Here is a 115,343-nt window from a genome sequence, read left to right as displayed (position 1 = left end):
AACCCGTACTACAACGGCAACGGTCCGCGGTACGGGTGGCCGACGGTCACGTTGCTGCCGCCGGCGAGCAACTCCCGGCCCGGGCCGAACACACCGCCGTCGGGCGGTACCTATCCGGCCACCTACGCCCCGGTGCCGGCCCAGGGACAGGGCATTCTCGACAAGACACTGGCGTCGATGGGGGTGAGTTCATGATCAGCAAGCTCGTGAAGATCCAGTTGATCGCCTTCACCGTCGTCGGCATCCTCGCGATCGTCTACGTCGGCGCCAAGTACGCACGCCTGGACAAGCTCGTCGGCGTGGGCACCTACACGGTGACCGCCGAGATGAAGCAGTCCGGTGGCATCTTCACCAACGCCGAGGTCACCTACATGGGTATCCCGGCCGGTCGCGTGGGTGCGATGACACTGACGCAGACCGGCGTGAACGTCACCCTCGAGATGGATTCCGACGGCCCGGACATCCCCGCGTCGGCGGTCGCGGTGGTGGCCGAACGCTCGGCGATCGGTGAGCAGTTCATCGATCTGCAGCCGTCCGGGTCGACGTCGGGTCCGTACCTGCAGGACGGGTCGACGATCGAACCGGACAAGGTGTCGATCCCGGCGCCGCTGGAAGATGTGGTGGCCTCCGCGGTCAACTTCACCGACTCGATTCCGGTGGACGATCTGCACACCGTCATCGTCGAACTCGGCAAGGCGTTCAACGGGCAGAGCGACAACCTGACGCGGCTGGTCGACTCGCTGAACACCCTGGCCAAGGCGGGTGCGGACAATCTCAGTGACACCATCTCGCTGATCCAGAGTTCCGATGTGGTGCTGTCCACCCAGGCGGCGCAGTCCGACGAGATCCTGACGTGGTCACGCAACCTGAACCTGGTCACCGCGACGCTGGCGTCGGCGGATCCGGATGTGCGCCGGCTGCTCACCAATGGCATCGCCTCGGCGACGCAACTCTCGGAGCTGATTCAGAAGAACGGCAACGATCTGGGCAAGGTCGTCGGCGATCTGGCCGGGGTGGCCCGCGAGATCCAGCCGGCCACCTTCATGACGTCGGGGACCTTCGCGATGCTCTCGGCATTGTCGGCGGGCAGCCACTCCCCGGCACCGGGTGACGGGCAGATCCACTTCGGCATCGTGCTGGAGACCAACAACCCGCCGGCGTGCACCAAGGGTTATGAGAGCACGAACGAGATGATCAAGAAGATCAAGGAGCGCGACCCCACCTTCGACATCCGCTACGACGACTTCCCGTTCAACACGAACGCGTCGTGTGACGTGCCGTTCGGCAATCCGACCGGTGTGCGGAGCGCGCAGCGCGTCGAGTACGCGAATCCGGACACCGTGCAGCCGTGGGACTCCACGCCGAAGAAGGATCCGGACAAGCTGAACCTCAATCCGCTGGCCACCCAGCTTGCCTATCTGTTGGGTGTGCGTCCGGTGAAGCCGGGTGGATTCGGCTACGGCGTGGGCGGGTGACGCGGCGGCAGGGGAGCGGTTGGCGTGATTGGCAACCTCTCAGGTCCGATCGTTACAGTGACGCGCGATGACGACGAAGAATGATGTCCTGATCCGCAAGGTCGCCGCCGTTGTCGCGGTGCTCGCGGTGATCGCGGCGCTGGGATGCGTTGCGTACTACGGGTACCGGGCATACCAGGTGTATGCGGTGGAGAACCCGGCGCAGCAGGCCCGCGACGACGCCACCGGCGCCGCCGAGCAGGCGATGCTCAATGTGACGACGATCGACCCGAAGAACATGAATGCGTTCAACCAGCGGCTGCAGGCCAGCTTCGCCGGCGACGCGCTCGAGCAGGTTCGTCAGCAGGTCGTGGCCACGCTGGACCCGCAGCTGCAGTCCGCCGGTGACCAGGTCGGTTCGACGACGTCGCGGGTGGTTCGCTCGGCTCCCACCGAGGTGAGCGCCGACGACGGCACCGCGCAGATCCTGGTGTACCTCGCCGTCACCGGCAAGATGCCCGGTCAGGCCACCGAGACGCCGAGCACGATGGGCTTTTTGGTCGGCATGCAGAAGTTCGACGACACCTGGAAGGCCATCAAGGTGAGCCCGCTCGACGGCATCTCCTACGCCGACGACGGTTCGACCAGCGCTGCTCCCACCGAGTCGGCGGCCACACCCGCCCCGACCCAGGCTCCGGCAGGTGGTAACTGATGGCCCGCAAACCACAACAACGACGCCCCGGCTACCGACCCAAGGTCGCCGGCTCGCAGCAGCGCCCCGAGGTCACTGACAGCGCTCGTGCTGACGTTGACAGCGCTCCCGAGGTCACTGACAGCGCTCAAGACACCGTTGACAGCGCTCAGCCTGACGTTAACAGCGCTCTGCCTGACGTTGACAGCGCTCAGGACTCCGCTGACAGCGCTCCCGAGGTCACTGACAGCGCTCAGGATTCCACTGACAGCGCTCCCGTGTCCGCGACCGACAAGGCCACCGTCTCGCTGACCAAGCGTGACGAGGACGACGCGGCCGACGCGGACGACGAGGAGGCCGAGGACGACGCGTCGAAGTCCGACGCCGCCACCGAAGCCGACACCACCAAACCCGATACGACCGTCGACACCACCAAACCCACCGCGAAGAAGCGGACGGTGGCGCGTGTGTCGACGATCAAACCGCAGCCCGAGTCGGCCGGCGGGAAAGCCGGCAGCAAGACGGGTCCGGGCCGAAAGGTCAAGTCCCAGAAGCGTTCCCGTGAGTTCTCCTGGTACTCGACGCGGCTGATCGCGATCGTCGGCGCGGTGGCGGTGGTGCTGGGGATCGTCGCCCTGGTACTCGGACTGCATCCGGGCGCGACCATCGGTCCCAACCGGGCATTCATCGACCAGGCCGCGACCACCGACCTCACCGGTCAGGCGCAGACCAAGATCTGCACCATCAACTCGGCCCGGAGCAAGGACTTCGACAAGTGGGTCGGCGAGGTCCGGCCGATGATGACCGGTGAGGCGCTGAGTCAGTTCAACACCGCGGTGCCGGCGATCAAGGAGCAGTTCGGTCAGCAAGAGGTGACCAACGACTGCAAGGTCGACGCGATCGGGGTGTCGGACATGTCCGGCGACGCCGACGGCTCGACGGCCACCCTGTTGGTGAACTTCGTCGTGTCGGGCACCGCCAACGGCGCGCCGACGCAGAGCCTGATCTCGCGGTATCAGGTGTCGATGGTCAAGCAGGGTGACCAGTGGCTCGTCGAGAAGTTCACCGACCTGTAGACAGTCGTGAAAATCGCGGTGTCATTCGAACTTTTCTTCCACAAATCTGCGCGTAGCGCTTGACGTGGGGCCCCCGGCGGGCCAATCTGTCACCAGCGAATATCGCGTCGGCAGCCATCGCGCGACTCGCTCTCACGACACCGGTCGGCGGTTGCGTTCACGCCTGCTTGACATAGGGTGTCTCTTTCCTGCTATAGTTGGACGTTGCGCTGGCTGCCTCCTGTCCATCTAACGATTCTCCTTCCAGTCACCTTGTGTGAGCTGCGGTGATCGCCGATCCAGGTTTGTCACCAGCGAACGGCCCTATCAGCCACACCACGCTAGGCAGTGAACACATCGTGTTGGAAGGACGCACCTTGGCAGTCGACCGCCAGTCCACCTCAACCACCATCCCCGGCGCACCACACCGCGCCTCGTTCGCAAAAATCAGCGAACCCCTGGAGGTACCGGGCCTCCTGGATCTCCAACTCGACTCGTTCGAATGGCTCGTCGGATCGCCGGAATGGCGCGCCAAGGCGATCAGCCGCGGCGACGAGCGCCCCACCGGCGGACTCGAAGACATCCTGCACGAGCTGTCCCCGATCGAGGACTTCTCGGGATCGATGTCGCTGTCCTTCTCCGACCCACACTTCGACGAGGTCAAGGCCTCCGTCGAGGAGTGCAAGGACAAGGACATGACCTACGCGGCGCCCCTGTTCGTCACCGCGGAGTTCATCAACAACAACACCGGTGAGATCAAGTCGCAGACCGTGTTCATGGGCGACTTCCCGATCATGACCGACAAGGGCAGCTTCATCATCAACGGCACCGAGCGTGTCGTGGTGAGCCAGCTCGTGCGCAGCCCCGGCGTGTACTTCGATGCCAACATCGACAAGACCACCGAGAAGACGCTGCACACCGTCAAGGTGATCCCGAGCCGCGGCGCCTGGCTCGAGTTCGACGTCGACAAGCGCGACACCGTCGGTGTCCGCATCGACCGCAAGCGCCGCCAGCCGGTCACCGTGCTGCTCAAGGCCCTCGGCTGGACGAACGAGGAGATCTCCGAGCGCTTCGGATTCTCCGAGATCATGATGTCCACCCTGGAGAAGGACAACACCGCCAACCAGGACGAGGCGCTGCTCGAGGTCTACCGCAAGCTGCGTCCGGGCGAGCCGCCGACCAAGGAGTCCGCGGAGAACCTGCTGGAGAACCTGTTCTTCAAGGAGAAGCGCTACGACCTGGCCCGCGTCGGCCGTTACAAGGTCAACAAGAAGCTCGGTCTCACCGACAACCCGATGACCGGCGAGGCGACCCTCACCCGTGAGGACATCGCCGCGACCGTCGAGTACCTGGTGCGCCTGCACGACGCCGACCCGCACACCGTGTCGTTTGCCAAGGTGGCAGGGCCGGAATCGCTCGACGTGCCGATCGAGGTCGACGACATCGACCACTTCGGCAACCGTCGTCTGCGTACCGTCGGCGAGCTGATCCAGAACCAGATCCGCGTGGGCCTCTCGCGTATGGAGCGTGTCGTGCGTGAGCGCATGACCACCCAGGACGTCGAGGCGATCACCCCGCAGACCCTGATCAACATCCGTCCCGTCGTGGCGGCGATCAAGGAGTTCTTCGGCACCAGCCAGCTGTCGCAGTTCATGGACCAGAACAACCCGCTGTCGGGTCTGACGCACAAGCGTCGTCTGTCTGCGCTGGGCCCGGGTGGTCTGAGCCGTGAGCGCGCCGGCCTCGAGGTGCGCGACGTGCACCCCAGCCACTACGGCCGCATGTGCCCGATTGAGACCCCGGAAGGCCCGAACATCGGCCTGATCGGTTCGCTGTCGGTGTACGCGCGGGTCAACCCGTTCGGCTTCATCGAGACCCCGTACCGCAAGGTGATCGACGGTGTCGTCTCCGACACCATCGAGTACATGACCGCCGACGAGGAGGATCGTTACCTCATCGGGCAGGCCAACACCGCCTACGACCTCGACGGCAACATCACCGACGATCGCGTGCTGGTGCGTAAGAAGGGCTCGGAGGTGGAGTTCGTCTCCGCCGCGCAGGTCGAATACCTCGACGTGTCGCCGCGCCAGATGGTCTCCGTCGCGACCGCGATGATCCCGTTCCTCGAGCACGACGACGCCAACCGCGCACTGATGGGTGCGAACATGCAGCGTCAGGCCGTGCCGCTGGTGCGCAACGAGTCGCCGCTGGTCGGTACCGGCATGGAGCTGCGTGCCGCCGTCGACGCCGGTGACGTCATCGTCTCCGGCAAGACCGGTGTGGTCGAGGAGGTCTCCGCCGACTACATCACCGTGATGGCCGACGACGGCACCCGCGACACCTACCGGATGCGCAAGTTCGCCCGCTCCAACCACGGCACCTGCGCCAACCAGCGTCCGATCGTGGACGAGGGGCAGCGCGTCGAGTCCGGCCAGGTCCTCGCCGACGGCCCCTGCACCGAGAACGGTGAGATGGCCCTCGGAAAGAACCTCCTCGTGGCGATCATGCCGTGGGAGGGTCACAACTACGAGGACGCGATCATCCTGAGCCAGCGTCTCGTCGAGGAGGACACCCTCACCTCGATCCACATCGAGGAGCACGAGATCGACGCCCGCGACACCAAGCTCGGTGCCGAGGAGATCACTCGGGACATCCCGAACGTCTCCGACGAGGTGCTCGCCGATCTCGACGAGCGCGGCATCGTCCGCATCGGTGCCGAGGTCCGCGACGGCGACGTCCTGGTCGGCAAGGTCACCCCGAAGGGCGAGACCGAACTGACCCCGGAGGAGCGTCTGCTGCGTGCCATCTTCGGTGAGAAGGCCCGCGAGGTGCGCGACACCTCGCTGAAGGTGCCGCACGGCGAGACCGGCAAGGTCATCGGTGTGCGCGTGTTCAGTCGCGACGACGACGACGATCTGCCCCCGGGCGTCAACGAACTCGTCCGCGTCTACGTCGCGCAGAAGCGCAAGATCCAGGACGGCGACAAGCTGGCCGGCCGGCACGGCAACAAGGGCGTCATCGGCAAGATCCTCCCGCAGGAGGACATGCCGTTCCTGCCCGACGGCACCCCGGTCGACATCATCCTGAACACCCACGGTGTGCCGCGTCGTATGAACATCGGCCAGATCCTGGAGACCCACCTCGGGTGGATCGCCAAGGCCGGCTGGAACATCGACGTCGCAAGCGGTGTGCCCGACTGGGCGTCGAAGCTGCCCGAGGACATGTACTCGTCGGCTCCCGACACCAACACCGCCACCCCGGTGTTCGACGGTGCGCGTGAGGAGGAGCTGACCGGACTGCTGTCCTCGACGCTGCCCAACCGCGACGGTGAGGTGATGGTCAACGGCGACGGCAAGGCGACGCTGTTCGACGGTCGTTCCGGCGAGCCGTTCCCGTACCCGGTGTCGGTCGGCTACATGTACATCATCAAGCTGCACCACCTGGTCGACGACAAGATCCACGCCCGCTCGACCGGTCCGTACTCGATGATCACCCAGCAGCCGCTCGGCGGTAAGGCCCAGTTCGGTGGCCAGCGCTTCGGTGAGATGGAGTGCTGGGCCATGCAGGCCTACGGCGCCGCCTACACCCTGCAGGAGCTGCTGACGATCAAGTCGGACGACGTGGTCGGCCGCGTGAAGGTGTACGAGGCCATCGTCAAGGGCGAGAACATCCCCGAGCCCGGCATCCCCGAGTCGTTCAAGGTGCTCCTCAAGGAGCTCCAGTCGCTCTGCCTCAACGTCGAGGTGCTGTCCAGTGACGGCGCCGCGATCGAGATGGCCGACACCGACGACGAGGATCTCGAGCGCGCCGCGGCCAACCTCGGCATCAACCTGTCGCGCAACGAGTCGGCCACGGTCGACGACCTCGCGAACTGACCAGCGCACGTGGGGGCTGCACAAGCCCCCACGTGTCACCCCCATTCAGTCGAATTCAAGAGCTTGCTCAGGGAAGGCATAGAGTGCTCGACGTCAACTACTTCGACGAACTGAAGATCGGTCTTGCGACGGCCGATGACATCCACAACTGGTCGTACGGCGAGGTCAAGAAGCCCGAGACCATCAACTACCGCACGCTCAAGCCGGAGAAGGACGGCCTGTTCTGCGAGAAGATCTTCGGACCGACTCGCGACTGGGAGTGCTACTGCGGCAAGTACAAGCGTGTGCGCTTCAAGGGCATCATCTGCGAGCGCTGCGGCGTCGAGGTCACCAAGGCCAAGGTCCGCCGCGAGCGGATGGGTCACATCGAGCTCGCCGCACCGGTCACCCACATCTGGTACTTCAAGGGTGTGCCGAGCCGGTTGGGCTACCTGCTCGACCTCGCGCCGAAGGATCTCGAGAAGATCATCTACTTCGCCGCCTACGTGATCACCTCCGTCGACGACGAGCTGCGTCACAACGAGCTGTCGACGCTCGAGGCCGAGATGGAGGTCGAGAAGAAGGCTGTCGCCGATCAGCGCGACGTCGACCTCAACGAGCGGTCGGCCAAGCTCGAGGCCGATGTCGCCGAACTCGAGGCCGAGGGTGCCAAGGCCGACGTGCGCCGCAAGGTCAAGGACGGTGCCGAGCGTGAGATGAAGCGCATGCGCGACGCCGCGCAGCGTGAACTCGACGGTCTCGAGGAACTGTGGGACAAGTTCGTCAAGCTCGCCCCCGGTGACCTGATCATCGACGAGAAGCTCTACCACCAGCTGCAGGACCGCTACGGCGAGTACTTCACCGGTGCGATGGGTGCCGAGGCGATCAAGAAGCTCCTGGAGACCTTCGACATCGACGCCGAGGCCGAGTCGCTGCGCGAGACCATCCGCAGCGGCAAGGGCCAGAAGAAGCTGCGTGCGCTCAAGCGACTGAAGGTCGTGGCCGCTTTCCAGCAGTCCGGCAATTCGCCGCTGGGTATGGTGCTCGACGCCGTGCCGGTGATCCCGCCGGAGCTGCGTCCGATGGTGCAGCTCGACGGTGGCCGCTTCGCGACCTCCGACCTGAACGACCTGTACCGCCGCGTCATCAACCGCAACAACCGCCTCAAGCGACTGATCGACCTCGGTGCCCCCGAGATCATCGTCAACAACGAGAAGCGGATGCTGCAGGAGTCGGTGGACGCCCTGTTCGACAACGGCCGCCGCGGCCGTCCGGTCACCGGACCGGGCAACCGTCCGCTGAAGTCGTTGAGCGATCTGCTCAAGGGCAAGCAGGGTCGTTTCCGTCAGAACCTGCTCGGTAAGCGCGTCGACTACTCGGGCCGTTCGGTCATCGTCGTCGGCCCGCAGCTCAAGCTGCACCAGTGTGGTCTGCCCAAGCTGATGGCGCTCGAGCTGTTCAAGCCGTTCGTGATGAAGCGTCTGGTCGATCTCAACCAGGCCCAGAACATCAAGTCGGCCAAGCGCATGGTGGAGCGTCAGCGTCCCGCCGTGTGGGACGTCCTCGAAGAGGTCATCGCCGAGCACCCGGTTCTGCTGAACCGTGCGCCGACGCTGCACCGCCTCGGTATCCAGGCCTTCGAGCCGCAGCTGGTGGAGGGCAAGGCCATCCAGCTGCACCCGCTGGTGTGTGAGGCGTTCAACGCCGACTTCGACGGTGACCAGATGGCCGTGCACCTGCCGCTGAGCGCGGAGGCACAGTCCGAGGCCCGCATCCTGATGCTGTCCTCGAACAACATCCTCTCGCCGGCCTCGGGTCGCCCGCTGGCCATGCCGCGTCTGGACATGGTGACCGGCCTGTTCTACCTGACCACCCTGAAGGAGGGTGCGGCAGGCGAGTACCGGGCGGCCACCGCGGACACCCCGGAAGAGGGCGTCTACTCCAGCCCGTCGGAGGCCATCATGGCCGTCGACCGTGGGGTGCTGACCGTGCAGTCGCGCATCAAGGTGCGGCTGACCGACCAACGTCCGCCGGCCGACGTCGAGGCGCAGGAGTATCCGGACGGTTGGCGTTACGGGCAGCCGTGGACCACCATCACGACCCTGGGTCGGGTGCTGTTCAACGAGCTGCTGCCGATCGAGTACCCGTTCGTCGACGAGCAGATGCCGAAGAAGCGTCAGGCCGCGATCATCAACGATCTCGCCGAGCGTTATCCGATGATCGTCGTCGCGCAGACCGTCGACAAGCTCAAGGACGTCGGCTTCTACTGGGCCACCCGTTCGGGTGTCACCGTGTCGATGGCCGACGTGCTCGTGCCGCCGGCCAAGACCGAGATCCTCGAACGTTACGAGGAGCGTGCCGACGGTCTGGAGCGCAAGTTCCAGCGCGGTGCCCTGACCCCGGATGAGCGGCGCGACGCGCTGGTCGAGATCTGGAAGCAGGCCACCGAAGAGGTCGGCAAGGTCATGGAGGAGTACTACCCCGAGGACAACCCGATCATCATGATCCCGAAGTCGGGTGCCACCGGTAACCTGACGCAGGTTCGTAACCTGTCGGGCATGAAGGGTCTGGTGACCAACCCGAAGGGTGAGTTCATCCCGCGTCCGATCAAGTCCTCCTTCCGTGAGGGCCTGACCGTGCTGGAGTACTTCATCAACACCCACGGTGCCCGAAAGGGTCTGGCCGACACCGCACTTCGCACCGCCGACTCGGGTTACCTGACCCGTCGTCTGGTGGACGTCAGCCAGGACGTGATCGTTCGCGAGACCGACTGCAACACCGAACGCGGCATCGTGGTGTCGCTTGGTGAGAAGCAGCCGGACGGGTCGATCATCCGTGACGCGCATGTGGAGACCAGCGCCTACGCCCGCACCCTCGCCGCCGACGCCCTCGACGAGAACGGCAACGTCATCGTCGAGCGTGGACACGACCTGGGCGACCCGGCCATCGAGGCACTGCTGGCCGCCGGCATCACCTCGGTGAAGGTCCGTTCGGTCCTGACGTGTGCGACCGGCACCGGCGTGTGCGCGATGTGCTACGGCCGTTCGATGGCCACCGGCAAGCTCGTCGACATCGGCGAGGCCGTCGGTATCATCGCCGCCCAGTCGATCGGTGAGCCCGGAACCCAGCTGACCATGCGTACCTTTCACCAGGGTGGCGTCGGTGACGACATCACCGGTGGTCTGCCGCGTGTGCAGGAGCTCTTCGAGGCGCGCGTGCCCAAGGGTGTCGCGCCGATCGCGGAGGTCTCCGGCCGGGTGCGTCTGGAGGACGACGACCGCTTCTACAAGATCACGATCATCCCCGATGACGGATCGGAAGAGGTTGTCTACGACAAGATCTCGAAGCGTCAGCGACTGCGTGTGTTCAAGCACGACGACGGCTCCGAGCGTCTGCTCGCCGACGGTGACCACGTCGACGTGGGTCAGCAGCTGATGGAGGGTTCGGCGAACCCGCATGAGGTGCTGCGCGTCATGGGTCCGCGTCAGGTGCAGGTGCACCTGGTCAACGAGGTCCAGGAGGTCTACCGCAGCCAGGGTGTGTCGATCCACGACAAGCACATCGAGACCATCGTGCGTCAGATGCTGCGTCGCGTGACGATCATCGATCACGGTGCCACGGAGTTCCTGCCCGGTTCGCTCGTCGAGCGCGCCGAGTTCGAGTCCGCGAACCGTCAGGTGGTCAGTGAGGGTGGCGAGCCCGCCGCCGGACGTCCGGTGCTGATGGGTATCACCAAGGCCTCGTTGGCAACCGAGTCGTGGCTGTCGGCGGCGTCGTTCCAGGAGACCACGCGTGTCCTGACCGATGCGGCCATCAACAGCCGCAGCGACAAGCTGATCGGTCTGAAGGAGAACGTGATCATCGGTAAGTTGATCCCGGCCGGTACCGGCATCAACCGGTACCGCAACATCCAGGTTCAGCCGACCGAGGAGGCGCGCGCCGCGGCGTACGCGATGCCCGCCTACGACGACACCTACTACAGCCCGGACGGCACCTTCGGTGCCCCGTCGGGCGCTGCGGTGCCGCTCGACGACTACGGCTTCTCCGGAGGCGACTACCGCTAGTCACTCTGCGCAGCGACACAACGCAGGGTCACAGACCAACGGCCCCCACACCTTTCGGTGTGGGGGCCGTTGTCGTCGGTGTGTCGATGTCGCGACCGGGGGTCAACTGCGCGAGCTCTCCGCCGACGCGACGTCCTCACCCCCGGCCGGCCTGCAATCGCAGCCCCGCGAGGATGAGTTCGAGGCCGGAACGGAACTGGTCGGCGTCGTCGTGGCCCTCGAACTCGTCGACGATGTAGTGCATGTATGGGTACTTCGTCGCGTCGAGTGCCCGCCATTGATCGACCACGCGGCCCAGGTAGGCCTCGCGTGAGGTGGTGCCGTCCACCACCTCCTGGGGCGGTTCCTGACCCAGGTCGGCGGCCACGCCGATGACGTAGCCGAGTACCGCCGAGACCGCGTGGAAGGCCTTCCGCGGGGAGAGATCCAGCCGCATCGCCTGTTCACCGATGCGTTCGTACAGATCCAGCGCGTTGGACTGGACGGTGGTGTTGCGCATGAAATACGAAGCAAGCCAAGGTCTTTGGACTATCGCAGCGAAGACGGTCTCGGCGATCGCGCGAATGTTGTCGATCGGATCCTCGGCGTCGCGCATGTTCTCCAGGTCGGCGAGGATGCCCGCCACCACGTGGTCGGTGGCACGGTCGAGGAGTTCGTCCTTATTGGACACGTACCAGTAGATACTGCCGACGCCGCCGCCGAGCCGGGCGGCGAGCGCGCGGAAGGTCAGGGCCGATTCGCCGGACTCGTCGAGCAGGGCCACGGCCGCCTCGATGACGGTCTCCATCGAATGTGACGCGCGCCGACGGGTTGTGCGTGCTCCGGGTGCCATGACACCCATCTCATCACACCGCCACGCAGCGGCCTTGCGACATATCGAACGACGTTCTATTATCGAACCACGTTCGACAAACGAACAACGTTCGATACTGAAGGAGGTGGTTCCGATGACCTCGGCAACCGAATCGCTCCCGACCCGCACCTACGGGTCGCTGCGGGCAGCCTGGATCCCGCTCGCTGCCCTGTGTATGGCCTTTTTCGTGGAGATGGTCGACAACACCCTGCTCACCATCGCCCTGCCGACGATCGGCCGTGACCTGGGCAGCGGCACCACTGCCCTGCAGTGGGTGACCGGCGCGTACTCGCTGACCTTCGGTGGCCTGCTGCTCACCGCGGGGTCGGCCGCCGACCGACTCGGCCGCCGTCGGGTGCTGCTCTACGGACTCGCGGCCTTCGGGCTGATCAGCCTTGCGGTGATCTTCGTGAACTCCGCCGGTGAGCTGATCGTGCTGCGCGCCGCCCTCGGCATCGCGGCCGCCGCAATGGCCCCGATCACCAACTCGCTGGTGTTCCGGCTCTTCGAGTCCGACACGCTGCGAATGCGGGCGATGACGATCATGATCATCGTCGGCATGAGTGGTTTCATCCTCGGGCCGCTGCTCGGCGGCACCGTGCTGACCCATCTCCGGTGGGAGTGGCTGCTGGTGATCAACGCCCCGATCGCGCTCATCGCCTGGATCGGGGTGCGGGCCGGAGTGCCCGCCGACCGCCCGCAGGATCTGACCGGCGACCGGCTCGATCTTCCCGGCGCGGTCTTGAGCATCGCCGCCATCGGAGCGGCCTGCTACATGCTGACCAGCGGCGTCGAGTATGGCTGGGTCTCGGTCCCGACCATTGGATGCGCGGTGGGCGCGATCGTCGCCGTGGTCGCCTTCATCTGGCATGAGCGCCGCACCGCACAGCCGATGCTGGACCTGACCATCTTCCGGTTCGGCGCCGTCCGCGGCGCCGCGGTCGCCCAGATCGGTACCTCGATCGCGATGGCCGGGGTGATGTTCGGGCTGATTCTGCACTTCCAGTACGCCTACGGCTGGAGCCCGATGAAGGCCGGTCTGGCCAACCTCCCGATGATCGTCACGATGATCGCGGCCACCCCAATCTCGGAGGGGCTGGCCAAGAGGTACGGGCATCGGATCGCGTGCATCGTCGGTGCGATCCTGCTCGCCGGTTCGCTGGCCGGTCTGGCCTGGGGCGTCGATCACGGATACCTCGCGATCGCGGTGTGCATGGTCGTCATGACCATCGGCCTGCGTACGGTCATGACCATCTGCGCCGTCGCCCTCGTCGACGCGATGCCGGAGAACCGGACCTCGATGGGCACCTCGCTCAACGACACCGCACAGGAGGTCGGCACCAGCATCGGGACCGCCGTCGTCGGCACGTCTATCGCCGCCTTGGTCACGGTCAGCCTGCCGAGCGGGGTGTGGAGTCCGGAACTCGTGGCCTCGTTCTTCCACGGCGAGCGGATCACCTACGCGGTACTGGCCGTCATCGTCGGTGTCGTCGCCGGATGGGGTGCGATGATGCTGACCAACTCGCATTCGGTGGAGGAGGCGCACTGAGCCGCATCGACGAGTTCGTCACCGCCCCTGGGCAATCGCCCGGGGGCGGCCGCGTCACCAGACCAGCGGCGCGATGAACTTCCGGGCGTAGGCGCGGACCGCGTCGGCGTCGGCGGTGTCGAGGGCGGGGGTGGGGGTCAGCGCGAACGAGGTGATCAACCGGAACACGAGTTCGGCGACCTGCCACAGGTCGGTGTCGGGCATCGACGCACCCGCCGTGCGCAGGGTTCCGGCGATGCCCCGGCTGAACGACTCCACCATCTCCTCGACCTGGGGGGCCTCGAACCCGACGAACATCTCCAGCGCATCGGGCTGATCGGCCAGGATCTTCTGGATGAGGTCATCGGAGCGGAAGCCGGTCACCCCGATGACGAAGGTCTCGATCACCGTGGTGCGTGGGTCCCGGCCGCCGACCGCGACGTCGATCTCGCGCGCGTAGTCGCGGCGAAGTCGCTGGATGACCTCGGCCAGCAAATTCTCTTTTGTGGGGAATCGCCGGTAGAGGGTGCTGCGGCTGATGCCGGCCTCGGCGGCGATGCGGTCGATGCTGGCGCGGCGGACCCCGGACCGTCGGAACTCGACGATGGCCGCGGCCGTGATCGAGTCGGCCTGCCCGTTCTCGATGGAGCTGCGTCGGTCCGCCCGCGTTCGTGGAGGAGTGAGACCGGTCACGGGGTGAATCTACCGCACAATGGCGTCTCAGTCGGTCCGAGTGGCCGGGACGTCGTCGATCAGGAACCGCATGTGCAATGCCGGTGTCGATCAGGACATTCCGGACCCCAGGCCTAGGTCATGTGACACGAGACACATCCATGTGTGATACTCGCCGGGACAGATTCTGAAACCAGAACGCATCATGTGTTCCAAAACCAAGCAAATGCTTGATTGCCTGTGGGTGTGAGCGAGGGGAGGTGCGGACAGTGCCACTTGCCGCCGGTGCCCAGAGCTTCGGCCGGACCGTACGGCTCGGCGCGCGGACCCCGCTCATCGCCGCCATCGACATCATCGGCGGCCGATTCCCGATCCGCGAGGCGGTCATCCAGGCCTGGTTCCTGCTCAGCATCACCGTGTTGCCGGCGCTGCTGATGGCGGTGCCGTTCGGCGTGATCATCGCGGTCCAGATCGGCGGCCTCACCAGCAATCTCGGCGCCACATCGATGGCCGGCGCGGTCGGCGGCATGGGCGTCATCCAGCAGGGCGCACCGATGGCCGCGGCCCTGCTCCTCGGTGGGGCGGGGGCCTCGGCGATCACCGCCGACCTCGGTGCGCGGACGGTCCGCGAGGAGATCGACGCGATGCGGGTCCTCGGCATCGACCCGACCCGACGACTCGTGGCACCCCGCATGGTCGCCATGGTGCTGGTGGCGCCCGTGCTCTCGATCCTGATCATCGTCATCGCCGTGGCCGCCAGTTTTATCGTGGCCATCACCGGCCAGGGCGTGGTGGCCGGATCGTATTGGCAGTCCTTCGGCAGTTACGCCTCGACCACCGACCTGTGGATCTGCCTCGGCAAGTCCGTCATCTTCGGCTTCGTCGTCGTGGTGATCGCGGCGCGCCGCGGACTCGAAGCCGCCGGTGGTGCCCGCGGCGTGGCCGACGCCGTCAACGCGGCCGTCGTCCTCGGCATCGTCGCGTCGATGGTGATCAACGTGATCATCACTCAGGTGACGGCCCTGTTCATCCCGGTGCAGGTCATCTGACGTGGCACCGCAGACGACGGGCTTCGTCCCCAGCACCCGTTTCCCCGGCCTGTCGCGCGCCGGCCGGTCGGCGGGACGTCCCTTCGAGCACATCGGCCGCCAGACGAGTTTCGTCCTCGACGTCCTCGCCGGACTGCCGCACACTGTGCGGGCCTACCGAACCCAGACGATGGCGGCCTTCGCCGAGACCACCTGGGGCAACGGCTCGATCATGGTCGGCGGCGGGATCGCGAGTGTGCTGGCGATCCTCGGTCTCTCGGTGGGCGGGATGATCGGCATCCTCGGTGTCACCAGCCTGTCGTCGCTGAATCTGTCCCCGATGGCCGGACTCATCACCGGCTACGCCGCGACCCGCGAGATGGCCCCGATCATCGCCGCCGTCGGATTCGCCGCCCAGGCCGGCTGCCGGATGACCGCCGAGATCGGATCGATGCGGATCTCCGAGGAGATCGATGCCCTCGAGGCACAGGCCATTCGGCCGATCCCGTTCGTGGTGGGCACCCGCGTGGTGGCCGGCGTGCTCGCCATCGTCCCGTTCTACCTGGTGTCGCTGTGCCTGGCGTACCTGTCCTCGCGGATCGTGGTCAGCGTCTTCTACGGGCAGTCCGCCGGCGCCTACGACCGCTACGTCGAGGCCTTCGTCAGTCCGGTCGACGTGATCTACTCGACGGTGAAAGTCGTTGTCTTCGCGGTGATCGTGATCATCGCGCACACCTACTACGGGTTCTTCGCCCACGGCGGCCCGGAAGGTGTCGGCATCGCCTCCGGACGGGCCATCCGGGCCAGCCTCGTGCTCATCGTCACCGCCGACATGGCGATGTCGCTGATGTTCTGGGGCCTCAACTCGGGATTGAACTTCGCATGACACGAGGACGGGAGCGTTCCGCGCGTACCCTGCGCATCCGGGGACTGCTGACGGTGGCGGCCATCGTCGCGATCGTGGCACTGCTTGTCGTTCAACCCTTTTCCGGTGACGGCGGAATGGTCGAGTTCGACATCGTCGCACCGAGCGTGCCCGACGGCATCCAGAACGGGGTGCCGGTGGACGTCCGCGGGGAGACGATCGGCACCGTCTGCGACCTCGACATCTCCCGGCCCGACTCCACCCGACTGACGATCTGCGCCCAAGGTGACCACCTCGGCGAGCTGACCGACGACTCACAGGTCGGTTTCGTCTCCCGCAACCTGTTCGGCTCCGATGCCGTGCGACTGAGTCCAGCGACGACGGGGAGGGCGGTCGGACCGGGCAGCGTCATCACACTGGCGGCGCCGCCGGCCGACAACACCATGACCGCCGTCATGCGCAGCGCCGGCGGCGTCACCCTGCCGGTACTCACCCCCGAACTCAGCGATCTGCTGAAAGATCTGAGCGACACCACCATTCGTCTGGCACCATTCATGACCGCCACCACCGTCGCGCTGCAGACCCTGCAACGCGGACAGACCGCCCGGATACGCACCCTGCTGCCGGGCGCCACCGACGCCTTCGACGGTGTGGCGGTGGCGGGTGCGTCGGCGATCACCGGTCTGGAGACCACGCTGACCAATCCGCTGCTGGCCGACCACGCCTACACCGCCAGCGTGACCAGCATGATCGGCGACATCGGTGACCTGTTCTCCGGGCTCGGTGCGCTCTTCAACGGGATGAGCCCGTTCGGGGCGACCCTCGACCTGGTCAACGCGTTCACGACCCCGTTGGGCACCGCGCTGCGCGGGGTTACCCCCGACGAGCTCGCCGGGCTGATCGACCGCTTCGGCGGTGCCTTCCACACCGACCCGCGAACCGGCAGGACCACCCTGTCGACCGAGGTGAATCTCGACCTGGTGCCTGGCTTTTCGGCTCCGATGAGCCAGCTGCTCGCACGATCGGGGGCCGGATCGTGAGAAGTGCGCGTTCGGCCGTCATGCGTCTGCTTCTCGTCGCGGCCGTGGTGATCCTGGCGCTGTATGCCATTGTCGCCGCGATCAACCGGCCCGTCGGCGGCGACACCGACACCTACCGCGCCGAGTTCACCGACGTGTTCGGTCTGCACCTCAACGCCGACGTCCGGATTCGCGGTGTCGCGGTCGGAAAGGTCAACGACATCGAGCTGCAACCCGATGGTCTTGCGCTGGTGACGTTCTCGGTGCGCACGAGCAACCGGCTGACCGGGCACGACCAACTCGCCATCCGATTTCAGAATCTGGTCGGTCAGCGGTATCTCGCGATCACCGACGCCGCCACCATCTCCTCCGCCGGCAACTCCTCCGCCGGTACGTCCGACGCCCCGATCGACCCGGCCGCGGTGATCCCGGCGTCGAAGACCGTCGGGTCCTTCGATATCACCAAGCTGTTCAACGGTCTTCGGCCGATCCTCGTCGGCGCCGACCCGGCCGTGTTCAACACCTTCGCCACCAACCTGCTGCACCTGATCCAGGGTGAGGACGGCGTCGGGATCGGTGCGGTGCTCGGTGACATCGATCGACTGACCCAGTTCGCCACCGACAAACGCGCCATGATCACGGTCATCCTCAACAACCTCGGTGTGGTGTCCGACCAGTTGCAGGGCAAGTCGTCGATGATCACCACCCTGATGTCGAGCATGCGCATGCTGTTCGACACGCTCGAGAATCGTCTCGACCTGCTCAAGAAGGCCTTCGGAACGGGTTCGGAGGTGTTCCCGCCCATCGTCGAGTTGATGAAGAGCACTTTCGATCTCGGCCTCGGCGGGCACGATCACATCTCTGCCCGGCTGATGGAACTCATCCCCGACACCACGCGCCTCACCGAGGTGCTGTCGGTGGTGCCGACAATGCTCGCCCCCATCAACGCGACGATGGGGCAGTCCGGGATCGACGCGAACTGTTCGCACGGCCGGATGGCGTTGCCCGCCATGGGGACCGTGCTGCTCGGCGGCGGGAAGGTGACGCTGTGTCGCGCGTGACCGGCGGCGCGTCCCTGCGCACCCGCATCGAGGACTTCGCGGTCCGTGACGAGATCGGACGCCGCGGTGAATTCGCCTGGGCCATCGGCCTGGTGGTCGTGGTGGTGATCCTGGTGGCCGTGACGTCGATGTTCTATCTTCGGCCACCCGGACGCGCGCAGTATCACGCGGTGATGGAGGAGAGCGGCGGAATCACCGGCGGCACCGAGGTGCGGGTCGCCGGGATACCGGTGGGTGACGTGACCGCGGTGACCCTGGGGGAGGGGGAAGGGGAGGGGGAGGGGGAGGTGGAGGTCACCCTCGACGTCGACTCGTCGGTATTCCTCGGCGACCAGACCTCGATGCAGGTCCGGATGCTCACCGTGGTCGGTGGCGCCTACGTCGCGCTGTTGCCGGCCGGCACGGCACCGTTGGGCGACAACGCCATTCCCAAGGATCGGATAACCATCCCGTATTCGACCGGTGAGGTCCTCGACGCCGCCGCCTCCACCGCGAGCCGGATCGACGCGCTGACGATGCGCGACACCGCAGTCGCGGCCACCGACAGTCTCGATGCCGCACCCGGCTCGGTCCGCGGCATCCTGTCGAATGCCGCCGACATCACCGCACTTCTCGACGACCAACAACACCAACTCGAATCCATCGCCGATCTGAGTGGGGAGTACACCACAACGATTGCCGCACAGAGGGATACGATCGTCGAGATGATCAGCCGCATCCGCTCGGTGCTGCCGCTGATCATCGGCTACAAGGATCGCGGTATCCAGACCTACGACGCACTCGCCGAGATGGTCCTCTACGTCGGTGACATCTTCGGCGAGCCCTACGAGACCCGGATCGGTCCACCCCTGCATCAACTCGCTTCGACGGCAGGTCAGGTCAACGAGATGTCGACGAAGATGGGTGAGGCCATCCGGCAACTCCGCGAGATCGCCGACAGACTCTCCACCATCGTCACGCCCAACGGCGTGTCGTTGGACTTCGGAGACCAGGTGATCGACGACTCCGTCGTCTGCATCCCGATCGCCGGACGGACCTGCTGATGAGCGTCCGGGTGGTGCGTCCCCGTGGCCGCGTCGCGGCGCTGATCGCGGCGTTGCTGGTGGTCACGCTCATGATCGGTGCGGTGGTCGTCTGGCTCCGGTTGTCCGACAACGACAAACGAGCACTGTGCGCACAACTGCCGGACTCGGCGGGCCTCTATGTCGGCAACGCGGTCAACATCCGGGGGGTGCGCGTCGGCACCGTGACCGGGATTGCGCCGCACAACGGGCAGGTCACCGTCGACATGTCCATCGACGACGACCGGCCGATCGCTGCCACGGCACGGGTTGTCGCGGTGAACAATTCGGTGCTCGCCGACCGCCGGCTCGAACTCGTCGACGCGCAGGCCCGCGGCGGACCGACGATGGACAGCGGCGACTGCATACCGCGCAGCCGGTCCTACACACCGATCTCGGTGAGTGCGGCGTTCTCGTCCTTCACCACGATGTTCGACGAGATCGGCGGCAGTGGAACGGATTCCGCCGCGCCGGTGGGCGGACTTCTCACCGCGGTGGACCGCCAGTTCGACGGCACCGGCCCCGACATCAACGCCACGATCACCAATCTGTCCCGGCTGATGGCCGACCCGAAGGACTTCCTCGCCCAGATGCGCACCGTCTTCGACAACCTGGCCGTCCTCACCGACGTCGCCGACCAGAACTGGGATCCCATCCGTGAGATCGGGGTCAACGCAGCATCGTTGACCTTCTTCATGGCCCGGCTGTTCGAGGATTTCGTCTACATCTTCGACGGTTTGGGAGAGGCCGGACCCGGCCTCGACGACCTCCTCGGCAATGTCTTGCCCCCGGTGCTCGACACCGCCGACGTCGCCATGCCCTTCGTCACCGTGGCGATCGCCCACACCGATGACCTGACGGCCATCCTGGAGAAGACACCCGGTATCGCGACCAATCTCGCGACGACGATCAACCGGAAAGCCGCCGCGTTCCAGGTGTCCTACCGCGCACCGCGGGTCGCCGTGCGGACCCCCGACAGTGCCGCGTTGTGCGCCTTGGTCAATCGCGCCGATCCCGGCGGTTGCGACCCGTCGTCCGGGTCGGTCGCCGAGGTGAACCTCACCGAGGTCGTCGCCCGGTTGGTGCAGGGGGGTGCTCGATGATCGCGCGCCGTGGCCTCCAGATGCACGGTGCCCGGATACGCAGTGCCCTGACGATGGCGATGTGCGTGCTCGCCGTGGTCGCCGCGCTGGTGACGGCGATCATCGGTGCCGGCACCAACCCGGTCACGCTGCTGCCGCGGCTCACCGCGTCGTCGGGTGGTTCGACGCTCTACGTCGACTTCGCCTCCGTCGTCAACCTGCCGCTCGGCGCGCGGGTGCTGGCCCGCGGAACCCAGATCGGCACAGTGCAATCCATCGGTCTGGTGCCCGACGCCGCCCGCCTGAGCATCGATCTCGCTCAGCAGGCCAGGGTACCGGCCGGTTCCACCGCCGAACTGCGGCAGTCGACGCTGCTCGGCGACATCTATGTGGCGCTGATCCCGCCCGAGGGGACTTCTCCGTCGTCGTCGATGCTGCCCGACGGCGCGGTGATCGGCGTCGCTGACACCGACCCCGGACCGCAGGTCGAGGACATCATCGTCAACCTCGCCGACTTCATGTCCGGCGGATCGATTCTGCGCGTGCAGGATTCGATCCGGCAGATCAACGAGTCGGTGGACACCGGCGGCGACCTGGCCGGCGCATCCCGGGTCGGCGCGCAGGACATCACCGACCTGGCTGCGGGCACGCGCGATCTCGACGCGATGATCACCAGCCTGCAGAAGGCCTCGACCGAGATGGCGGCCAACCCCGATGCGCTGGGCTATTCCTTCGGCGACAAGGGCCAATTCGGGTTGCGCGCGGTGTTCAACTCGGTCAACGAAGGATTCAAACTCGTCGCCGGATCCAGTGCGCTGGCCGCCGGGCTGAGCTGGCTGGCCCCGCGACTGGCCCAACTCAATCCCTTCCTGGACAAGCTCGTTCCGCTGCTGCGGAGCCACTCGGCCCACTCGACGCAGTTCAACGGCAACATCGGCGCGCTGATCGACGTGACGCGCACCGACGTCATACCGTTCGTGAAGGACGGCGCCATCTCCGTGGACCAGGTCACCCTCGACGACGCCGACGTGACGCGCTCGGTGGCGTCGGTGCTGCGGATGATGGGGGCGTTGCGATGACCGGCACCGCGATGCTCGCCCGCAACATCGCCGCCATCGTGGGAACCGTAGCGGTGCTGGTGGCGTCGGCGGCGTACCTGTCGCTCGGTGTCCTCGACGTACGACCTCTCGACGACACGACGACGGTCACCATGACCGTCCCGACATCCAATGGCTTACACGCCGGTTCGGCGGTGCTGTTGCGCGGCGTCGACATCGGGGAGGTCACCTCGGTGAGCTATCAGGGATCGGCGGTGCAGGTCTCCGTGGCCTACGACGCCCGCTACGACATCCCGGTCGACAGCCGGTTCGACCTGTCCGCGCAGTCGATGCTCGGCGAATCGGGCATCGTCGTGACACCCCAGAGTGCCGGCAGTACAGCGGTTCTCGCCGACGGCGACCACGTCGAGGCCACCGCCGTCGAAGTGCCCGCATCGGTGCCCGAGCTTCTCGGGTCGGCGGAGAAGTTGCTCGATCAGGTCGATCCCGGTCTGGTCAATCGCCTCGTCGACACCCTCTCGGCCGCACTCGCCGGAACCGACGAGGCGGTGGACCGCCTCGCCCCGGCTGCCCAGTTGCTCGCGGCGACGATGATCTACTCGCAGCCGGCGCTGGTGACGGTCATCGGCAATGCGACGTCGATCCTGCAACGCGCCGACTGGGTGGGGCCGGCGCTGCGGGCGACGAGCCCCGAATTGCTGTACGCGGGCGAGAGCCTGCGGCGCGTAATCACCAGCGTCAAACCCTTCGCCGACTTCACCCGCGGCGGCGAACTCATCGGTGAGCGGTGGAAGCCGACGCTCAACCGGGCGGCGCCGCTGGTGGCCACGATCGCGCCTCCCATCGGCTCGCTGGCGCAGACCCTGCTGCCCGCGGCGCAGCGGTCGGGCGGCCCGCTGGCCAATCTCGACATCGCCGCCGTGCTCGACCGGGTCATGCAGATGCTGCCCGGCGACAGCGTGCGCCTGAACGTGACCATCCCGAACTGAGACGAGGAGCAGCCCATGTCCACCGACATCAGCGAGACCGCTGAGACCACCGAGGCCCCTGACGCCATCGAGGCCCCTGACACCATCGAGGCGTCCCACACCATCGAGGCCACCGACACCACCGAGGCCACCGGGGAGGTGTCGACCGATTCCGGGTCCGCCACATCCGTTGCCGCACCGGCCAAGAAGAAGAAAAAGAAGAAGGCCAAGTCCGCCACCAAGGCCGCATCTGCGCCGCCGGCCGCGCCGCCGGCACCGTCGCTGCGCGCGCAACTCACCGAGAACCTGCATCCTCGACGGCATCCGGTGATCGTCGGACTCGTCGCGTTGAGTGTGGCCGCGTTGGTGGCGACGACCGTGCTCGGAATCCTGTTGAGTCAGCGATCCGATCAGCTCAGCGCAGCCGAGCAACTCGCCGCCGACAAGGCGGCAGCCGAACGCGTCGCCGGTGACTATGCCGTGGGTGCGGCGACGTTCGACTTCCGGGATCTCACTCCCTGGTCGACGGCGTTGAAGAAGGGCACCGCCCCCGAACTCACCTCGCGCTTCGACGTGGCGGTCAAGACTCTCACCCCGTTGATCCAGGAGGTGCAGTGGAATCAGACCGCCAGGCTCATCGCCGCGACGACGGTCGACGTCCGCGCGGATCGGCAGTTCGTGGTGCAGGTCTTCGTCTCGACGCACATGACGAGTACCCAGAATCCCGCCGGACTCAATACCGTCACCCCCTACACGGTGACCCTTGACCGTGACGACAACTGGCTGATCACCGATGTGGCCGGGATCGCCGACGCGGCGCAGGATGGTTCGACCGGAACCGGTACCCCCGACCTCGCGCCCGCCGATTCCGCCGCGCCCTCCCAGGCGCCGGCCACTCCCGGCGCCACCTCGATGACACCGGCTCCGCCGACGCCGTGAGCCGCGGCGAGGGCCGGTGGTCGGGTGTGCTGTTGCTGACCTCGGGGGTCGCGGCGATCGCAGTGTTGATGCCGTGGGCGCGGGCCCGGGGCGTGACGATTCCCGACACCTCCGACGTCGCCGGTGACGCGGTCAGCCATCCCGGCGCATTCGAGAGTGTCCGCGTGCTCGGGGCCACCACGGCGCCGGGAGCGACGATATTGGCCGCGATCTGCCTGGTGACGGTGGTGGCACTGTGGCGGACCGCTCCGTCCTACCGGCCGAGCCGGGCGGGCCACCTCTGCATCGCCGCGTCGGCACTCGCAATGGCCGCTGCCCTGTGGTTCGTCCTCGACGCGGATCTGCGGACCGCGGCGCTCGGGAAGTCCATCGACCTGCAGTCAGACACGGTGACGCTCACTGCGTGGCCGTGGATTACGTTGGGATGCGCCGCGATCGGCTGCATCGCCGGTGTCCTGCTGGTACCGCGCCACACGCGCGTGGCATGAGGGGTCGCCACACGGGCGTCGTTTCGACGGAGCTCAACGCGGCGGCCGGCGCTCCGCCCGGCTCGACCGACGGATGGGGCGCTCGGCCAACGAACCCATGGGTGCTCGATCAGCGGCTTGGAAGCCGCCCCAACGGGATGGCCCCCGCACTCGTGAAGAGTGCAGGGGCCATGTGCCGGCGTGAGTCGGAGGCTCAGGCGTCGATGCCGCCGTCGTCGTCGCCGGACTCCTCGAGATCGACGACATTGCCGTCCTCGTCGACGGCGGTGTCGTAGTACCCGTCGCCGTCGGTGTCGAGGATGGAGGTCTCGAACTCGCCGTCGCCGTCGGTGTCGAGGGCTGCGGTGTCGGTGTAGCCGTCGCCGTCGGTGTCGACCTCGATCAGGTCGCCTACCCCGTCGCCGTCGGTGTCGGTAATGACGGTTTCGGTGTAGCCGTCACCGTCGAGGTCGGCCTCCACGGTGTCGATGACGCCGTCGCCGTCAGTGTCGGATGCGTAGCCGTCGGTGACGCCGTCGTCGTCGAGGTCCACGGGCTGTTCGGTCATGTCATGTCTCCTGGGGTGGTGGGTGGGTTGAAGGTGGATCGGTCAGGTCAGGCGTCGAAGCCGCCGTCGTCGGCCGCATCCTCGTCGAGCGGGACCGCGGTCTCCTCGTCGAACTCGCCGTCACCGTCGATGTCGACGATCGCGAGGTCGGTGATCCCGTCGTCGTCGGTGTCGATCTCGGCGTAGTCGTAGCTGCCGTCGGCGTCGGTGTCGTAGACGGCGGTATCGGTGGCGCCGTCGAAATCGGTGTCGGACTCGCCGTACTCAAAGACGCCGTCGCCGTCGGCGTCGACCGCGAGGGTGTCGTCGACGCCGTCGCCGTTGGTGTCGCCGACCTGAACGGTCTCGTTGATGCCGTCGCCGTCGATGTCGGTGTAGGAGGTGGTGGTCATGGTGGGGTTCCTTTCGGGAGGTCGTGTTGTGCTTCTGTCTGGTTGGAGCACGCACAGCCCCGAAATGTTCCAGCGGATGCCGATGTCATTCGTTCGATGGAGGACCACTGCACGTGGGAACCTTCAGGCATCACCTCAGATCTGCGAGGAGTTCGGACAGGATCGTTCTCGCGCGGGAGATCCGGCTTCGGACGGTCTGCAGCCCGATGCCCTGGGCCTCGGCGATTTCGGCGTAGGACAGGTCGCCGTAGACGCGTAGGACGAAGGTGGCGCGGTAGGCGTCGGGCAGTTGCGCGAGTGCCTCGGCGATGCGGTCGGCGACGACGATCTGCCCGGCGATATCGGTCGACGATTCCAGCTCGACGTCATCGATGTCTGAAGTGTTTGCGCGCCTGCGTATCTGAGCGAGCGCGGCGTTGGAGGCGATGCGGAACAGCCACGTCGAGAGGCGGGCGTCACCACGAAACCGGGGCAGCGCGCGCCATGCGGCGACGAGGGATTCCTGGAGGGCGTCCTCGGCATCGGTGGCATTGCCGGTGATTCGCAGGCAGATCGCCCACATGCGATCACGTTGCGCCGAGACGAGTTCGGCGAATGCCTGCTGATCGCCGCCCTGAGCTCGCGCGAGGAGGTCGGCCGTGTCGGTGTCGACGGCCGGGGACGAGGCGGACGTGGCCGTAGGGCCGCCGTGCGGGGGCACCCGCTCATCGTAGGGGATGGAACGAGGCTGGGGAATGGGATGAAAGTTGTTTGGCGAGCGAACTATTGCCGTCTCACGACTCAGAAGTCGGCGTCGCCGGAGTCGGAGTCGTCCTGATCCCAGGACGGGTCGTCGTCCGTGGGATCGGCAGGGGAGAGGTCGTCGTCCATCCAGCCGTCGTCCGGATCGGCGTCATCTGAATCGGCGTCGTCCAAATCAGTGCCGTCCGGATCAGTGCCGGCCGCGTCGAGCTCATCCAGATCGACCCCGTCAGCGTCCACCCCGTCAGCGTCCACCCCGTCAGCGTCGACCCCGTCGGCGTCGTCCGCCGGGTCGTCACCGGCCGGCGCGGTCAGGTCGTCGTCGGCCTCGGCGTCGGGATCGAATGCGGTCGCCAGTGCGGACTCCCAGACGTCGTCGGGTGCGGTCAGGTCAGACGCGGGATCGTTGGCCGCCAGCCACGTCTCGATGTCGTCGGTCATCGCCGCACTCCGTCTCCGTCGGTCGTTTGATACGCGCACCCCTGCGATGCCCGTTTACCCTCTTTGAGTAGTACACGGGCCAGAATGTTCCCGTGGCCGACCAGATTCGACGGACCGACCTGACATCCGACGGGAGGCACCACGCGGTGGCAACGCGGACGACCCTACGCGACCGGCTCGGGCAACTACTCGACGATGTCGCCCGGATCGGTGAGCGTGAGGTGGCGCAGCGGTTACGCGCCGACCTCGACGCCCCGCTCACCGTCGCGGTGACGGGTCGGGTCAGTTCGGGGAAGTCGACGCTGCTCAATGCGCTCGTCGGTGATCGCGTGGCACCGACCGACCGGGCCGAATGCACCCGCGTGGCCACCCTGTACCGGGCTGGTGCGCCGCAGCGCGTCGAGGTGATCGGGATGGACGGGACCGTCACCGAGGTGCCCGGACCGGTGCGCGGCGACCTCGGGCGGCCGGCCCGCGACATCGACCATGCCGTCGCGTACACGCCGTCGCGGCTGTTGCGGGATTTCTTCCAGATCATCGACACCCCCGGCCTGTCGGGTTTCACCGACACCGCCGAGACCGCGACGCGGCGGGTGTTCAGCGGACGGTCGGGGTTGCCGCGCCCGGACGTCATCCTCTTCCTCCTCGACGACGCCGGCGGCCCCAAGACCGACGAGGTCGAGTTCCTCCGCAACTGTGGGGCGTCGGCACAGAACACCATCCTGGTGATCTCGCAGGCCGATCTGATCGCCGACGAGCGCCCGATGCTCAAGGCGCTCGAAATCGCCCGCCGCATCCAGCGCCGGTTCGCGGCCACCGCGGGTGCTGTGGTGCCGGTGTCGGGTCTGATGGCCGAGGCCGGTGTCTGCGGTGTCACCGAACGGGAGACGGCCGCGATCGCGGCGCGCGGGAACCTGGAGACGTGGGAACTGCTGTCGATCATCGATGGTGGTGCACCGGCGCCGCCGGGCATCGACGTCGAGTTGCTCGGCCGGCTCGAGGAACTCGTCGGGACCTATGCCATGGACGACGGCGCCGATATCGCCGCCGACGGCGCGCAGGCCTATTGCGAATGGCTGCAACGGGTTTCCGGGGTGGGGGATCTCCGGCAGGCGATCGGACGACGATTCGTCGCCGTCGGTGACGTGCTCAAGGCCCGAACCATGCTCGGCGAACTGCGAGACCTCGCCACCCGCAGTCCGCATCGCGCCGCCATCCTGGTGGCCATCGAGGACGCCGAGTCCGCGCCGGAATTGCACCGGCTCCGCGAGGTCGCCGCGCTGGAGGCCCTCGCGAGGTGGCACCCCGACAGCGAGGTGGTCGCCGACCTCGGGCACGCGGTGGCGGTGCGTGACGTGCGGGTGTTGCTCGGACTGCCACCCGGTGCGGCACCCACCGACATCGACGCGGCCGCCCGGTCCCGCGCGGTGGACTACCGCGGCCGGCGATCACTGGCCGGCTCCTCGGCCGAACGGGAGGCATTGTTGGTGCTGGAACAGACATTTCAGCTCGTCCGCCGCGGCCTGTGGACGGCATGATGAGTCAAGAAGCCGCGCCGCGCAAAACGCCACCGAGTGCCGCGACGGTACTACGGGTGGCCGTCGATGCCTTGCGCAAACACGGTGAGGATGCGATCGCCGACCGTGCGCTACGGGTGGCCGCGGCCGCGCCGCCGGAGGCGTCGGTGGTGATCGTCGGCGAGATCAGCCGGGGCAAGAGCTCATTGGTCAACACGCTGGTCGGCGCACCGGCCAACGCGCCGGTCGCGCCCGTGGACACGGAGATGGCGACGAGCATTTACGTGCGGTACGTGCCCGCCACCGACGACCTGCCCGTCGGGGCCGCCGACATCGAATTCCCCGGTGTGACACACCGAATCGATGTCGCCGCACTCGCCGATTGGGTCACCGTCGGCGGTGCCGATGAGGGCCGCACGGTGACGACGCAGGCGTCCTCTGGCGCCGACGGTGACATCGTGGCGGTCGGCGTACCCGCGGTGTCGGCGCGTGTCGGCATCGCCTCGACGGTGCTTCCCGACACCGTCATCGTCGACACCCCGGGCGTGGGATCGCTGATACCCGAACACGTCGAGGCGGTGATGAGTGCGAGCCGCGGCGCGGGTGTGCTGGTGATGGTCTGCGATGCGACGGCGCCGATGAGTGCCCCCGAACTCGAGTTCCTCGGCGCGGTGGGCGCGGAGATCTCGTCGGTGGTGATCGTGGTGACCAAAATCGATCTGGTGATGCGGCAGTGGCGCACCGTGCTCGCCGAGAATCGCACGCTCATCGCCAGGCACGCACCACGTTTCGCGCACGCGCCGATCATCGGGGTGTCTAATCGGGTGGCCGCGCAGGCCGCGTCGATCGCCGACCCCGAGACGGCCACGCGGGCGCGGGCCGCCTCCGGGGTCTCCGACCTCGTCGGCGCGCTCACCCCGTTGGTGCGTGCCACCTCGGATGCGCCGGAACGTAACGCGCTGCAGGTGGCTTTCGGCGGACTCGACACGGTACGCACCCGGCTGCTGCTGGAGATCGAGACGGTGAAGGCCGCTCCGGCGGTGCGTGTCGAGATCGAGGCCGAGCGGGAACGACTCGCCGGCCTCAAGGATCACAAACGGGAATGGCAGGCCCGCCTCCAGCAGGATATGGCGGCGTTGTCGGTGACCTCCGACGACATGTTGCGTGAGGAGTTCGACGGACTCTTCGATCAGTGGTCGCGTCGCATCGACAAGCTCAAGTTCTACGAGATACCGCGCGCCTCCAAGGAATTGGTGTCGCAGATGACCGTCGACCTGGAGGCGGTGGCCCATCGGGTCTCTGCTGCCTACGTCGTCGGCGTGGAACGGATCGCCGACGAGTTGTTCTCCGACAGTGAGATCCGCGTCTCGGTGCTCGACCGCCTCACCGAGGGGCAGGAGGATCTGCACCTGCGTGGTGAGAAGAAGGTGTCGCCGTGGAAGAACTTCCTCGATCCCATCCTGATCACCACCATGGCCTCCGGTGGACCGCTCGCGCTGATCCCCGGCGTGGGCTTCATCGCGCTGCCGGTGTGGGCCGGCATCGTGCTGGGATTCCGGGCCACCCGCACCGGCAAGGAGAATCACCGCAAATGGTTGACCAAGGCGGTCAACGACATGAAGGGTGACGTGCGGTCGCAGTTGAAGGCGTTCAACGCGCAGGCGATGGGCGATCTGCGGGTGGCCTATGATCTCCAACTCGAAAGTGCGCTCGCGGAATCGGCGAAGATCCTCAACGACGCGGCGGCCGAATCCAAGCGCTCGGCCGAGGATCGCAAGCAGGCCGTGACAGAGCTGCGGACCAAGGTCACCGCAATCGACACCATCCGCAAGAACATCGTGGCCGTGTTGAAACGTCCGGTCGGGCAACAGAAACCGGCCGGAGCGCCGGCGTCCGACGACGGGAGCTGACGGTGGCGGGCGCGGCATCGCAGGGTAGGCGACGATTGTGCATCGATTTCGGTACCAGTAACACCGCCGCCGCGTTCCGGGTCGACACCGCCGACCCCGTCGTCGTGCCGCTGTCGGCGGATGTGGTGACGATGCCGTCGGCGGTCGGCGCCGACGGCGACAACATCGTGGTGGGTTCCGCCGCCCGCGCGATACGACTGCACCGTCCCGACGCCTACGAGGAATCCCCGAAATCCCGCCTGGTGGAAGGCGAGATCGAACTCGGTGACCGTTTCTGGCCGGTCGAGGAGATCATCGGCGTCGTCCTCGATCACGTACACCGGACCGCGCTGCGGTATTCGGGTTTCGGCTCCTTCGACACCGTCATCCTGACCCACCCGGACAATTGGAGTGAACGTCGTCAGGCGATCCTGCGCAGCGCCGCACAACGGGGCGGAATCCGGCCGGAGCAGATCCGTACGGTATCCGAATCATTGGCCGCCGCATGGTATTACGTCCATCAGGGACATGACGTGGCGGCCAACGAGCGGATGTGTGTCTTCGACTTCGGGGCGGGGACCTGTGACGTCGCCGTGCTCGCGCACGACAGTGGCGGGTTCACCGTCATCGGGTCCGGCGGCGACAACACCCTCGGCGGGAATGACCTCGACGCCCGGCTGCGTCGCTGGGTGCTCGAGGAGGCCGGTCGCCTCGACCCGGAGCTGCCTGCGCTGCTGCAGGAACAGGCCGCGGCACTGGCCCTCGGTGATCACGTGCGGATCGCGAAGGAGAACCTGTCGGAGGATTCGCGGACCTCGATCGAACTACCCGGCGGACGACGACCGATCCTGTTGACCCGCAGGGAATTCGAGGAGATGATCGCGCCCTACGTGCAACGTGCGGTGGATTTGACCCGGCAGGCGATCGATGGCGCCGACGCGGTGTCGGGCCGGGCCAGCCTGCCGGTGGTGTACCTGACCGGGGGCACCAGCAACATCCCCAGCGTGGCGGCCGCATTGTCCGGGGTCGGTCGGATCGGCCGAATCGGTGATCCGAAAACCGTTGTTGCCCAAGGTGGGCTGCTGCGCTCGACGAACATCGACGTTCCGGTCGGCACCGCCGCAGTTCCCGCCGAGGCGAATCCGTTCGCCGCGACCGGGGTGCGGATCATGATGCCGGCGCTGGTGCCCGGAACCGTCGTGGCCGGCGTGCTCGCTCGAGAAGGTCAACGGGTGCGGACCGGCGAGCCGATCGCCCGGGTGCAGGCCGCGGCAACGTCGCTGCTGATCACCGCCCCCGCCGACGGCGTGCTGTCCGGTGTCGAGCTGGTGGTGGGTGCGATGGTGACGCCCGGCGCCGTGTTCGGTGCGATCGGCCCGACGGTCGTCGCCCGCGACCGGTGGGCCGGGCTGCACCGGGTGCCCGCCGGCGTCGTCGCCGAGAACCCCGCGGCCAGGGCCCAGCCGCCACCACCGCCACCGGCGCCGCCATCTCTGACACCGCCACGGCCCGGGTCGGCCCCGAAGTCCACGCTCCCGTTTGGTGAACCGCGGACCTCTCTCGACCGATCGGGCAACCAGATCACGGAGTGGGCCGACGGTCTGACCGTCGTACGGATGCCCGACGGCCGGGTGAAGGTGGGCCGCCACGGAGCGCAATTACGTGGCGGCCCACAGGGTGTCGAGGTGGCGCAATCCGCGGACCACATCGTCGTGGCGTTCGACGATCCGGAGAGGTAGCTACACGCGCAACTCCCACATGCACGGAATGCATCGCGTGCATGTGGGAGCCGAGCAGGTGAAATGGGTGCGGGGAGGTGCTCACCGGGTCGGTGGACTCACTTCCCATACCGATACGGCAGGTACTGCACGTTCCAGTGATTGCCGTCCGGGTCGTCGAAGTAGACGAAGTGCCCCCACGACTGCACATCGACCTCGGAGACGTCGACGCCGCTGTCGAGCAAGGACTGCCGGGCCGCCTCGATGTCGGACACGCACAGCATGAGGGTTCCGGCATTGGGCGGCTGACCCTCGATCAGTCCGGTGCCGAACGCGATCGAACACCCCGACCCGGGTGGGGTCATCTGCACGAAGCGGATGTCCTCGGACGGCGACTGATCGTGGTCGGGGTGAAAGCCGATGCGTGTGTAGAAGTCCTTCGCGCGGTCGACGTCGGTGACGGGCAGAAACGCGACTTCCAGGGTCCAGTCCATGAGCACGTGCCTTTCGGATCGAGGGATCGGATGCGTTGTGCACCGATGGAGTCAGCATCGCCCGGATTGCGGACGATTGCAGTCCGCAATCCCCATCGCAGACCAGACGGAGTCCGACGGACTCCGGACCTCACCCACCCGCCGAGAACCGCACCGCCGAGCGCGCCTGGGCGGCGAGGGCAGCGCCGGCACCCAACGGCCAGCGGTGCATGACATAGTCGGCGGCCTGGTCGACGCCGAGGTGGCGCGACGAGTTGCCGGTGCGGACCCAGAACTCCGGTGGGGCGTTCTTGCCGGGGCGTAGATACACCGGCCGCGGCGACGGGTGGCTCACCACCCGGCAGACCGGTTGTGTCCCAGAGGAATCGGGGACCGCCACGTCCTCGATTGACACGTCGACGGCGGCGGCCGCATTCTGTCCGAGCGCGGTGGTCAGTAGATCACGCAGCCACAACTCGAAGCGGTCGGCGTCGGGCACCCTCAGGGTGGCGTAGTCGGCGTCGAGACCCAGCGGCGTGCCCTCGTCGTCGACGCCGATCAGCAACGTCCCGCCGTCGGCGTTGAGGAACGCCGACACGGTCTTGACGATCACCTGCTCCATCCGAGGATCCTTCTCACCGGTGCGCGTGTTGATCCGGGCCGTCGACTTGAACTCCACCTGCGCGGATTCGCCCGCGGCGATCAGCTCGGCCACGCCCGCTCGTCGGGGGCGTTGCAGATGCGCGGCGACCGCCCCGTAGGCGGCGATCACCGCGATCGAACCGAGCAGGGCGGACCCGATCGCGGTCGGCTGCCACAGGTGCGTGTCCGGCGTGATCGCGCCGGCGATGAACAGTCCCACCGCCGAGCCCAGAATCGCCAGCACGACCGCGGTTGTGCCATTCAACGTGGCACGGCGCCGCAGCACCCAGCGCGCGATCGCACCGAACACCCAGGCCACGATCAGCACGGCCACCAGCGAAATCGCCGTCACCCACAGCGGTGCCACCGACTCATACACACGTCCCATGCGTCCTAGACAACCATGACGAAGAACATGATCGACATGCCGGTCGCCATGAACACCTGACACAGATCGCCGGCGAAGGACAACACGTCGTCGGGCGCACCGGCACGTCGGCGACGATCGAAGTACAGGTACAGCCAGAGCGCCGCGGCGACCGCGAACCCGAGCGCCAGAACCCAGTTCACCGGCGCCACATATCCCGGCTGCGGTGCCATGTGAGTCATGTCCATCCCGCCCATGTCGCCACCGCCGTGACTGTGCGCGAGCACCACCGGGTGGCCGGAACCCACACCACCCGGGCCCAACGCCAACGCCATCGGTTGCGCTGCAGGGGTTCCCGGCAGCAGGCTGCCGTTCATCACCGCATACATCCAGGCCATCGCCCCCATCATGGCCGCGTGGTACACCGCCGCCATCCGCCCGGTGGTGGTGGATGTCGATGGGACGCAACCACAGTCGACGGCCGGGCGTGACGAGTTCGGCACCGCCAGGCTGGCCAGGAACCACACCGCCGCGGCGACGAAGAACCACAGCGGGCCGACCGTCGGCCAGTCCGCGGAGAACGGCCAGGCCATCAACAACATCGCGACCGACATGATCAGATGCAGCGCATGCCCCACATAGGCCTGCCAGGGCATCGATTTCACAACCATCAGGTACAGGCACTGCGCCGCGGCCAGTCCGAACAGGATTGTGACGACCCACCGCAGCAACTCGTCGGCGATCATCGCGCGCTCACCCGGGACTCACCCGACTGCGCGGACTCCCGCCGCTTCGACACGATTCCCCACACCGCGTCGACGATGACGAACAGCGCCAACGGGATCCCGAACCAGGGGAGGAACCAGCCGAGGACGGCGACGACGACGATCAGGGCCAGCGCCTCGGCCGGCAGCAGGGAACTCAACGAACCCCGCCCGGGCGCCTTGGGGAGCCCGCCCTTCGTCGGGCGGCGACGCCACCACATCAGGTAGCCGCGGCAGATGACGGTGATCAGCCCGACGCCGAGCAGGATCAGCACGACCTGGTTGATCAGGCCGAACAGGCCCATGTGGGCACTGATCGCCCACGTCGTCATCTTCGCCATGAACGGCCAGTCCGCGAAGTCGACCCGGTCGGTCACCGCATACGTGTGCGGATCGACGGCGATCGAGTCGTAGTGACTCGGAAATCCGCGCGCATTCTCCGACACCGACCACGCCGCACCCGCGGCCGCCGGCACCGAGATGACCATCGGGCCGACCAGACCGGCCTGCTGTGCGGTCTCGTAGACCTGGGTGAACGCCGCCGGATCGACCTCGGCCGGTGCCGTTTCGGCACCCGCGCCGTGATGCGCGGACGTATCGTCGGACGGTTCGGTGGATGCTTCGGTGGATACGCCGGGCGTCGTCCACGACAACTCGGTGCGCAGTTCGCCGATGTTCTCACCGGCATAACGTGACCAGCTCAAGCCCGACGCCGACAGCCCGATCAGGCCGATGATGATCCAGACACCCACCGCGCCGTGCCAACTCAGGGTGCGTTGACGTCTGGGTGTGTGACGATCGGGCACCAGCAGTCGCTTGAGTTTGTGTGTGCGGCGCCGGTATCCGATCCACAGCACCAGACCGCCGAGCGCCACGACCCACAACCAGCTCGCACCGATCTCGCTGTAATTGCGGCCCACCTCACCCAGGTGCAGAGTGCGGTGCAGGTCATCGAACCAGGCGCGCACCGGCAACCACTCGCCGAAGCTGGTCAGCTCACCGCGCACCTCGCCGGTGTGGGGATCGACGAAGACGGTGCGGTTGTGATCGGCCGGGACGTCGTCGACGGCCAGCACCACGCGGGTGGTCTCGCCGGCCGCTGGTGCCGGAGTCACCGAGACGATCGAACCCTCCGGGTGGGCCGCGCGGGCCGCGGCCACCTGCTCACCGAGGGGGATCGGCGTGCCACCGGGATCGTCGACGGTCAGCTCGTGGCTGTAGATCGCACGATCGAGCTGCGGGATGAGCGCGTACAACGTGCCGGTGATGGTGGCGACCAGCAGGAACGGGCCGATCAGGATGCCGGCGTAGAAGTGCCAGCGCAGCAGCAGCGGACGCCAACGGTCGGCGGCGCCGCGCGCACGACGCGGCCGGGATGAGGGCTCCGGGCACGGCGATGACGCAGAGGAGCGCGACGACGCGAACGCCGGCGCGGCCCCCTCATCCAGGGGTGGGGTGGTGACCAACTCGAATCCTGCCTTCACACGAGGGGCTGATGAGTCCCGTGGCTGACGAGTCTCGCGTCAGAGGTCGGCGGTACGCGCCGGAAAGTTCCCGGCATCGCCATGACGCGCGTCACTTCCCCTCCTCTGGCGGCCGGAGGACCTACCCTACGAGGGATGCAGCCGACCACCGAAGTGCCGACCACCGAGCCCCCGATCACCATCTTCGGTCCGGACTTCCCGTTTCCCTATGACGACTGGGTCGGCCACCCGGCCGGGATCGGCACGGTGCCGCCGGAGGCGCTCGGCAGTGAGGTTGCGGTGATCGGCGCGGGGATGGCGGGCATGGTCGCCGCCTACGAGCTGATGAAGATCGGTCTGAAGCCGGTGGTGTACGAACCCGACCGGATCGGCGGCCGACTGCGCTCCGAGCCGTTCGTCCCCGGCGAACCGGAGGTCGCCGAACTCGGTGGCATGCGGTTCCCGATCTCCTCGAGAGCCTTCTTTCACTACGTCGACACCTTCGGACTGCGCATCCGCCCGTTCCCCAATCCCCTGACCGAGGCGGCGGGCAGCACCGTCATCGACATCGGCGGGGAGACGCTGTACGCCCGCACCCTCGACGATCTGCCGCCGATCTACCAGGAAATCTCCGACGCCTGGGACGCCGCACTGGAACGCATCGCCGGCTTCTCCGGCCTGCAACGCGCCATTGCCGAACGGGACACCGCCGAGCTGAAACGACGCTGGAATGCCCTCGTCGCCGAATGGGACGACCGCAGCTTCTACGACTTCCTCGCCACCTCGACGGAGTTCGGATTGCTGAGCTTTCGGCATCGCGAACTCTTTGGTCAGGTCGGATTCGGTACCGGCGGTTGGGATTCGGACTTCGCCAACTCGATGCTCGAGATCCTGCGGGTGGTGCTCACCAACTGCGACACCGACCAGTACCTCATCGTCGGTGGGGTCGAACAGGTTCCGCGTCGACTGTGGTCACATGCACCGCACCGGATCGCGCACTGGCCGGTCGGCACGTCGCTGTCGTCGCTGCACCGCGGGGTGCCCAAACCCGGGGTGCGCGCACTGCGGCGCCTCGGTCCCGACCGCATCGAGGTCACCGACCGGTGGGGCGAGCGACGCGAGTTCTCCGCGGTGGTCGCCACCTGCCAGGCGTGGCTGCTGTCCACCGAGATCGATTGCGACGAGTCGTTGTTCAGTCAGGATCTGTGGATGGCGCTGGATCGCACCCGGTACATGCAGTCATCGAAGACCTTCGTCCTCGTCGACCGTCCCTTCTGGTCAGACCGCGACCCCGACACCGGCCGCGACGTGCTGTCGATGACGTTGACCGACCGCCTGACCCGCGGCACCTATCTGTTCGACAACGGACCCGACCGGCCCGGGGTGATCTGCCTGTCGTACTCGTGGATGAGTGATTCGCTCAAGATGCTGCCGCATTCGGTGGAACGCCGTGTCTCCCTGGCGCTCTCGGCGCTACGGAAGATCTACCCGGACGTCGACATCGCCGAGCACATCGTCGGACGGCCGATCACCGTGTCGTGGGAGGACGACCCGAACTTCCTCGGCGCCTTCAAGGGTGCGCTGCCGGGCCACTATCGGTACAACACCCGCATGTACGGGCATTTCCACGATCAGCATCTGCTACCCGACGCCGAGCGCGGCATCTTCATCGCGGGCGACGACGTCTCCTTCACCCCGGCGTGGGTGGAGGGTGCGGTGCAGACCGGACTCAACGCGGTGTGGGGTGTGCTGACGCACTTCGGTGGTCGCTGCGCACCCGAGAATCCCGGTCCCGGCGACGTGTACGCCGACCTCGGACCGATCGACATCGGTGAGTGACGCGACGATGAACGGGACGACACCGGCGGATGTTCTGCGCGTCGCACTCTGGCAGGCCACGCCGCTACCCCCGGACACCCCGGATATCGTGGAACGCAATCTGGAGCGTTTGAGACGGGCGGCCGCGACGTGCGCCGGGCGAGCCGACCTGCTGATCACACCCGAGATGTTCGTGTGCGGGTACAACATCGGCGCGCGGGCCGCGGGGGAGCGGGCCGACGCTCCCGACGGGCCGATCGCGGCGGCGGTGTCGCAGATCTGCGCGGCCAGCGGGCTCGCCGTGCTCTACGGGTGCGCCGAGCTGGTGGCCGGCGAGGTGTACAACGCGATCCGGCTCGTCGATTCCGACGGTCGGCTGCTGGCCACCCACCACAAGACCCACCTGTTCGGTGACCTCGACACCGAGATGTTCGCGCCCGGAACGGTTCCCGCCCCGGTGGCCGGGCTCGGCCGCTGGCGACTGGGCCTGGGGATCTGTTATGAGGTGGAGTTCCCCGAGGTGGTGCGTTCGCTGGCGCTGCGCGGCGCCGACATCGTCTGCGTCCCGACCGCCAACATGCCGGAGTACGACGATGTGCAACGCATCCTGTTGCCGGCCCGCGCCTTGGAGAACCAGGTGTATGTGGGTTACGCCAATCTCATTGGCAGTGAAGGAGATCTGGCCTACGGGGGTCTCAGCGAATGGATCGGTCCCAGCGGGGCGGTCGAGGCCCTCGGCGAACCCGGCGAACACCTGGTGTTCGGTACCGCCGACCGCGACGAACTCACCCGGTCGCGGGCGGGCTGGACCTACCTCGCCGACCGTCGGCCCGAACTCTACTGACCGCTTTGCTGTTCTGAACGGTGCACTGCCACTACACCATTCGGGATACGTCCGTTGCCAAAAGGCGTGTGCGCCCCGTCTGGACATAACGGGCGCTGTGGTCTAACTTACATCCGGGAACGTGCACGTCGGGGCGCAGAAGAAATGCACGCAGGGTGGGACGTGGACGGGATGACCGACGTGGATTTCGAGGCGGATCTGCAGGGTTTCGAGGATGCGCAGTCGCGTGCGCGACGCGGATTCCTCGGCGCGGCCGCGATCCTCGAGGCGCTCGACATCGAGTCGCTACTGTTCCTGCCCTCGCTGCGAATGATGTTGTCGCCCAATGCCATCTGGGGTGACGGTGCCGGACCTGATGCGGCGCTGGCTCACCAGATCCGCTCCTCCATCAATCGGCACACCCGCGCCGCGGACGTGCTCGGTGTGATGCTGCGGGACGCCATGCTCACCCGACGCGACGCCGAGTCGGCCCTGCGCACGGCGTCCGGTGCACTGCCGGTCCGCGCGCAGCGGACACTGGTCGACGACGCCGTCGCCCTGTCCGATCCCCGCCGGGCCGATCTGCTCCGGCTGGCCTTCCTGCTGGTGGCCACCCATGCACTCAGCGATCCCACCGACTGTGCGACGGCGTCGCGGTCACTGAACCTGGTCCCGCCACCCCTGCATCGAGATCGTTCGATGATGAATTCTGTTCTTTCTCAGATCGTTCCGATGTTGTCGGCATCCGACGTCGAGGGATTGGGGTGGGCCGTCGGTCATGCCGCGTCGATCTTCGCGGTGCCCGATGAGCACCGGCTGCCGACCGCCGGTGCCGTCGAATTGGTGCACGGCACTTCGGATCTCACGCTCGTCCGACTCAACCCGCATTCGCTGCACCTGGCCTGCAAGCTGTCCGGACTGCCGACGCCGGAACCGGCCTGAGCGGCCGCGGGTACTGAGCTGCCCGGGTAGGCTGGCTCGGGTGAGCGCGTCGACCCCGCGCCGCCACCGGTGGCTGCTGCACATCGACCTCGACCAGTTCCAGGTCGCCGTCGAGCGACTCCGCAGTCCCGAGCTGGTGGGCGCGGCGGTGATCGTCGGCGGCAATGGTGACCCCACCGAGGCGCGCAAGGTGGTGACCTGCGCGTCCTACGAGGCCCGTGCGGCAGGGGTGCGAGCGGGGATGCCCCTGCGCAGTGCACACCGCAAGATGCCCGACGCGGTGTACCTGCCGCTGGACATGTCCGCTTACGACGCCGCCTCCGCACAGGTGATGACGACGTTGCGGCAGATGGGTCATCCGCTGGAGGTGTGGGGATGGGACGAGGCGTACGCCGGAATCGGCGACGTATCCGGCGGTGACAGTGACCTCGGCCGTGACGAACTCGGTGACGACGAGATCCTCGCCCTGGCCTCGGGCATCCGTGAACGGGTGGCCGCCGAGTGCGGGCTGGCCTGCCGAATCGGTATCAGCGACAACAAACAACGCGCGAAGATGGCCACCGGCTTCGCCAAACGGGGAATCCGCGACGCCGGGCTCGATCGGGCGATGCCGCCGGGGGTGTTTCTGCTCGACAAACGGAACTGGTTGCCGCTCATGGGTTCTGCGCCGACCGGAGACCTGTGGAGTGTGGGACCGCGCACCGCGGACAAACTGGCCGCGATGGGCGTGGCCACCGTCGAGCAACTCATCGCCACCGACAAGGACGACCTCATCGCCAGATTCGGCCCACACCAGGGCAACTGGCTCTACGTCCTGTGCCGCGGCGGTGGGGATGCGACGATCACCGTCGAACCCTTCGAGGCCAAGTCGCACTCCAAGTCACACACCTTTGCCACCGACCTGACCGAACCGGCCGAGATCGCCGCGGCCGCCACCGACCTCACCGACGAACTGCTCGGCGAGATCGTCGCCGAAGGCCGCACACCCTTCCGGGTGGCGGTCACCGTGCGGACCGCCACCTTCTACACCCGCACCAAATCCCGGAAGCTGGCCGCACCGACCACCGACCGCGACACGATCGTCGCCGCCGTGCTCGAGGTGCTCGCGAAATTCGAGCAGGGCCGGCCGGTGCGTCTACTCGGGGTGCGGCTGGACCTCGTCGAGGTCGACACCGACACCGACACCGACACCGACGAAGACGACGAACGCGACGAATGAGTCCGAACGGACGACATCGCGTCGATGGTTGCCATTGCTAATTTGGCACGATGGCCACACCTCCGTCACCAACCCATGGGCGCAACCAAGCGGCCGATGTCGTCAATCGGATACCGCTGCTGCCCACCGTCGCCGCAGTACTCGTGGTGTTCGGCCTGCTGTTCGGCGCTCTCGGCAGTTGCGGCGGTGCCACCTCGGCGTTCAACAGCTACTCCACCACGAACAGCGAACTGTGCTCTGCGTATCGGGTCGCGGTCAACGCCTTCGAGGACGACTCGGAATACGACGTCACCGACGAGCTCGATGCCCTGATCAGTGCGGCCAAGGACTACGACGACAGTGGCGTCCGCGCCGACGCCGACGACCTCGACTCCAACACCGGCTACCTGGTGAGTGAGTCCAGTTTCCGTAGCGATACCCGCAACATCGCGGCCGAGTGCTGAGCAGGCAGGTAGAACGATGACCACACCTCCGTACGGCGGCGGACCGAACCCGCAGCAGCCCAACCCGTATCAGTCCTCACCCGGCTGGGGTCAACCCCCGACCGGGCAGTCGCCCAGCGTGCCACCCACCGGGCCGTATCCTTCCCAGCCGCCGGCCACCGGGCCGTATCCGGCACAACAGCCGCCGGCCACCGGGCCGTATCCGGCACAACAGCCGCCGGCCACCGGGCCGTATCCGGCACAACAGCCACCGGCCACCGGGCCGTATCCGGCACAACAGCCGCCGGCCACCGGGCCGTATCCGGCACAACAGCCCGCACCATTCGGTCCCGCCCGGCCGGGACCGGGTTTCGGTGCCCAGGGCCCGAACACGGCCGGCGCGCCGGTCCGTGCCGCAGTGGGCGGTGGGATCATCGCGGTGCTCGCGGTGATCCTCATCTTCGTGTTCTGGCCGGTGGCGATCTTGCTGTTCATCGTGGCCGGCGTGTACGCCTTCTTCCTGGCCACCGGAATGCCGATGGCCGCGGGCCCGCAGACGACGATCGCCCACGCGGCATATGCGTGGCGCTCGGTGATCGCCCCGGCATTCGGCGGACGATCGACGCCGAACCCGGCGCATCCCGGACCGAACCCGGTATATCCCGGCCCGAACCCGATGACGCCCAACTCGATGGCATCCGACCCGATGTCCCCGAACCCGGTCGCGCCTGCGCCTGCGACGCCGGCGCATCCGTATACGGCCGCGCAGGCATCCAATCCGGGCACCGACCCGCAGGTCCTCTCGCAGATCGCGGCCGCCGCACCGGAGTTGCGGGTGCTGGTGGCCAACAATCCGGCGACCTACCCGGGGTTGCTGGACTGGCTCGACACCTACGGCGACGCGCAGGTCAAGGCGGCCGTCGCACAGCGTCGCGGCAGCTTCTGACTGCACACACCCCGCGACCAGGGAGTACCGTGCCGAGATGAGCATCCGACACCGGCGCCCGCGTGGCCTGCCGAGCGTGCTGACGGTGTGCGTGCTGACGGTGTGCGCGCTGCTCGCGCTCGGCACCGCCACCGCGTCGGCGCAACCGTCGCCATCGCAGCCCCTGCCGGTGACCTACGACTTCCTCTCCGGGATCTCCGCAGAGCTCGAGAACCCCGGTGGCTCGCTCCCCGGCACCAACGACTTCTCCTGCCGCCCGGCCGCGGCGCACCCGCGTCCGGTGATCCTGGTGCACGGCAGTGGTGGTGGGCGACAGACCAATTGGGCGACGATGGCGCCGGTGCTGGCCAACGCCGGCTACTGCGTGTTCGTCCCGACCTACGGCACGCTGGGCACCGTATGGCCGGCGTCGGCACTCGGTGGGCTCGGGCCGAAACCCGACAGTGCCTGGCAGCTCAAGGAATTCGTCGATCGGGTGCGTGCGGCCACCGGCAGCGATCAGGTCGACATCGTCGGTCACTCCCTCGGCACCGAGATCCCCACCTACTGGATGAAATACCTCGGCGGGCGCGGGCAGGTGGCGCACTATGTGTCGCTGGCCCCTTATTGGCGTCAGGGCCCCGACGACGATGACGCCCGCGGTGAGGCGATCGCGGAATTCCGTGCGCGCCTGGGCATTCCCGAACCGGTCCGGCCGTCGTGTCCGGAATGCTCACCGGCCCCGGCCGATCGGGATTTCAATCGTGCCGTGCGCGAGCCGACGCCATATCTGCCGGGCGTGCAGTACACCAACATCGTCACTCGCCACGACGACATCGTCACACCCTATGACGTCGGGATACTCGACGGTCCCGCCGGTACGTCGGTCACCAACATCGTCGTACAGGACGGGTGCCCCGCCGATCATTCCGATCATCTGTCGATCGTGGCCAATCGGCGTTCGGCCGCACTCGTGCTGCGGGCGCTCGATCCGTCATCGGCCGTGCCGGTGCCCTGCGTGCCGGTGTCCCCGGTCACCGGCGGCTGATCGCCCCCGGCCAGGGCCGGCTAGGGCGCGGCGATATAGGTGGTCAGCACCCGAACGGCCGCGTCGACGGTGTGTTTCATCGCGGGTTCGTCGGCGGTCATGACGTATCCGAGCGTCATGCCGTCAGTGAGTGCGATGACCACCGGCGCGATCTCCTCCTCGGCGACCGCCCACCGGAATCTGCCCAGCCGTGCCCCCTCCCGCAGCATGCGCACCACCAATTGGGCGTAGCTGGTGTAGAGATATTGGGCGAGTGTTTCGAGTCCCGGGGTGCGACGGGCGTAGAGCCCCAACGAGATCAGCGCGTGTTCGCGGGTGGCGTTGCCGGCGACGTCCCCGGCGAACGCCTCGAACCCGGCACGCAACACCGCCTCCGCGGGCAACCCGGCCGGCGCGGACTCCGCCTCGAGCATCGTCACCCGCTCGGTGAGGGCCTCCAACTCCTGATTGATACCGAATTCCGCGACCGCGGCCAACAATTCATCGCGATTGTCGAAGGCATAGAACAGGCCCGACTGCGGGACACTCGCTTCGTCGGCAATGCGCCGCGTGGTGGCGCTCTCGACTCCTTCGCTTGCGATCACTCGCAACGTGGCCTCGATGGCGAGTCGGCGTCGCTCTGCGACACTCAACCGCATCTTTCTCCTCAGTTCTTCTCGGTGACGCGTGGACGCACGTCCAAAACAATCCTAACTTTCACTGAGTGCTTCGTTTGGCGAGGTCGGCGTCGTTACATGCGTGCGGGCATGGGCCACCGCTTCGTCGAGGGTGGCCATGAGGTGGTTTTCGTGCCGCAATGAATCGATGACGCCCACGCCATTGAGCAGTCCCAGGTGTTCGGACTGGACGCCCTTGAGGATGACGGTGATTCCTCGCGATTCCAGATCGGTGACGATCTCGGCCAGTGTGTGGGCGCCGGTCGCATCGATCATCCCCAGATGCGACATGCGGATGATCACCACCGAGACCTTCGATCGGCCGGCTCCCTCGCTGATCGTCGAGGAGATCCGCTCGGCCGCACCGAAGAACATGGCACCGTCGAGGCGGAGCAGGGCGATGTGTTCATCGCCGGGCTGCGCCGGGCCGGGGAGTTCCTCGCGAGTGACGCTGGACCGGCGCGCGATTTGTCGCAGCGCGAAGAACGCGGCGACCACGATGCCGATCTGGACCGCCTCGATGAGGTCGAAACACACCGTGATCAGTGCGGTCACCACGAAGATGATGGCGTCGGACCGGGTGGAGCGCATGATCTTCCGGATCGTCGACGTCGAGATCATCCGGAAACAGGTGACCATCAACACGCCCGAGAGTGCGGCCAGCGGAATGGTCGCCACCGGGCCGGTGGCCAGGTACACCACGCCGAGCAGGAACAACGAGTGCACGATCGCCGACACCCGGGTGCGGGCACCGGAGCGCACGTTGACCGCGGTGCGGGCGATGGCGCCGGTGGCGGGCATGCCGCCGAAGAGACCCGACGCCACCGATGCCAGACCCTGCCCGGTCAGTTCGCGGTCGGGATCGTAGGGGCCCGTCGGCGACATCGTCGCGGCGACACGCGCCGATAGCAGCGATTCGATCGCGGCGAGCGCGGCGATGGCCAACGCCGCGCCGAAAAGTGATTGCAGCGCACCGGCATCGACGTGCGGCAGGGTCGGGGCCGGCAGATGGGAGGGCAGTTCGCCGATGGTGGCGACGTCGATGTGGGTGAACCGCACGACGAGGGTGACGACGATGATGGCGGTGAGCGATTCCGGGATCGCCCGGTGAACGCGGGGCAGTGCGACCATCAGCAGGGCGACGGCGGCCACCACCCCCAGGGTGCGGCCGGCGGCCGCCCAGTCGGCGTGCGCGGTGACCGTCCACGCCGCCGGCAGCGTTCGCTCACCCTTCGGTGGTGACGTCGCGAAGGCCGCCGGGATCTGCTGCAGGAAGATGATCACCGCGATACCGAGGGTGAAGCCCTCGATGACCGGCCACGGGATGAAGGTGACCGCCCGGCCGAGTCCGACGGCACCGGCGATCAGCACGATCAGCCCGGCGAGCACCGTCACCATCGCGATGCTCGCGAGACCGTGTTGGGCCACGATCGGCGCGAGGATCACCGCCATCGCTCCGGTGGGGCCGGACACCTGCACATGCGAACCGCCGAAGATCGCGGCCACCAGGCCGGCGACGACCGCGGTGATCAGCCCGGCCGCGGCGCCGACACCCGAGGAGATACCGAAGGCGAGTGCGAGGGGGAGTGCGACCACACCGACGGTGACACCGGAGACGATGTCGAGCTTCCACGACGAGCGCAGACCTGCGTAATCGCCGCGTCCCGGCAGCAGTCGCCGGACGCGGGAGATGAGCGGTGTCATGGCCGGCCGACGGGCGGCAGAGCGGAGATGGCGTCGAACTGATCGCGCTGGGCGCCGAGGGTGTCGTAGAGGAAGGTGCGGGCGATGAGCAGCAACTCGGAGATCTTGGGGTGGGCCAGCCGATAGAAGACGGCGTTGCCGGTGCGCGTCGAGGTCACCACGTGATGCCGTTTGAGCACGGCCAGATGCTGCGACATCGCGGTCGGCCCGATGTTGACGATCTTGAGCAGGTCACTGACCGCGGTGGGGTCGTCGCTGGCGCTGAGCACCTCGAGGACACGAATCCGGGCCGGGTGGGCGAGCGCCTTGAAGAGGTTGGCCTTGATCTCGTAAAGCGGCTGATCGGTTCCGGAGAAGCCGTTGGTGGTCATGAGGTCTCCTCGTGGCGGCGGATTCCGAAGCGAATACCGCGGACTTATGGATTACGCAAGTGCGAAATCCATCGTACGGCGGTTGGTGACAATCGCCAAACTTGAGTGACGCGGATCGCGGCCGAACTCGCGGTGGAGTCCGAGTCGCGTGGGAGTCAGGAACGGGGCACGCGAACACCCACCAGGTGGGCGTCGGGATCGGGTGCCAGGCCGATCCCGGACCACGGCGAGCCCAGGGTCACGACCGCGTACGCCGACGTGGGGAATCGATCGATCTCGCCGTCGGGATCCAGGCTCAACGCCGTCGACGGCATACCCGGTTCGTGCCCGACGACGAGTACGGTCGCCGCGTCGGCCGGGACATGAATGCGGATCGCCTCGAAGATGTCGTCGGGAGTTCCGCCGTAGATCTCGTCGAGGAACTCCGTCGGGGCGTCGATACCGGTCCGTTGCAGGGTCTGGCGGGTGCGGGTGGCGCTCGAACACAGCACCGCATCGATGTGCAGGCCCTCGGTACGCATCCAGTCGCCGGCCAAGGCCGCCTCCAGGCGCCCACGGTCGGCCAGCGGCCGCTCATGATCACCGACGCCGGGCGGATATCCGGACTTGCCGTGCCGCATCAGGACCAGCGTGCGGGTGACCGAACTCACGCCACACCCCGCTCGGTGCGGCGCTCGCCGGAGCGGATTTCGGTCGACGCCGAACGCAACACCCGCGCGGTCGCACGCCACGCGGCCGCCTCCTGGCGATGGAAATCCGCGAGATCGTCGTCGCCGGCCGCCTGCGCCGCGTCCGCGAGGTCGTCGTACTCCCACGACTCGTCGAGGCAGTCGGTGATCACCGCGGGAATCAGCGTGTGATCGGCGCACACCGCGCCGATCGTGACGGCGTCGAGCGTCGCGAGGAGTTCCAATTCAGACCGCAACCGCATGACTCCAACCTACGAGCGACGCGCGCACGGATGCGGTAGCGACACCGCCCACCTCTCGGGAGACATGCCCTAGCCTGGTGGGCGTGCACTCCTGGCTCCCCGCGCTTCTCGCGGTTCTCGCGGCGCTGATGATCGCCGCCGGAACCGTGCTGCGTCAGCGCGCCTCCCGGGCGTCGGGGGCCATAACCAAGGGCTGGTGGCTGGGTGCGGGGATCGCGATCACCGGCTTCGCGCTGCAGGCCGGTGCGCTGGGCCTGGGGTCGATCCTGTTGGTGCAACCGCTGGTGGTGCTGGCGGTGCTTTTCGCGCTGCCGTTGGAGGCGTGGGCCGACCGACGGCATCCGGCACATCGCGAATGGGCGTGGGGTGGGGTGCTGGTGGCGTGCGTGGCCACGTTCCTGGTGATCGCGCGCCCGGAGCCGTCGATGCGCAGACCCCCAGATCTGGTGATCTGGGTGACCGTCGCCGCGGTGATCGGGGTGATCGTGGCCTGCGTGCTGTGTGCGGAACGCTCGACCCCGCACTACCGGGCCCTGTTCTACGGACTGGCCGCGGGCACCCTGTTCGGGGTGTCGGCGCTACTCATCAAGACGATCGTCTACCAGCTGTTTCATCACCCGGTGCACATGTTCACCCATCCGGAGATCTACCTGTTCGTGGTGGTCGCCGCGGGTGCGGTGATCGCTCAGCAGAAGGGCTTCGGGGCCGGCGATCTGCAGACCTCGTTCCCGGCGATGAACGTCATGGAGCCGGCGGTGGCGATGGTGCTCGGCGTGGTCCTGCTGGGGGAGAACCTCAAGGTGTCGACGACCACCGCACTGTTCCTCGGCGTCGTGCTCGCCGTGATGATCCGTGCGGTGGTCGAGTTGGCGAAGGAATCGGCGGTGCGTTGCGGGACCCTGCCGGACTCCGTCGGGGCGCCGTCGGTCAGGCGTTTACCGGAGCGATCACCGAAATCAGATCCTGGGCCCACTGGGCGGCCATCGCGCTCGGCTTGATCGCCGAGGAATTGTCGTGGCGGGCGTGCTCGCCGACCTGGGTGGCGCCGCGCGCGGTGAGCTTCTCGGCCATGATCTCGCCACCGCGGTTGAAGGTCTGGCCGTAGACGGTGTCGCCGAGTCCGAAGACGGCGAAACGTACACCGGTCAGGTCCGGGGCCACCTCGTCGAGTTCGGCCGCGAAGGGCTCGGCGCCGGTCGGCAGTTCGCCCTCGCCGTAGGTCGAGCAGATCACCACCAGAAAGTTCTCGGGATCGAGATCCTCGACCGCGAATTCGCTCATGTCGTAGATCGACGGGTCGTGGTCGGCGGCCAGGACGTCGGCGATGGCGTCGGCCACCAGTTCGCAGTTGCCGGTCTCGGTGCCGTAGAGGATGACGACGGACATGGTGACTCCTTCCGATGGATCGCGCGCAGGTCGCACAAACAGGGGCAAGGGTAGCCTCTTTTCCTGCCGAAATGCCATTGGACTTTGGTCACCCCTTGGCGCAATTACTTGGATGTCCTAGTATTGGTCGTGTCACGACCCCGATCAGAATTCAGGTGATCTCGCGGTGAGCGCATCCTCCACCACATCCATCCCGCACTACCTCAACGGCGCCAAGGTGGCCGCCGACGGCGGTCGCTTCGCCGACGTGTTCAATCCCAGCACCGGCCAGGTCGCCGCGCAGGTGCCCCTCGCCAGTACCGACGAGGTGGCCGCCGCCGTCGAGACCGCCAAGAAGGCGCAGAAGGAATGGGCGGCGTGGAACCCGCAGCGCCGCGCCCGGGTGCTGATGCGCTTCGTCGATCTGGTGAACAAGAACGCCGACGAGATCGCCACCACACTGTCCCTCGAGCACGGCAAGACCCACGCCGACGCCCTCGGCGACATCCAGCGGGGCATCGAGGTCATCGAGTTCGCCATTGGCATCCCGCACCTGATCAAGGGCGAGTTCACCGAGGGTGCCGGCACCGGCATCGACGTGCACTCGATTCGTCAGCCGCTCGGCGTCGTCGCCGGCATCACCCCGTTCAACTTCCCCGCCATGATCCCGCTGTGGAAGGCCGGACCGGCGCTGGCGTGTGGCAACGCCTTCATTCTCAAGCCCAGTGAGCGCGATCCGTCGGTGCCGGTGCGTCTGGCCGAATTGTTCACCGAGGCAGGACTTCCCGACGGCGTCTTTCAGGTCGTGCACGGCGACAAGGAGGCCGTCGACGCGCTGCTCACCCACCCCGACGTCAAGGCGCTGGGCTTCGTCGGCAGCTCCGACATCGCGCAGTACATCTACGAGACCTCGGCGGCTCACGGCAAGCGGTCGCAATGCTTCGGTGGCGCCAAGAACCACATGATCATCCTGCCCGACGCCAACCTCGATCAGGTCGTCGACGCGCTGATCGGCGCCGGTTACGGCAGTGCCGGCGAGCGCTGCATGGCCATCAGCGTTGCCGTTCCGGTGGGGGAGCAGACCGCAGAACGCCTGCGCGCCAAGCTGATCGACAAGGTCAACGCGCTGCGCGTCGGGCATTCGCTCGATCCGAAGGCCGACTACGGCCCGCTGGTGACCGCCGCGGCGCTCGAGCGCGTGACCGGCTACATCGGCAAGGGCGTCGAGGAGGGCGCCGACCTCGTCATCGATGGTCGTGAGCGCACCAGCGATGAGCAGACCTACGGCGACGAGGACATCTCCAACGGCTTCTTCATCGGCCCGACCCTGTTCGACCATGTCACCAAGGACATGTCGATCTACACCGACGAGATCTTCGGCCCGGTGCTCGCGATCGTGCGTGCCGGTGACTACGAAGAGGCCCTCGCGCTGGCGTCGGATCACCAGTACGGCAATGGTGTTGCCATCTTCACCCAGGACGGCGACGCCGCCCGCGACTTCACCGCCCGCGTCGAGGTCGGCATGGTCGGCGTCAACGTGCCGATCCCGGTTCCGGTGGCCTACTACACCTTTGGTGGCTGGAAGCGCTCCGGCTTCGGTGACCTCAACCAGCACGGACCGGCGTCGATCCAGTTCTACACCAAGACCAAGACGGTCACCTCGCGCTGGCCGTCGGGCATCAAGGATGGCGCAGAGTTCGTCATCCCGACGATGGACTGAGGCCGTCACGTGACGACCTTCGCCGACGCGGGTCTCGACTCCGATGAACGGGTCATCGTCGAGACCGCGTCCGATTTCGCCGCCAAACGTCTTGCCCCCCATGCGCTTGCGTGGGACGCCGAGAATCACTTCCCGGTCGCCGAGTTGCGCGAGGCCGCGCAACTCGGCATGGGGGCCATCTACTGTTCCGAGGATGTCGGCGGTAGTGGCCTGCGCAGGCTGGACGGGGTGCGGATCTTCGAGCAGCTCGCCTACGCCGATCCGGCGGTGGCCGCGTTCCTGTCTATCCACAACATGTGCACCTGGATGGTCGACGCCTACGGCACCGACGAGCAACGCGCACAGTGGGTTCCGCGGTTGGCCGAGATGGACACGGTGGCCAGCTACTGCCTCACCGAGCCGGGTGCGGGGTCGGATGCGGCAGCGCTGGCGACCCGGGCCGAACGCGTCGGCGACGACTACGTCCTGACCGGGGTGAAGCAGTTCATCTCCGGGGCCGGCTCATCGGATCTGTATGTGATCATGGCCCGCACCGGTGACTCCGGACCCAAGGGGATCTCCACCTTCCTCGTCGAGAAGGATTCTGCGGGGCTGAGTTTCGGTGCGCAGGAGCACAAGATGGGCTGGCATGCCCAGCCCACCGCGCAGGTGATCCTCGACGAGGTGCGGGTGCCTGCGGCCAACCTGCTCGGTGGCAAGGAGGGTATCGGTTTCGGTATCGCGATGAACGGCCTCAACGGCGGGCGGCTCAACATCGCGGCGTCATCGCTCGGCGGTGCACAGGCGGCCTTCGACAAGGCCGCCGAGTACGTCGCGTCACGAAAGGCGTTCGGGTCCAACCTGATCGACGAACCCACCATCCGGTTCACGCTCGCCGACATGGCCACCTCACTGCAGACGTCTCGGCTGATGCTGTGGCATGCGGCCGGAGCGCTCGATGCCGGGGCGGCCGACAAGGTGGAGCAGTGCGCGATGGCCAAACGCTATGTGACCGACGCGTGCTACACGGTCGCCGATCAGGCGCTGCAGTTGCACGGCGGCTACGGCTATCTGACCGAGTACGGAATCGAGAAAATCCTCCGGGATCTGCGTGTGCATCGCATTCTGGAGGGGACCAACGAGATCATGCGCGTGGTGGTGGGACGTTCCATCGCCGCGCGGCACGGCAACTGAATTCCTCGAGCAATCGACAAGGTGGAGATTCGACAATGACGACGATCGCTTTCCTCGGCCTCGGCAACATGGGTGGCCCGATGGCCGCCAACCTGGTCAAGGCCGGGCACACCGTGCACGGCTTCGACCCGGTGCCCGAAGCGGTGAAAACGGCGCAGGGCAACGGCATCGAGACCTTCCCGACCGCGGTCGAGGCGGTCGCGGTGGCGCAGGTCGTGATCACGATGCTGCCCAACGGCGGCATCGTCAAGCAGCTCTATGACGAGATCCTGCCGGCCAGTGCCACCGGCACCCTGTTCATCGACAGTTCGACCATCTCGGTGGCCGACGCGCGGGAGATCCATCAGCGGGCCGCCGACGTCGGTTTCGCGCAGGTCGACGCCCCGGTCTCCGGTGGGGTCAAGGGTGCCGTCGCGGGCACTCTGGCCTTCATGGTCGGTGGCACCGCCGAGGCGTTCGCCGAGTCGCGCACCATGCTGGACCCGATGGCGGGCAAGATCATTCACTGCGGTGACAGCGGTGCCGGTCAGGCGGCCAAGGTGTGTAACAACATGCTGCTGGCGGTGCAGCAGATCGCCGTGGGCGAAGCCTTCGTGCTCGCCGAGAAGCTCGGGTTGAGCGATCAGGCGCTCTACGACGTCGTCACCGGCGCCACCGGCAACTGCTGGGCCATCGAGACCAACTGCCCGGTCCCCGGACCGCAACCCGGATCGCCGGCCAACAACGAGTTCAAGCCGGGCTTCGCGACCGCCCTGATGAACAAGGACCTCGGTCTGGCGATGGACGCCATCGGCGACACCGGTGCCCGGGCCCCGTTGGGAACCCACGCCGCCCAGCTGTACAAGGCATTCGCCGAACAGCATGCCGGACTGGACTTCTCGGCGATCATCGAGACGCTCAAGTAACCCCGGATCACTGACAGCGCTCTCTCACGCGTTGACAGCGCTCGCCGACACGTTGATCGGCCGGTGGGGAGGGGCATTCACGTCGGTGGCCTGACACGCTTGCCCATTTCTAGACATTCCGCGAGTAGGGATTTGGCAAAATCCCAGGTCGCGGGGGTTGGTCTACCTGGCGAATGTCTAGAAATGGGCAAGCCCGCACTCTCCGTGCTCAGAAGTCCCCGGCCTGATGCCGCAATGACTGGATCGCCCCGACGAGGCCGGTGATCTGGCCGGGATCCATGCCGACGTTCGCGAACACCTCGCGATTGAGGGTGGCGGTGGCGTCCTCGACGGTGGAGCGGCCCAGGTCGGTGATCTCCACGAGGGTGGTGCGTCCGTCGGTGGGGTGGGGGAGTCGCCGCACCAGCTTGGCCTCCTCCAGTCGGCGGATGGCGTGGGTGACGCTGGTGACGTGGACCTGCAGACGGTCGCTCGCCTTGGTGATGGGCAGCGCACCCTGCTTCGAAAAGGCCAGCAGCCGAAGCAGTTCGAAGCGGGAGAAGGTCAAATCGTAGGGGCGCAGCGCGGTTTCGACGCGCGCCAGCAGGATCTGGTGGGCGCGCATCACCGAGGTCACCGCCACCATGCCGTCGGAGACGTCATCCCATCCGGCGGCGTCCCAGTTCGCCTTCGCCTCGGCGATGGGATCAAAACTCATGCTGCGCCCGGCCATGACGATCAGCCTAGGGCACGCCAGCCCGCGACCACCGCACTCCCGGCGGCGACGGGGTCGGCGTCGTCGGGAAATCGTCCGGCCAAGAGCAGCAATGACAGTCCGTGCACCTGCGCCCACAGCGACGCCGCGACGGTGGCCGGGTCGGCGGGCCGGAAGACGCCGGCGTCGATGGCCGCGGTCACGGCGTGCCGCAGCGGGGCCATCACCCGCGCCGACGCCGCCTCGGTCTCCTCGGACGGTTCGATGCCGACCGTGGACAGTCCGAACATGAGCTCGTAGAGCCGCGGATTCTCCAGCGCCCACCCGACGTAGGCGATGCCCAGCGCGCTCACCGCGTCGTCCTCGCGCGTCGCGACCTCCTGGGCCGCCGCGAATTGCTCGAATGCGCGCACCAACACCGCCCGGGTCAATCCGTCCTTGCTGCCGAACAGCGAATAGACGGCGGTCGTCGACGTCCCGGCGGCCTGAGCAGCCGCGCGCACCGAGAGCCCGCCGACGCCGCTGTCGGCGACGATTCGGGTCGCCTCGTCGATCAGACGACTGCGCAGATCGTCGTCGTGCACCTTGGGTCTTGCCATGCGTCCCAGTGTTTCATAACATCGTTTCGTAACGACGTTACAGAATATGGGAGACGACATCATGGCCCGACCCGACGCCCGCCGGATGACCAGCACGATCCCGCCCGAGGGCACCACCCTCTTCCTCATCGGCATGAGCCTGCCGCGGCCGTCGCACCTACGCGCGTGGCTCGGCGTGTTCCTCGCGATGCCACGGATGCTGGTGTTCCTCAAGCGACATCCGGAGGCGGGTCTACTGTCGTCGCGCCTGTATGTCGGGTCGTCGATCATGGTGGTCTCGTACTGGCGCGGCGCCGAGGACGTCCGTCGCTTTGCCGCCGATCCCGACGCGCCGCATCGCCCCGCGTGGCAGTGGTTCACCAAGCGCCACGCCGGACACCAACGCCGTCGGGATATGGCATGAGACCTACGTGATCGGTGAGCACGAAACCATCTACGGCGGCATGCCGCCCCACGGACTCGCCGACGCGGTGGGTGCGCAACCGCTGGGCCCGGCACGCGGACCTCGGCGCAGCGGGCGGAGCACAACCGGCGTTACGCGCTCGGCTGATGCTCGATGAGCATCTCGATCGCACCGACGATGGTGTCGATGAGGCCGGCGGCGGTGTGGTCGCCGAGTTCGCCGCGTTCCTCGTCGGAGCGCAGCATGATGATCGACTCGACGAGCCGGAACGGCAGCAGACACCGTTTGTCGGCCGGATCGCCGAGTACTTCGACGGTCAGCGACTCGTAGGCCTGCGCCAATTCTTCACGTGCGGAACGGAATTCGGCGTAGCGCTCGTCGGCGACCTCGGGCAGGAGGTACAGCGAGCCGAGGTTCCAGCGGGAGTCGACGAGTTGCCCGGCGTCATAGCGGGCGAGATCCAGCAGCCGGTCCATCGCCGGGCCGTCGCCGACGAGGAGTTCGCGGGCCCGTTCCAGTGACGGTACGACGGTGGCCTCGAGGAGGTCGGCGAGGATGTCGTCCTTGTTCTTGAAGTAGTGATACATCGAGGCCTGCCGGATGCCGACGGCCTCGGCGATCATCCGCGTCGACGTGCCGCTGTATCCGTGCCGGACGAAGAGTTCGGCGGAAGCGTCGAGAATCTCCTCGCGTGCCGTCGCCCCTCGCCTTTTCGGTTCGACGAGGCGCGGGCGCCCCGGACCGGCGCCGCGAGTGGATGACATGGCTCTACCCTAGGCCACGGCTGTAGGCCCACAGACGGACCGCAGGCGGTCCGCGCCCGGGGGCCGCCGCGTAACACGGATGTCACCGGGGTTTCCCGATTTGCAACATATCTATCATCTGATAGAAATAGCTCCACGGTTATCTATCAACCGACAGATAAAACGCTCAACGGGGAGCCCTCTCGAAGGACATCCACATGACCCTGGCCGCTTCCACACCATCCGCCACCCCCTCGCCCACCACCGGACACGACGCCGACGACCTGTCGGAATTCGGCTATGACCAGCAACTCCACCGATCCCTCGGCAAGTTCGCGTCGTTCGCCGCGGGCTTCTCGTTCGTCTCCATCCTGACCACCATCTTCCAGCTCTTCGGCCTCGGCTTCGGCTTCGGCGGACCGGCGTTCTTCTGGACCTGGCCGATCGTCTACGTCGGCCAACTCCTCGTCGCCCTCTGCTTCGCCGAGATCGCCGCCCGCTACCCACTGTCCGGGGCCATCTACCAGTGGTCCCGCCGCATGGGCGGGGAGGTGATCGGCTGGTTCGGTGGCTGGTTCATGATGATCGCGCAGATCGTCACCGCCTCCGCCGCCGCGATCGCCCTGCAGGTGGTGTTACCCAGTGTGTGGAGCGGTTTCCAGATCATCGGCGACGACCCGACGCTGACCAGCACCTCGGGCGCCGCGAACGCCGTGCTCCTCGGTTCGATCCTGCTCGTCATCGTGACCGCCATCAACTGCATCGGCGTCCGCTGGATGAGCCGCGTCAACAACATCGGCGTCACCTGCGAACTCGTCGGCGTCGTCGCCGTCATCCTCGCGCTGTTCACCCACGCCAAGCGCGGCCCCGACGTCGTCTTCGACACCGGCGTCCCCGGCCAGCAGCCCGGCTACATCTGGGCGTTCATCGTCTCCGGTCTGATGGCCGCCTACGTGATGGTCGGATTCGGCTCGGCCGGTGAACTTGCCGAGGAGACCCGCAACCCGCGTCGCGTCGCGCCCCGCACCATCCGGATGGCGCTGACCGTCTCCGCACTCGGCGGTGGCCTGATGCTGCTCGGTGCCCTGATGGCCGCGCCGACCCTCGACGAGGAACTCGCCACCGGCGGTCTGCCCTACGTGCTCGACTCCGTGCTCGGCAGCTTCTGGGGCAAGGTCCTGCTGTGCGACGTCGCGGTGGCGATCTTCATCTGCACCCTGGCCATCCAGACCGCGTGCTCGCGGCTGATGTTCTCGATGGCCCGCGACAATCGGCTGCCGTTCTCCAAGACGCTCTCACATGTCAACTCGCGCACCGGAACCCCGATCGCGCCGGCCATCCTCATCGGCGTGCTCTGCATCGGGATCCTGGTCATCAACGTGGGCAATTCGGCCATCTTCGCGACGCTGGCCAGCGTGTGCATCATCCTGATCTACCTCGCCTACCTCGCGGTGACCGGACCGATGCTCTACCGCCGCTTCCAGGGCTGGCCGAAGGGCACCGTCGCCACCGACTCCGCCGGCAAGAAGCTGTTCGGGCTCGGACGATTCGGCATCGTCATCAACATCCTCGCGGTGGCCTACGGCACGCTGATGGTGATCAACCTGGCCTGGCCGCGCGCCGAGGTCTTCGACCCGAGCGGCGAGATGCCGATCCTGCGCTGGGCCGGCCCGATCTGCATCGTGGCTACCGTCCTCGTCGGGATCGCCTGCTTCCCGCGCGGCAAGGAACATCCCAAGCCCGTCACCGTCGGCGCCTGACGTCGCAGAGCACAAGCACTACAAGGAGTTTCGATCATGACCACCACCGCAACCACAACCGGCGCAACCGCAACCGGCGCAACCGCAACCGGAGCAACCGCAACCGGCGCAACCGCCACCGGTACCACCGCCGGCGCCCGGGAACACGCCCGCGCGCAGGCCGGCACCATCACCGATTCGATGCCGGTCGTCCCCGCCTCGCGCTGGCCTCACCCGCCGGCCGGCATCGACGCCGCCGACCTCACCTGGGCCGAAACCGTGCCGGGCGGGCGCTACACCACCAAGGTGCTCGCCCGCGGAACCCGAATCCGCCTGCGCGACATCACCGGAAGCGCCTGCGCGCACATCCTGATGTGGCGGAGCGACGCACCGTGGGAACGACTCAACGTCGCCGACACCGTCAAGGTGCCATGGCAGGCCTACCTCACCACCGGACATCCGCTGCTCAGTGACCAGGGGCGGGTGCTCGCGACCGTCGTCGCCGACGACAGTGCCCATCACGACGCGCTGTGCGGTACCAGCACGCTGACCGGCAACACCGCAAAATACGGTGCCGGGCAAGCCTATTCGGACACACCGGCCGGTCGGGAACTGCTCATGCTGGCGGCTGCGAAGAACGGCCTCACCGCCACCGACGTCGCACCGTCACTGTCCTTCTTTCACGGGATCGTCGTCGAGGAGGACGGCACGCTCACCTCGAAAGGATCGGCCGGACAGAACAAGTCGGTGGAGCTCGTGCTGCATCTCCCGGTCATCGTGGCGATCGCCAACACCGCGCACCCGCTCGATCCCGCACCGGAGTTCGCGACCGGCCCGCTCGAGGTTCTCGCGTGGCAGGCCTCGGCCGACCTCGATGACCTGATCGCCGGTGCCGCCGACCGCGACCCCGAGTATCAGCGCGCCGTCGCCAACAGTGAAGACGCCCACGCCGCACTGCACTTCTGATCACCCACCTTTCTCGAGGACTCCCATCATGACCACCTTCCTGGACCCCACCCTGATCGACCCGACCACCGCCCCCGCCGCCGATGTGGCACTCGTGCCCGGGCAGGTGATCGCCGACGAGATCATCGCCGACCGCGCGCCCTGGTCGGGAATCGTTGCCGCGGGCGATGTCCTGACCATCGTCGACCTGCACGGCAATCAGGCCGTCGACACGCTGTTCTACGGCGCGCACGACCACGCCGTGCGGTACTCGGCGCAGGCCACGATCGCCGCGCAGGGCAACATCTTCCTGACCACCGGATCGGTGATCCGCGACCAGGAATCGGCCCCGATGATGACCATCGTCGGCGACGAGGTCGGCAACCACGACACCCTCGGCGGTGCCTGCTCGCAGGAATCGAACACCCTGCGTTACGGCCACCACACCAAACATCAGCACGCCTGCGTGGAGAACTTCCTCATCGGCGGTGCCCGCCACGGACTCGGCAAGCGTGATCTGGTCGGCAACGTCAACTTCTTCATGAACGTGCCCGTCGACCCCGACGGTTCGCTCGGCATCGTCGACGGACTGTCGGCACCGGGCCGTCGCCTCGCGCTGCGCGCCGAGGTGGACACCCTGGTGCTGGTGTCCAACTGCCCGCAGATCAACAACCCGTGCAACGGATTCGACCCGACCGCGGTGCGTGTGGTGGTGACCCGATGAGTACCGCCTCGCCCCACGCGACGATGGAGATCCTGCGCGCCGGTCCGCTCACGACGATTCAGGACTGGCCGGGCCGGGTGGGCTACTGGAAGGTCGGGGTGCCGCCGTCGGGACCGATGGACGACCTGTCGTTCCGCCTCGCGAATCTCGCGGTCGGCAACCCGGATTCGGCGGCCGGTCTCGAGGCCACCATGGCCGGCCCGCGGATCCGGTTCGACGATGCCACCGTCGTGGCCGTCACCGGCGCCCCGGTGCCGGTGACCGTCGACGGAAAGCCGATGCCGCAATGGGTTCCGCTGCATCTGGCCGCCGGGCAGGTGCTCGACGTCGGGATGGTCGGTGAGTTCGGCCTGCGCGCGTACATCGCGGTTGGTGGAGGACTCGACGCCGAGGAGTATCTCGGTAGCCGGTCCACCTTCACCATGGGTCGCTTCGGTGGTCACGACGGCCGGACCCTCACCGACGGCGACATGCTCGCTGTGGGATCGGCCCCGACCGGGCTGGTCACCAGAATCCTCACCGAAGAGCAACCGGCACTGACCAATTCGTGGGAGCTGGCGGTCACCGTCGGTCCGCACTCGGCACCGGAGTTCTTCACCCCCGCCGACATCGATGATCTGATGTCGACGCCCTACGAGGTGCACTTCAACTCCGACCGCACCGGCGTTCGCCTCATCGGACCCAAACCGCGGTGGGCACGCACCGACGGCGGCGAGGCGGGACTGCACCCGTCCAACATCCACGACAATGCGTATTCGGTGGGGGCACTGGACTTCACCGGTGACACCCCGATCCTGCTGGGTCCCGACGGGCCGAGTCTGGGCGGCTTCGTGTGCCCGGTCACCGTGGTGGCGGCCGAACGGTGGAAGCTGGGGCAGCTGAAACCGGGTGACACGGTCCGCTTTGTGGCCGTGCGGGCCGAGCACGCGGCATCACCGGCCGAATTGGGACTGGGCCGCCGGGCACACTTCGCGCATGTCATCTCTGCCGGCGGAGACGCCGACAACGGCATCCTGGGCCGCACCACCACCGCCGACGGCGCCACCGAGGTCACCTACCGGCGCAGCGGCGACGACAACATCCTCGTCGAGTACGGGGACATGCGCCTGGATCTGGCGCTCCGGGCGCGGGTTCACGCCCTGGCCGAACGGATCGCGGCGGAGTCGCCGACCGGGCTCGTCGACCTGACACCGGGTATCCGGTCGTTGCAGGTCAAGGCCGATCCCGGGGTGTGGTCGCAGGCCGCCATGTTGGACTGGCTGACCGAATGTGAGTCGCAACTGCCGTCGGCCGGCGACCTCGTGGTGCCCAGTCGGGTCGTCGAATTGCCGCTGTCCTGGGACGATCCGGCCACCCGCGAGGCCATCGAACGTTACATGCTCGGGGTGCGATCGGACGCGCCGTGGTGCCCGTGGAACATCGAGTTCATCCGGCGCATGAACGGCCTGGACTCCGTCGACGACGTGCATCGCATCGTCTTCGACGCCGAGTACCTCGTTCTGGGTTTGGGCGATGTGTATCTCGGTGCGCCGGTGGCGGTTCCGCTCGATCCACGCCACCGACTGGTCACCACCAAATACAACCCGGCCCGCACCTGGACTCCGGAGAACGCCGTCGGCATCGGCGGGGCGTACATGTGCATCTACGGGATGGAGGGGCCGGGTGGCTACCAGTTCGTCGGGCGCACCACACAGGTGTGGAACCACCGGCATCCGCAGACCGCGCCGGGTTTCGACGCCGAGCACCCGTGGTTGCTGCGGTTCTTCGACCGCATCCGCTGGTATCCGGTGAGCGCCGAGGAGTTGCTGGACATGCGTGCCGACGTGGCGGCGGGCCGCGGCGACAGCACCCGCATCACCGACGGCATCTTCTCGCTGGGCGCCCACCAGCAGTTCCTCGATGAGAACGCCGAGTCGATCGCCGCGACACGTGGTGTCATGGAGGAGGCACGCGCCGAGGAACGTCAACGTTGGTCGCAGAAGGGAGAGTTCGCCGCATGAGCCGCATCGACGAGATCTACGCGCGGATCGCGGCCACCGACCGTCCCGAGGTGTTCACTACGCTGCGTGCCCAGGCCGACGTTGCCGCCGAGCACGAGGCGGCGCTGGCCGCGGGTGGGTCGCTCGCCGGCATGGTGCTGGCCGTCAAGGACAACGTCGACGTCGCCGGAGTGCCGACCACCGCTGCGTGTCCGGGGTACGCCTACACGCCGGAGGTCGACGCGCCTGCGGTGGCCGCACTGCGGTCAGCCGGTGCGGTGGTGATCGGCAAGACCAATCTCGACCAGTTCGCCACCGGCCTGGTCGGAACGCGCAGTCCCTATGGGGCGGTGCGTGATTCGCGACGGTCCGACCGGATCTCCGGAGGTTCGAGTTCGGGATCCGCGGTGGCGGTCGCCCTGGGCTTCGCCGACATCGCGATCGGCACCGACACCGCGGGCTCGGGACGCGTACCAGCGGGGCTGCAGGGAATCGTCGGGGTGAAGCCGACCGTCGGTGTCGTCTCGACCGGCGGTGTGGTGCCCGCGTGTGCGGAGTTCGACGTGGTCACCATTTTCGCTGACAACGTCGACACCGCCGATCGTGCGATGGCGGCGATGGCACACGCATCGGGTCCGCGGCCCTTCGGTGCCGAGGTGTCGTTTGCGGCACCGACGGACGGGGTCGTCGTGGTACCCGAACAACTTCCGGAGTTGTCGGAGGCGTGGCGACATGCCTTCTCCGAGGCGGTGTCCAGGGTGGAGGCGGCCGGATTCCGCGTCAAGACCATCGATCTGAGCTCATTCCTGGCCGCGGCGAAACTGCTGTACGACGACGCGCTGGTGGCGCAGCGGTATGACGCGGTGGGGGAGTTCATCGACGGTGTGGCTTCGGCTGATGAGTCCGGGCTCGATCCGACGGTGGCTGCGATCATTTCGGCCGCCGACCGTTTCTCGGCGGTCGAGATGCTTCGTGCCCGAGCGCAGTTGACCGAACTGCGGGACGAGGCGATGCGGCAGTGGGGCGAGGCGGCGGTGTTGATGGTGCCGACGGCGCCGATGCATCCGACGATCGCCGAGGTCGCCGCCGATCCGGTGGGGGTGAACTCCCGGATGGGTACCTACACCAACTTCTGCAACCTCTTCGACCTGTGCGGGGTCGCGGTGCCGGCCGGGTCTGTCACCGAATCCGACGGGAGCACTGCACAATTCGGGGTGACGTTCCTGGGTCGCGGACACGAGGATGCCGTGGTCATGGACGTCGCCCGACGATTCGGCGGCGCCGAGGAATCGGCGCCGACGTGGGTCGAGAGTGTCGCGACGACGGTGGAACTCGCCGTGTTCGGGGCGCACATGGCCGGCGGCCCGTTGGTGCATGAGCTCGCCGACCGCGGTGCCCGATGGGCCGGCGAGTTGATGACGTCCGCGACGTATCGCCTCGTCGCACTCGATACGACGCCACCGAAGCCCGGTCTGATCCGTGATCCGGCCGCGGGGCGTACGATTCACGGCGAACGGTGGATCGTGTCGACCGCGGCGCTCGGCGAGTTCCTTGCGGCGCTGCCGGAACCCATGATGCTGGGCAGGGTCGAATTGTCCGACGGCCGGTGGATCGTCGGATTCGGTTGTGCCGCAGATGCCGTGGCCCAGGGGCAGGACCTGGACCGCGACCGCTGGTGACGCCACCTCAGAAGGGCGGTGGTGCGCCGTCATCGGGCACGACGGAATATCGCTTCTTGCGTCGTCGCGGCCGTGGCGGGTTCAACGGGTCCACGCCGTCGGTGATGCGGGCGCGGTTGCGTTCCCGTTCGCGGCGTCGCCGTTCATATTTCGCGGCGAGCCGATCCCGCTTACTGGTGGGAATCACTCCCGGTTCCCGGGGTGTCGGTGGCGCGGCAGGTGGGTCGGCGAACCGGTAGCGCCGTAGCCCGCCGAAGAAGTCTTCGAGGGTTTCCGCCGGCCCCGGAATGTTCAAGCCTTCCGGGGTGGTGAAGATCGTGACCAGCCGTCCGTTCTCATCGCGGTACTGATCATCGAGCCAGCGGGAGTGCGTCTTCTGCAGGTGATGGCCACGGCACTTGGCGTTCAGCCCGTCGGGGGTGGTCTGTCCACCGAGTTCGGGGTGCTCGTGGTCGTATTCGTGCACGTGATCGCAATCCCCGTCGAACGCACTGCCCCGGCACGCGGGGATCACGCACTCGCCGTGGCGCATCCGGATGAATGTGTCCAACGCCGTCGACAACCGATACGGATCCGACGGCAACGCCGACGGGAGTTCGACGTCCTCGGGATTCACGCCCTTGGGCACCAGCCGTCGGATCGTGGTCGGGTATCGGCTGATCAGATCGAGGATCTGCTCGGGAATGACCGCACCCTGCCCGACGAGGTAGCCGAGGTTGCCGTCGATCGGCATCTCGGCGGCCGAAACGGTGTCTGCAGAGCCGGATTCGGTGTCGGTAGGCGCGGTGTCGTCGTGGTCGGCGCTGTTGGCTGCTTCCTCTGCGCGGCGTTCCGCGTTCACCAGCCACTCGATGGCGTACTCGCCGGGGCGCGCGGTATCGCGGCGCAACCGCTGAATGAACTTCTGAACGCCGGACAAGGGCGACTCACCGCGTGAGTCGTCGCCGGTGTCGACGACGGCCGCATCGGGAGTGCCCTCGCCGTCAGGAGCGTTCCCCTCGGGACTCTCCATACGCGACGACATCCGCGCCGCACCCACGTCGGCGTCCGGCTCCGGTTTGGCTTTGGGCGCCGGTTCCGCGGAAGTGCCCGGTTCGGTGACTCCTCCGCCGGAGTCGCAGTTGCTCTCCTCGGAGCCGCGGTCCTCGAGCAGCGGCATCCGCGCCACGCCCACGTCGGCGTCCGACTCGGGCTCGGACTCGGTGCGAGACTCGGGTTCGGGTGCCTGTTCCGCGTCTGCACCTTCCGCGTCAGAGGGACCGCTCTCGTCGAGTAGCGACATCTGGGCCGCACCCGTGTCGGCCTCCGCGATCGGTTCGGGTACTGGTTTCGGTCGCGTCCGCCGTGACTGGACCACCGATTCGGTTGCACTGCTATCGGATTCGCTGTCGGCGGCCGCCGACTGCTTCTGCTCGTGTTGTTCCCGCTCCTGCTGTTCCTGTTCTTGTTGTCGTTGGCGTTCCTCGATCGCCGCAGCGGTGGTCTCATCGGCAATCACGTGCAACACGATCTGCACATCCGGAATACAGCCCGGCTCCGGGATCACCGCGGAACAGTCCTCACGCCCGCACTCACACGCGAACTGCGTCCCCGACAACAACGAGTACATGGCATCGGCCTGACGTTGCCGCCGCGTCCGCGGATCCTTCCGACAGGCGCAGTCGGCCAACGCACTGATCGTCTTCTCCGCGATCGTGATGTTCTCCGCGGACATGGTGCCGGTGATCTCCCCGGTCCCATCCCCCTCGTAGTGGACGAACACAGCACGCCCCTCCAGGTTCCGCTTCCGCGGTTCACGCACCGCGTCCGGGGCATGCTGGAACACGATTTTGTCGGCCATGTCCCGCAAGCTGGTTGCCGGCCACTGCCCGGTCCGCTCGAACAACCGGTCCGCGATCGCGGCGTCGACCAGTGCGGTGTTCGGATGCAGTGCCGGGCCGGGATCGAGCAGGCTGGTGCGGTCGATCAGGGTCCGGAACTGACTGTGACTGATCCGCCCCTCGCGTAATGCCCGCCCGGTCTTGGGCAGCCGGATGGCCATCACGATCGCCTCATCCACCAACCGTCGGGTGGTCGCGTTCGCCAGGTTGCGGGTGCGTGCGATGTGTTCGGCCACGATCTGCGCGTACTCCGCCGACTCATCCAACCGATGATCGGTCAGACACGTCACCAGATACGCGATGAAGAAGTAATCCAGCCACGCCATATAGGAACGGCACCGGTCCAACTCGGTCATCGCCACCAGCACCTCGTTGATCGAATGCTGATCCAACCGATCGACGTCCACCCCGAACAAGAACTCGGCCGGCAATCCAGGCCACGGAGACGGGCCCTGGTTCAGCAACGCATCCCGCACGTCGGCACGAATCCTGGTGGATAGAGGTACTGTGCTCATCGTCGCCCCTCGAACATGATGACCGTCGAAGCTCTCTTCGATCTGACCATCATTGTAGTGACGGCCACCGACAAAAAATTCTGACGAGCACGACCACCCCGGAATCTGTGGATCAACGGAGTTTGTGGATCGCGTGCGTGGGCAGGGTTACTCGTGGTTAACTGTCTCAGCTTCTCTTAAGGAAACAGGAGACCACTGCATGAGCACCACCCCGTTGCGTCCGGAAACGGAACGCCCCGAACATCTTTCCGGGACCCAACGCGGACCTCGGCGGCACCGCCGGATCACCGCCGGGATGATCGCCATCCTCACCGTCCTGACCCTCGGCATCGGCGTGACCATGGGGGAGGGGCAGGCGCGGGCGGCCGACTACAGCGACTTATCCGCCCTTGTTGACTGGCTGGATGATGACTACGACTCCACTAATCCACTTGGTCAGGTAGTCGCGGACGCGCTGAGCGACGGCGGGGCTGAACTCCTTGAACAGTGGCGCCTGGAGATGTGCGCTTCAGGCGGCGACCCCAACGGCGGAGCGGATTGCACTCAGTCCAGCACCGACATGGGTGGGCTCGGCATTGCCATCGTGAGCCCCACCAGCATCGAGCTGGTTCCAGTTGCGGTTTACGACCCGGTGAAAGGGCTTGTAGACAGTGCGGGAGGTGTCCTGACCGCTCTGAACGGTTTCTTGGAGTGGCTGAATTCCGATCTCAGGCTCCCGACATCGCTTCCGACTCCTCCCGCTGCTGATGGTTCGGCGACGGTAATCGGCAACGGCTTCCAGTTTGCGTTCGCGTCGGGAGGTGGCAAGGCCACTGCTATCTCGTACTTGCCTCTGAGTCTGGCTACCGCAGGTGCCAGTGGTGGTCGCAGTGCCTATGCGTTCGCCTTGGTGGGCATCGCGAATGCCTGGACCACCGATGAGATTCCGTTGACCCTTCTTAGTGTGAACACCGGGCTCAAGATCCCCGCCATCCAATCCGTCGGCTGCTACGGCGGACTGACAGCGGCCTACGCCGAGAACGTCGGTGCGTGTGCAAATGTGTTGGGCACCTTCGACTTCAAGCTCGATCAGCTGCAGAGCATTCCGCAGGTGCAGTTCGCGTTGACCGATCCGTCGTCGGTGCTCTTCGACACCACCAACGTGCTGGGCGAGGTCATCACCGACATCTTCGCCGGGCAGACCCCGTCACTCAGCCAGGACTTCATCCGCCTGTCGCTCGGCGGTGATTCCCTCCTGGCCCTGACGAGTGACTACGGATTGTCGGCGCCGGTCACGGTGAACTGGCTCGGATCGACCATCACGATCTTCCCGACAACCACGATCAACGGTTCCGTCCGCCCCAACGGCCTGACATTGCCGACGATCGCCCTCGGGGATCTCGACACCGACCAGATCATCCCGATCATTTCGATTCCGCAGAGCACGTTCCCGTTCGGTCTGCAGCCGCTGGGGCCGTACACGACCGGTTCGACGTCCGCGTCGTCGCTCGTCTCGACGCGCGCCCTGACGTCGACGTCCACGACCCCGAGTGCCGGCCTGCTGCGGTCCGCGGCGATCTCGGAGACCGACGACGATGACACGGAAAGCGATTCGGCCACAACCACAACCACCTCACCGTCGACCACCTCATCGTCGGCGACGGCGACATCGGGCTCTACGGCGAGCTCGTCGAGCTCGTCAAGCTCGAGCAGCAAGACGTCGACCTCGACGAGCCGCTCGACAGCCGCAACCCCGTCGACCGGGTCGACCGACGACACCGATCAATCCGATGACTCCGACGACGATGACACGTCGAGCTCCAACGGCTCGACCCCGACGGTGACCGGCGCCAACTGACGGTTCCCCGGGTTCTACAGAACGCGCGGCACAACCCGCCGCACACCGCCCCGCGATCGATTCCGACGCGGGGCGGTTTGCGCGGCCGAGTCGTCGCCTTCGTTGGTTACAGTGGATGGGGCATCAGTAGTCACATGGATGCCGACAAGGAGACGCCGATCCCCATGGCCATCGACCCGAACAAGAGCAAAGCCGTCAGCCAGGTGGTGCGGCAGCATCCGGTGATGAGTGCGGTCGCGGTGTCGCCGGCGATCGCGATCTTCGCGGTGCTGTGGATTTTCGGCGCCGAATGGCTCGCCATCATCTTCGCGATCGCTGCGATCGGGGGCGGCTACTACATGCTGACGCGGCAGAAGTAGCGAATGTCGTCCATTCGCGTCGACAGCTGGATCTGGGCGATCAGACTCACCAAGACCCGATCGGCGGCCGGTGCCGCCTGCCGCGGCGGACATGTCCGGGTCAACGGCGTCACCGCGAAACCGGCCCAGCACGTGGCCGTCGGCGACCGCGTCGAGGTCCGCCTCAACGGCCGCGACCGCATCGTCGAGGTCACCAAACTCCTCAGTAAACGCGTCTCCGCCCAGCTCGCCGCCGAGTGCTACATCGATCACTCGCCGCCACCCCCGTCGCGGGAGATCATCGCCAGCCAGCCCCGACGCGACCGCGGCGCCGGACGGCCCACCAAACGGGAACGCCGCGAACTCGACAGATTCCGCAGCGGGCCGGCCATGCTGGCCCTCACGGCAGCCGTCACCGTCATCACCGTTCTGCTCTCCGGCTGCTCGTCGAGTTCCGACGACGACTCGCCGACCACCCGCAACACTCCCGTGGCACCGGGTGCGGCCGGGGCCGGTCCGTTCTTCGGTGCCTGCGGCAACGTCACCACCGAAGAGGTCAATCGCATCACCGGATTCGGGAATCTGGCCCTGGTCGTGAACAACCCGTCGGCCTGCGAATGGAGTTCCGGACCCAGCCCGACCGGCCCCGTCGCCTCGTTCAACTGGTACCGCGGCTCGCCGATCGGCCGGGAACGCGCCACCGAACAACTCTCCCGGGATAGCACCGAAGACATCGACATCAACGGGCACAAGGGTTTCATCGCCTCCGATGCCGGGATCTGCGAGATCGGGATTCAATTCGACGCCGACTTCTTCGAATGGTCGGTCAGTGCCGGTCTCACACGCTCCACCACGGCGACGCCGGTCCCCGACTCCGAGGCCGTGTGCAACGCGGCACGCGAACTGTCGACGATGTCGATCGAGCGTGCGCAATGACCGGCCGCACCTGTTCCCGCACCCATGGCCGTCGTCGGCGCACCGCGCTGGTGATCATCCTCGCCGCACTGATCGTCGGCCTCCTCGCGTCGTGTACCCGCAGCGTCGACGGCCAGGCACTGTCGGTGGAGGAGGCGCGCTCGTCCGGACAGCAGTCGGGCAACGTCGACACCGACCAGTTCGACCAACTCACCCTGGAATGTCAGGTGCTGTCCACCGATCAGGTCGCCAAGGCCGTCGGCGGAAGCGCGGCCGAGGCCATCTTCTTCGGTGCCAACTGCCGATGGTTCGTCGCCGGAGCGGTCACCGCGTACGTCACCTTCAACTGGTTCGAGTGGGGAAATCTCAACGTGGAGAAGGACACCGACAAACAACTCGGCTACACCACCGAGAACATCAAGATCGCCAGCCAGACCGCCTTCACCGCGAGAGACCCCAAACGGCCCGCGGTGTGCGGGGTGACCACCAAGGCGCCGAGTCGTGGCATCTACACCTTCTGGGTCGAGCCCGTCGGTTCCGGCGCCTTCGACGACCCGTGCACCGCGCCGACAAAACTGATGGAATTGCTGCTCAACGGCGGTCAGTGAGGCCGTCAACCCGGTGGTAAGGAGGGCGTCGTGCCCGCAACATTCCGGACGGCGATCGTCGTCGCCGTCGGCGCCGTGATCGCCACGGCAACAACGGTTTCCACGACGCCGGCACGAGCGGACACACCGCACTGCACCACTGCCACCACGACAACCCTCCTCGACAGCCCTGGGCTCGACGGGTGGGCCGAGAATCTCGTTGTGGCCGACGACGGTTCGCTGTGGGTGTCACGATCGTTCCGCAACGTCGTCGAACGGTACGACGCCTCGGGTCGGCGGACGGCGTCGGTGTCCCTGAACGCCCCGGGTTCCATCCGGCAGGGTCCCGACGGGCAACTGTATGTCGCCACCGGCGATTCGCCGACCGGCATGCTCCCCGGTGCGCCCCGCACCGGAACCGTGGTGCGATTCGATCCCCGTGCGGCGCAACCGGTTCCGCAGGTCTTCGCGCGCGGACTCGGGATGCCCAACGGGCTGGCCGTCGGCGCGGACGGAGCGGTGTACCTCGCCGACGGCGCGCTCGGCCTGCTGCGGCTGCGTCCCGACGGGCAAGTGGACGAGGCGTGGTCGCGCACCGCACCGCAGAATCTGTCACCGTCGACAACGGTCAACGGATCCGGGATCAACGGCGTGACCTTTCTCGGCGACGATCTCTACGTGACCATGACGGTCAGCGCCACCGGCCGCGTGCTCCGGGTGCCCGTCGACGATCCGGCCGCCACCGTCACGGCGGCCGATCTCACCGCACCGGCACCGGGATTCCTCGACGACCTCGTCGCGATCGACGACTCGACGCTGGCCGTCGCATCGACCACCGGACAGGTTCACCTGGTGAATATCGATACGGGACAAGCGTGTTCGATCACCGTCGGCGTACCCGTCACAGCTCTTGCCACCGACCCGGCACACCCCGGAACCCTTCTGGCCGCGAGCGAGACCGGTCAGATCATCCGGCTCAGTCCGCGTTCGGGCGGCGCGTGACCGACACCGACGCCGCGACCTGCAGATCGTCCGGTGCCGCGTCGCCGGACGGCGTCATCAACCACATCAGTAGCTGATCGGGTTCGCGCACCCGGCGCACGGTGATCGGAGTGCCGGGCACGATCGGTCGCAGGTACTCCACGATCAGGCGGTGCGGGCCGTCGATCAGGTCGCCGTGATCGAGCAACTCGTCCTCGACGGCGGCGAGGTAGGCCGCATTGTTCAGGTGTTTGAACGGATCGAAATCGGTGCTGCGCAACACGTGGACGCGATCGGGCAGTTCCAGCACCTCGGGGTTGGGGGCCTTCTCCGGATTCATGGACTTCCACCGCAGCCGATGCTCGTCGGTCATCGCGGACAGCATCTCGAAGGCGTTGTCGGTCAACCGGGACGGCATGCCCTGGTCGTTGACGTTGATCCAGAACGCCTCGGTCTCGATCAGCCCGGGCTCACGCGCGTCCGGGTTGAAGCGGTTGGTCTCGTGGTCGGCGGTGAGCCGGACCCGCATGTTGGTCCACCGCGTCGACAGGGCGCCGCACCAGCGCTGCGCGCTGACCGCGGCCGGCCAGGAGAACGGGCGGATGACGTCGATGATGGTGCGGCGCACGATCCAGAACGGGTCGGTGTCGCCGAAGTCGGTGGCCTCGATGTTGTCGTTGGCGACGTCCTGCAGGTAGCGGGCCACCGCGTCGAGTCGTACCCGCATGTCCTGATCGACGTCGCCGGTACGTACCCGGTAGTCGACCTCGAAGTACCGGGCACCGTCCTTGCGGTCGGAGAGGGGGGCCAGAATGTCCGGTTCCGAAACGGTGCTCACTCCACTCCTCGTGGCTCGCCTGTTGTGTGAGACTTAAGATACAGTCACTGGAAAAACTAGAACGCGTTCTAGGTCAAAACGAGAACATGTTCTAGTCGACTTGAGGCAAGGAAACCGCAGATGGCGCATGTGATCACTCGACCGTGTTGCAACGATGCATCGTGCGTGAGTGTGTGTCCGGTGAACTGCATTCACCCGACGCCGGACGAGCCGGAGTTCTTCACCGCCGAGATGCTCTTCATCGATCCCGAGACCTGCATCGACTGCGGGGCGTGCATCGACGAATGTCCGGTCGAGGCGATCATCCCGGACGATCAGCTCTCCGAACGCGACGAGCCGTACCTGCAGATCAACGCCGACTACTACAACGATCACGACGTCGAGGGCGGGCTGGTACCGCCCAAGAAGTCGCCGCAACTACCCGACAAGCCACTGCACGTGGCGATCGTCGGCGCCGGCCCGGCCGCGTTCTACGCCGCCGAGGGACTCGTCCGCAAACAGCAGGTCAGCGTCGACATGTTCGACCGGCTGCCCACGCCGTACGGTCTGGTCCGCGCGGGTGTCGCACCCGATCACGCGGCCACCAAGGGCGTCGAGGCGGGATTCGCCACCGTCGCCGCCAAGAAGAACTTCAGCTACTTCCTCAACGTCGAGGTCGGCAAACACATCACCCAGGACGAACTCGCCGAGCGCTATCACGCGGTCATCTACGCGGTCGGCGCGCCGACCGACAAACGACTCGGCGTCGAGGGGGAGGACCTGCCGAACTCGTTGCCCGCCACCGAGTTCGTGGCCTGGTACAACGGGCACCCCGACTACGTGAACCTGTCCGTCGACCTGTCGGCGGAGCGCGCGGTCGTCGTCGGCAACGGCAACGTCGCCCTGGACGTGGCGCGCATCCTCGTCAGTGATCCCGACGAGCTTGCCGGCACCGACATCGCCGACCACGCGCTGGCCGCGTTGCGGGACTCGAAGATCACCGAGGTCGTGCTGTTGGCCCGCCGCGGTGTCGCGCAGGCCGCGTACACCAACAGCGAGTTCCTGGCCCTCGGCGATGTGGACGGCGTCGACGTCGTCATCGATCCCGACGAACTCGTCCTCGACCCGGCCACCGAGTCCGCCTACGACGACGGCACCCTGGATTCGACGATCACCACCAAGATCCGGCTGGCCCGTGAGTTCGCCGAACGTCCGGCCACCCCCGGCAACCGGCGCATCGTGTTCCGCTTCCTCGCCTCGCCGGTGGCGATCACCGGTGGCAACGGTGTCGAGACCCTGACCTGTGTACGCAACACCTATGCCGACGCGACCGGGCCGAGTGCCGCGGTCACGCCGACCGGCGAGACGTTCGACATCGACGCCGGGTTGGTCCTGCGGGCCATCGGATATCGTGGCGTACCGGTCACCGACCTGCCGTTCGACGAGGGGCACGGGGTGGTCCCCAACGCCGCGGGCCGGGTGCAGGCCGCCGCCGACGGCGACGTCATCAGCGGGTTGTACGTCGCCGGCTGGATCAAGCGCGGTGCCACCGGCGGTATCGGGCGCAACCGTCTGTGCGGTCAGGAAACGGCCGAGTCGGTGATCGCCGACTTCGTGGCCGGAACCCTGCCGGAGCCGACCATCTCCCGCGAGGGCGTCGCCGACCTGGTGGCCGACCGCGGTGCACACCGCATCGATCTCGCCGGGTGGAAGCGCATCGACCAGGCAGAACGCACCGCCGGTAAGACCGGAGGCCGTCGACGTGTGAAGCTTGTGGACATCACTGCGCTGGAAGCAGCGGCGCAGTCCGAACCGGCCTGACGGCTCGAGAGAAACGGGGACCAGATCAGTGCGCGTCGCATTGTTGTCGTATCGCAGCAAGCCGCATTGCGGGGGCCAGGGAGTGTACGTCCGGCATCTGAGCCGTGAACTCGCGCTTCTCGGGCACGAGGTGGAGATCTTCTCCGGGCAGCCCTATCCCGAACTGGATCAGGTGGCGATCGACGCGGGTGTGACCCTCACCAAGGTGCCCAGCCTCGGTCTGTACGACGAGCCGGACCCGTTCCGGACGCCGCGGCCCGGCGAGTACCGCGACTGGATCGACGCCCTCGAGGTCTCCTCGATGTGGACGGCCAGCTTCGGCGAGCCGCTCACCTTCTCGCTGCGGGTGGCGCGGCTGCTCGCCGACCGCCGCGACGACTTCGACATCGTCCACGACAACCAGTGCCTCGGGTACGGGCTGTTGCAGATCCAGAAGGCCGGCTTCCCGCTGATCGCGACGATCCATCACCCCATCACCCGCGACCGCACCCTCGCGGTCAAGGCGGCCAAGGGCTGGCGCAAGATCACCGCGTGGCGGTGGCATTCGTTCCTGCGGATGCAGGGCCGGGTGTCGCGTCGGATTCCCGAGTTGCTGACCGTCTCACGCAGCAGCGAGGTCGACATCCGCAAGGCCTTCGACATCCCGTCCGGCCGCATCACCACCATCCCGCTGGGCGTCGACACCGAGGTGTTCCGTCCCGGCGCGGCCCGCGAGCCGGGCCGAATCGTGTGCGTGGCCAGCGCCGACGCCCCACTCAAGGGCGTGTCCTATCTGTTGGAGGCCGTCGCGAAGCTGGCCGCCGAACGGGACGTGAAGCTCACCCTGGTCTCCAAGCTGGACCCGAACGGTCCGTCGGCACGACTCATCGACGAACTCGCGATCGGTGATCGCGTCGAACTGGTCTCGGGACTCTCCGATGAGGAGATGGCGCATCTGATGGCGTCGGCGGAGGTGGCCGTGGTGCCGTCGCTGTACGAAGGGTTCTCGTTGCCGGCCGTCGAGGCGATGGGCTGTGGCACCCCGCTGGTGGCCACCCGCGCCGGGGCGATCCCCGAGGTCGTCGGCACCGACGGCACCGCGGCGCGGCTGGTCCGGCCCCGCGACTCCGGGGCATTGGCGCAGGCCATCGCGACGTTACTCGACGACGCCGACCTGCGTGCCCGGATGGGTGCGGCCGGGCGCGCCCGCGTGGAGGAACGCTACAGCTGGGCGGCCGTCGCCGCCCAGACCGCCGAGCATTACCGCACGGTCCTCGATCGTGTGGCACGAGAGAAGGCGTCCGGGCAGACAACGACATCCGGGCAGGGAACGACAGAGGAGACGAGTGCGTGCTGACAGTTGACTTCGACCGGCTGGGTGTGGGTCCGCAGACCAAGGCGATCGACATCGGGGCGGGACAAGGCAGGCATTCGTTCGAGATGTTCCGGCGCGGAGCCGACGTCATCGCCTTCGACATGTCCGAGTCGGATATGTCCGACGTCGGCGAGATGTTCGACGCCATGATGGCCGAGGGACACGTGCCCGCCGAGGCGAAGGCGCGTGCCGAGGTCGGCGATGCGCTGCGGCTGCCGTACGCCGACAACACATTCGACGTCGTGCTGATGTCGGAGATCCTCGAGCACATCCCGTCCGACGAGGCGGCCATCGCCGAGATGGTGCGGGTGCTGCGTCCGGGTGGGCTGGCCGCGGTCACAGTGCCGCGGTACTGGCCGGAGAAGGTGTGCTGGGCGCTCTCGGATGAGTACCACGAGGTCGAGGGCGGCCACGTCCGCATCTACAAGGCCTCCGAACTCGCCGGCAAGCTGACCGCCGCCGGCCTCGAGGTCACCGGCACCGACCACGCGCACGCCCTGCACGCCCCGTACTGGTGGCTCAAGTGCGCCGTCGGCGTCGAGAACGACAACAACCTGCTGGTCAAGGGCTATCACCAGCTGCTGGTGTGGGACATGATGAGCAAGCCGTGGCTGACCCGGGTGGGTGAGCAGGTCCTCAATCCCGTCATCGGCAAGTCCGTCGCCCTGTATCTGCGCAAGCCGGAATGAGGCGCATACCTGCCATCGCAGGTGTGCTGACCGCCGAGCAGGTCGTCGCGACCGGCGCCGCCATCGTCGGCATGCAGGAGGATTCGGGGGCGTTGCCGTGGTTTCCCGGCGGCAAGACCGACCCGTGGGATCACATCGAATCGGCGATGGCGCTGACGGTGACCGGGTTCCACGCCGAGGCCGAGGCCGCCTACGACTGGTCGCGGCGACATCAGCGCCCCGACGGGTCGTGGCCGATCACCACGGTCTGCGGAGAGGTCACCGACCCGGGCATCGACTCCAACTTCTGCGCCTACATCGCGGTCGGGGTGTGGCATCACCACGTCATCACCGGTGACGACGCCTTCCTGGAACGCATGTGGCCGACGGTGTGGTCGGCGATCAACCTGGTGTGCAAGTTCCAGCGGCCCGACGGCGCGTTCCGATGGGGTGGCGATCACCGCACCCACGCGATGTTCGACGAGGCGCTCCTCACCGGCAACGCCAGCATCTATCAGTCCCTCGACGCGGCGATCCGCATCGCCGCCGCGGTCGGGCAACCCGACGCGGAGTGGGTGGCCGCCTTCGACAAACTCGGTGACGCGTTCCGCAACCGCATCGACGTCTTCGAGGACCCGTCGGAGCACTCGATGGACTGGTACTACCCGGTGCTCGGCGGCGCGATCCGCGGGCAGGCCGGCCAGGAGCTGATCGCCCGACGGTGGGAGGAGTTCGTCGTCGACGGCCAGGGCTGCCGCTGCGTCGATCACCGGCCGTGGGTCACCGGAGCGGAAACCTCCGAACTCGCGCTCGCCCTCGACGCGCTCGGTGACACCGGCGACGCCATCGAGTTGATCGCGTCGATCCAGCATCTGCGTGACCCCGACGGCTCGTACTGGACGGGTCTGGTCTACGCCGACGGCAAACGGTGGCCGGTGGAGAAGAGTTGTTGGACGTCGGCCGCGGTGGTCCTCGCCGCCGATGCGGTGAGCCGATGCTCGGCGGCCAACGGCATCTTCCGCGACGTCGGTGATCGGCTGCCCGCGCGGCGCTGATTGCTCTTAATGAATGCGCTCTCGCCGCCGACCCCGCACGACGACGAGAGCGCATCCCCCGACACTCCACCCGATGGCCCGATCGCTACCGGGGAGTGACTCAAGTCAACGTCACCGGCGGATGCCCGTGCCAATCCGGATCCGGAAAACTGGACATAGTCGCAGCTAGACTGTCCGGACGAGTTTTCCGGACCGGAAAAAAGTCTCGTCTGATGTGGAGTACATGATCCACTCCGACTTGTCCCGGCGGAACCGGGTTCGTACATTCGTGACCAGAAGCGCGGTCGGGGGTTGCCGCGACGGGGAGGATTCATGACGACGCGCCGAGCGGATGCGCCTGCGGCCGATGCGCCCGCACGGTTCGGTGCGCATCTGCTCGCGTTGTTCGCCTCGGCCGGATCCCCGACCCTCGCGTCGACCGTCAGCGGTGCGGCGCGGCTGTCGCCGGGACGTGCCGAGGTGACGGTGCAACGCCTGTCCGACTGGCGTCGCGGACGCCACCTGCCGGCCAGTTTCGAAACCCTCGAGCCCGTCCTCGCCTGGCTGATCCTGCAGGCGCAGTCGAAGGGTGCCGACGCCCCGGGGCTGGCCGAGTGGCAGCGGTGGTGGTCGGCCGCGCGCAGCACCCGCGCCACCGACCGGACGCCCCAACCGGCGCCCGACATCCCGACCCCGGTGTTGCCCTATCGCGGTCTGGACGTCATGACCGCGGCCGACTCGGCGGTCTTCTTCGGACGTGAACGGGTACTCGACGAACTCGTCGGACTCGTCGACGCGGCCGCCGCCCACGCCGACCGGACGCCTGCGGTGGTCATCGTCACCGGGGTGTCCGGGGCGGGGAAATCGTCGTTGCTGCGCGCCGGCATCGCGCGGATCGCCGCGCGGCCCGAACACCGATGGTCGGTGCGGGTTCGCCTGGCGATCGCCCTCACCGACGAGGCCGACGAGACCGGGCGCTCCGACGCCGGTGCGGGCACCCCGGACGGCGAGGAGCCCGATACCGGGCACGCGGACGCGGATCGTCTGACGATCCACGTCGTCGACCAGATCGAACAGGTCCTCGTCGGCGAGTCCCGGCACAGCACGCGGGTGCAGCGACTCATCGACGCGCTCACCGAGCTGGCGTCGACACCGGGGCACGTGGTCGTCGTGGGTGCGCGTGCCGACATGTACGAACGGTGCTCGACGATCGAACCACTCGCCACGGCGTGGCAACGGCGATCCATCGTGGTGCCGCCGCTGACCGACAAGGAACTCGAAGAGGTCATCGCCGGACCGGCCCGACTGTCCGGGATCCGCGTCGACAAGGGACTCGCGCCGACGATCCTGTCCGACCTCCGTGGCCTCGGCGGGCTCGGCGGTCAGCGCGGGCCCGTCGAGGACCGGGCCGGGCAATTACCGCTGGTCGCGCACGTGCTCGCGGAGATGTGGTCCGCGCGTGGCGGCGGCATGCTGACCGTCGCCGGCTATCACGCCGCCGGTGGGGTCGCCTCGGCGATCTCCGACACCGCGGAGAAGACGTGGCAGGCCTTCGACCCCGCACAACAGCGGATCGCCGAACGATTGCTGCGATCGCTGATCCACATCTCCGACGGTGTCACCGCCCGCCGTCCCCGCACGCTGGCCGAACTGACCGCGGGGGAGACCGACCGCGCGGCCACCGTCGCAGTCATCGAGGCGCTCGCCGAGTCACGACTGATCACCGTCTCCGACCAGCAGGTGCAGATCATCCACGACGTGGTGCTCACCGCGTGGCCACGGCTCGACGACCTCATCGAACGCACCCGGGAGATCGCGCCGGTCCTCGAGCGCGTCGACGCCGACGCGGCCGAATGGGACCGGCAGGGCCGTGAGACGTCGTTGCTCTACAACCCGAACCGCTATGCGTGGGCGTCGCCGGTGCTCGACGACCCGATCGCCCCGACGCTCACCCGCGACTACCTCGCGGCATCGCGACGCAATATCGACAGCCAGCGTCGACGCCGGCGGTGGGGTATCGCCGCGGTGGCCCTGCTGGCCGTGATCTCGGTGGTCGCGGCGATTATCGCGATCGTCTCCAACGCCGCCCTGGCCCGGGAGAGCAACGACGCGAAGTTCTCGGCATTGCTGTCGACGGCCGGGCGTCTCGCACAGACCGACCCGGGTCTGGCCGCGCACCTCGCGGTCGGGGCGTGGCGGATCCGGCCCGACGATCCGCTCGCGCAGATGCGGGTGCTGCAGACCCAGCAGTTGCCGCTGCCCTCGCCCGCGCAGGCCGCGCATGCCGGATCGATCTACGACATGATGGCCAATCCGTCGAAATCGTTGCTGGCCACGGCGAGCTACGACAAGACGGTCCGGCTGTGGGCGGCCGGCGATCCGAGCCGGATCAGCGCCGCATCACCGCCGATGGGCGGGTACAGCTCCTTCGTCACCTCGGTGGACTTCGCGCCCCAGGGTGATCGGCTCGCCTCCGCCGACGGTGACGGTCACATCACCGTGTGGGACATCGGCGACGTCGCGCGGCCGCGTCGGATCTCGGAGCTGGATTCGCCGTTCGGGTCGGGGACGTCCTACATCCTGCGATACAACCGGGCCGGCACGCTGCTCGCCACCACCCACGACAACGGGGTGGTGACCCTGTGGGACACCACCGCTCCCGGCGGGTATCGCGCGATCTCCGCGGTCCGCGGTTTCGACGGCCCGGTCCGGACGGTCGCGATCAGTGATGTCGCACCGATCATGGTCGTCGGGTCCGACGACGGCACCATCGGCGTCGTCGACATCAGCAACCCGAGCACCCCGGAGCTGATCGCACGGATCCGCGACGGGGTGGACAGCGGATGGCATTCGGTGGCGGTGTCTCCCGACGGTCGGCTCGTGGCCGCCGGGCGCGACGACGGTGAGGTGGCGATCTGGAGCATCGCCAACCCGCGCGCGCCGGCCGAATTGCGTCGGGTGCGTGCCCACGATGCCGCGATCTGGTCGGTGAGCTTCGCCGACGACGGACGATCACTGGTGTCGGCGGGCCTCGACGGTACCGCCAAACGCTGGGACGTCAGCACCGACGGCAACGCCGGATCGCCCAATCTGCTCACCGCCCTCGGCGTTCCGATGCGCACCACCGGCGGGGCGTTCTTCACCGCGCTGGAATTACGCCCGCACGTCGTGCTCACCGCGGGCGGTGCGGGAACCGTGCAGTCGTGGGACATCCCGTCCTCACCCACTCCTGCTCATACCCTGCCGATCACGCGGACCTCGGTCAGCGCCGACGGAAAGATCCTGGCCACCAGCGGCGCCGACCAGAAGGTGTTGCTCTGGGATCTGAGCACCGGCACCCCCACCGAACTGTCCCAGATCCGGCGACCACTGCGTCCCAGCGGCGGGTACGTCGCGGCCTTCAACCGGACCGGCACCGTCCTGGCGACCGCATTCACCAATGGTGGCGAGGTCGAGTTGTACGACATCTCCGACCCGCGAAGTCCGCAGCAGACCGCGACCCTGCGCCTGGACACCAGACACGCCTTCCCCCTGGCGTTCTCGCCGTCGACGGGCATGTTGGTGACCGGCAGCGATGACAACTCCCTGCAGCTGTGGGATGTGTCGAATCCGCGGGCACCCACCGAGATCGGGCCCCCCGTCGCCGCGGCGGAGGGCTTCGTCGAGGATGTCGACTTCAGTCCGGACGGTTCGAGTCTCGCCGTCGCCGACGCCCGCCACCGCATCACGCGCTGGCACGTCAGCGACCCCGACAATCCGACGGAGGTGCAGGTGGTCACGTCGCCGCAGGGTGCGGTGAACGCGGTCGAGTTCAGTCCGGACGGCAAATACCTGTACGCCGGTGACGACGATCAGAAGATCTCGGTCATCGACGTCGGATCGAGTTCGATGGCGCGGGTGTCGGTGCCGGCGGGCGTACGGGTGAGTTCGCTGTCGATCGCGAGTGACGGCAAGACCCTCGTCGTCGGCGGCACCCAGACCATCCAGCTGTGGAACATCAGCGATCCGGTCGCGCCGACGCCGATCGCGCCCGATGAGTCGATCACCTCGGAATCGGTCTATGTGCGTGAGCCGACGATCGACCCGCAGAACACCATCTACGCCGGTGGCAGCTCCGACCTGCAGTGGTGGACGATCGACGTGGAGGCCGTCGCCGACCGCGTGTGTACCGCCGAGGGCGGCATCGACCGGCAGACATGGGATGCCTTCGCCGAGGGCGTCGACTACGTCGACGTGTGTCCCGGCAGCTGACGGGGCTCGATCGCGGAAAACTGCAACAGGTTCTAGACAGGTGTCCAGGAGGCTGTCTATTCTGAGCGCATGGAATTCGGGATCGTTCAGTTCACCAGTGACCGCGGACTCGCGCCGCAGGTCCTCGCCCCACTGATCGAGGAGGCCGGCTTCGCGTCGTACTTCGTGCCCGAGCACGGGCACATCCCGACCCGTCGAGACGCCGCGCATCCCCGGACCGGCGATGCGACGCTGCCCGACGACCGCTACATGCGCACCCTCGACCCGTGGACGACGCTGGCGGCCGCTGCCGCGGTGACCGAACGCATCCGGCTGGCCACCGCGGTCGCGCTGCCGGTGCAATCCGACCCGATCACCCTGGCCAAGACGCTCGCCACCCTCGACCACATCTCCGGCGGCCGGGTCACCCTCGGCGTCGGATTCGGTTGGAACCTCGACGAATTGGCCGATCACCACGTGCCGCCGAAGCGGCGCCGCACGATGCTGCGCGAGTACCTCGAGGCGATGCGCGCCCTGTGGACCGACGAGGAGGCCGAATACCACGGCGAATTCGTCGATTTCGGCCCCAGCTGGGCATGGCCAAAACCGCCCCAGGGGGCATTGCCCACGCTCGTCGGTGCCGCTGGCAACGAGAAGAACTTCACGTGGATCGCCCGCAGTGCCGACGGCTGGATCACCACCCCCGGCGAGGCCGACATCGAAGGCTCGGTGGCACTGCTGCACCAGATCTGGTCCGACGCCGGCCGCAGCGGCGATCCCGAGATCGTGGTCCTCGACTTCAAGCCGATCCCCGAGAAGCTGGAGAAGTGGCGCGAGATCGGAGTCACGACAGTGCTTTACGGCCTCCCCGACGACACCGTCGAACGCGCGTCCGGCTACCTGGCCAAGCTGGCCGGAAAGCTGGGATTGGCTCCGGCGCCGGTGTAACCCGGCTGCGCTGACAAGGTTGGGTCGACTGCTTGGAGCTCACAGTTCCGGCGCGACCCGCAGGCCGGGCATGACGAATCGGTCGATCTGGCGCCGCACCGATACGGGGTCGTCGGCGTCGACGGTGGCGCCGGGGGTGGTGCCGATGCTGATCAGGATGCGGGCGACCCATTCGGAGACCTCGTCGGGATCGTGGGCGGCGTGCACCTCCCGTCGTTCGATGGCGGCCTCCACAAACGGCTTCCAGAACAGGGCGAGGTCGGGGACGAGGGCGGTCACACCCGCTCCGGCGCAAGCGGCGAACTCGTCCGGCTCGTCGGTGCGCAGGCGCAGCAGCAGTGTCCCCGGGTCGTCGTAGGCGCCGCGCCCGATGCGGACCCCGGCGGTGAGTTGTCCGGCGAAGGTGCCCAGTTCGTCGAGTTCGGTTCGTGCGTCGGTCCAGAATGATTCGGTGAGCCGGACGATCGCGGCGCCCACCATCGCCTGCTTGTCCGCAAAGTGGCGGTACAGCCACGCCCGTGACACTCCGGCGAGGTCGGCGACCTGCTGCACCGTGGTCCCCCGGATTCCGCGTTCGGCGAGCATTTTCTCGGTCGCGTCGAGAAGCCGATCGGTGACCGAGGTCGTCGGGGCGGGAGTCATGCCACCAGACTCTAGTAGACAGTTCTGTGAAACTGTGTACTTCACCCACCCTGGTGCGGTAGACAGATCTGGAGATCTGTCAACAACCCTAGGGGGTCCCATGCGTGTTGCCACCCCACGCACTGCCATCATCGGCGCCGGAATCAGCGGACTGACCGCTGGAAAGATGCTGTCGGACTACGGCGTCGACTACACCTGCTTCGAATCGTCCGATCGGATCGGCGGGAACTGGGCATTCGGCAATCCCAACGGTCACTCCAGTGCCTACCGATCGCTGCACATCGACACGTCGAAACATCAACTCTCCTTCCGGGATTTCCCGATGCCTGCGGACTATCCGGACTTCCCGCACCACACCCAGATCAAGCAGTACCTCGACGACTACGCCGACGCATTCGGATTGCTGGACAACATCGAATTCGAGAACGGGATCACCCACGCGCGGCGGCTCGACGGAGGTGGTTGGGAACTCCAGACGCAGAGCGGGACGACCCGCCCATTCGATCTGCTCGTCGTGGCGAACGGCCACCACTGGGATCCGCGCTACCCCGACTTCCCCGGCGAGTTCGCCGGGATCACCATGCACGCACATCACTACATCGATCCGCGGACCCCACATGACTTCTCCGGCAAGCGGATTCTGGTCGTCGGCCTGGGTAACAGCGCCGCCGACATCGCGGTGGAGTTGTCGTCGAAGGCCCTCGACAACGAGTTGACCTTGTCCACCCGCTCGGGTGCATGGATCGTACCCAAGTACTTTGCCGGGCAGCCTGCGGACAAGTACTACCGCATGAGTCCGCACATCCCTTCTTCGTGGCAACGCAAGTTCATGCAGGTGATGCAGCCACTGACCGCCGGGCATCCCGAGGACTACGGCTTGCCGACGCCGAACCACAAGTTCTTCGAGGCGCATCCCACGCAGTCGGTCGAGCTGCCGCTCCGACTCGGTTCCGGCGACATCACCGCCAAGCCCAACATCGATCGATTCGACGGCGACACAGTGTATTTCGAGGACGGGTCATCGCGCGACTTCGATATCATCATCTATGCCACGGGATACAACATCACCTTTCCGTTCTTCGATCGGGACTTTCTGAGCGCTCCGGACAACCGCATCGACCTGTACAAGCGGATGTTCGCGCCGGGTATCGACGATGCGGTCTTCATCGGCTTCGCGCAGGCCACACCGACGCTATTTCCGTTCGTGGAGTGTCAGACCCGGTTGCTCGGGGCGTACGCGGTCGGGCAGTACCGGCTGCCGCCGGAGGATGAGATGAGGCGGGTGATCGACGACGATACGCACTTCTATACCGGCCACATGCTCGACCGGCCGCGGCATACCCAGCAACTCGACCACTACCTGTACGAACACAACATGAGGACCAAGGAGATTCCGCAGGGCCGGGAGCGTGCACAACGCCGTGGTCCCCAGCGCTGGGCGAATGTGGCCGAGAGCGCCGCCCACGATGACGTCCTACAGGAGGCACGATGACGACGATCGACACCCGCCGCGACGTCGAGTTCATCTCGGACGGAACACGATGTGCCGCATGGCTCTTCCCGGCGCCGGAGACTTCGCCGTTCCGTACCGACTCAGGTGTTCCCGTCGTCGTGATGGCCCACGGATTCTGTGGCACCAAGGATTCCGGGCTCGAACCGTACGCCCGGGCGTTGGCCGATGCCGGCCTCGCGGTCTTCGCCTTCGACTACCGCCACTTCGGCTTGTCGGAAGGTCAACCACGCCAACGGGTGTCGATGTCCGGTCAGGTCGCCGACTATCACGCCGCGATCGACGCGGTCGCCACCCAGCCGGGGGTCGACGGCGGTCGGGTGATTCTGTGGGGACTGTCGCAATCCGGCGGGCACGTCCTCATCGTCGCCGCCGAACGCGCCCGCCGCGGCGATGACGATGTCGCAGCCGTGATCTCGATGGTTCCGATGGTCAGTGGTATCGCGGCCGGTGCTCACCACTACCCACAGGTGGGTGCGGCGTCGATGCTGCGAACGACCGGAGTCGGGATCGCAAGTGCGTTGGGCGCCAAGCTCGGTCGTGATCCGGTGATGATGCCGGTGGTCGGCAGGCCGGGGGAGCGGGCCGCGCTCACCTCCGACGGCTATCTCGAGGACTACCAGAGGATCGCCGGACCGTCGTGGCGTAACGAGGTCGACGCCTCCATCGGGCTGGAACTCGGCAACTACCGCGCCGACAAGCACGCCGCCGACGTCGCGGCTCCGGTGCTGATGCAGATCGCCGACTTCGACCGTGGCGCACCACCATACGCGGCGGCCAAGGCAGGATTCGCCGCGCGCGCCGAGCTCCGTCACTATCCCTGCGATCACTTCGGCATCTTCGCCGACGTGGACGACTCCTGGTTCGACACCGCGGTGACACACCAGATCGGCTTCCTGGAAAGGCATCTCGGATGAGCGCGGCGCTGGTCATCGGCGGGGCGTCAGGAATCGGGCGGGCCACCGCGACGCGCCTGCACGAGGTGGGGCATCGGGTGATCGTCGCCGACATCAACGGCGACGCCGCGCAGCTCGCCGCGGAGGAACTCGGTGGCGAGAGTACCGCCATCCGCCTCGACGTCTCCGACGAAGACTCTGTCGCAAAGGGTTTCGAGGATGCCGACGATCTCGCCGTGGTGGTGAACTGTGCCGGCCTGTCCATGCCCGGCGCACTCGTCGATCTGGAACTCGACCACTGGCGAACCACCGTCGACGTCTGTCTCACCGGAACCTTTCTGGTGCTCAAACACGCCGGCCGGAACATCGTCGACGGCGGCTCGATCATCTGCGTCGCCTCGCTCAACGGCCGCCAACCCGGCGCGGGAATGGGTGCCTACTGTGCGGCGAAGGCCGGGGTCTTGATGCTCATCGAGGTGGCCGCGCTGGAACTGGCCGAACGCGGGGTGCGCGTCAATGCCGTCTCCCCGGGTCTGGTGGACACACCGCTCACCGCCGGAATCGCCTACGTGCCCGGCCTCACTGAGGAGTACCTGGACAACACGCCGCTCGGGCGGGCCGGCACCCCCGACGACATCGCGCAGACCATCGCCTTCCTCGCCTCGGACGCGTCGACGTGGATGACCGGCGCCGCCGTCGATCTCAACGGCGGCGCACACCTCCAGCGCTACCCGGACGTGCTCGGCAAGGTGCGGGCGCTGGCGGAAGGTTGACCGAGGCCTGAGAGTCCGGCCCACCGCTGGTCGAGTAGGCCCGAGGGACGAGGGCCGTATCGAGGCCACCCCGGTGAAGCGGACAGCCCTGCCTCACCGAGACATCCGGGGTCCGCACTGTCGTGTCAGAGTGCCCGTCTATCCGCGGGGCAGGGGCTCCCCGACGACACCGGAGTCCCGACGCAGCACGCGTAGCGATCCCTCCACCCGCACCTCGGTGAACTGCCCGGTCGCCAAGGCCTGGCAATAGATCTCATACGGTGGCCGGCCGCCGTCGGCGGGATCGGGAAACACGTCGTGGATCAGCAGGGCCCCACCGACGCGCACCCAGGGCGCCCAGCCGTCGAGGTCGTTCTGTGCGGCCTCCATCGAGTGGCCGCCGTCGATGAAGACGAAGTCGACGGGCTTGCCCCACGCCCGGGCGGCGACGGTCGACGGCGCGAGCATCCCGATCACTGTCTGCTCGAGGCCCGCGTCGAACATCGTCCGGCGAAAGCGTGCGGAGGTGTCCAGCGTGCCCGCATGCGGGTCGACGAGCGACTCGTCGTGATACTCCCAGCCCGGCTGATGCTCCTCGGATCCGCGGTGATGGTCGACGGTGACGATGACCGCGCCGGCGGCTTCGGCGGCCGACCCCAGGAACACCGTCGACTTACCGCAGTAGGTGCCGATCTCCACCCCCACCTTGGTCGAATCAGACTGTGCCAGATACTCTCCGGCGATCTCGAACAATGTCTGCGCCTCGTCGAGCGGCATGAATCCGGGGGCCTCGTCGGCCACCCGGATGCGATCGGGCGAGGGGGCGGAAAGCGGCTGCGGGGCCGACGGTGCGGTCATGGCACTGATCGTAACCGTTCCCTACCGAGCGATTGTTCTCCCCGCGTAGTGTGGCTGCCATGAAAGCTCAGGTACTCACCGCAGAGAACGGTCCGTCAGCTCTCGAACTCACCGACGTCGCCGACCCGACACCCGCCGATGGCCAGGTGCTCGTCGACATCAAATCGTGCGGGATCTGCTTCCCCGACCTGCTGATGAGCCAGGGCAAGTACCAGTTGCGCATACCCACCCCGTTCACCCCGGGCACCGAGGTCGCCGGAGTGGTGCGCAGTGCACCCGAGGAGTCGTCGGTGAAGGCCGGCGACAAGGTCCTCGTCGCGTCCGTCGTGGGTGGGTTCGCCGAACAGGTCGTCGCCGCTCCCGAGCAACTCCTGCCGCTGCCCGAGGGTCTGAGCTTCGATCAGGGTGCCGCGATGGGCATCAACTACCAGACCGCGCTCTTCGCGCTGAAGGTTCGCGCGCAGACCGCACCCGGCGAGGTGGTGGGCGTGCTCGGCGCCGCCGGTGGCGTCGGCACCGCGTCGATCATGGTGGCAAAGGCCATGGGCGCCAAGGTGATAGCCATCGTGCACCGCAAGGGAGCCGAGGAATTACTGCGGGGCGCCGGCGCCGACGAGATCGTGCAACTCGAGGAAGGCTGGGGTGCCAAGCTCAAGGAGATCGCACCCGAGGGCGTCGACGTGATGATCGATCCGTCCGGCGGCGATGTCTTCGACGAGGCGCTGCGCCAGGTCTCCCCCGACGGCCGGTACGTGGTGATCGGGTTCGCCGCCGGCGGCATCCCCACCGTCAAACTCAACCGCGTCCTCTTCCGCAACATCGCCGTCGTCGGCGCGGCGTGGGGCGAGTACGTCCGCACCCACCCCGGCGTCCCGGAACTACTGCACGACGAGCTCACTGAGATGATCGCGGCGGGTATGAGTCCGCAGGTCAACACCACCTACACCCTCGATCAACTCCCCGAGGCGTTGACGGATCTGGCGCAGGGGCGGATCCTGGGCAAAGCGGTCGTCCACATCGCCGACTGAGCCCGCTCTCCTCGCTGGTCCGAGTGGTCCACGAGCGAAGCGAGGAGACGTATCGAGACCCCCGAGGAGTGCCCATGTGCCGCAACATCACCGAATTGCGCGGGTTGGAACCACCGGCCACCCACGACGAGATCGAGGCGGCCGCGCGTCAGTACGTGCGCAAGGTCAGCGGCATCCGGGCTCCCTCGGCGGCGAATGCGGAGATCTTCGAGGCGACGGTGACCGCCGTCGCCGCGGCCACCCGGGAACTGCTCGCCGAACTACCCGAGCGGCGGCAGCCGCCGAAGACGGTGCCGCCGCTACGTCGTCCTGAGGTGCAGGCGCGGATCGCGGCGCGCGGTTGACGCGCGTCGACGACGAACCTCTGTGCGGACTTCGGAGCCGAGTCGACCGGCAGGCAACTGCTGATCAGGCGTCCGGCCATCACGTCGTCCAACGGCGTGCCGATAGGTCGCCGCGACTACAACAGCACCGATTCGGCGAACGACCACGCGTTCCGCGGCGCGTCGTACCCCGGCGCGTCCCGCGCTTGCGAGGTCGAACCAATGGTCAGGGACGTTCTCGCCCGGCCGCAGCTCGCCCACGTCCAACAGATACTCCAAGGTGCGGTCCCGGCTGCGGGTGATCGTCTGAAATGCCTGCGGCACATCGTCATACGCCAGGCCGTTGGGCAATGGGTGCTTCTCATCCCACCAGGCATCCCGGCGGTACATGCTCGGCACCCGCCGTCGTAGCCGGTCCAGGGCGGAGTACTGAGATGGCGTGCGAGTGGCCATGTTTGTCGCTGGAGGAAGGTGACACGGGCCTCAGGCCGGCCGAACCCCGTCGTCAAGAATTGCGGAGCGAGGCGGGATCGGCCCCCTCACGCGCCGATCCCGAACACCTCCGCGGCGTTCTGGTAGAGCACCCCGCGCACCCATTCGTCGCCGAGGTCGAGTCGGATGACGGCCTCGAGGGCGTGGGTGTAGGTGTAGGGAATGTTCGGGAAGTCGCTGCCGAACAGAATCTTCGAGCCGATGTCACGCAGCCTGGGGCGCAGGTCCGGCGGGTACGGTGCATCTTCTTCGGAGAAGTCGGTGAACGACATCGTGGTGTCGAGCCGAACGTTCTCGTATTGCTCTGCCAGGTGCAGGAATTCGGGGTACTCCGGTGTCCCCATGTGGGCGACGATCAGTGGTAGCGACGGAAAGCGTTTCAGCAGAGCGGCAATGGGTTCCGGACCGGTGAATCGTCCTGGTGCCGGGCCACTTCCGCAGTGGGTGATCACCGGCACCTGAGAGTCGGCCAGCTGCGACCACACTCCGTCGAGCAGTGGATCGAGGGCGGAGAAGTCGCCGACCTGGATGTGGCACTTGAACACTCGTGCGCCCGCGGCGATTGCCTTCGAGACATATCCGGTGGCCGACTCCTCGGGATAGAACGTCGCGGTGTGCAGGCAGTCGGGGTGATGGGTGGCGAAGTCGGCGGCCCACCCGTTGAGCCACTCCGCCATATTTGGTTTGTGCGGGTATACCAGCGACGAGTACGCACGCACCCCGAAGGACTGCAGCGTCGCCACCCGTACGTCCTCGTCGGCGCGGTAGGTGATCGGCCACTCCCGCCCGATGAGCGGTCCGGCGGAGTCGAAGTAGGCCCAGACCTTGTCCATCACCGATCGCGGCATGAAGTGGGTGTGGACGTCGATCAGGCCGGGCAGCCCCAATCCCTGCCAGACCGCGCGTATCTGTTCGATCTCGGAGTCGCTGAACGGTGCCGGAGGATCGGGGATCGGCCGATCGGGGTGAACGTCGCTGTCCATGAGTCGACGCTACCGCGCGTCGACTCAGGGCCGAATCAGAACCTTGCGTTCCTTCTTGGGTGCACTGAGCGTCGCAAAGATCTCGGTGAGGTCGTCGAGTCCCGCGGTGCGACTGACGAACAAACCCGGATCGATCGAACCATTCATGACCGACGTTGCAGCCGTGACGAATTCGTTCTTGGTGTAGTAGGAGACGAAGTGCATCGACACCTCTTTGACCACGGCCGCGACCGGCATAAACTCATCCGGCGTCAGGCACACCCCGGCGACGACGATCCGCCCGCCGGGTGCGACGTACTCCAGTGCGGTGGCGATGATGCCGGGCTTGCCGACACATTCGATCACCACGTCGAAGGGTTCGAACGCCGACACCGCGTCGGGAGTGGTGGTCGACGTGGCGCCGAGGTCGGAGGCGGCGACGAGACGTTCGGGTACCGGATCGCTGCAGACGATCTCGCCGGCACACGACCGCGACAACCAGGCCAACGCGGCCAAACCCACCGGTCCCGCGCCGATCACCAGCACCCGATCGCCGGGCGTGATGGATGCGCGGGTCACCGCATGCAAGCCGACCGCCAGTGGCTCGGTGAGCGCTGCATCGCCCAGGCCTGCTTCAACCCCCGCCACCTCGCGCGCCCCGGGCAGCCGATCCAGTCGTACGCTCTCGGCCGCCCCGACCAGCACGAACTCCGCCAAGGACCCGGCGAGGACGCCCAGACCGAGAGTTCGCGCCGCCGGGCACCGGGCGACGTCTCCGACGAGGCAGGCGCGGCAGGAGCGACAACCGATCACCGGCATCGACGCCACCGGAGCACCCAACCAGTCGGTCAGCCCCGGTCCGGTGGCCACCACCTCGCCCGCGAACTCGTGACCCATGATCGTGCCGTCGGGGAGAAACGGCGCCGTCGAGAGATCCGATCCGCAGATGCCGGTCGCGGCCACCCGGAGCACCAGTTCGCCGACACCCGGTTCCGGATCGGCGACGTCATCGACCTGGAAGGTTCCGTTGGAGATCACCGCGGCGCGCATCGTTCAGCTCTCCTTGTCCAAGATCACCGCGGCGCGCATCGTTCAGTGCCCCTCGTCGACGTACTTGTCGGCTCTTCGCGGCATCTGCCCCGACCAGTCCCGGGGTTCGATGAACACGCCCTCGGCCTCCACGGTCACGCCGTCGGCGTCGGAGAGAGTGCCGCGGACGATCTTCTTGCGGCCGTCACGGGCGACGATGGACGCGCATGCTGTCAGCGTGCCGAGGGGCGTGGGGCGCAGGTAGCGCACCGTGATGGTGCCGGTGTAGCAGGGCACGTTGTCGAGGCTGGCGCCCTCGCCGAGCACGTGATCGAGGATCATCGCGCACACACCGCCGTGAACGTGATGGTCCGGGCCCTCGTAGGCCGCGCCGAGGGCGAACTCCGCCGACACTTCGTTGTCATGGAACCGGGTGCGCAGCGGTGGCGCTATCGCGTTGCGGACACCGATGACGGCGTTACCCCACGGCATTCCGATGAAGTCGGGGGTGTAACGCACGCCGTACGGGCCGTCGATCTGTTCGGCCCGCAACATCGCCACGACCTCGTCGATCCGTCGACGCGCCTCGCCGATCACCTCGTCGGGAACCTCGGTGCGGATGGCGGCATCGATGAGTTCGCGGACCGACTCGGTCAACGGCTCGTAGACGCCGCGGCGGCGGGCGATCTCGGCATCGGAGATGTCCTCGAGGGTGAACTGCATGGCGCCGCTCCCGGAGGTGTGCGAGTGGGACGAACTGGCAAGATCGTCTAGAACGTGTTCTAATTTACATCTAGAACGTGTTCTAGTTCTGGGAAATGCAAGGAGGCGACCATGGAGTGGGATGAGACCTGGGTGCGCCACGCGATGCCCCTGCTGTCGCTGATCTCCAAGGGATACTTCCGGTCGGATGTCCAGGGGATGGAGAAGGTACCCGACGGTGGGGCGCTGCTGATCTCCAATCATTCGGGCGGCCTGCTGGCGTTCGATGTGCCGTTGATCACGGTGGCCTTCGCCGATCACTTCGGGCCCGCGCGGCCGCTCTACACCCTCGCCCACGACATCTTGTTCCAGGTCGGTGGCGGTGCGCTGCTGAGCAAGTTCGGCTTCCTGCGCGCCCATCCGCGCAACGCGGTCGCCGCACTGGAATCGGGTGCTGCGACGCTGGTCTTCCCCGGTGGTGACTGGGATGTGATGCGACCGAGTCGCGACGACGCCAAGATCGACTTCGGCGGCCGCACCGGCTACATCCGGACCGCTCTGCAGGCCGACGTGCCGATCGTCCCGATCGTCACCATCGGCGCGCAGGAGACCCAGTGGTTCCTCACCCGGGGCGAAGGGCTGGCCACACTGCTGCGCCTGGACAAACTGTTGCGCATCAAGGGCGCGCCGTTGTCGCTCGGCTTTCCCTTCGGACTCACCGCCGGACTACCGGCGAACGTCCCGCTGCCATCCAAGATGACCACACGCGTCCTCGACCCCATCGACATCCGCGCCGAGTTCGGGACCGACCCGGACATCGCCGAGGTCGATCAGATGATCCGCAAACACATGCAACACGCCCTCGACGACCTCGCCCGCAAGCGCCGATTTCCCGTGCTCGGCTGACTCTTCCTGGATACCACCATGACCGCGATCCTCGACCGTCTTCGTTCCCTAGTCTGGCTGATCGGGGTCCTGCTGCGCAGCGGGTTCCTGAGCCTCACCAGCCCCGACCGGTACGTCCGGATGGGCCTGAACCTGCGGAGGCACGGCGGTCCGTCGCCGGTCAGCGGCATCGGGCTGGCCGCCGCCCGCACCCCGGACCGGTTCGCCATCATCGACGAGGCGGGCTCACTCACCTGGGGCCAACTCGACCGACGCGCCGACGCACTGGCCGCCGGCTTGGGTGAGCTCATCGGGCCGCGTCGCCCAGACCGGCCTGCGCGGGTGGCCATCATGTGTCGCAACCACGCCGGTCTCGTCGAATCCCTCGCTGCCACATCGCGACTCGGCGCCGACGCCATTCTGCTCAATACGGGTTTCGCCGGACCCCAGTTCGCCGAGGTCCTGGAAAGGGAGGGCGCCGACCTGCTCATCGTCGACGACGAGTTCCGTGAACTCGTCGGTTCCGCCGCCGCCCGACTGCCACGGCTTCGCTGTCTGCGGGCCTGGGTCGACGACCCCGACGTCGAACCGATTCCGCAGGCCGTCGGCACCGTCGAATCGGTGATCGCCGATCATGCCGGGCGACGGGTGCCCGCACCGCCGCGCGCCGGCCGCGTCGTGCTGCTCACCTCGGGAACCACGGGCGCTCCCAAGGGGGCTCGTCGTGGCGGCAGCACCGACGTGGTCTCGCTCGCCGCGATCCTCGACCGCATCCCGTGGCGCGCAGGCGAACCCACCGTAATCGCCGCTCCCATATTCCACGCGTGGGGATTCGGGCAGGTCGCCATCGCGGCCACGCTGAGCGCCACCATGGTGATGCGCCGCCGCTTCGACCCGGAGGCCACCCTCGACCTCGTCGACCGTCACCGCGCCACCGGACTGGCCGTGGTGCCGGTGATGCTCGAACGGATCATGGACCTGCCCGACGAGGTGCTCGACCGATACACCGGGTCCTCCTTGCGTTTCGTCACCGCCAGCGGGTCACGGATGCGGCCGGATGCGTTGCTGGCCTTCATGAATCGCTTCGGCGACGTCGTCTACAACAGCTACAACGCCACCGAGGCCGGCCTGATCTCCACCGCCGTACCCGCCGACCTGCGCGCCGTACCCGACACCGCCGGGCGGCCCCTGGTCGGCACCGACGTCCGCATCCTCGACGACGCCGACCAGCAGGTCGCCATCGGTGAGATCGGGCGCATCGTCGTCGCCGGTGCCTCGGCCTTCGACGGTTACACCACCAACGACACCAAGGATTTCGCCGGGGCGCACATGGTGTCCGGCGACCTGGGCCGGATCGACGAGAACGGTCGATTGTTCGTGGTGGGACGTGACGACGAGATGATCGTCTCCGGCGGCGAGAACGTGTACCCGCTCGAGGTCGAGCAGGTCATCGCCGAATGTTCGGGCGTCGGTGAGGTCGCGGTGGTCGGCGTCGACGACGAACGTTTCGGACAACGCCTGGCCGCCTATGTGGTCCGCCGCGGCGGAGGTCTCGTCAGCGCGGACACGATGGTCACCGCCGACGATCTGCGGGCTCACGTGCGTGACCGCCTGGCCGGATTCAAGGTGCCGCGGGATGTGTATTTCATCTCCGAATTGCCGCGCAATGCCACCGGGAAAGTGGTGAAACGGTCTCTTGGCGAGATGGTTCCGGATTCCGCGGGCGAACGGAAGGTGGGTTGAGACGATGGAACGCTTCAGCGGGCCCGACGCCCTGATGTTCAACATGGAGACTCCGACCACCCCGATGCACACGCTGAAGGTGGCGATCCTGGATACGCGACGTCGCGGTCGGCCGGTGACGCTGGGCGAACTGATCGACGTCCTGCCCGACTACCTGGGCATGTTCCCGCGCGCCACCCAACGGGTGCAATGCGCACCCGGGCGTAAGGCTCGTCCATTCTGGGTCGCCGACGAGGACTTCGATGTGGCCGACCACCTCGACGAGACCTTCCTCCCCGCTCCGGGTGGGCCCGAACAACTCGACGCGGCGCTGTCGGAACTCGCTGTGCTCCAACTGGATCGATCGCGTGCACTGTGGGCGCTGACCCTGGTGCACGGTCTCGCCGGAGATCGTCAGGCTGTGGTCGTGCGGGTCCATCACGCCGTCGCCGACGGTCTGGCCGCCCTCAACACTCTGATGGCCGCGACGTCGGAGGAGGGTGGCGCCGTCGAGGTGGCCCCGGTGCGCCCTCCGCACGCCCTGCCGAGCCGAGCCGACCTCACCCGCAGTGCACGTCGGGAATCGCGGAGTCTGCTGGCCGCGATACCGCAGGTTCTCTCCACCTTCGCGCGTGCGGCCCGCACGGCCGCTGATACCGAGGCCGCCGAACATATTCCACGACCCCTGACCGTGCGGCGGACCAGTTTCAACACGCCGTCGGGCGGTGAACGCGTCTGTGCGAGTGGCGGAATCCCGCTGGCCGACGTCCAACGTGTCGCGGTTGCGCTGGGTACCACCGTCAACGGTGCCCTGCACGGCATCATCGCCGGCGCCATGCGGTCCGAACTGGCCGATCGCGGAGATGATCTGACGCACCGGTCGGTCACCGTGTTCGGGGTGTGCCGCGATCTCGCGTCGACACGGACCTGGGGCAATGAGATAGCCACTGCCGCAGCGTATATGCGCACCGACATCGCCGATCCGGTGGAGCGGATCACCGCCACCGCCGACAGTTGTGCCGCGGCGGTCGGTCGGCGCAAGAAGGTGGGCTTCGAGATGATCGACCGGATGTCGACGTACACCGGTCGCCTGGCACCGACCTTCCGGAACCTCGCCGCGCACCGGGCGCCACGCATCATGAACACCATCACGACGGCGAACATGCCTGGACCGCGTCGGACCCGATGGGTCGGCGACGTAGAGGTGATCAACTGGATCTCCTTTGCCCTCGCCATCGCACCCGCAGATGTCAACCTGACCACCTACAGTTACGCCGGTACGTTGTCGATGGGGCTGATCGCCACGCCGGAGTCGATGCCCGATCCACACCGGTTCCTGCGACGCGTCGCCGACTCCCTCTACGAGGTGCACACGGCCCTGTCCGATCGCGGTCTGCTCGGCGGCGATCTGGTTCGGGGCGATCGTTGATCGACTGGTCCACGGGGGCTGCACGTCTCGGTCTCTTCGCCGGGGTGTTGCCCCGCGCGATAGCGAGCGCCCGTCACGCCGGCCGCGGTGATGTCACCGCGGGGGTTCCACCAACGTCGGCCGGGGCGCGGGCCATCGGTGAGACCGCGCTCGACGAGATCTTCATCGCCATCAACTCCGTGATCCGCGAGATCCCGTCCACGGAGACGATCGAGGGATACGTCGAGCGGTGTGCGGCGGTTGCGCCCGAACTGGCCGGGCTGGGCGTGGAAGGTATTCATCAGCGTCCGCGCGTTCCGCGGATCGCATCGCAGACCCGGAAGATGTTCGGGACCACACGGTTTGATCATGTCGACTATCTGGTCGACGGCTTCCTGCCGGCCTCGGTTTCCGACGTCGATCCCTATGCGGGAACCTACAGTTCGGCGCGGGTGCTCAGCCGGAGTCGGAGTGGTGGTCGGTGGCTGATCTGGGTGCACGGTGCCGCGCAAGGTCGATCCGATGATCTCTACGCCTTCCGGGCCGCTCACCTGTACGGGCAGCTCGGCTACGACGTCGCGTTTCCGGTCCTCCCGGCGCACGGTGTCCGCCGACGTCGTTCCGTGGCGTATCCGGGCCTGGATCCGTTGGTCAATGTGCTGCTCACGGTTCGCGCGGTCACCGAGATCCGCGCCTTGATCCAATGGATCTCGCAGTGGGATCCGAGTGAGATCGTGCTGTCCGGTACATCATTGGGCGGACCGATCGCCGCGCTGGTGGCCTCGCTGGAGCCCCGCGTGTCGGGTGTCGTCGCCGTGGTGCCGATGCTCGACGTCCACGGCACCCTTGCCCATCACATGGAGCGGGCCGGTCCCCGCGGCCGCGACCTGGCGGCCCTGATGCGTTCGGACCCGGTGACCGCCGTCACTTCCGTCATCGACCCCCTGTCGGTGGACCCGTACCCCACGCCCGATCGTCGCCTGGTGATCGCGGCCCTCAACGACCGCGTCACCTCACTGGGCGCAGCACGACGCCTCCACGCCCACTGGGGCGGAAAAGTGCACTGGTACCACGGAAGTCACGTCGGCCATGCCATGTCCCGAGACATTCACCGTGCCGTCGACAGCTTCCTGACCTGAGCTCGCGGGTACCCGAAGGTTCTCTCCTGACGAGCCGCACCGTCTCGCCGTCGAGCGGTCACCCTCCCGCTGGTCGAGTGCCGACGAGCTTTGCGAGTCGGTGTATCGCGGCCACCTCCGCAACCTGGAGTCGGAAACCAACTGCAGCGCAGCATCACCTGACGGTAATGGCCTACCGGGGATAGGTGGTGATGGTTTCCCCGGTGGCGGGGTCGCGCCAGATGACCGCCCGATCGGCGAGCATGGTGGGCAGCAACAATCCCATGTGTTTTCGTTGGTGGTCCGGCGTGCACAGCGGCATCAGGTTGAATTCCACCGTCCAGCCACCGGTGATCGGATCTTGGTGCACGAATTTCACCAGGTGATCGATCTGGCAGTCACTGGCCGGCCGACCGCACTGCGGGTACCGGCAGGTGCCGTCCAATTCGATGATCTTCTCCCGCAACCAGGCTGGTATCCGATATGTCAACGCACCCGGTGGTGGGAGGAGATAGCCGCCGTGTCCGGTGGGGTCGATCGGGGTTGCGGGGAACGGGTCGTCGAGACGACGCCACGCCGCCGGTATCCGATCCAGCGACGTGGTGGTCCTGATGGTGGGTATGTCCAGGGTGGGAAACTCGGTGACGGTGACCAGCTGTCCCGAATTGATCAGCGTTCGGGCGTGAGCTTCGTCAATCACGCCGAAGTATTCCAGCCGGGCTTCCCGCTGCCCGGATGGGTCGGTGATCAACGACAGCGACAACTGCGAATCACTGTCGGTGTCTGTGTCGGTGTCTGTGTCGGGTTGCGGCTCGACGGTATTTGTTGCCGCACCGTCAGCGTCGTCACGGTCAGCGTCGCCGTCGGTGACCGTCTGGGGATCGTCGGTCGTCTCGGGTTCGGTGGTCTCATCAGCCTCACCGCACTCGGCTTCAACATCGAACGGATCAGCCGCGCCGCCGTCGACATCGATGTCGAGGTCGGTCAGGCCACTGGGTTCTTCCGGCAACGGGATCGCCCGCGAGCAGTCACCCCGCCCGCATTCACACGACAGGTACGCGCCGGGTAGGCCTTGGATTTCGGCGAATGCCGCGACCTGCATCTGACCGCGGCGACGCCGATCACGCGGGCAGATCCGCTGACTGATCATCGTCGCGATCCGCGCTGCCAGATGCGCACCCACCTCGCCGGGGGCGTAGACCGAGATGCTGCAATGCCCGTTGGTGTCCCGCCGGACCCGCACATTCTGATCCCGAGCGGCGGCCTGTTCGCGACGGTCGGCGGCACCGTCGGGATCCAGGGCGATCACCATTTCGGCGACCTGATCCCGCAATGTCGTGTCCGCCTGATTGCGCATCGCGAGTTGCAGTGCTCGGGTTTCGGCGAACGCGCGGACATCGTCATCGGATAGGACGACGATCTCGTCGGCGATGATGCGGATACGTTCCAGCGACTGGTCACCGGCCAGGAATGCTGCGGTCACCGTCGGGAGTGTCGACAGCAGGAAGCTCAGCGTCATCCACGCGGTGGCTTGCGGCACCGATACTCCCAGCGCGGTGGATACCGTGCCGGTGGCGGCTTTGTCGACGCCACCGGTGGTGTGCACGTTGGTCATGTGGCCCGAGAGCAGCATCTCGTCGTACACGGTGTGCCCGATCCGGGCTGCGGAGAGCACCTTCCGGGCGATCAGTTGTCGTTCCTGGCGCTGCAACGATCGGGCCAGAGCGGTGGCCTGCTCGGCAGGGAGGTGATCGATCATGGCCGCGTCGGCGGCGGTCATCGACAACTCCGGCGCGGCAGTCGTGCGAATTGTGGTGTCGGCCATCATGTTCACCCCCTCTGCTCGGTCGCTCCAACTGAACTGACTCAAGTGTAGCGACGACCACCGACAAGTTTCTTCGGCGCGGAATCGGTTGGGGATGAACGAAGTCGGTATCGTCCGAGCTGTGTTCGGTTGGTATCAGGCTGGTTTCGCTGTTGGGTTGCGGGCGTGGCCTCGACCTCGACGAGCTCGGCGCAGTGGATACACCGACTCGCAAGCTCGTCGGCACTCGGCCAGCGGGGGTTGCGTGTGTTCGACCGGCGAAGATTGCGTGCGCCCGACCGGCGGGGATGCGTGCACTCGATCAGCGCAAGGATCCCCCGCTCAGCGGAACGCTTCCGCGTCCACCACGAGATCGGTGCGGGCGTCGGCGAGCAGTTCGTCGCGATCGGCGGGCAGGATGAAGCCCGCTGCGATCGCTGCGTCCGCGGCCGCGGCGTACCGCTGCACGTAGTCGGTGTCACCGGTGTACAACCCGGCGATCACGGTGGGTGGCAGGGGAGTGGTGATGCCGAAGAGGACACAGATCCGCGGCACGTCGGCGGTCACGACGCCACTGAGGATCTGCGTCGGCACGTCGACGCACGGTGTTCGCACACCGTCGCGTGCGTTGCCGATGGTGTCGAGTTCAAAGCGCATGCCGTCGCCGGAGTCGACGACGAGAAGTGGTGTGGCGACCGGAGGTTCGGACTCCTCGCTCAGCCATTCGCGCAGATGGTGCAGCGCTGCCCGTAACACAAAGCGTTGCTGGCCGCGGTTCACCGGCGCCGGACATCCCAGCATCGATTCGTACTCGCCGATCTGCGCGATATCGGCATGTGATGTGCCGGCGACCTCCCAGGCGCGGAAACGCGTCGAATCCGGCTGCCGCGCTTGCACATACTGGAAGTTCGTCAGGACGTCGGTCTCGGTCTGGACGACGAAGACCGGTACCTCGACATCAGCAGAGATCGGTACGGGAACACCGAGGTAGGCCTCGGTGATGTCCACCGGACCGCCCGCATCGCCCAGGGGCAACGTACCCAGCGAACGACTGTGGATCAGGATGCCGTGAAATACGTTGTGTCGATGCGCAAAGTGATTAGTATAGGTGGTCAAGGCCATCGCCGACTGGGATTCCCCGGCGGCAAGCAGCCGACGAACCGATAACCCGGTCAACGGATGTCCCTGCACGTCGGCATCGGCGAGTGCGGCGCCGATCGCGCCGAAGATGTCGTAGCTGTACCCGTCGCCCGGGTGATGCAGCGCGGCATAGCGTTCAGGAAACTTGTCGGCCAGGCGCTGCGGTGCCGATCCGTCGTCCATGCCCACCGATCCGGCACCGCCCTCGACACCGGCGTACTGCGCCGACACCCCCACCCAGGCATAGCCGGAACGGACGATCTCCGGTGCCAGGTAGGTGTATTCGGGTGCGGAGTCGGTTCCGCTGGACACGTTGAACCATTCGACGACGACGTGTCCGTTGAAGTCGGCATCGTGCTGCGGGCGACGCACCAGCACTCGTGTGGCGAACTGCGCGGTGTCCACCTCTCGGAGGTCAGCGTCGTCGGCGACGAACCGTCGGGCCAGACCCGATGCGGAATACTCGGTTTCGGTGTAACCCGCTGCCGAAAGATCCGGGCCGGGATTGGCCGACAGGATGTTGTGGCCGCCTCCTCCGGTGAGCTCGGTGAAGGTGACCTGCGTCGGTGCGGACGTGGCAGTCATGTACTCGATCGTAACCGTCAGCCCTACTGATCGGCCGCGGCTTTCGCGGTGGCCTTGCGGTGCCGCTTGATCACCTCGCCGAACATCATGTTCATCTTGGTGCCGATCGGCCAACCGACGTAGTAGCAGAGGAACAGGGCGATCTCCTCGAGTTGCTCCGGGGTGAGTTCCTCGTTGCCGAGAGCGGCACCCGCCTGGATCTCCGCGACGTCGACCTGCCCGCCGGCTGCCAGCGCACCGAGCAGGATCAGCCGGCGGTCGCGGATGGACAGGCCCTCACGCGTCCACACCTCGGCGAACAGCTGATCGGCGGTATGCGCGAAATGCAGTCCCGGGCCGTCGGACATCTCCCAGCCGTACACCTGGGTCATCATGTCCAGGCCACGACGGCGCTGCTCGGTCTGTGTCGCTGTTGCCTGCGGGCTGTCGGTGCTGGTCATGACTCACTCTCCTTCGTGATGTGGCACGCCGAGACCGCGTGCCAGATCCTGATAGGCCTGCGTTCCGAGAGGCAGCTCGACACCGAGTTCTGCGCCGAGGGCCAATGCCAGGGACAGGTCCTTCTCTCCCAACGTTCGCACGTGAGTGAAGACGTCGTACCAGAAATCGTCGGGTTCGATCTCGGCGGTCGTGTCGCGCAACATGATCGCGCCGGCCCCTCCGGTGATGGCATCGGTGTGGCGCACCACCTTTCCGAGTTTGGCGATGTCGATACCCGCGGCCTCGGCCAACCGGGATGCCTCGGTGGTCGCGGTGAACGAGATGAAGTGCAACAGATTCCGGGCCAGCTTCATCTTCGTGCCGGCGCCGACCTGCTCACCGGCGTGCACGATCATGTCCGCGGTGAGGGAGAACGGTTCCTTGATTGCGGTGTAGGCGTCGCGTGGTCCGCCCACCATGATGGCGAGGCGTCCCTGTTCGGCGCCGGGCGCGCCACCGGAGATCGGGGCATCGAGAAGTGTGACCCCCTGGGCGGCGCACACTTCGGCCAGCTCCACAGCGGTATCCGGGCCGATCGTCGAATGCACGGTGATGATGGAGCCGGGGGCCGCCGCCGACAGCAGGCCACCGTCGCCGGCCACCACCGTGCGTACCTGGTCGTCGGTGACGACGCAGATGCCGATGATGTCGGAGGTCTCGGCCAGTGCGGCAAGCGAATCCGCTGCCTGCGCCCCCTGATCAACCAGCTTGCCGACCGCGTCTGCGGAGAGATCGAACACAGTGAGGCCCCCCGGGGCCTTCGCCAGGCGAGCGGCCATCGGGGCACCGATATTGCCCAGCCCCACATATCCGATGCGCGGTGCATCGGGGAGTTGTGCAGCGCTCACGACCGGATGACCTGTCCGCCGTCGACATTGAAGATCTGGCCGGTGATCCAGCTCGCCTCATCGCTCAACAGGAACAGGCACATCCCCACCAGGTCTTCGGGGGTACCGAACCGCTTGAGCGGCAGTCGGTTCACGATGTCGTCGACCATCTCCTTGGGAGTGGTGGTCCGCGTGGCCTCGGTGTCGATCGGGCCGGGTGCGATGGCGTTGACGCGGATGTTCTGCCCGCCGAGTTCGGTGGCCAGTTGCTGCGTCAGACCGTTGACGCCGACCTTCGCCAGGCCGTAGAAACCGCTGTAGAGCCATGCGGCGGTGGAGGATTGGTTGACGATCGCGCTGCCGTTCGTCATGTGCGGATACACCTCGCGGGTGACGTTCAGCGCGCCGTCGAGATTGATGCTCATGAACTTCTTGTAATAGTCCCACGGCACGGTGATGAGGAAGTCGAGCTTCATACCGCCGTAGATGGCGGCGTTGTTGACCAGACCGTCGATGCTGCCGTAGGCGTCGACGGTGCTCTGCGCCAGCGCTTTCGCCGACTCCGGGTCGGAGACGTCGGTGTGCACATAGCGGCCACCGATGTCGGCGGCCACCTTCTCGCCGGCCTCGTCATTGAGGTCGGCGACGACGACGTTGGCGCCCTCGCCGGCCAAGGCGCGGGCGTAGGCTTCGCCGATGCCGCCGGCGGCGCCGGTCACGATCATGGTCTTGTCGGTGAAACGGGAGGAGGTCATGGGTTCTCTTTCTGGGTGGGGTGATCTCGATACACCGACTCGCGAGCTCGTCGGCGCTCGATCAGCGGGGAAGCGGTTCTCGATCAGCGGGGGTCTCGGAGACCGGACTCACGCCGGCCGGGCGACGGCCTTCGTCTCGAGGTACTCCTCGAAGCCGGCGACACCCATCTCGCGACCGATGCCGGAGGCCTTGTAGCCGCCGAAGGGGACGTCGGCGGAATACCAGATACCGCCGTTGACGCCCATGGTGCCGGTGCGAACTCCGTTGACCACCTTGTTGATCCGGTCCTCGTCTGTGCCGTACACCATGCCCGAGAGGCCGTAGGGTGAGTCATTGGCGATGCGGATCGCGTCGTCGTCATCGTCGAACGGGATGATCACCAGCACCGGCCCGAAGATCTCTTCCCGGGCGACGCGTGCGGAGTTGTCCAGGCCGGAGATGAGGGTGGGTTCGACGAAGAACCCCTTCTCCTGGGCGGCGGGACGCCCGCCGCCGATCTCGATGGTGCCGCCCTCCTCGCGGGCCAGCGCGATGTAGGACTCGACGCGCTCGCGTTGCCGCGCGGAGATCAGCGGGCCACAGATGGTTCCGGGATCGGACGGGTCGGCGGCGGGCAGACCGGCCATCGCGTCGCGGGTGGCGGCGATCGCCTCGTCGAGTTGCGTGCGGGGTACCAGCAGACGGGTGGTGATCGCGCAGCCCTGACCGGCGTGGGTGACGACGGCGAAAGCGGCCATCGCGCAGGCACTCTTGAGGTCGGCGTCGTCGAGGACGATGAATGCCGACTTGCCGCCGAGTTCGAGGAACACCTTCTTCAGGGTCGCCGACGCCGCCTCCATCACCTTCTTGCCGGTCGCGGTGGAACCGGTGAAGGACACGAGGTCGACGCGCGGATCGGTGGCGAGTTGTGCTCCGAGGCCGTGATCCGATGAGGTGACGATGTTGATGACGCCGGGCGGGAAGTCGGTCTCCTCGGCGATCACCTTGCCGACCAGTGCCGCCGCCCATGGTGTGTCGGGTGCGGGTTTGAGGACCACGGTGCACCCGGCGGCCAGTGCCGGCCCGATCTTGGCGAAGTTGATCTGGTGCGGGAAGTTCCACGGGGTGATCGCTCCGACGACACCGACCGCCTCACTGCGCACCTCCCGGTGATTCTTCAGTCCCATCGGCGTGGCCTCGCCGAGGTCGCGTGTCCACTGATAGGTCTCCGCAAGGTCGGCGAAGTAGCCGAGGTCGGTGGCCGGTCCCTCGAACTGGGGGCCGCCGGTGAGGAAGGCGGGTGCGCCGACCTCCGCGGTGGTGAGGGCCTTGAACTCGTCGGCGTGGCCGAGCAGGGCATCGCGGAGTTGTCGGAGGCAGCGTGCGCGGAGCGCGTGATCGCGTGACCACTCGGTGGTGTCGAAGGCGCGGCGAGCGGCAGCGATGGCCGCGTCCATGTCGTCGGCGGTGGCGTCGGCGGCCGCGCCGATCACCTCCTCAGTGGCCGGGTTGACGACGTCGAAAACGCCTCTGCCGCCGGGAATGAGCTTGCCGTCGACGAGGAGGTCGGACGCGGACTCGGGTCTGAGAGTCATGAACTGGGCTCCAATGACTGGAAGGGCATCTGGACAGGTGTCTGGACTCACGTTCAAACCTAGTGTAGCGTCGGTCACATGTCCAGCCCCGTGTCTCAGGAATCCACCCGACGACGGTTGACCACCCAGCAGGCCGAGACGGTTGCCCGACTGACCGACGCGGCCGTCGAGGTGCTCAACGAGGAGGGCTTCGACGGGCTGACGGTCCGGGCGGTCGCCAAACGTGCCGGTGTTGCGCCGGCGACCGCCTACACCTACTTTTCGTCGAAGAGTCACCTGGTGGCCGAGGTGTTCTGGCGCCGCCTGGCGCAGGGAGTTGCCGAGCCGGACCCGGCCGTTGCGCCGAAAGACCGCGTGGCACAGGTCCTTCGCGACGTCTCGCTGGTGGTCGCGGGGGAGGGGCAACTCGGCGGGGCGGTCACTGTCGCACTGCTCGGCACCGATCCCGACGTCGAGCACCTGCGGCTGCGCATCGGTGGCTTCATCCGCCAACGCCTCGCCGCCGCCCTCGAGGTGGACCCGGAGAATCCCGGGCCGGTCGTCGACGCCCTCGAAATGCTCTACGCCGGTGGCCTCGTCCACGCCGGGATGGGACACCTCAGCTACGAACAGACCTCCGATCGCCTTGTCGCCGCAGCCCACCTACTGATGGAGAATCAGCCGCAATGATGGAGCACATCCGATGACCGACCTCGCCGTCGCCGGCATGGAGCAGCGAATCCCTTTCGATCCGTATGCCTACGACTTCCACGAAGATCCGTATCCGACCTATGCGCGGCTGCGCGCCGACGCGCCGGTGTACTACAACGAGACGCAGGATTTCTGGGCGCTCGCCAGGCATGCCGACGTGCGCAGCGCCTTTCGCGACTCGGTGAATCTGTCCAACGCGTGGGGTGTGTCGATGGACCCCTCGTCCTACGGCCCAGATGCGCACAAGTCGATGTCCTTCCTCGCCATGGACGATCCCAAGCACATGCGTATCCGCAAACTGGTCAGCAAGGGATTCACCCCGCGGCGCGTCAACGACCTGTCCGAACGGATCACCGCGCTGACCGACGCGCACTGGGAAAAGTGCTTGGAGTCCGGCGAATTCGACTACGTCGCCGACTTCGCCGGACTTCTCCCGATGGACGTCGTCTCCGAACTCCTCGGCGTACCCGAGAGCGACCGGGCCTTCCTGCGGCAGCAGTCGGATCTGTTGCTGCACCGCGAAGAGGGCGTCCTCGACATCCCCGAGGCCGCCGTCTACGCCTACATCGAATTGCACAAGTACTACACCGCGCTCATCGCCGAACGCCGGACCAAACTCGGCGACGACCTCGTCTCCGCGCTCATCACCGCCGAGATCGACGACGACGAGACCGGTGAGAAGACCAGCCTGTCCGAGGACGAGATCGTCGGGTTCATGGTGCTGATGGTGGTCGCCGGCAACGAGACCACCACCAAACTCCTTGCCAACGCCCTGTATTGGGCATGGCGGAACCCGGGCGAACTCGCCAAGGTGATCGGCGACGCCGACCTCGTTCCGGACTGGACCGAGGAGACCCTGCGGTATGACAACTCCACCCAGATGGTGCTGCGACGGGTGGCCGCCGACGTCACCTACGGCGACCACACGATCCCCGCGGGACAGCGGATTCTGCTGCTCGTCGGCTCGGCCAATCGCGACGACGACGTCTTCGACGACGCGGCGAGTTACCGGATCGGCCGGGATTGCAGCCAGGCGCTGATGAGTTTCGGTATGGGAACGCACTTCTGCCTCGGTGCGCATCTGGCCCGGCTGGAGGCCAACATCGGACTCGCGGCAGTCGCCCGCTCGATCACCTCCGTCGACATCGACATCGACAAGGCGGTCCGCGTGCACTCGGTCAACGTCCGCGGCTTCGCCGAACTCCCCGTGAAGGTGACGGTGCGCTGATGGCCTTCATTCCTCATCCCGCCCGGCGTCCGGTCCTGGTGGCCGGTGCGTCCTCCGGAATCGGAGCTGCGACCGCCGAATGGCTCGCCGCCGCAGGATATCCCGTGGCCCTGGCCGCACGCCGTGTCGAGAAGCTGCAGGAACTCGCAGAGAAGATCACCGCTGCCGGCGGTGAGGCCGTCGCCGTACCGCTCGACGTCACCGACGACGGCGCTGTCCTCGACTGCATCGCCAAAGCGCAAGCAGCACTGGGGGATCTGGAGATCGCGGTGCTCGGCGCAGGTGATCTGGCCGTCGGGCTGTCACATCAGATTACCCCCGAGGACTTCGCCGATCAGATCAACATCCACCTCAACGGGGCCTACCGCGTCTTTCGGGCCGTCGTCGGCGGCATGATCGACCGCACCCGCGGCGACATCGTGTTCATCGGATCCGACGTCGCGATCCACCCGCGGCCATGGTCGTCGGCGTATGTCGCGGCCAAGTCCGGCATCGACGGCCTGGTGGCGACCATCCAACTCGAACTCGAGGGCACCGGAGTGCGGGCCGGAGTCGTCCGGCCCGGCCAGACCCTCACCGGCATGGGCATGAACCTCGACCCGAAGACCACCGAGGACATGCTCAACGACTGGATCAAGCACGGCCTCGCCCGGCACGGCAATTTCCTTTCCCCCGAGCACATCGCGCAGGCCGTCGCCGCCATGGTCACCATGCCGCGGGGGGCGCACATGCGCTCGGTGGAGGTGGAGGCCGAGGGGGCGGTGCCCAAGACCAAACTCAGCAGCCCACAATCGGAAGGACCCGACCAATGACCACGGTGACCACACCCAAGCGGGTGTCCGGTGGCGACGGTGAACACGGCCACCTCGATGAACTCGCCACCGATCCGATCGGCCTGTTCTGGCGGGTCCGTGAGGAATGCGGTGACGTCGGGCAGTTCCAGCTCGCCGACCGTGAGGTGGTCCTCGTCTCCGGCGCCGCCGCCAACGAGGAGTTCTTCCGGGCACCGGAGGAGGATCTCGATCAGGCCGCCGCCTACCCCTTCATGACGCCGGTGTTCGGTGAGGGCGTCGTCTTCGACGCCAGCCCCGAGGAACGGTCGAAGGCGATCCACAATTCGGCGCTCAAGGGCGCGCACATGAAGCAGCACGCGGTCACCATCCCCAACGAGGCGGAACGGATGATCGCGAACTGGGGCGAGGACGGCGAGATCGACCTCCTCGAGTTCTTCGGGGAACTGACGCTGTACACGTCGTCGGCCTGCCTGATCGGGCGGAAGTTCCGTGAGCAACTCACCAAACACGTGTCGGAGTTGTTCCACGACCTGGAGAAGGGCACCGACCCGATCGCCTACGTCGACATGCACGCCGACATCGAGAGCTTCCGCCGCCGCGACGCCGCGCGTGCCGAACTCGTCGAGTTCATCCAGGGCGTGATGAACGACCGGATCGCCAACCCCACCGAGAACAAAGAGGATCGGGACCTGATGGACGTGCTCGTCCAGGTGGGTTTCGACGCCAACACCATCACCGGCATGTTCATCTCGATGATGTTCGCCGGGCACCACACCACGCAGGGCACCGCCGCGTGGACACTCATCGAACTGCTGCGCAACCCGGAGTACATGGCGCAGGTATACGCCGAGCTCGACGAGATCTACGGTGACACGCCCGCCGGTGAACGCCCCGAGTACACCTTCGCCCACACCCGGCAGATGCCGAAGCTGGAGGACGCCCTCAAGGAGACGCTGCGGCTACATCCGCCACTCATCATCTTGATGCGGTTGGTGCAGAACGATTTTCACATCGAGGAGTTCGAGGTCACCAAGGGGCAGATGATCGCGGTCAGTCCCGCGGTCTCCAATCGGATCCCCGAGGACTTCCCGGATGCGGATCGGTTCGATCCGGACCGGTACGAGAAGCCACGTCAGGAGGATCTGGTCAACCGATGGACCTGGATTCCGTTCGGTGCGGGCCGGCACCGTTGTGTGGGAGCACAATTCGCGATCATGCAGTTGAAGGCGATCTTCTCGGTGCTGTTCCAGAACTACGAGTTCGAGATGGCCCAGCCGCCGGAGTCCTACCACAACGACCACTCCAAGATGGTCGTGCAGTTGGCGCAACCCTGCCGGGTGCGCTACCGCAGGCGCGACCGGACAGGTGCGTGATGATGCGCATCGAGGTGGATCTCGACCTGTGCCAGGGGCATGGGATGTGTGAGCTGGAGGCCCCGAAGGTCTTCGCGGCACAGATGGATCACGTGGAGATCCTCGATGCGCATCCCGGTGAGGACCAGCGTGCCGAGGTGGAGGCCGCCGTCATGTATTGCCCCACGCAAGCTTTGCGGATCGTCGAAGACGACTGAACGACAGAATTGAGGACCGAGAACATGGCTTTTGATCGTGCCGAACTGGAAGAGATGAAGCAACGCTGGCTCGACGCCAACGTCGTGGCGGAGAAGGCCGGCGACTGGAAACCCCTCGCGGAGTTCTACACCGAGGACGCCACCTACGGATGGAACTACGGACCGGACAAGGACTTCATGGCCGTCGGACGCGACGAGATCCGGGAGATCGCGCTCGGCCAGGAGATGGAAGGTCTCGAGGGCTGGGAGTATCCCTACCAGGAGTGGGTGATCGACGATCGGACCGGATCGATGATCGGCCTGTGGAAGCAGGTGTACGAGGGCACCCGCGACGACGGTAGGCAGTACGCCCTCGAAGGGATTCAGGGTAGCTGGTTCCGCTACGCCGGGAACTTCCAATTCTCCTGGCAGCGTGACTTCTTCGACTACGGCAACGTGTCGGCGCTGTTCATCGAGATGCTGAAGAACAACGCTATGAGCGACGGCATGCTCAAGCGCATCGAGAAGGCCACCGGAGATCAGCCGGGCTGGTATCCGTTCGGCAAGGCCCCGGTTCCGTTCTGGTGAGACGAGCACACTGAAGATGAGCGAATCAGCCCACTCGTATTCAGATCTCAGCGGCGACCAGCTCGCCGGACTCGTCCCGGAACTGTTGCTGTCGGGGCAGTTGATCGACCGCAGCGGGATGGCGCACCTGATCAGTGCCTTCGGACGCGAGACGATGACGAAGGTGGCCATCGAGGAATGGATGGCCGCCAGTCCCGTCTACACCCACCGGATGCGGACCGCGCTCGGCATCGACGGTGACGGCGTCGAGGACATGTTCAAGTGCCTGCAACTCGACATCGGTGCCCCACCACAGTTCATGGACTTTCGGTACGAGATCACCGACAAGTACCACGGATCGTTCGTCCTCGACCATTGTGGCGCACTGATGGATGTGGAACCCCTCGGCGACGAATACGTCACCGCGATGTGCCACGACATCGAGGACCCGACGTTCGACGCCACCGCGATCGCCACCAATCGACGCGCCCGGATTCGGCCTATTCACCGGCCGCCGCGTCGGCCCATCGATCGAAATCCGCACTGCGCGTGGACCGTCACGATTGAACCCGATCGCGAGGAGCTCCCCCTCCCGGTGGATGCGGAGCAGATGTTCACCACCAACGCCGCGCAGCTCGAACTCAGTCCGATCGACGCGACCGCCGACGGTCTCGTCGATTATCGCGGCGCCCTGGTCGAGGATCTGCAGTTCGCCGAATGGTCGCATTCGGCGCTGGTGCGCATCGCCGAAGAGGTTGCGCTGCAACACCAACTGCTGGCGCTCGGCTTCCTGATCAGTCTGCGGCGATACGCCGAATCGGCCGAGCAGGTCACCGAGATCTACCGCAAACAGTTCACCGGTATCGCAGGGTTGTCGGCGGACCGGCTGCGGTCGGCGCTGCGGCTGGGGTCGGATGCCCAGGCCCTCGCCGAGGTCATCCGCCTGGTGCCGGTCCTCGGGCCGCGGCAGTACACCGGTGTCACGGCAACGATCGACGGCGACGACGTCATCGTTGACATCCCGTCGGATTCACCCGCGACGCACGATGGCGGATGGTGCACGCTGCTCACCGTCGATCACTGTGAGCCGTTGCAGGCCATCGGTGTTGCGGTGGAACCACATTGGACGATCAGCGCGACGGAGACCACCGACGACGGTCTGCGGGTGCGATACACCGTCGGTGGTGACGCGCAGAAGGAATCCGGTGAGGTGGCGATCGCGCGGTTCAGTTCCGGCGCCGACTTCTCGTTCACCGACCGGGGCCGGTCTATTCCGATCACCCCGGTCGCCAGCGGCGTCTGATGGTGGGGGTGGGTATGGCCGGACAGGTCGCCGTGATCGCCGGTGCGACACGGGGAATCGGTCTCGCGGTGGCGTATGCGCTGGCCGGTCGAGGGGTGTCGCTGGTCGTCAACGGACGTGACGAGGAGGCGGTGGCCGCCACCGTCGACGAGATCACCGGCGGCGGTGGCTATGCGGTCGGGGTATGCGGTTCCGCGGGGCAATCGGGTGTCGCGGAGAAGATGGTCGACGCGGCGTTGTCGGGGTTCGGTGCACTCGACATCGCCATCAATTGCGCCGGCATCGCCGAACCCGCCGGGTCGACGGTCCTCACCATCTCGGCCGACGAGTTTCGTGAGCAGATAGACGCCCACCTGATGAGCGCCTTCCACATCTGTCAGGCCGCGGGAAAGGTGTTCGCCGAACAACATTCGGGGTCCATCGTGCTCACGGGATCGGCCGCGTCGCTGGGGACCTTCGGTGGCAGCGGCTACCCGGCGGCGAAAGGCGGGGTCAACGCTCTGGGGCTGGCAGCCGCGGGTGACCTGCAACCGCTCGGGGTGCGGATCAATGTGGTGATGCCGGGCGCGAAGTCGCGGCTGTCCAGCGGCGATGACTACGTCCGTCACATCGAGAGTCTGCACGATCGGGGCATCCTCGACGATTTCACCCGCGATGCGGCCCTCGATCCGGCTCCTCCGGAATATGTTGCGCCGCTATACACCTTCCTCGCCAGTCCGGCCGCCGCGGGAATCACCGGGCAGATCTTCACCGCGTCCGGCGGTTTCATCGGCCGCTACGATCCGCAGCAGCCGACCTTCATCGCCTACCGTGACCACACGGAGAGCGAGCCATACAGCATGGCCGAGTTGGCCGAGTTGCTGGCCGCGGAGGCGATCTCTTCACAGGGATGACGGGCCGCATCCGAGGCAGCGCGTCACCGTGGAACAATCCATGTAATGAGCGCGCTGATCGATCGGGCCCGGGAATGGGTCGAGCACGACCCGGATGCGGCCACCCGCACGGAGCTGACCACTCTGATCATGGCCGCGCAGGCCGGTGATGACGCGGCGCTCGCAGACCTGACGTCACGATTCGAGGGACCGTTGGAGTTCGGTACCGCCGGACTCCGTGCTGCGGTGGGGGCCGGTGAGTCCCGGATGAACGTCGCCGTGGTCATCCGGGCGACCGCCGGGTTGGCGCGCTACCTGATGGACACGGTGGGTGACGACATCACCGTGGTGGTGGGTTGCGATGCCCGCGAGGGCTCTTCGGACTTCATGGATGCCGCGTTGGAGGTTCTGTCGGGTGCCGGGTTCCGAGCACTTGCGTTGCCGAAACGACTGCCGACCCCGGTTACGGCATTCACCGTCCGTGGGGCGGGCGCCGAAGCGGGGATCATGATCACCGCATCGCACAATCCGCCGGGCGACAACGGTTACAAGGTGTACCTGGGAGGGCGTGCCACGGATGCCGACGGAGCCGGGGTGCAGATCGTGCCGCCCGCCGACGCGGAGATCGCCGCGCGCATTGCGGCGGTACCACCCGCCGACGAGGTGACACGCAGCACCGAAGGCATCGTTCCTCTCGATCCGAACGCAGTGGGTTCCTACGTCACGTTGAACGCCATGGCCCGGCGGTCGACGGAGTCGTCGTCGGTGCGCGTGGTGACGACGGCCATGCACGGCGTCGGCGGTGCCACACTCATGCGGGTCTTCGATCATGCCGGCATCACCGACGTCCATCCGGTGCCGGCGCAGCTCGAACCCGATCCGACCTTCCCGACCGTGGCGTTCCCCAACCCCGAGGAGCCCGGTGCACTGGACCTGGCGCTCGCGCTGGCCGTCGAGGTGTCCGCCGACGTGGTGATCGCCCTCGACCCGGACGCCGACCGATGCTCGGTGGCCATCCCACAACGCGATGGGAGTTGGCGGCAGCTCACCGGCGATGAGCTCGGTGCGCTGTTGGGGGAGCAGGCTGCCCAGGATTCGTCGCGGTCCGGGGACGTGTTGGCCTGTTCGATCGTCTCGAGCCGGATGCTCGGTCGAATCGCCGACGCCCATGGACTGCGGTGGGCGCAAACCCTCACCGGATTCAAGTGGATCGCCCGGACCCCCGGCCTGCGGTTCGGGTATGAGGAGGCCATCGGCTACTGCACCGACCCGAAGGCGGTTCGTGACAAGGACGGGATCGGTGCCGCCGTCCGCGTCGTGACACTCATCGAAGAGCTTGCCGCAGAGGGAAAGACACTCGAGGATCAACTCGATCACCTGGCCCGGTTGTACGGGTTGTACGCCACCGGTCAGCTCAGTATCCGCGTCGCCGATGTAATGCTGATAGCCGACGCCATAGCCCGGCTGAGAGCGAACGGCATTGTGTCGCTGGCCGGTTCGCCCGTGGTGCAGTACACGGACCTCGCGTTGGGTGACGCGGGATTGCCGCCGACGGATGGGCTGCTCTACCGGACGGCTGCCGACGACCGCGTCATCATCCGCCCATCGGGCACCGAACCAAAACTCAAGTGCTACATCGAAGTGGTCCTCGCTGTCGACGAGGCCGGCGACATCCCGCGAGTTGACGCAGCACAGCGGATCGATACGATCAACGCGGAACTCGCTACGCTGCTGCAGCTTTAGCTCGACCGTCGGGTGCGCCGAGCGACCCGGTCCACCCGCTGGTCGAGTGCGCCGCGCGGGCGATGCGAGCTCGTTGCGCATCGAGGCCACTTCCGTACGACGGCAGCGAAACCAGACCAGCGACAACCGAAGCCAACGCTGTGGGAACCGACAGCGTTCACCCCCACCAGATTCCGCGCGGAGCAGTTTGTCGGTGCCCCTCGATATACTTGTCACAGTTCAGTTGAAGGGATCGCAGAGGGGGTGAATATCATGGCCGACACCAGAATTCGCACGACTATCGCGCCGGAGTTGTCGATGACCGCCGACGACGCGGCCATGATCGATCACCTTCCCGTCGAGTCGGCGACCGCTCTGGCCCGATCGTTGCAACGCCAGGAACGGCAGGTGATCGCTCGGAAGGTGTTGTCGGCGGCGCGGGTCGGGCATGCCGTGTACGACGAGATGCTGCTGTCGGGTCATCAGACCAACGTGTACACCACCGGTGGCGTCGACAAGGCTGCGACCGGCACGGTGTCGACCGCGCTGGGTGTGTCGGTGCCGCAAGCCACGGCGTGGATGACGTTGAGTTTCTTGCTGTCGACGCTCCCGACGGTGACCGCGGCGTTCCTGGCCGGTGACCAGTCGCTGGAACGTATCCGCATCATCGCCGACGAGATCAGCGTGCTGTCCGATGACGATGTGCGCGCGTTCGCCGAAACCCGCGCACTGCAACTCGCCGGACGTCATCAGGCGGATACGACATTGCGGGATCAGGTCGCCGAGATGGTGATCGCCCTGGATCCCGACGGTGCCGCCGACCGACGCGAGGAAGCCGCCGCACGCGATCAGAACGTGCGGGTCCGTCGGGACACCAACGGGCACTGCAGCATCTCCGTCTACGCACCAGGCGAGATGGGTGCCCATCTGGCGGCGCGGATCGCACAGATGATCAGTGAGCGGATCTGCCCACGTGATCGGCGTCGCCGCGGTCAGATGCAGGTCGCGGCGTTCGCCGAAATCCAAGGACTACCCGGCGCGTACCTGTCGTGTGAGTGCGGGCGGGGTGACTGCTCGCGGGCGATCCCGTTGCCGGAAGAACCCTGTGGCCTGACCGACCTCGACATCGACCCCGACGCGGCTGATCCGTCTGGTGATGTCGACGCCGAGCGTGGTGAGGCTGATGAGATCACCGAACCCGAGACGACCGTCGATCCCCAGACGGTCACCGACGGCGACGCTGACTGTGACGACGCTGATTGTGCGGCAACAAATACCGTCGAGCCGCAACCCGACACAGACACCGACACAGACACCGACAGTGATTCACAGTTGTCGCTGTCGTTGATCACCGACCCATCCGGACAGCGGGAAGCCCGACTGGAATACTTCGGCGTGATTGACGAAGCTCACGCCCGAACGCTGATCAATTCGGGACAGCTGGTCACCGTCACCGAGTTTCCCACCCTGGACATACCCGGCATCAGCACCACCACCTCACTGGATCGGATACCGGCGGCGTGGCGTCGTCTCGACGACCCGTTCCCCGCAACCCCGATCGACCCCACCGGACACGGCGGATATCTCCTCCCACCACCGGGTGCGTTGACATATCGGATACCAGCCTGGTTACGGGAGAAAATCATCGAATTGGATGGCACCTGCCGGTATCCGCAGTGCGGACGCCCGGCCAGTGACTGCCAGATCGACCACCTGGTGAAATTCGTGCACCAGGATCCGATCACCGGTGGCTGGACGGTGGAATTCAACCTGATGCCGCTGTGTACCCCGGACCACCAACGCAAACACATGGGCTTGTTGATCCCCACCATGCTCGCCGATCGGGCGGTCATCTGGCGCGACCCCGTCACTGGGGAGACCATCACCACCTATCCGCGGTAGGCGGCCGGCTTCGGCCTGCTTCCGGGTGGTGCTGCGCTGCAACCGGTTTCCGGCATCAGGTTGCGAAAGTGGTCTCGAGCTCGCATCGAAGACTACTCTGCCGCCGGAGTCTGACCGTCGAGGTGCGCCAGAACTGCTCGTGCGGATTCGAGTTCGCGGCTGAGGTCGTCGATGCGCTGTTGTGCCGCCGCTCGCGCCGATTCGATCACGCCGTCTACGGCGGTGATCGCCGTGGGATCTCCGAGTTCGCGCATCGCTTTCGCCACTCGCTCCGCGGGCACTTCCGTTGGCCTGCCCTGCTTCTTGCTTCCGTGGGACACCGACACCGTCCAGGTCGTGTCGCTCGCCGACGTGACGGTGACGGTGACCGCTCCGGATGGGGCCTTGGGTCGCCTCGGAGCTTTCACCGAGGCGGGCTTCGGTGGAGGTGCAGGTGCCGGCACCGGCGCTGGTGTCTGCCGCCGGACCGTCTCCCGCAGGACCGGTTCGGCAATAGGCTCCGGCCGGGGCGTGGATCGTCGAGGCGTTGACGTCGCCGCGCCCGCGGTAGGTCGGGTCTTGAGCAGTTCGTCGGCGTCGAACGGCAACTGATCCTCGACACCCTTCGGGCTGATGATCACGGTGGACCCATCGATGGAGATCACGCGCGCCGATACGCCTGCCGCGAGATCCAGTGACGGCATGGGGTCTCGAAGGTAGACGGTGACCCGCTTACCCGCGGCGAGTCCCGCCGACAAGGATTCCAGGTCCTCGGTGCTCAGGCCGGTCTGTCGTCGCGATGCCATGCGCTCCATGTTCGCACATGCGTACGAATCACGTCACGCTGACCCGCTATCGCGATCGTCTCCGCTGCACCCAATACCGGGCCGCGGCGCGGACGGACTCCTCAACGGGACGCGGATGCCAATCCAGATCTCTGGTCGTGGCCGAGTGATCCATCGGTGACATGACGTGCATCAACCGCACAGTGTCGACCGAAAGCTGTTGCTGGGTATGGGTGATCCGTGAGCGGAGGTCGCCTGCGACACCGAGGGCATACATCGCCGGGCGGGGGAGTGTCGGTCGCGGGGGCGCCACACCCGCCTCGTCGGCGGCCATCGCGATGATGTCACCGAGGTCGAGGAACTCGGCGCTGACGATGTAGCGCCTGCCGATCGTGCCCTTCTGCGACGCGCGTACGAGGGCATCGGCCGCGTTGTCGACGCCGACGGTCTCCGCTCGCATCCCCCGGACACCGAACGGAAGCCTGCCGAGTGCGGCTCCGGCGACGAAGGCACCGTGCGGTGTCGGCTTGTGATCGCCCGCGCCGTAGGTGTTGGAGACGCACATCGCCATCGCGGGCACGCCACGATCCGTCGCCGCCAGCGCGACGCGCTCACCCTCGACCCGCGAGCGGACATAGGTATTGGCGTGCGACTCCCAATTGAAGGCATCGTCGGGGGTGGCGCGACGCCCGCGGACCCGACCGATCGTGCACATGCTCGACGTGTAGACGAAACGATGCAGGTCGGCCCGGGCCGCAACGTCGAGAACGGCATCCAGTACCTCGACATTGCTGTGCCACAATGACTTCGGATCACGAATCCATGCCCGGGTATCGACCGCGCAGTAGATGGCGGCCTCGGCGCCGTCGAGGGCACGGCCGACCGCATCCCCGTCGCCGAGCTCACCGACGACCCGGTCGACGTCGAGATCGTCGAGATCGCGGGTGTCGGAGGTGGGCCGCACCATCACCCGGACTTCTCGACCCGAGTCGAGAAGCCGACGGACCACGTGAGAGCCCAGAAAACCGTTGGCGCCGAACACCGTCGTCACCCCGGAACTCATGGCATGAGGTCCGGCGAGTGATCGGTGATCGCCACCGTGGCGCGACGCAGCATCGTCGCGAACATGGCGTCGCCGCGTTCGGTGGGCGTCGCCGCCCCGGCACCGAACACCACGATCAGCGGCGCCTGCAGGAGATCGGCGACGTAGTCATCCCAACACTGCTCCGCGGAGTACCCGTCGATGCCCGCGGCGAGCAGTGCCTGACGATAGGCCTCGACGATGGCGCGTTCATGGCGGCGTCGGTCGTCCACCTCGAGGCTTGAGGCCAGCAGGAAGGCGAGGTCGCGCATCGGCGAACCAGTGGTGATGGTCTGCCAGTCGATCACGGTGACCGCACCGTCGGAACCGAACAGGACGTTGTCGATCCGCATGTCGCCGTGGATCAGTGCGGTGTGCCCGCGCGCGGCGATCAGCCAGTCACCGGCGGTGGCGACGAGCCAATCGAGGACCTCGGATTCCGCGGCGTCCGGCGTGAACCGTTCGCGGAACGCGTCGGTCATCGGGGCGAGTACCGACTCCATCAACTCCCGGTCATCGGCGGTCGGCAGCGGAAAGCGTTGCAGCAGCGCGGGATCATCCCACGTCGGCGCGTGCAGACCGGCCGCGGCGACGGCGACGGACCGTGCCTGCTCCGGGGTGCAGCCGGCGATCTGGTCACCCTGAACGGCGTCGCCCATGTCCTGCAACAACAGGACGAACTCGGTGCCGTCCACCGATATGGCCGACGCGTAGCACTCGGGTAGCGGAACATGCAGCCGCGCCGCGAAATCCGAGTAGAAATCCACCTCGTTGCGGAATGCGCCGGAGGCGAACTGACGTTGCGGCAGGTCACCGGTTGCCAGCTTCGCGATCATCGTCGTCGGCACGTCACCGGCAGCCAGGTCCAGCCGCAGGCGATACGACCCGGCCATCTGCCCGGTACCCACCGCGGTGTAGGTGACGCCCCGCACGTCGGCGGGGAGACCCGCATCGACGAGCAGCGCGGTGAGGACATCCGGGGTGAGCTGATCCGGCGAGATGGGAATGATGGCGGCGCTCACGCGGGCACCACTCGTCCCGGATTCACGGGCAACGCCGCCGACGGTCGAACCCCCAGGCCCCGGTAGCTCCCGACGATCTCGGTGACCTCCGTCGGAGCCACACCATGCAGAATCACCGAGTCCACACCCAGATCAAACTGGGCGGCGACGGCCCGCGCGCACTCGTCCGCCGAGCCGGTGGCACAGTCGGCGACCCAACCGGCCGGTATCGCCGCGGCGAGTTCGTCGAGTTCCGCCGCGGTGGCCGTCGCGTCAAGGGGACCGCGTGCTGCGCTGAAGGCCGACGTGGCGCGGATCCGCTCGAGATCGTCGGTGCTCCAGCGATTGGCGGCCATCAGCACGTCGGGATAACCCTGCAGGTAGGTGGCGAGACGCCCATACAGCCGGCGTGTGCAGTCGGTCTCCTCGAGGTGATCGGGAACCGTGGCGAGGACCGACCAGATCCGCACCGACGCCGGATCGCGCCCGGCGCGCTGCGCACTGTCGCGGACACGGGCGACAGCGCTACGCGTCGACTCGGCGTCGAGAAAGGTGTGCAGCACAACGCCATCGGCGATGCGTCCGGCGAGTTCCAGTGTCTTCGGTGACATCGTCACCACCATCACCGCCGGTGGCGGTGTGACCGAAATCCCCAGGGTGAGAAGTGGATAGGTTCCTTCCGGGCCGTCGTGCCCGATGATCATCTCGCCGTTCCACAGTCGCCGCAGGATCGAGATCATGTCCTCGATCCCGGCGCCGGTGATCACCGGCAGCCCGAGAATCTGCCACTGGGCGGTGATCCCGCGTCCGAGTCCGAGTGCGAACCGGTGATCGGAGAGTTCGGCCAACGTGGCACCCATCGTCGCGGTGACGATCGGATGGCGCGTGGTGTGATTGGTGGCGGCGGTGGCGATGCCCAATCGGGTGGTGGCGGCGGCAAGCGCGCCGGACAGTACGGCGGCGTCCTTGACGTTGAAGCGTTCGGAGACGAATGCTGTTCCGAGGCCGATGGTTTCGGCGTGACGTGCCTCATCGACCAGCTCCGACGGATGGACCGGATGCCGCGACAGCGCGTAATAGCCGAGTTCGGTCAGAGTGTCCGGAACCGCCGTGGATGTCGGGGACGCCGTGATTGTGGTGGACGCCGGCGTCACGCCGGGACCTGCGTGGCGATGCGGTAGGTCCGGGTGCGGGGCTCCCGGACCCACAGCACGCCGTCGCCCGCGGTGGCGCCCTCGGCCTTGAGGGTCCGCTTGACGATCTTGTTGGTGGCGGTGGTCGGTAGGGACTCGGCGATCCGCACGAAACCGGGCCACGCCTTGGGGGAGAGGTCGGGTTGATCGGCGAGCGCGGCGGTGAACTCGTCGGGGGAGAGCGCCGCGTCGTCGTCGAGGACGATCGCGGCCATCACCGCGTCGCCCACCTGATCGTCGGGAACCGGATAGACGGCCACCTGATTGACGCCCGGAATGCGTTGCAGGATACGTTCGATGGGCCCGGCGGTCATGTTCTCGCCGTCCACCCGCATCCAGTCCCCGGAGCGTCCGGCGAGGTAGATCCAGTCGTCGGCGTCGCGGTAGGCGAGATCGCCCGACCAGTACATGCCCTCGCGCAGCCGGTCGGCCGTGGTGGCCTCGTCGTTGTAATAGCCGCTGAAAAGCCCCGCGCCGGAGGTGTTCACGAGTTCGCCGACGGCCTCGTCGGCATTGGTCAGGGCGCCGTTCTCGTCGAACTCGGCGACGGCGCATTCGGTGACGGTGGCCGGGTTGTACACGGCCACACCGGGAAAGCCCTTCCCGATCGAGCCGGTCGGGGTGCCGGGCTCGCGGGTGACGATGATCGCCAGTTCGCTGGATCCGTAGCCGTCCCACACTTTGCAGTCGAAGCGTCGCGCGAAGTCGTCGATGTCGTGGTCGGTGGCTTCGTTGCCGAAGGCGGCACGCAGCGGGTTGTCGGCGTCGTCGGGCTGTTCCGGCGTCGCGAGGATGTAGGCGAGGGGTTTGCCGACGTAGTTCATGTACGTCGCGCCGTGCCGACGGATGTCGTCGAGGAAGGTCGACGCGGAGAAGCGGGCGGGCACGATGGATGCGCCGCTCGCCGCGGCGACGCAATAGCCGCCCAGCAGCGCCGCGGAATGGAACAACGGCATCGACAGGTAGCAGACGTCGTCGGCGGTGATCCCGAACTTCTCCACCAGCGGCGGTCCGGCGAACGGAATCAGCATGTGCGCA

105 protein-coding genes (2 of these 105 cut by a window edge) are annotated in these 115,343 nt (G+C 66.9%); 68 read left to right on the top strand and 37 right to left on the bottom strand.

What is annotated here, in order from left to right; all coding sequences use genetic code 11:
- The 6 genes from ACWDPV_RS01060 to ACWDPV_RS01035 form a co-directional block, all read left to right on the top strand.
- Positions 1-195, top strand: partial view of an MCE family protein gene (locus ACWDPV_RS01060; protein WP_449741871.1) — the end only. 1,050 nt of this gene lie to the left of the window's left edge; only the last 195 of its 1,245 coding nucleotides appear in the window; its start codon lies off the left edge, out of view; the stop codon is at positions 193-195.
- A complete protein-coding gene (locus ACWDPV_RS01055; RefSeq protein WP_449741417.1) occupies positions 192-1,475 on the top strand; it encodes an MCE family protein in 1,284 nt (427 codons plus the stop codon). Before ACWDPV_RS01060 ends, ACWDPV_RS01055 begins: the two co-directional genes overlap by 4 nt.
- Positions 1,476-1,542: 67 nt before the next feature.
- Entirely contained in the window at positions 1,543-2,166 is a 624-nt protein-coding gene (locus tag ACWDPV_RS01050; RefSeq protein ID WP_449741416.1) for a hypothetical protein, read from the top strand.
- Positions 2,166-3,221, top strand: a complete 1,056-nt coding sequence (locus tag ACWDPV_RS01045) for a hypothetical protein (RefSeq protein WP_449741415.1) — start codon at positions 2,166-2,168, stop codon at positions 3,219-3,221. Before ACWDPV_RS01050 ends, ACWDPV_RS01045 begins: the two co-directional genes overlap by 1 nt.
- Before the next feature lie 356 nt (positions 3,222-3,577).
- Positions 3,578-7,075, top strand: a complete 3,498-nt coding sequence (gene rpoB, locus ACWDPV_RS01040) for a DNA-directed RNA polymerase subunit beta (RefSeq protein ID WP_449741414.1) — start codon at positions 3,578-3,580, stop codon at positions 7,073-7,075.
- Between the two features lie 83 nt (positions 7,076-7,158).
- The gene (locus tag ACWDPV_RS01035; protein ID WP_449741413.1) at positions 7,159-11,118 is read left to right on the top strand and encodes a DNA-directed RNA polymerase subunit beta'; all 3,960 of its coding nucleotides are present in this window, start codon (positions 7,159-7,161) and stop codon (positions 11,116-11,118) included.
- Between the two features lie 136 nt (positions 11,119-11,254).
- Here ACWDPV_RS01035 and ACWDPV_RS01030 read toward each other — a convergent pair whose 3' ends face one another.
- Entirely contained in the window at positions 11,255-11,950 is a 696-nt protein-coding gene (locus tag ACWDPV_RS01030) for a TetR/AcrR family transcriptional regulator (protein ID WP_449741412.1), read from the bottom strand.
- Between the two features lie 115 nt (positions 11,951-12,065).
- Between ACWDPV_RS01030 and ACWDPV_RS01025 the strand changes: the two genes are divergently transcribed.
- Entirely contained in the window at positions 12,066-13,520 is a 1,455-nt protein-coding gene (locus tag ACWDPV_RS01025) for an MFS transporter (RefSeq protein WP_449741411.1), read from the top strand.
- Positions 13,521-13,574: 54 nt separating this feature from the next.
- Here ACWDPV_RS01025 and ACWDPV_RS01020 read toward each other — a convergent pair whose 3' ends face one another.
- A complete protein-coding gene (locus ACWDPV_RS01020; protein WP_449741410.1) occupies positions 13,575-14,192 on the bottom strand; it encodes a TetR/AcrR family transcriptional regulator in 618 nt (205 codons plus the stop codon).
- Between the two features lie 248 nt (positions 14,193-14,440).
- Between ACWDPV_RS01020 and ACWDPV_RS01015 the strand changes: the two genes are divergently transcribed.
- Genes ACWDPV_RS01015 through ACWDPV_RS00970 form a run of 10 tightly spaced genes read left to right on the top strand, consistent with a single transcriptional unit; the run spans position 14,441 to position 23,740 of the window.
- A complete protein-coding gene (locus ACWDPV_RS01015) occupies positions 14,441-15,220 on the top strand; it encodes an ABC transporter permease (protein WP_449741409.1) in 780 nt (259 codons plus the stop codon).
- 1 nt (position 15,221) lies between these two features.
- Positions 15,222-16,085 carry an MlaE family ABC transporter permease gene (locus ACWDPV_RS01010; protein ID WP_449741408.1) on the top strand — a complete coding sequence of 288 codons (864 nt, stop codon included), beginning with the start codon at positions 15,222-15,224 and terminating at the stop codon, positions 16,083-16,085.
- A complete protein-coding gene (locus ACWDPV_RS01005; protein WP_449741407.1) occupies positions 16,082-17,104 on the top strand; it encodes an MlaD family protein in 1,023 nt (340 codons plus the stop codon). The genes ACWDPV_RS01010 and ACWDPV_RS01005 overlap by 4 nt, the downstream gene beginning before the upstream one ends.
- 20 nt (positions 17,105-17,124) lie before the next feature.
- On the top strand, positions 17,125-18,144 hold the full coding sequence (locus ACWDPV_RS01000; RefSeq protein WP_449741406.1) for an MlaD family protein: 1,020 nt from the start codon (positions 17,125-17,127) through the stop codon (positions 18,142-18,144).
- Positions 18,132-19,187, top strand: a complete 1,056-nt coding sequence (locus tag ACWDPV_RS00995) for an MlaD family protein (RefSeq protein ID WP_449741405.1) — start codon at positions 18,132-18,134, stop codon at positions 19,185-19,187. Before ACWDPV_RS01000 ends, ACWDPV_RS00995 begins: the two co-directional genes overlap by 13 nt.
- Positions 19,187-20,308 (top strand): MlaD family protein, encoded by a 1,122-nt coding sequence (locus tag ACWDPV_RS00990; protein WP_449741404.1) that lies wholly within the window; start codon positions 19,187-19,189, stop codon positions 20,306-20,308. The genes ACWDPV_RS00995 and ACWDPV_RS00990 overlap by 1 nt, the downstream gene beginning before the upstream one ends.
- A complete protein-coding gene (locus ACWDPV_RS00985) occupies positions 20,305-21,366 on the top strand; it encodes an MlaD family protein (RefSeq protein ID WP_449741403.1) in 1,062 nt (353 codons plus the stop codon). The genes ACWDPV_RS00990 and ACWDPV_RS00985 overlap by 4 nt, the downstream gene beginning before the upstream one ends.
- Entirely contained in the window at positions 21,363-22,334 is a 972-nt protein-coding gene (locus ACWDPV_RS00980; protein WP_449741402.1) for an MlaD family protein, read from the top strand. Before ACWDPV_RS00985 ends, ACWDPV_RS00980 begins: the two co-directional genes overlap by 4 nt.
- Before the next feature lie 15 nt (positions 22,335-22,349).
- Entirely contained in the window at positions 22,350-23,252 is a 903-nt protein-coding gene (locus ACWDPV_RS00975) for a serine/threonine protein kinase (protein ID WP_449741401.1), read from the top strand.
- Positions 23,249-23,740 carry a hypothetical protein gene (locus ACWDPV_RS00970; protein ID WP_449741400.1) on the top strand — a complete coding sequence of 164 codons (492 nt, stop codon included), beginning with the start codon at positions 23,249-23,251 and terminating at the stop codon, positions 23,738-23,740. The genes ACWDPV_RS00975 and ACWDPV_RS00970 overlap by 4 nt, the downstream gene beginning before the upstream one ends.
- A gap of 193 nt (positions 23,741-23,933) precedes the next feature.
- On the opposite strand, the gene ACWDPV_RS00965 is transcribed toward ACWDPV_RS00970, so the two are convergent.
- The 4 genes from ACWDPV_RS00965 to ACWDPV_RS00950 form a co-directional block, all read right to left on the bottom strand.
- Positions 23,934-24,287 (bottom strand): hypothetical protein, encoded by a 354-nt coding sequence (locus ACWDPV_RS00965; RefSeq protein WP_449741399.1) that lies wholly within the window; start codon positions 24,285-24,287, stop codon positions 23,934-23,936.
- 47 nt (positions 24,288-24,334) lie between these two features.
- On the bottom strand, positions 24,335-24,679 hold the full coding sequence (locus tag ACWDPV_RS00960; RefSeq protein ID WP_449741398.1) for a hypothetical protein: 345 nt from the start codon (positions 24,677-24,679) through the stop codon (positions 24,335-24,337).
- A gap of 130 nt (positions 24,680-24,809) precedes the next feature.
- A complete protein-coding gene (locus ACWDPV_RS00955; protein WP_449741397.1) occupies positions 24,810-25,379 on the bottom strand; it encodes an RNA polymerase sigma factor in 570 nt (189 codons plus the stop codon).
- An 80-nt stretch (positions 25,380-25,459) separates the two neighbouring features.
- Positions 25,460-25,861, bottom strand: coding sequence for a hypothetical protein (locus ACWDPV_RS00950; RefSeq protein ID WP_449741396.1), 402 nt, complete (start codon positions 25,859-25,861; stop codon positions 25,460-25,462).
- Between the two features lie 146 nt (positions 25,862-26,007).
- On the opposite strand from ACWDPV_RS00950, the gene ACWDPV_RS00945 reads away from it, so the two are divergent.
- From ACWDPV_RS00945 to ACWDPV_RS00935, 3 genes are read left to right on the top strand one after another with little or no spacing between them, the layout of a single operon-like run.
- On the top strand, positions 26,008-27,399 hold the full coding sequence (locus tag ACWDPV_RS00945) for a dynamin family protein (protein WP_449741395.1): 1,392 nt from the start codon (positions 26,008-26,010) through the stop codon (positions 27,397-27,399).
- A complete protein-coding gene (locus ACWDPV_RS00940) occupies positions 27,396-29,288 on the top strand; it encodes a dynamin family protein (protein ID WP_449741394.1) in 1,893 nt (630 codons plus the stop codon). The genes ACWDPV_RS00945 and ACWDPV_RS00940 overlap by 4 nt, the downstream gene beginning before the upstream one ends.
- A gap of 2 nt (positions 29,289-29,290) precedes the next feature.
- Positions 29,291-31,006, top strand: a complete 1,716-nt coding sequence (locus tag ACWDPV_RS00935; RefSeq protein ID WP_449741393.1) for an Hsp70 family protein — start codon at positions 29,291-29,293, stop codon at positions 31,004-31,006.
- Positions 31,007-31,104: 98 nt separating this feature from the next.
- Here the strand turns inward: ACWDPV_RS00935 and ACWDPV_RS00930 are convergent, their stop codons facing one another.
- The 4 genes from ACWDPV_RS00930 to ACWDPV_RS00915 all read right to left on the bottom strand — a co-directional run bounded on the left by ACWDPV_RS00930 (position 31,105) and on the right by ACWDPV_RS00915 (position 34,697).
- On the bottom strand, positions 31,105-31,479 hold the full coding sequence (locus ACWDPV_RS00930; protein ID WP_449741392.1) for a VOC family protein: 375 nt from the start codon (positions 31,477-31,479) through the stop codon (positions 31,105-31,107).
- A gap of 130 nt (positions 31,480-31,609) precedes the next feature.
- Positions 31,610-32,488 carry an RNA-binding domain-containing protein gene (locus ACWDPV_RS00925; protein WP_449741391.1) on the bottom strand — a complete coding sequence of 293 codons (879 nt, stop codon included), beginning with the start codon at positions 32,486-32,488 and terminating at the stop codon, positions 31,610-31,612.
- 5 nt (positions 32,489-32,493) lie between these two features.
- Positions 32,494-33,213, bottom strand: a complete 720-nt coding sequence (locus ACWDPV_RS00920) for a DUF5134 domain-containing protein (protein ID WP_449741390.1) — start codon at positions 33,211-33,213, stop codon at positions 32,494-32,496.
- Positions 33,210-34,697: a PepSY-associated TM helix domain-containing protein gene (locus tag ACWDPV_RS00915; protein WP_449741870.1), complete on the bottom strand. Its 1,488-nt coding sequence runs from the start codon at positions 34,695-34,697 to the stop codon at positions 33,210-33,212. Before ACWDPV_RS00915 ends, ACWDPV_RS00920 begins: the two co-directional genes overlap by 4 nt.
- A gap of 153 nt (positions 34,698-34,850) precedes the next feature.
- Between ACWDPV_RS00915 and ACWDPV_RS00910 the strand changes: the two genes are divergently transcribed.
- The 7 genes from ACWDPV_RS00910 to ACWDPV_RS00880 all read left to right on the top strand — a co-directional run bounded on the left by ACWDPV_RS00910 (position 34,851) and on the right by ACWDPV_RS00880 (position 41,891).
- The gene (locus ACWDPV_RS00910; protein ID WP_449741389.1) at positions 34,851-36,533 is read left to right on the top strand and encodes a flavin monoamine oxidase family protein; all 1,683 of its coding nucleotides are present in this window, start codon (positions 34,851-34,853) and stop codon (positions 36,531-36,533) included.
- 7 nt (positions 36,534-36,540) lie between these two features.
- Entirely contained in the window at positions 36,541-37,356 is an 816-nt protein-coding gene (locus tag ACWDPV_RS00905) for a carbon-nitrogen hydrolase family protein (RefSeq protein WP_449741388.1), read from the top strand.
- 171 nt (positions 37,357-37,527) lie between these two features.
- Positions 37,528-38,277, top strand: a complete 750-nt coding sequence (locus ACWDPV_RS00900; protein ID WP_449741387.1) for a hypothetical protein — start codon at positions 37,528-37,530, stop codon at positions 38,275-38,277.
- A 40-nt stretch (positions 38,278-38,317) separates the two neighbouring features.
- The gene (locus ACWDPV_RS00895; protein WP_449741386.1) at positions 38,318-39,496 is read left to right on the top strand and encodes a DNA polymerase IV; all 1,179 of its coding nucleotides are present in this window, start codon (positions 38,318-38,320) and stop codon (positions 39,494-39,496) included.
- Positions 39,497-39,546: 50 nt separating this feature from the next.
- A complete protein-coding gene (locus ACWDPV_RS00890; RefSeq protein WP_348806745.1) occupies positions 39,547-39,939 on the top strand; it encodes a hypothetical protein in 393 nt (130 codons plus the stop codon).
- 16 nt (positions 39,940-39,955) lie between these two features.
- Positions 39,956-40,864, top strand: coding sequence for a variant leucine-rich repeat-containing protein (locus ACWDPV_RS00885; protein ID WP_449741385.1), 909 nt, complete (start codon positions 39,956-39,958; stop codon positions 40,862-40,864).
- 37 nt (positions 40,865-40,901) lie between these two features.
- A complete protein-coding gene (locus tag ACWDPV_RS00880; protein WP_449741384.1) occupies positions 40,902-41,891 on the top strand; it encodes an esterase/lipase family protein in 990 nt (329 codons plus the stop codon).
- Between the two features lie 20 nt (positions 41,892-41,911).
- On the opposite strand, the gene ACWDPV_RS00875 is transcribed toward ACWDPV_RS00880, so the two are convergent.
- The 5 genes from ACWDPV_RS00875 to ACWDPV_RS00855 all read right to left on the bottom strand — a co-directional run bounded on the left by ACWDPV_RS00875 (position 41,912) and on the right by ACWDPV_RS00855 (position 45,553).
- Entirely contained in the window at positions 41,912-42,529 is a 618-nt protein-coding gene (locus ACWDPV_RS00875) for a TetR/AcrR family transcriptional regulator (RefSeq protein WP_449741383.1), read from the bottom strand.
- Between the two features lie 51 nt (positions 42,530-42,580).
- The gene (locus ACWDPV_RS00870) at positions 42,581-44,251 is read right to left on the bottom strand and encodes a SulP family inorganic anion transporter (RefSeq protein ID WP_449741382.1); all 1,671 of its coding nucleotides are present in this window, start codon (positions 44,249-44,251) and stop codon (positions 42,581-42,583) included.
- Entirely contained in the window at positions 44,248-44,622 is a 375-nt protein-coding gene (locus ACWDPV_RS00865) for an ArsR/SmtB family transcription factor (protein WP_449741381.1), read from the bottom strand. Before ACWDPV_RS00865 ends, ACWDPV_RS00870 begins: the two co-directional genes overlap by 4 nt.
- A 155-nt stretch (positions 44,623-44,777) precedes the next feature.
- On the bottom strand, positions 44,778-45,242 hold the full coding sequence (locus tag ACWDPV_RS00860) for a SixA phosphatase family protein (RefSeq protein ID WP_449741869.1): 465 nt from the start codon (positions 45,240-45,242) through the stop codon (positions 44,778-44,780).
- Between the two features lie 26 nt (positions 45,243-45,268).
- Positions 45,269-45,553 (bottom strand): hypothetical protein, encoded by a 285-nt coding sequence (locus tag ACWDPV_RS00855; RefSeq protein WP_449741380.1) that lies wholly within the window; start codon positions 45,551-45,553, stop codon positions 45,269-45,271.
- 83 nt (positions 45,554-45,636) lie between these two features.
- On the opposite strand from ACWDPV_RS00855, the gene ACWDPV_RS00850 reads away from it, so the two are divergent.
- On the top strand, positions 45,637-46,551 hold the full coding sequence (locus ACWDPV_RS00850) for a DMT family transporter (protein ID WP_449741379.1): 915 nt from the start codon (positions 45,637-45,639) through the stop codon (positions 46,549-46,551).
- On the opposite strand, the gene ACWDPV_RS00845 is transcribed toward ACWDPV_RS00850, so the two are convergent.
- Positions 46,481-46,939 (bottom strand): flavodoxin domain-containing protein, encoded by a 459-nt coding sequence (locus ACWDPV_RS00845; RefSeq protein WP_449741378.1) that lies wholly within the window; start codon positions 46,937-46,939, stop codon positions 46,481-46,483. The two genes, ACWDPV_RS00850 and ACWDPV_RS00845, sit on opposite strands and share 71 nt — an antisense overlap.
- A gap of 166 nt (positions 46,940-47,105) precedes the next feature.
- Between ACWDPV_RS00845 and ACWDPV_RS00840 the strand changes: the two genes are divergently transcribed.
- Genes ACWDPV_RS00840 through mmsB form a run of 3 tightly spaced genes read left to right on the top strand, consistent with a single transcriptional unit; the run spans position 47,106 to position 50,716 of the window.
- Positions 47,106-48,638 carry a CoA-acylating methylmalonate-semialdehyde dehydrogenase gene (locus ACWDPV_RS00840; RefSeq protein WP_449741377.1) on the top strand — a complete coding sequence of 511 codons (1,533 nt, stop codon included), beginning with the start codon at positions 47,106-47,108 and terminating at the stop codon, positions 48,636-48,638.
- A gap of 9 nt (positions 48,639-48,647) precedes the next feature.
- Complete coding sequence (locus ACWDPV_RS00835) at positions 48,648-49,811, top strand: acyl-CoA dehydrogenase family protein (protein WP_449741376.1); 1,164 nt, start codon at positions 48,648-48,650, stop codon at positions 49,809-49,811.
- Between the two features lie 35 nt (positions 49,812-49,846).
- Positions 49,847-50,716, top strand: a complete 870-nt coding sequence (mmsB, locus tag ACWDPV_RS00830) for a 3-hydroxyisobutyrate dehydrogenase (RefSeq protein WP_348806756.1) — start codon at positions 49,847-49,849, stop codon at positions 50,714-50,716.
- A gap of 208 nt (positions 50,717-50,924) precedes the next feature.
- Here mmsB and ACWDPV_RS00825 read toward each other — a convergent pair whose 3' ends face one another.
- Positions 50,925-51,428, bottom strand: coding sequence for a MarR family transcriptional regulator (locus ACWDPV_RS00825; RefSeq protein ID WP_449741375.1), 504 nt, complete (start codon positions 51,426-51,428; stop codon positions 50,925-50,927).
- 5 nt (positions 51,429-51,433) lie between these two features.
- Positions 51,434-52,018 (bottom strand): TetR/AcrR family transcriptional regulator, encoded by a 585-nt coding sequence (locus ACWDPV_RS00820; protein WP_449741868.1) that lies wholly within the window; start codon positions 52,016-52,018, stop codon positions 51,434-51,436.
- 37 nt (positions 52,019-52,055) lie between these two features.
- Here ACWDPV_RS00820 and ACWDPV_RS00815 point away from each other — a divergent pair, with 37 nt between their 5' ends.
- Positions 52,056-52,412 (top strand): monooxygenase family protein, encoded by a 357-nt coding sequence (locus ACWDPV_RS00815; RefSeq protein WP_449741374.1) that lies wholly within the window; start codon positions 52,056-52,058, stop codon positions 52,410-52,412.
- 7 nt (positions 52,413-52,419) lie between these two features.
- Positions 52,420-52,569: a hypothetical protein gene (locus tag ACWDPV_RS00810; protein WP_449741373.1), complete on the top strand. Its 150-nt coding sequence runs from the start codon at positions 52,420-52,422 to the stop codon at positions 52,567-52,569.
- Here ACWDPV_RS00810 and ACWDPV_RS00805 read toward each other — a convergent pair.
- Positions 52,544-53,176 (bottom strand): TetR/AcrR family transcriptional regulator, encoded by a 633-nt coding sequence (locus ACWDPV_RS00805; protein ID WP_449741372.1) that lies wholly within the window; start codon positions 53,174-53,176, stop codon positions 52,544-52,546. The genes ACWDPV_RS00810 and ACWDPV_RS00805 overlap by 26 nt on opposite strands.
- A 197-nt stretch (positions 53,177-53,373) precedes the next feature.
- Here ACWDPV_RS00805 and ACWDPV_RS00800 point away from each other — a divergent pair, with 197 nt between their 5' ends.
- Genes ACWDPV_RS00800 through atzF form a run of 5 tightly spaced genes read left to right on the top strand, consistent with a single transcriptional unit; the run spans position 53,374 to position 60,221 of the window.
- A complete protein-coding gene (locus ACWDPV_RS00800) occupies positions 53,374-54,915 on the top strand; it encodes an amino acid permease (RefSeq protein WP_449741371.1) in 1,542 nt (513 codons plus the stop codon).
- 36 nt (positions 54,916-54,951) lie between these two features.
- Entirely contained in the window at positions 54,952-55,860 is a 909-nt protein-coding gene (locus tag ACWDPV_RS00795; RefSeq protein ID WP_449741370.1) for an urea amidolyase associated protein UAAP1, read from the top strand.
- A 28-nt stretch (positions 55,861-55,888) separates the two neighbouring features.
- Positions 55,889-56,563 (top strand): urea amidolyase associated protein UAAP2, encoded by a 675-nt coding sequence (locus tag ACWDPV_RS00790; RefSeq protein WP_348806762.1) that lies wholly within the window; start codon positions 55,889-55,891, stop codon positions 56,561-56,563.
- On the top strand, positions 56,560-58,563 hold the full coding sequence (locus ACWDPV_RS00785; protein ID WP_449741369.1) for a 5-oxoprolinase/urea amidolyase family protein: 2,004 nt from the start codon (positions 56,560-56,562) through the stop codon (positions 58,561-58,563). Before ACWDPV_RS00790 ends, ACWDPV_RS00785 begins: the two co-directional genes overlap by 4 nt.
- On the top strand, positions 58,560-60,221 hold the full coding sequence (gene atzF / locus ACWDPV_RS00780; RefSeq protein ID WP_449741368.1) for an allophanate hydrolase: 1,662 nt from the start codon (positions 58,560-58,562) through the stop codon (positions 60,219-60,221). The genes ACWDPV_RS00785 and atzF overlap by 4 nt, the downstream gene beginning before the upstream one ends.
- Before the next feature lie 7 nt (positions 60,222-60,228).
- Here atzF and ACWDPV_RS00775 read toward each other — a convergent pair whose 3' ends face one another.
- Positions 60,229-62,616 carry a DUF222 domain-containing protein gene (locus ACWDPV_RS00775; protein WP_449741367.1) on the bottom strand — a complete coding sequence of 796 codons (2,388 nt, stop codon included), beginning with the start codon at positions 62,614-62,616 and terminating at the stop codon, positions 60,229-60,231.
- A gap of 199 nt (positions 62,617-62,815) precedes the next feature.
- On the opposite strand from ACWDPV_RS00775, the gene ACWDPV_RS00770 reads away from it, so the two are divergent.
- The 5 genes from ACWDPV_RS00770 to ACWDPV_RS00750 all read left to right on the top strand — a co-directional run bounded on the left by ACWDPV_RS00770 (position 62,816) and on the right by ACWDPV_RS00750 (position 67,295).
- Positions 62,816-64,453, top strand: coding sequence for a hypothetical protein (locus ACWDPV_RS00770; RefSeq protein ID WP_449741366.1), 1,638 nt, complete (start codon positions 62,816-62,818; stop codon positions 64,451-64,453).
- A gap of 164 nt (positions 64,454-64,617) precedes the next feature.
- Complete coding sequence (locus ACWDPV_RS00765; protein WP_348806828.1) at positions 64,618-64,812, top strand: hypothetical protein; 195 nt, start codon at positions 64,618-64,620, stop codon at positions 64,810-64,812.
- A gap of 3 nt (positions 64,813-64,815) precedes the next feature.
- Positions 64,816-65,727: a DUF3558 family protein gene (locus ACWDPV_RS00760; RefSeq protein WP_449741365.1), complete on the top strand. Its 912-nt coding sequence runs from the start codon at positions 64,816-64,818 to the stop codon at positions 65,725-65,727.
- A complete protein-coding gene (locus ACWDPV_RS00755) occupies positions 65,724-66,314 on the top strand; it encodes a DUF3558 domain-containing protein (protein WP_348806768.1) in 591 nt (196 codons plus the stop codon). Before ACWDPV_RS00760 ends, ACWDPV_RS00755 begins: the two co-directional genes overlap by 4 nt.
- Positions 66,315-66,344: 30 nt before the next feature.
- On the top strand, positions 66,345-67,295 hold the full coding sequence (locus tag ACWDPV_RS00750) for an SMP-30/gluconolactonase/LRE family protein (RefSeq protein ID WP_449741364.1): 951 nt from the start codon (positions 66,345-66,347) through the stop codon (positions 67,293-67,295).
- Here the strand turns inward: ACWDPV_RS00750 and ACWDPV_RS00745 are convergent.
- Positions 67,270-68,112, bottom strand: coding sequence for an acyl-[acyl-carrier-protein] thioesterase (locus ACWDPV_RS00745; RefSeq protein ID WP_348807867.1), 843 nt, complete (start codon positions 68,110-68,112; stop codon positions 67,270-67,272). The two genes, ACWDPV_RS00750 and ACWDPV_RS00745, sit on opposite strands and share 26 nt — an antisense overlap.
- Before the next feature lie 120 nt (positions 68,113-68,232).
- Between ACWDPV_RS00745 and ACWDPV_RS00740 the strand changes: the two genes are divergently transcribed.
- The 6 genes from ACWDPV_RS00740 to ACWDPV_RS00715 all read left to right on the top strand — a co-directional run bounded on the left by ACWDPV_RS00740 (position 68,233) and on the right by ACWDPV_RS00715 (position 78,146).
- Entirely contained in the window at positions 68,233-69,912 is a 1,680-nt protein-coding gene (locus ACWDPV_RS00740) for an FAD-dependent oxidoreductase (protein WP_449741363.1), read from the top strand.
- Positions 69,913-69,940: 28 nt separating this feature from the next.
- Positions 69,941-71,248, top strand: a complete 1,308-nt coding sequence (locus tag ACWDPV_RS00735; RefSeq protein ID WP_348806772.1) for a glycosyltransferase family 4 protein — start codon at positions 69,941-69,943, stop codon at positions 71,246-71,248.
- Entirely contained in the window at positions 71,242-71,955 is a 714-nt protein-coding gene (locus ACWDPV_RS00730; protein WP_348806773.1) for a class I SAM-dependent methyltransferase, read from the top strand. The genes ACWDPV_RS00735 and ACWDPV_RS00730 overlap by 7 nt, the downstream gene beginning before the upstream one ends.
- On the top strand, positions 71,952-72,989 hold the full coding sequence (locus ACWDPV_RS00725) for a prenyltransferase/squalene oxidase repeat-containing protein (RefSeq protein ID WP_348806774.1): 1,038 nt from the start codon (positions 71,952-71,954) through the stop codon (positions 72,987-72,989). Before ACWDPV_RS00730 ends, ACWDPV_RS00725 begins: the two co-directional genes overlap by 4 nt.
- Before the next feature lie 312 nt (positions 72,990-73,301).
- Positions 73,302-77,219, top strand: a complete 3,918-nt coding sequence (locus tag ACWDPV_RS00720; RefSeq protein ID WP_449741362.1) for an nSTAND1 domain-containing NTPase — start codon at positions 73,302-73,304, stop codon at positions 77,217-77,219.
- A 69-nt stretch (positions 77,220-77,288) separates the two neighbouring features.
- The gene (locus ACWDPV_RS00715) at positions 77,289-78,146 is read left to right on the top strand and encodes an LLM class F420-dependent oxidoreductase (RefSeq protein WP_449741361.1); all 858 of its coding nucleotides are present in this window, start codon (positions 77,289-77,291) and stop codon (positions 78,144-78,146) included.
- A 39-nt stretch (positions 78,147-78,185) separates the two neighbouring features.
- On the opposite strand, the gene ACWDPV_RS00710 is transcribed toward ACWDPV_RS00715, so the two are convergent.
- Positions 78,186-78,788 carry a TetR/AcrR family transcriptional regulator gene (locus ACWDPV_RS00710; protein ID WP_449741360.1) on the bottom strand — a complete coding sequence of 201 codons (603 nt, stop codon included), beginning with the start codon at positions 78,786-78,788 and terminating at the stop codon, positions 78,186-78,188.
- 100 nt (positions 78,789-78,888) lie between these two features.
- On the opposite strand from ACWDPV_RS00710, the gene ACWDPV_RS00705 reads away from it, so the two are divergent.
- Genes ACWDPV_RS00705 through ACWDPV_RS00695 form a run of 3 tightly spaced genes read left to right on the top strand, consistent with a single transcriptional unit; the run spans position 78,889 to position 81,967 of the window.
- Positions 78,889-80,280, top strand: a complete 1,392-nt coding sequence (locus ACWDPV_RS00705) for a flavin-containing monooxygenase (protein ID WP_449741359.1) — start codon at positions 78,889-78,891, stop codon at positions 80,278-80,280.
- A complete protein-coding gene (locus ACWDPV_RS00700) occupies positions 80,277-81,215 on the top strand; it encodes an alpha/beta hydrolase (RefSeq protein ID WP_348806779.1) in 939 nt (312 codons plus the stop codon). The genes ACWDPV_RS00705 and ACWDPV_RS00700 overlap by 4 nt, the downstream gene beginning before the upstream one ends.
- Positions 81,212-81,967, top strand: coding sequence for an SDR family NAD(P)-dependent oxidoreductase (locus ACWDPV_RS00695; RefSeq protein ID WP_449741358.1), 756 nt, complete (start codon positions 81,212-81,214; stop codon positions 81,965-81,967). The genes ACWDPV_RS00700 and ACWDPV_RS00695 overlap by 4 nt, the downstream gene beginning before the upstream one ends.
- Positions 81,968-82,105: 138 nt before the next feature.
- Here the strand turns inward: ACWDPV_RS00695 and ACWDPV_RS00690 are convergent, their stop codons facing one another.
- Positions 82,106-82,804, bottom strand: coding sequence for a class I SAM-dependent methyltransferase (locus tag ACWDPV_RS00690; protein ID WP_449741357.1), 699 nt, complete (start codon positions 82,802-82,804; stop codon positions 82,106-82,108).
- Between the two features lie 59 nt (positions 82,805-82,863).
- On the opposite strand from ACWDPV_RS00690, the gene ACWDPV_RS00685 reads away from it, so the two are divergent.
- Together ACWDPV_RS00685 and ACWDPV_RS00680 are read left to right on the top strand one after the other, a co-directional pair.
- Complete coding sequence (locus tag ACWDPV_RS00685; protein WP_449741356.1) at positions 82,864-83,832, top strand: NADPH:quinone oxidoreductase family protein; 969 nt, start codon at positions 82,864-82,866, stop codon at positions 83,830-83,832.
- A gap of 74 nt (positions 83,833-83,906) precedes the next feature.
- Positions 83,907-84,176 (top strand): DUF2277 domain-containing protein, encoded by a 270-nt coding sequence (locus ACWDPV_RS00680; protein WP_449741355.1) that lies wholly within the window; start codon positions 83,907-83,909, stop codon positions 84,174-84,176.
- Positions 84,177-84,694: 518 nt separating this feature from the next.
- Here ACWDPV_RS00680 and ACWDPV_RS00675 read toward each other — a convergent pair.
- From ACWDPV_RS00675 to ACWDPV_RS00665, 3 genes are read right to left on the bottom strand one after another with little or no spacing between them, the layout of a single operon-like run.
- Entirely contained in the window at positions 84,695-85,630 is a 936-nt protein-coding gene (locus ACWDPV_RS00675; protein WP_449741354.1) for an amidohydrolase family protein, read from the bottom strand.
- A gap of 24 nt (positions 85,631-85,654) precedes the next feature.
- On the bottom strand, positions 85,655-86,659 hold the full coding sequence (locus ACWDPV_RS00670) for an alcohol dehydrogenase catalytic domain-containing protein (protein WP_449741353.1): 1,005 nt from the start codon (positions 86,657-86,659) through the stop codon (positions 85,655-85,657).
- A 42-nt stretch (positions 86,660-86,701) separates the two neighbouring features.
- Positions 86,702-87,361 (bottom strand): PaaI family thioesterase, encoded by a 660-nt coding sequence (locus tag ACWDPV_RS00665; protein ID WP_449741352.1) that lies wholly within the window; start codon positions 87,359-87,361, stop codon positions 86,702-86,704.
- Positions 87,362-87,472: 111 nt separating this feature from the next.
- Between ACWDPV_RS00665 and ACWDPV_RS00660 the strand changes: the two genes are divergently transcribed.
- From ACWDPV_RS00660 to ACWDPV_RS00645, 4 genes are read left to right on the top strand one after another with little or no spacing between them, the layout of a single operon-like run.
- Positions 87,473-88,246: a lysophospholipid acyltransferase family protein gene (locus ACWDPV_RS00660; protein ID WP_449741351.1), complete on the top strand. Its 774-nt coding sequence runs from the start codon at positions 87,473-87,475 to the stop codon at positions 88,244-88,246.
- An 18-nt stretch (positions 88,247-88,264) separates the two neighbouring features.
- Positions 88,265-89,968 carry an AMP-binding protein gene (locus ACWDPV_RS00655; protein ID WP_449741350.1) on the top strand — a complete coding sequence of 568 codons (1,704 nt, stop codon included), beginning with the start codon at positions 88,265-88,267 and terminating at the stop codon, positions 89,966-89,968.
- 4 nt (positions 89,969-89,972) lie between these two features.
- A complete protein-coding gene (locus ACWDPV_RS00650) occupies positions 89,973-91,376 on the top strand; it encodes a wax ester/triacylglycerol synthase domain-containing protein (RefSeq protein WP_449741349.1) in 1,404 nt (467 codons plus the stop codon).
- Positions 91,373-92,494 (top strand): alpha/beta hydrolase family protein, encoded by a 1,122-nt coding sequence (locus ACWDPV_RS00645; protein ID WP_449741348.1) that lies wholly within the window; start codon positions 91,373-91,375, stop codon positions 92,492-92,494. The genes ACWDPV_RS00650 and ACWDPV_RS00645 overlap by 4 nt, the downstream gene beginning before the upstream one ends.
- A 172-nt stretch (positions 92,495-92,666) precedes the next feature.
- On the opposite strand, the gene ACWDPV_RS00640 is transcribed toward ACWDPV_RS00645, so the two are convergent.
- From ACWDPV_RS00640 to ACWDPV_RS00615, 6 genes are all read right to left on the bottom strand, one after another.
- Positions 92,667-94,301 carry an HNH endonuclease gene (locus tag ACWDPV_RS00640; RefSeq protein ID WP_449741347.1) on the bottom strand — a complete coding sequence of 545 codons (1,635 nt, stop codon included), beginning with the start codon at positions 94,299-94,301 and terminating at the stop codon, positions 92,667-92,669.
- 318 nt (positions 94,302-94,619) lie between these two features.
- Positions 94,620-96,002, bottom strand: coding sequence for an alpha/beta hydrolase domain-containing protein (locus tag ACWDPV_RS00635; RefSeq protein ID WP_449741346.1), 1,383 nt, complete (start codon positions 96,000-96,002; stop codon positions 94,620-94,622).
- Positions 96,003-96,025: 23 nt separating this feature from the next.
- Positions 96,026-96,442, bottom strand: a complete 417-nt coding sequence (locus ACWDPV_RS00630) for a carboxymuconolactone decarboxylase family protein (protein WP_449741345.1) — start codon at positions 96,440-96,442, stop codon at positions 96,026-96,028.
- 3 nt (positions 96,443-96,445) lie between these two features.
- Positions 96,446-97,330, bottom strand: a complete 885-nt coding sequence (locus tag ACWDPV_RS00625; protein WP_449741344.1) for an NAD(P)-dependent oxidoreductase — start codon at positions 97,328-97,330, stop codon at positions 96,446-96,448.
- Positions 97,327-98,064: an SDR family oxidoreductase gene (locus ACWDPV_RS00620; RefSeq protein WP_449741343.1), complete on the bottom strand. Its 738-nt coding sequence runs from the start codon at positions 98,062-98,064 to the stop codon at positions 97,327-97,329. The genes ACWDPV_RS00625 and ACWDPV_RS00620 overlap by 4 nt, the downstream gene beginning before the upstream one ends.
- A 108-nt stretch (positions 98,065-98,172) precedes the next feature.
- The gene (locus tag ACWDPV_RS00615; protein WP_449741342.1) at positions 98,173-99,639 is read right to left on the bottom strand and encodes an aldehyde dehydrogenase; all 1,467 of its coding nucleotides are present in this window, start codon (positions 99,637-99,639) and stop codon (positions 98,173-98,175) included.
- Between the two features lie 78 nt (positions 99,640-99,717).
- Here ACWDPV_RS00615 and ACWDPV_RS00610 point away from each other — a divergent pair, with 78 nt between their 5' ends.
- From ACWDPV_RS00610 to ACWDPV_RS00565, 10 genes are all read left to right on the top strand, one after another.
- Positions 99,718-100,308 (top strand): TetR/AcrR family transcriptional regulator, encoded by a 591-nt coding sequence (locus ACWDPV_RS00610; protein WP_449741341.1) that lies wholly within the window; start codon positions 99,718-99,720, stop codon positions 100,306-100,308.
- A gap of 13 nt (positions 100,309-100,321) precedes the next feature.
- Complete coding sequence (locus ACWDPV_RS00605; protein WP_449741340.1) at positions 100,322-101,557, top strand: cytochrome P450; 1,236 nt, start codon at positions 100,322-100,324, stop codon at positions 101,555-101,557.
- Positions 101,557-102,369, top strand: coding sequence for an SDR family oxidoreductase (locus ACWDPV_RS00600; protein ID WP_348806800.1), 813 nt, complete (start codon positions 101,557-101,559; stop codon positions 102,367-102,369). The genes ACWDPV_RS00605 and ACWDPV_RS00600 overlap by 1 nt, the downstream gene beginning before the upstream one ends.
- Positions 102,366-103,724, top strand: a complete 1,359-nt coding sequence (locus ACWDPV_RS00595; RefSeq protein WP_449741339.1) for a cytochrome P450 — start codon at positions 102,366-102,368, stop codon at positions 103,722-103,724. The genes ACWDPV_RS00600 and ACWDPV_RS00595 overlap by 4 nt, the downstream gene beginning before the upstream one ends.
- Before the next feature lie 2 nt (positions 103,725-103,726).
- Positions 103,727-103,921: a ferredoxin gene (locus ACWDPV_RS00590; RefSeq protein ID WP_348806829.1), complete on the top strand. Its 195-nt coding sequence runs from the start codon at positions 103,727-103,729 to the stop codon at positions 103,919-103,921.
- A 24-nt stretch (positions 103,922-103,945) separates the two neighbouring features.
- Positions 103,946-104,488, top strand: a complete 543-nt coding sequence (locus ACWDPV_RS00585) for a nuclear transport factor 2 family protein (RefSeq protein ID WP_449741338.1) — start codon at positions 103,946-103,948, stop codon at positions 104,486-104,488.
- 16 nt (positions 104,489-104,504) lie between these two features.
- Positions 104,505-105,770, top strand: coding sequence for a hypothetical protein (locus tag ACWDPV_RS00580; RefSeq protein ID WP_449741337.1), 1,266 nt, complete (start codon positions 104,505-104,507; stop codon positions 105,768-105,770).
- Positions 105,771-105,784: 14 nt separating this feature from the next.
- Positions 105,785-106,663, top strand: coding sequence for an SDR family NAD(P)-dependent oxidoreductase (locus ACWDPV_RS00575; protein WP_449741336.1), 879 nt, complete (start codon positions 105,785-105,787; stop codon positions 106,661-106,663).
- A gap of 45 nt (positions 106,664-106,708) precedes the next feature.
- The gene (locus ACWDPV_RS00570; RefSeq protein ID WP_449741335.1) at positions 106,709-108,385 is read left to right on the top strand and encodes a phospho-sugar mutase; all 1,677 of its coding nucleotides are present in this window, start codon (positions 106,709-106,711) and stop codon (positions 108,383-108,385) included.
- A gap of 252 nt (positions 108,386-108,637) precedes the next feature.
- On the top strand, positions 108,638-110,266 hold the full coding sequence (locus ACWDPV_RS00565; RefSeq protein ID WP_449741334.1) for an HNH endonuclease: 1,629 nt from the start codon (positions 108,638-108,640) through the stop codon (positions 110,264-110,266).
- Between the two features lie 92 nt (positions 110,267-110,358).
- Here ACWDPV_RS00565 and ACWDPV_RS00560 read toward each other — a convergent pair whose 3' ends face one another.
- The 5 genes in view from ACWDPV_RS00560 to fadD1 are tightly spaced (at most 37 nt apart) and all read right to left on the bottom strand, a layout consistent with a single transcriptional unit that may run on beyond the window.
- The gene (locus tag ACWDPV_RS00560; protein ID WP_449741333.1) at positions 110,359-111,060 is read right to left on the bottom strand and encodes a DUF6319 family protein; all 702 of its coding nucleotides are present in this window, start codon (positions 111,058-111,060) and stop codon (positions 110,359-110,361) included.
- 37 nt (positions 111,061-111,097) lie between these two features.
- Positions 111,098-112,093: an NAD-dependent epimerase/dehydratase family protein gene (locus tag ACWDPV_RS00555; RefSeq protein ID WP_449741332.1), complete on the bottom strand. Its 996-nt coding sequence runs from the start codon at positions 112,091-112,093 to the stop codon at positions 111,098-111,100.
- Entirely contained in the window at positions 112,090-113,133 is a 1,044-nt protein-coding gene (locus ACWDPV_RS00550; RefSeq protein WP_449741331.1) for a phosphotransferase, read from the bottom strand. Before ACWDPV_RS00550 ends, ACWDPV_RS00555 begins: the two co-directional genes overlap by 4 nt.
- Positions 113,130-114,266 carry a TIGR03857 family LLM class F420-dependent oxidoreductase gene (locus ACWDPV_RS00545; RefSeq protein WP_449741330.1) on the bottom strand — a complete coding sequence of 379 codons (1,137 nt, stop codon included), beginning with the start codon at positions 114,264-114,266 and terminating at the stop codon, positions 113,130-113,132. Before ACWDPV_RS00545 ends, ACWDPV_RS00550 begins: the two co-directional genes overlap by 4 nt.
- A protein-coding gene (fadD1, locus tag ACWDPV_RS00540; RefSeq protein ID WP_449741329.1) for a fatty-acid--CoA ligase FadD1 crosses the window boundary here: on the bottom strand, positions 114,263-115,343 show its 3' portion. The gene runs 509 nt beyond the window's last position; the window shows 1,081 of its 1,590 coding nt (coding positions 510-1,590); the start codon falls outside the window, past its right edge — the gene reads right to left on this strand; the stop codon is at positions 114,263-114,265. The genes ACWDPV_RS00545 and fadD1 overlap by 4 nt, the downstream gene beginning before the upstream one ends.

It is taken from the genome of Gordonia sp. NPDC003504 (assembly GCF_053587995.1).
The sequence above is the reverse complement of the archived record's forward strand: the minus strand, read 5'-3'. Positions and strand labels throughout refer to the sequence as shown.

What these genes read in the sequence shown, in the direction of transcription:
- ACWDPV_RS00885 (WP_449741385.1), top strand. Translation starts at nt 39,956, where the DNA reads ATGACCACACCTCCGTACGGCGGCGGACCGAACCCGCAGCAGCCCAAC.
- ACWDPV_RS00790 (WP_348806762.1), top strand. Translation starts at nt 55,889, where the DNA reads ATGACCACCTTCCTGGACCCCACCCTGATCGACCCGACCACCGCCCCC.
- ACWDPV_RS00635 (WP_449741346.1), bottom strand. Translation starts at nt 96,002, where the DNA reads ATGACTGCCACGTCCGCACCGACGCAGGTCACCTTCACCGAGCTCACC.
- ACWDPV_RS00595 (WP_449741339.1), top strand. Translation starts at nt 102,366, where the DNA reads ATGACCACGGTGACCACACCCAAGCGGGTGTCCGGTGGCGACGGTGAA.
- ACWDPV_RS00865 (WP_449741381.1), bottom strand. Translation starts at nt 44,622, where the DNA reads ATGACCACCAACGGCTTCTCCGGAACCGATCAGCCGCTTTACGAGATC.
- ACWDPV_RS00940 (WP_449741394.1), top strand. Translation starts at nt 27,396, where the DNA reads ATGATGAGTCAAGAAGCCGCGCCGCGCAAAACGCCACCGAGTGCCGCG.
- ACWDPV_RS00880 (WP_449741384.1), top strand. Translation starts at nt 40,902, where the DNA reads ATGAGCATCCGACACCGGCGCCCGCGTGGCCTGCCGAGCGTGCTGACG.
- ACWDPV_RS00950 (WP_449741396.1), bottom strand. Translation starts at nt 25,861, where the DNA reads ATGACCGACGACATCGAGACGTGGCTGGCGGCCAACGATCCCGCGTCT.
- ACWDPV_RS00695 (WP_449741358.1), top strand. Translation starts at nt 81,212, where the DNA reads ATGAGCGCGGCGCTGGTCATCGGCGGGGCGTCAGGAATCGGGCGGGCC.
- mmsB (WP_348806756.1), top strand. Translation starts at nt 49,847, where the DNA reads ATGACGACGATCGCTTTCCTCGGCCTCGGCAACATGGGTGGCCCGATG.
- ACWDPV_RS00655 (WP_449741350.1), top strand. Translation starts at nt 88,265, where the DNA reads ATGACCGCGATCCTCGACCGTCTTCGTTCCCTAGTCTGGCTGATCGGG.
- ACWDPV_RS00815 (WP_449741374.1), top strand. Translation starts at nt 52,056, where the DNA reads ATGGGAGACGACATCATGGCCCGACCCGACGCCCGCCGGATGACCAGC.
- ACWDPV_RS01055 (WP_449741417.1), top strand. Translation starts at nt 192, where the DNA reads ATGATCAGCAAGCTCGTGAAGATCCAGTTGATCGCCTTCACCGTCGTC.
- ACWDPV_RS00705 (WP_449741359.1), top strand. Translation starts at nt 78,889, where the DNA reads ATGCGTGTTGCCACCCCACGCACTGCCATCATCGGCGCCGGAATCAGC.
- ACWDPV_RS00965 (WP_449741399.1), bottom strand. Translation starts at nt 24,287, where the DNA reads ATGACCGAACAGCCCGTGGACCTCGACGACGACGGCGTCACCGACGGC.
- ACWDPV_RS00605 (WP_449741340.1), top strand. Translation starts at nt 100,322, where the DNA reads ATGACCGACCTCGCCGTCGCCGGCATGGAGCAGCGAATCCCTTTCGAT.
- ACWDPV_RS01050 (WP_449741416.1), top strand. Translation starts at nt 1,543, where the DNA reads ATGACGACGAAGAATGATGTCCTGATCCGCAAGGTCGCCGCCGTTGTC.
- ACWDPV_RS00900 (WP_449741387.1), top strand. Translation starts at nt 37,528, where the DNA reads ATGACCGACGTGGATTTCGAGGCGGATCTGCAGGGTTTCGAGGATGCG.
- ACWDPV_RS00890 (WP_348806745.1), top strand. Translation starts at nt 39,547, where the DNA reads ATGGCCACACCTCCGTCACCAACCCATGGGCGCAACCAAGCGGCCGAT.
- ACWDPV_RS00570 (WP_449741335.1), top strand. Translation starts at nt 106,709, where the DNA reads ATGAGCGCGCTGATCGATCGGGCCCGGGAATGGGTCGAGCACGACCCG.
- ACWDPV_RS00990 (WP_449741404.1), top strand. Translation starts at nt 19,187, where the DNA reads ATGAGCGTCCGGGTGGTGCGTCCCCGTGGCCGCGTCGCGGCGCTGATC.
- ACWDPV_RS00680 (WP_449741355.1), top strand. Translation starts at nt 83,907, where the DNA reads ATGTGCCGCAACATCACCGAATTGCGCGGGTTGGAACCACCGGCCACC.
- ACWDPV_RS00805 (WP_449741372.1), bottom strand. Translation starts at nt 53,176, where the DNA reads ATGTCATCCACTCGCGGCGCCGGTCCGGGGCGCCCGCGCCTCGTCGAA.
- ACWDPV_RS00960 (WP_449741398.1), bottom strand. Translation starts at nt 24,679, where the DNA reads ATGACCACCACCTCCTACACCGACATCGACGGCGACGGCATCAACGAG.
- ACWDPV_RS01030 (WP_449741412.1), bottom strand. Translation starts at nt 11,950, where the DNA reads ATGGCACCCGGAGCACGCACAACCCGTCGGCGCGCGTCACATTCGATG.
- ACWDPV_RS00685 (WP_449741356.1), top strand. Translation starts at nt 82,864, where the DNA reads ATGAAAGCTCAGGTACTCACCGCAGAGAACGGTCCGTCAGCTCTCGAA.
- ACWDPV_RS00870 (WP_449741382.1), bottom strand. Translation starts at nt 44,251, where the DNA reads ATGACACCGCTCATCTCCCGCGTCCGGCGACTGCTGCCGGGACGCGGC.
- ACWDPV_RS00740 (WP_449741363.1), top strand. Translation starts at nt 68,233, where the DNA reads ATGGCGCATGTGATCACTCGACCGTGTTGCAACGATGCATCGTGCGTG.
- ACWDPV_RS00910 (WP_449741389.1), top strand. Translation starts at nt 34,851, where the DNA reads ATGCAGCCGACCACCGAAGTGCCGACCACCGAGCCCCCGATCACCATC.
- ACWDPV_RS00600 (WP_348806800.1), top strand. Translation starts at nt 101,557, where the DNA reads ATGGCCTTCATTCCTCATCCCGCCCGGCGTCCGGTCCTGGTGGCCGGT.
- ACWDPV_RS00715 (WP_449741361.1), top strand. Translation starts at nt 77,289, where the DNA reads ATGGAATTCGGGATCGTTCAGTTCACCAGTGACCGCGGACTCGCGCCG.
- ACWDPV_RS00670 (WP_449741353.1), bottom strand. Translation starts at nt 86,659, where the DNA reads ATGCGCGCCGCGGTGATCTCCAACGGAACCTTCCAGGTCGATGACGTC.
- ACWDPV_RS00620 (WP_449741343.1), bottom strand. Translation starts at nt 98,064, where the DNA reads ATGACCTCCTCCCGTTTCACCGACAAGACCATGATCGTGACCGGCGCC.
- ACWDPV_RS01005 (WP_449741407.1), top strand. Translation starts at nt 16,082, where the DNA reads ATGACACGAGGACGGGAGCGTTCCGCGCGTACCCTGCGCATCCGGGGA.
- ACWDPV_RS01045 (WP_449741415.1), top strand. Translation starts at nt 2,166, where the DNA reads ATGGCCCGCAAACCACAACAACGACGCCCCGGCTACCGACCCAAGGTC.
- ACWDPV_RS01000 (WP_449741406.1), top strand. Translation starts at nt 17,125, where the DNA reads ATGCGTCTGCTTCTCGTCGCGGCCGTGGTGATCCTGGCGCTGTATGCC.
- ACWDPV_RS00690 (WP_449741357.1), bottom strand. Translation starts at nt 82,804, where the DNA reads ATGACCGCACCGTCGGCCCCGCAGCCGCTTTCCGCCCCCTCGCCCGAT.
- atzF (WP_449741368.1), top strand. Translation starts at nt 58,560, where the DNA reads ATGAGCCGCATCGACGAGATCTACGCGCGGATCGCGGCCACCGACCGT.
- ACWDPV_RS00710 (WP_449741360.1), bottom strand. Translation starts at nt 78,788, where the DNA reads ATGACTCCCGCCCCGACGACCTCGGTCACCGATCGGCTTCTCGACGCG.
- ACWDPV_RS00555 (WP_449741332.1), bottom strand. Translation starts at nt 112,093, where the DNA reads ATGAGTTCCGGGGTGACGACGGTGTTCGGCGCCAACGGTTTTCTGGGC.
- ACWDPV_RS00560 (WP_449741333.1), bottom strand. Translation starts at nt 111,060, where the DNA reads ATGGAGCGCATGGCATCGCGACGACAGACCGGCCTGAGCACCGAGGAC.
- ACWDPV_RS00650 (WP_449741349.1), top strand. Translation starts at nt 89,973, where the DNA reads ATGGAACGCTTCAGCGGGCCCGACGCCCTGATGTTCAACATGGAGACT.
- ACWDPV_RS00980 (WP_449741402.1), top strand. Translation starts at nt 21,363, where the DNA reads ATGACCGGCACCGCGATGCTCGCCCGCAACATCGCCGCCATCGTGGGA.
- ACWDPV_RS00580 (WP_449741337.1), top strand. Translation starts at nt 104,505, where the DNA reads ATGAGCGAATCAGCCCACTCGTATTCAGATCTCAGCGGCGACCAGCTC.
- ACWDPV_RS00760 (WP_449741365.1), top strand. Translation starts at nt 64,816, where the DNA reads ATGTCGTCCATTCGCGTCGACAGCTGGATCTGGGCGATCAGACTCACC.
- ACWDPV_RS00770 (WP_449741366.1), top strand. Translation starts at nt 62,816, where the DNA reads ATGAGCACCACCCCGTTGCGTCCGGAAACGGAACGCCCCGAACATCTT.
- ACWDPV_RS00985 (WP_449741403.1), top strand. Translation starts at nt 20,305, where the DNA reads ATGATCGCGCGCCGTGGCCTCCAGATGCACGGTGCCCGGATACGCAGT.
- ACWDPV_RS00755 (WP_348806768.1), top strand. Translation starts at nt 65,724, where the DNA reads ATGACCGGCCGCACCTGTTCCCGCACCCATGGCCGTCGTCGGCGCACC.
- ACWDPV_RS00855 (WP_449741380.1), bottom strand. Translation starts at nt 45,553, where the DNA reads ATGCGGTTGCGGTCTGAATTGGAACTCCTCGCGACGCTCGACGCCGTC.
- ACWDPV_RS00925 (WP_449741391.1), bottom strand. Translation starts at nt 32,488, where the DNA reads ATGGGACGTGTGTATGAGTCGGTGGCACCGCTGTGGGTGACGGCGATT.
- ACWDPV_RS01025 (WP_449741411.1), top strand. Translation starts at nt 12,066, where the DNA reads ATGACCTCGGCAACCGAATCGCTCCCGACCCGCACCTACGGGTCGCTG.
- ACWDPV_RS00575 (WP_449741336.1), top strand. Translation starts at nt 105,785, where the DNA reads ATGGCCGGACAGGTCGCCGTGATCGCCGGTGCGACACGGGGAATCGGT.
- ACWDPV_RS00785 (WP_449741369.1), top strand. Translation starts at nt 56,560, where the DNA reads ATGAGTACCGCCTCGCCCCACGCGACGATGGAGATCCTGCGCGCCGGT.
- ACWDPV_RS00665 (WP_449741352.1), bottom strand. Translation starts at nt 87,361, where the DNA reads ATGCAGTTCACCCTCGAGGACATCTCCGATGCCGAGATCGCCCGCCGC.
- ACWDPV_RS00930 (WP_449741392.1), bottom strand. Translation starts at nt 31,479, where the DNA reads ATGGACTGGACCCTGGAAGTCGCGTTTCTGCCCGTCACCGACGTCGAC.
- ACWDPV_RS00920 (WP_449741390.1), bottom strand. Translation starts at nt 33,213, where the DNA reads ATGATCGCCGACGAGTTGCTGCGGTGGGTCGTCACAATCCTGTTCGGA.
- ACWDPV_RS00565 (WP_449741334.1), top strand. Translation starts at nt 108,638, where the DNA reads ATGGCCGACACCAGAATTCGCACGACTATCGCGCCGGAGTTGTCGATG.
- ACWDPV_RS00585 (WP_449741338.1), top strand. Translation starts at nt 103,946, where the DNA reads ATGGCTTTTGATCGTGCCGAACTGGAAGAGATGAAGCAACGCTGGCTC.
- ACWDPV_RS00725 (WP_348806774.1), top strand. Translation starts at nt 71,952, where the DNA reads ATGAGGCGCATACCTGCCATCGCAGGTGTGCTGACCGCCGAGCAGGTC.
- ACWDPV_RS00675 (WP_449741354.1), bottom strand. Translation starts at nt 85,630, where the DNA reads ATGGACAGCGACGTTCACCCCGATCGGCCGATCCCCGATCCTCCGGCA.
- ACWDPV_RS00765 (WP_348806828.1), top strand. Translation starts at nt 64,618, where the DNA reads ATGGCCATCGACCCGAACAAGAGCAAAGCCGTCAGCCAGGTGGTGCGG.
- ACWDPV_RS00720 (WP_449741362.1), top strand. Translation starts at nt 73,302, where the DNA reads ATGACGACGCGCCGAGCGGATGCGCCTGCGGCCGATGCGCCCGCACGG.
- ACWDPV_RS00610 (WP_449741341.1), top strand. Translation starts at nt 99,718, where the DNA reads ATGTCCAGCCCCGTGTCTCAGGAATCCACCCGACGACGGTTGACCACC.
- ACWDPV_RS00640 (WP_449741347.1), bottom strand. Translation starts at nt 94,301, where the DNA reads ATGATGGCCGACACCACAATTCGCACGACTGCCGCGCCGGAGTTGTCG.
- ACWDPV_RS00845 (WP_449741378.1), bottom strand. Translation starts at nt 46,939, where the DNA reads ATGTCCGTCGTCATCCTCTACGGCACCGAGACCGGCAACTGCGAACTG.
- ACWDPV_RS00630 (WP_449741345.1), bottom strand. Translation starts at nt 96,442, where the DNA reads ATGACCAGCACCGACAGCCCGCAGGCAACAGCGACACAGACCGAGCAG.
- ACWDPV_RS00700 (WP_348806779.1), top strand. Translation starts at nt 80,277, where the DNA reads ATGACGACGATCGACACCCGCCGCGACGTCGAGTTCATCTCGGACGGA.
- ACWDPV_RS00905 (WP_449741388.1), top strand. Translation starts at nt 36,541, where the DNA reads ATGAACGGGACGACACCGGCGGATGTTCTGCGCGTCGCACTCTGGCAG.
- ACWDPV_RS00975 (WP_449741401.1), top strand. Translation starts at nt 22,350, where the DNA reads ATGTCCACCGACATCAGCGAGACCGCTGAGACCACCGAGGCCCCTGAC.
- ACWDPV_RS00800 (WP_449741371.1), top strand. Translation starts at nt 53,374, where the DNA reads ATGACCCTGGCCGCTTCCACACCATCCGCCACCCCCTCGCCCACCACC.
- ACWDPV_RS00825 (WP_449741375.1), bottom strand. Translation starts at nt 51,428, where the DNA reads ATGGCCGGGCGCAGCATGAGTTTTGATCCCATCGCCGAGGCGAAGGCG.
- ACWDPV_RS00795 (WP_449741370.1), top strand. Translation starts at nt 54,952, where the DNA reads ATGACCACCACCGCAACCACAACCGGCGCAACCGCAACCGGCGCAACC.
- ACWDPV_RS00660 (WP_449741351.1), top strand. Translation starts at nt 87,473, where the DNA reads ATGGAGTGGGATGAGACCTGGGTGCGCCACGCGATGCCCCTGCTGTCG.
- ACWDPV_RS00860 (WP_449741869.1), bottom strand. Translation starts at nt 45,242, where the DNA reads ATGCGGCACGGCAAGTCCGGATATCCGCCCGGCGTCGGTGATCATGAG.
- ACWDPV_RS00590 (WP_348806829.1), top strand. Translation starts at nt 103,727, where the DNA reads ATGCGCATCGAGGTGGATCTCGACCTGTGCCAGGGGCATGGGATGTGT.
- ACWDPV_RS00615 (WP_449741342.1), bottom strand. Translation starts at nt 99,639, where the DNA reads ATGACTCTCAGACCCGAGTCCGCGTCCGACCTCCTCGTCGACGGCAAG.
- ACWDPV_RS00775 (WP_449741367.1), bottom strand. Translation starts at nt 62,616, where the DNA reads ATGAGCACAGTACCTCTATCCACCAGGATTCGTGCCGACGTGCGGGAT.
- ACWDPV_RS00875 (WP_449741383.1), bottom strand. Translation starts at nt 42,529, where the DNA reads ATGCGGTTGAGTGTCGCAGAGCGACGCCGACTCGCCATCGAGGCCACG.